General features: G+C 71.1%; 90 protein-coding genes and 3 rRNA genes (3 of these 93 cut by a window edge). 58 read left to right on the top strand and 35 right to left on the bottom strand.

The window, feature by feature from the left end; translation table 11 throughout:
- Window positions 1-3: the 3' portion of an ABC transporter ATP-binding protein gene (locus C1N81_RS21315; protein ID WP_394431434.1), read on the top strand. It extends 1,137 nt beyond the left edge of the window; only the last 3 of its 1,140 coding nucleotides appear in the window; the start codon falls outside the window, past its left edge; its stop codon occupies window positions 1-3.
- Window positions 1-686: the 3' portion of an ABC transporter permease gene (locus tag C1N81_RS21310; protein WP_394431432.1), read on the top strand. Its footprint begins 1 nt before the window's first position; 686 of the gene's 687 nt are visible here — the last part of the coding sequence; the start codon is cut by the window's left edge — 2 of its three bases fall inside, at window positions 1-2; the stop codon is at window positions 684-686. Before C1N81_RS21315 ends, C1N81_RS21310 begins: the two co-directional genes overlap by 4 nt.
- A 5-nt stretch (window positions 687-691) precedes the next feature.
- Window positions 692-1,369: an ABC transporter permease gene (locus C1N81_RS21305; RefSeq protein WP_394431430.1), complete on the top strand. Its 678-nt coding sequence runs from the start codon at window positions 692-694 to the stop codon at window positions 1,367-1,369.
- Between the two features lie 11 nt (window positions 1,370-1,380).
- Window positions 1,381-2,316, top strand: coding sequence for an ABC transporter substrate-binding protein (locus C1N81_RS21300; RefSeq protein WP_394431429.1), 936 nt, complete (start codon window positions 1,381-1,383; stop codon window positions 2,314-2,316).
- Window positions 2,317-2,342: 26 nt separating this feature from the next.
- Complete coding sequence (locus C1N81_RS21295) at window positions 2,343-3,764, top strand: purine-cytosine permease family protein (RefSeq protein ID WP_394431428.1); 1,422 nt, start codon at window positions 2,343-2,345, stop codon at window positions 3,762-3,764.
- 57 nt (window positions 3,765-3,821) lie between these two features.
- Complete coding sequence (locus tag C1N81_RS21290) at window positions 3,822-4,262, top strand: hypothetical protein (RefSeq protein WP_394431427.1); 441 nt, start codon at window positions 3,822-3,824, stop codon at window positions 4,260-4,262.
- A gap of 109 nt (window positions 4,263-4,371) precedes the next feature.
- On the opposite strand, the gene C1N81_RS21285 is transcribed toward C1N81_RS21290, so the two are convergent.
- The 5 genes from C1N81_RS21285 to C1N81_RS21265 all read right to left on the bottom strand — a co-directional run bounded on the left by C1N81_RS21285 (window position 4,372) and on the right by C1N81_RS21265 (window position 8,193).
- Window positions 4,372-4,746 carry a roadblock/LC7 domain-containing protein gene (locus tag C1N81_RS21285; protein WP_394431425.1) on the bottom strand — a complete coding sequence of 125 codons (375 nt, stop codon included), beginning with the start codon at window positions 4,744-4,746 and terminating at the stop codon, window positions 4,372-4,374.
- 23 nt (window positions 4,747-4,769) lie between these two features.
- The gene (locus C1N81_RS21280; protein ID WP_394431423.1) at window positions 4,770-5,321 is read right to left on the bottom strand and encodes a roadblock/LC7 domain-containing protein; all 552 of its coding nucleotides are present in this window, start codon (window positions 5,319-5,321) and stop codon (window positions 4,770-4,772) included.
- 65 nt (window positions 5,322-5,386) lie between these two features.
- Window positions 5,387-6,166 (bottom strand): transcriptional regulator, encoded by a 780-nt coding sequence (locus C1N81_RS21275; protein ID WP_394431421.1) that lies wholly within the window; start codon window positions 6,164-6,166, stop codon window positions 5,387-5,389.
- Window positions 6,163-6,576, bottom strand: a complete 414-nt coding sequence (locus C1N81_RS21270; protein ID WP_394431419.1) for a hypothetical protein — start codon at window positions 6,574-6,576, stop codon at window positions 6,163-6,165. The genes C1N81_RS21275 and C1N81_RS21270 overlap by 4 nt, the downstream gene beginning before the upstream one ends.
- A gap of 240 nt (window positions 6,577-6,816) precedes the next feature.
- On the bottom strand, window positions 6,817-8,193 hold the full coding sequence (locus C1N81_RS21265) for a type III PLP-dependent enzyme domain-containing protein (protein ID WP_394431417.1): 1,377 nt from the start codon (window positions 8,191-8,193) through the stop codon (window positions 6,817-6,819).
- 117 nt (window positions 8,194-8,310) lie between these two features.
- On the opposite strand from C1N81_RS21265, the gene hutU reads away from it, so the two are divergent.
- From hutU to hutI, 4 genes are all read left to right on the top strand, one after another.
- Window positions 8,311-10,023 carry a urocanate hydratase gene (hutU, locus tag C1N81_RS21260; protein ID WP_394431415.1) on the top strand — a complete coding sequence of 571 codons (1,713 nt, stop codon included), beginning with the start codon at window positions 8,311-8,313 and terminating at the stop codon, window positions 10,021-10,023.
- 116 nt (window positions 10,024-10,139) lie between these two features.
- Window positions 10,140-11,351 (top strand): allantoate amidohydrolase, encoded by a 1,212-nt coding sequence (locus tag C1N81_RS21255; RefSeq protein ID WP_394438124.1) that lies wholly within the window; start codon window positions 10,140-10,142, stop codon window positions 11,349-11,351.
- Entirely contained in the window at window positions 11,342-12,694 is a 1,353-nt protein-coding gene (locus C1N81_RS21250; RefSeq protein ID WP_394438122.1) for a formimidoylglutamate deiminase, read from the top strand. The genes C1N81_RS21255 and C1N81_RS21250 overlap by 10 nt, the downstream gene beginning before the upstream one ends.
- 118 nt (window positions 12,695-12,812) lie before the next feature.
- Entirely contained in the window at window positions 12,813-13,994 is a 1,182-nt protein-coding gene (gene hutI / locus C1N81_RS21245) for an imidazolonepropionase (RefSeq protein ID WP_394431414.1), read from the top strand.
- Between the two features lie 91 nt (window positions 13,995-14,085).
- Here the strand turns inward: hutI and C1N81_RS21240 are convergent, their stop codons facing one another.
- A complete protein-coding gene (locus C1N81_RS21240; protein WP_394431412.1) occupies window positions 14,086-14,985 on the bottom strand; it encodes an RNA polymerase sigma factor SigF in 900 nt (299 codons plus the stop codon).
- A gap of 251 nt (window positions 14,986-15,236) precedes the next feature.
- On the opposite strand from C1N81_RS21240, the gene C1N81_RS21235 reads away from it, so the two are divergent.
- From C1N81_RS21235 to C1N81_RS21210, 6 genes are all read left to right on the top strand, one after another.
- On the top strand, window positions 15,237-15,608 hold the full coding sequence (locus tag C1N81_RS21235) for an STAS domain-containing protein (protein WP_394431410.1): 372 nt from the start codon (window positions 15,237-15,239) through the stop codon (window positions 15,606-15,608).
- A 208-nt stretch (window positions 15,609-15,816) separates the two neighbouring features.
- A complete protein-coding gene (locus C1N81_RS21230; protein WP_394431408.1) occupies window positions 15,817-16,296 on the top strand; it encodes an ATP-binding protein in 480 nt (159 codons plus the stop codon).
- Window positions 16,297-16,486: 190 nt separating this feature from the next.
- The gene (locus C1N81_RS21225) at window positions 16,487-17,212 is read left to right on the top strand and encodes an LPXTG cell wall anchor domain-containing protein (protein WP_394431406.1); all 726 of its coding nucleotides are present in this window, start codon (window positions 16,487-16,489) and stop codon (window positions 17,210-17,212) included.
- 527 nt (window positions 17,213-17,739) lie between these two features.
- Window positions 17,740-18,549: a COG1470 family protein gene (locus C1N81_RS21220; RefSeq protein WP_394431404.1), complete on the top strand. Its 810-nt coding sequence runs from the start codon at window positions 17,740-17,742 to the stop codon at window positions 18,547-18,549.
- Window positions 18,546-20,009: a hypothetical protein gene (locus C1N81_RS21215; RefSeq protein ID WP_394431402.1), complete on the top strand. Its 1,464-nt coding sequence runs from the start codon at window positions 18,546-18,548 to the stop codon at window positions 20,007-20,009. The genes C1N81_RS21220 and C1N81_RS21215 overlap by 4 nt, the downstream gene beginning before the upstream one ends.
- Complete coding sequence (locus C1N81_RS21210; RefSeq protein ID WP_394431400.1) at window positions 19,897-21,096, top strand: hypothetical protein; 1,200 nt, start codon at window positions 19,897-19,899, stop codon at window positions 21,094-21,096. Before C1N81_RS21215 ends, C1N81_RS21210 begins: the two co-directional genes overlap by 113 nt.
- 116 nt (window positions 21,097-21,212) lie before the next feature.
- Here the strand turns inward: C1N81_RS21210 and C1N81_RS21205 are convergent, their stop codons facing one another.
- Entirely contained in the window at window positions 21,213-22,709 is a 1,497-nt protein-coding gene (locus C1N81_RS21205; protein WP_394431398.1) for a peptide MFS transporter, read from the bottom strand.
- Between the two features lie 524 nt (window positions 22,710-23,233).
- On the opposite strand from C1N81_RS21205, the gene C1N81_RS21200 reads away from it, so the two are divergent.
- Window positions 23,234-23,911 (top strand): response regulator transcription factor, encoded by a 678-nt coding sequence (locus tag C1N81_RS21200; RefSeq protein ID WP_394431396.1) that lies wholly within the window; start codon window positions 23,234-23,236, stop codon window positions 23,909-23,911.
- 142 nt (window positions 23,912-24,053) lie between these two features.
- On the top strand, window positions 24,054-25,334 hold the full coding sequence (locus C1N81_RS21195) for an ATP-binding protein (protein WP_394431395.1): 1,281 nt from the start codon (window positions 24,054-24,056) through the stop codon (window positions 25,332-25,334).
- 19 nt (window positions 25,335-25,353) lie between these two features.
- Here C1N81_RS21195 and C1N81_RS21190 read toward each other — a convergent pair whose 3' ends face one another.
- A complete protein-coding gene (locus C1N81_RS21190; protein ID WP_394431393.1) occupies window positions 25,354-25,914 on the bottom strand; it encodes a GtrA family protein in 561 nt (186 codons plus the stop codon).
- 108 nt (window positions 25,915-26,022) lie between these two features.
- Between C1N81_RS21190 and C1N81_RS21185 the strand changes: the two genes are divergently transcribed.
- The 4 genes from C1N81_RS21185 to C1N81_RS21170 all read left to right on the top strand — a co-directional run bounded on the left by C1N81_RS21185 (window position 26,023) and on the right by C1N81_RS21170 (window position 30,774).
- Window positions 26,023-27,225, top strand: coding sequence for a 5-(carboxyamino)imidazole ribonucleotide synthase (locus tag C1N81_RS21185; RefSeq protein ID WP_394431391.1), 1,203 nt, complete (start codon window positions 26,023-26,025; stop codon window positions 27,223-27,225).
- A gap of 38 nt (window positions 27,226-27,263) precedes the next feature.
- A complete protein-coding gene (purE, locus tag C1N81_RS21180; RefSeq protein WP_394438120.1) occupies window positions 27,264-27,764 on the top strand; it encodes a 5-(carboxyamino)imidazole ribonucleotide mutase in 501 nt (166 codons plus the stop codon).
- A gap of 177 nt (window positions 27,765-27,941) precedes the next feature.
- On the top strand, window positions 27,942-29,132 hold the full coding sequence (locus tag C1N81_RS21175) for a dipeptidase (protein ID WP_394431389.1): 1,191 nt from the start codon (window positions 27,942-27,944) through the stop codon (window positions 29,130-29,132).
- A 481-nt stretch (window positions 29,133-29,613) separates the two neighbouring features.
- Window positions 29,614-30,774 carry a dipeptidase gene (locus C1N81_RS21170; RefSeq protein WP_394431387.1) on the top strand — a complete coding sequence of 387 codons (1,161 nt, stop codon included), beginning with the start codon at window positions 29,614-29,616 and terminating at the stop codon, window positions 30,772-30,774.
- Here C1N81_RS21170 and C1N81_RS21165 read toward each other — a convergent pair.
- Both C1N81_RS21165 and C1N81_RS21160 read right to left on the bottom strand, forming a co-directional pair.
- Window positions 30,771-31,145: a VOC family protein gene (locus C1N81_RS21165; protein WP_394431385.1), complete on the bottom strand. Its 375-nt coding sequence runs from the start codon at window positions 31,143-31,145 to the stop codon at window positions 30,771-30,773. The two genes, C1N81_RS21170 and C1N81_RS21165, sit on opposite strands and share 4 nt — an antisense overlap.
- 698 nt (window positions 31,146-31,843) lie before the next feature.
- Window positions 31,844-33,169 carry a UDP-glucose dehydrogenase family protein gene (locus C1N81_RS21160; protein WP_394431383.1) on the bottom strand — a complete coding sequence of 442 codons (1,326 nt, stop codon included), beginning with the start codon at window positions 33,167-33,169 and terminating at the stop codon, window positions 31,844-31,846.
- Window positions 33,170-33,346: 177 nt separating this feature from the next.
- On the opposite strand from C1N81_RS21160, the gene C1N81_RS21155 reads away from it, so the two are divergent.
- Window positions 33,347-34,513, top strand: coding sequence for an acyl-CoA dehydrogenase (locus tag C1N81_RS21155; protein WP_394431381.1), 1,167 nt, complete (start codon window positions 33,347-33,349; stop codon window positions 34,511-34,513).
- Window positions 34,514-34,608: 95 nt separating this feature from the next.
- Here the strand turns inward: C1N81_RS21155 and C1N81_RS21150 are convergent, their stop codons facing one another.
- Complete coding sequence (locus C1N81_RS21150; protein ID WP_394431379.1) at window positions 34,609-35,874, bottom strand: LCP family protein; 1,266 nt, start codon at window positions 35,872-35,874, stop codon at window positions 34,609-34,611.
- A 106-nt stretch (window positions 35,875-35,980) separates the two neighbouring features.
- On the opposite strand from C1N81_RS21150, the gene C1N81_RS21145 reads away from it, so the two are divergent.
- A complete protein-coding gene (locus C1N81_RS21145) occupies window positions 35,981-36,568 on the top strand; it encodes an acyl-CoA thioesterase (RefSeq protein WP_394431377.1) in 588 nt (195 codons plus the stop codon).
- 54 nt (window positions 36,569-36,622) lie between these two features.
- Here C1N81_RS21145 and C1N81_RS21140 read toward each other — a convergent pair whose 3' ends face one another.
- Entirely contained in the window at window positions 36,623-37,984 is a 1,362-nt protein-coding gene (locus C1N81_RS21140; RefSeq protein WP_394431375.1) for an LCP family protein, read from the bottom strand.
- A gap of 230 nt (window positions 37,985-38,214) precedes the next feature.
- Here C1N81_RS21140 and C1N81_RS21135 point away from each other — a divergent pair, with 230 nt between their 5' ends.
- Window positions 38,215-39,252 carry a glycosyltransferase family 2 protein gene (locus tag C1N81_RS21135; RefSeq protein ID WP_394431373.1) on the top strand — a complete coding sequence of 346 codons (1,038 nt, stop codon included), beginning with the start codon at window positions 38,215-38,217 and terminating at the stop codon, window positions 39,250-39,252.
- A 34-nt stretch (window positions 39,253-39,286) separates the two neighbouring features.
- On the opposite strand, the gene C1N81_RS21130 is transcribed toward C1N81_RS21135, so the two are convergent.
- The 4 genes from C1N81_RS21130 to C1N81_RS21115 form a co-directional block, all read right to left on the bottom strand.
- Window positions 39,287-40,972 carry an LCP family protein gene (locus C1N81_RS21130; protein ID WP_394438118.1) on the bottom strand — a complete coding sequence of 562 codons (1,686 nt, stop codon included), beginning with the start codon at window positions 40,970-40,972 and terminating at the stop codon, window positions 39,287-39,289.
- A 61-nt stretch (window positions 40,973-41,033) separates the two neighbouring features.
- Entirely contained in the window at window positions 41,034-42,743 is a 1,710-nt protein-coding gene (locus C1N81_RS21125; protein WP_394431371.1) for an LCP family protein, read from the bottom strand.
- Window positions 42,744-43,003: 260 nt separating this feature from the next.
- Window positions 43,004-44,314 (bottom strand): LCP family protein, encoded by a 1,311-nt coding sequence (locus tag C1N81_RS21120; protein WP_394431369.1) that lies wholly within the window; start codon window positions 44,312-44,314, stop codon window positions 43,004-43,006.
- Between the two features lie 116 nt (window positions 44,315-44,430).
- Complete coding sequence (locus C1N81_RS21115) at window positions 44,431-45,186, bottom strand: TIGR03089 family protein (RefSeq protein ID WP_394431367.1); 756 nt, start codon at window positions 45,184-45,186, stop codon at window positions 44,431-44,433.
- A gap of 484 nt (window positions 45,187-45,670) precedes the next feature.
- Between C1N81_RS21115 and C1N81_RS21110 the strand changes: the two genes are divergently transcribed.
- From C1N81_RS21110 to C1N81_RS21100, 3 genes are all read left to right on the top strand, one after another.
- A complete protein-coding gene (locus C1N81_RS21110; RefSeq protein WP_394431365.1) occupies window positions 45,671-46,975 on the top strand; it encodes a peptidoglycan recognition protein family protein in 1,305 nt (434 codons plus the stop codon).
- Between the two features lie 89 nt (window positions 46,976-47,064).
- Window positions 47,065-48,147, top strand: coding sequence for a mannose-1-phosphate guanylyltransferase (locus C1N81_RS21105; protein ID WP_394431363.1), 1,083 nt, complete (start codon window positions 47,065-47,067; stop codon window positions 48,145-48,147).
- 326 nt (window positions 48,148-48,473) lie between these two features.
- Window positions 48,474-49,526, top strand: coding sequence for a DNA-3-methyladenine glycosylase family protein (locus C1N81_RS21100; RefSeq protein ID WP_394431361.1), 1,053 nt, complete (start codon window positions 48,474-48,476; stop codon window positions 49,524-49,526).
- A 277-nt stretch (window positions 49,527-49,803) separates the two neighbouring features.
- Here the strand turns inward: C1N81_RS21100 and C1N81_RS21095 are convergent, their stop codons facing one another.
- The 3 genes from C1N81_RS21095 to C1N81_RS21085 form a co-directional block, all read right to left on the bottom strand.
- Window positions 49,804-51,153 carry a coenzyme F420-0:L-glutamate ligase gene (locus tag C1N81_RS21095; protein WP_394431359.1) on the bottom strand — a complete coding sequence of 450 codons (1,350 nt, stop codon included), beginning with the start codon at window positions 51,151-51,153 and terminating at the stop codon, window positions 49,804-49,806.
- The gene (gene cofD, locus C1N81_RS21090; protein ID WP_394431357.1) at window positions 51,150-52,121 is read right to left on the bottom strand and encodes a 2-phospho-L-lactate transferase; all 972 of its coding nucleotides are present in this window, start codon (window positions 52,119-52,121) and stop codon (window positions 51,150-51,152) included. The genes C1N81_RS21095 and cofD overlap by 4 nt, the downstream gene beginning before the upstream one ends.
- Window positions 52,122-52,192: 71 nt before the next feature.
- Window positions 52,193-52,690, bottom strand: a complete 498-nt coding sequence (locus C1N81_RS21085; protein ID WP_394431355.1) for a cysteine dioxygenase — start codon at window positions 52,688-52,690, stop codon at window positions 52,193-52,195.
- Between the two features lie 725 nt (window positions 52,691-53,415).
- Here C1N81_RS21085 and C1N81_RS21080 point away from each other — a divergent pair.
- The 3 genes from C1N81_RS21080 (at window position 53,416) to C1N81_RS21070 (ending at window position 59,313) form a co-directional block, all read left to right on the top strand.
- Complete coding sequence (locus C1N81_RS21080; RefSeq protein WP_127831770.1) at window positions 53,416-53,679, top strand: WhiB family transcriptional regulator; 264 nt, start codon at window positions 53,416-53,418, stop codon at window positions 53,677-53,679.
- A 364-nt stretch (window positions 53,680-54,043) separates the two neighbouring features.
- Window positions 54,044-57,817 carry a glycosyltransferase gene (locus C1N81_RS21075; protein WP_394431353.1) on the top strand — a complete coding sequence of 1,258 codons (3,774 nt, stop codon included), beginning with the start codon at window positions 54,044-54,046 and terminating at the stop codon, window positions 57,815-57,817.
- Window positions 57,814-59,313: a DUF5719 family protein gene (locus C1N81_RS21070; protein WP_394431351.1), complete on the top strand. Its 1,500-nt coding sequence runs from the start codon at window positions 57,814-57,816 to the stop codon at window positions 59,311-59,313. Before C1N81_RS21075 ends, C1N81_RS21070 begins: the two co-directional genes overlap by 4 nt.
- Window positions 59,314-59,433: 120 nt before the next feature.
- On the opposite strand, the gene C1N81_RS21065 is transcribed toward C1N81_RS21070, so the two are convergent.
- Window positions 59,434-59,820, bottom strand: coding sequence for a metallopeptidase family protein (locus tag C1N81_RS21065; protein WP_394438116.1), 387 nt, complete (start codon window positions 59,818-59,820; stop codon window positions 59,434-59,436).
- 494 nt (window positions 59,821-60,314) lie between these two features.
- On the opposite strand from C1N81_RS21065, the gene C1N81_RS21060 reads away from it, so the two are divergent.
- The 9 genes from C1N81_RS21060 (at window position 60,315) to C1N81_RS21020 (ending at window position 70,896) form a co-directional block, all read left to right on the top strand.
- Window positions 60,315-60,692, top strand: a complete 378-nt coding sequence (locus C1N81_RS21060) for a DUF3499 domain-containing protein (RefSeq protein WP_394431349.1) — start codon at window positions 60,315-60,317, stop codon at window positions 60,690-60,692.
- 201 nt (window positions 60,693-60,893) lie between these two features.
- Window positions 60,894-62,510: an L-lactate permease gene (locus tag C1N81_RS21055; protein ID WP_394431347.1), complete on the top strand. Its 1,617-nt coding sequence runs from the start codon at window positions 60,894-60,896 to the stop codon at window positions 62,508-62,510.
- Window positions 62,511-62,620: 110 nt separating this feature from the next.
- Window positions 62,621-63,991, top strand: a complete 1,371-nt coding sequence (locus C1N81_RS21050; RefSeq protein WP_394431345.1) for a phosphomannomutase/phosphoglucomutase — start codon at window positions 62,621-62,623, stop codon at window positions 63,989-63,991.
- A gap of 575 nt (window positions 63,992-64,566) precedes the next feature.
- On the top strand, window positions 64,567-64,737 hold the full coding sequence (locus tag C1N81_RS21045; RefSeq protein WP_394431343.1) for a Trm112 family protein: 171 nt from the start codon (window positions 64,567-64,569) through the stop codon (window positions 64,735-64,737).
- A gap of 28 nt (window positions 64,738-64,765) precedes the next feature.
- Window positions 64,766-65,893, top strand: coding sequence for an SIS domain-containing protein (locus C1N81_RS21040; protein ID WP_394431341.1), 1,128 nt, complete (start codon window positions 64,766-64,768; stop codon window positions 65,891-65,893).
- A gap of 191 nt (window positions 65,894-66,084) precedes the next feature.
- Window positions 66,085-67,236, top strand: a complete 1,152-nt coding sequence (gene manA, locus C1N81_RS21035) for a mannose-6-phosphate isomerase, class I (protein WP_394431339.1) — start codon at window positions 66,085-66,087, stop codon at window positions 67,234-67,236.
- Between the two features lie 110 nt (window positions 67,237-67,346).
- The gene (locus C1N81_RS21030) at window positions 67,347-68,324 is read left to right on the top strand and encodes a cation diffusion facilitator family transporter (protein ID WP_394431338.1); all 978 of its coding nucleotides are present in this window, start codon (window positions 67,347-67,349) and stop codon (window positions 68,322-68,324) included.
- Between the two features lie 343 nt (window positions 68,325-68,667).
- A complete protein-coding gene (gene ahcY / locus C1N81_RS21025) occupies window positions 68,668-70,131 on the top strand; it encodes an adenosylhomocysteinase (RefSeq protein WP_394431336.1) in 1,464 nt (487 codons plus the stop codon).
- A gap of 150 nt (window positions 70,132-70,281) precedes the next feature.
- A complete protein-coding gene (locus tag C1N81_RS21020; RefSeq protein WP_394431334.1) occupies window positions 70,282-70,896 on the top strand; it encodes a hypothetical protein in 615 nt (204 codons plus the stop codon).
- Window positions 70,897-70,918: 22 nt separating this feature from the next.
- Here C1N81_RS21020 and C1N81_RS21015 read toward each other — a convergent pair whose 3' ends face one another.
- On the bottom strand, window positions 70,919-71,935 hold the full coding sequence (locus tag C1N81_RS21015) for an RDD family protein (protein ID WP_394438114.1): 1,017 nt from the start codon (window positions 71,933-71,935) through the stop codon (window positions 70,919-70,921).
- 106 nt (window positions 71,936-72,041) lie between these two features.
- On the opposite strand from C1N81_RS21015, the gene C1N81_RS21010 reads away from it, so the two are divergent.
- The 4 genes from C1N81_RS21010 (at window position 72,042) to rrf (ending at window position 78,799) form a co-directional block, all read left to right on the top strand.
- The gene (locus C1N81_RS21010) at window positions 72,042-73,049 is read left to right on the top strand and encodes a stage II sporulation protein M (protein WP_394431332.1); all 1,008 of its coding nucleotides are present in this window, start codon (window positions 72,042-72,044) and stop codon (window positions 73,047-73,049) included.
- 576 nt (window positions 73,050-73,625) lie between these two features.
- Window positions 73,626-75,151 (top strand): 16S ribosomal RNA (locus C1N81_RS21005).
- A gap of 319 nt (window positions 75,152-75,470) precedes the next feature.
- Window positions 75,471-78,594 (top strand): 23S ribosomal RNA (locus C1N81_RS21000).
- Window positions 78,595-78,682: 88 nt separating this feature from the next.
- A 5S ribosomal RNA gene (gene rrf, locus C1N81_RS20995) occupies window positions 78,683-78,799 on the top strand.
- Together the 16S, 23S and 5S rRNA genes form the textbook arrangement of a ribosomal RNA operon.
- A gap of 89 nt (window positions 78,800-78,888) precedes the next feature.
- Here rrf and C1N81_RS20990 read toward each other — a convergent pair.
- From C1N81_RS20990 to C1N81_RS20970, 5 genes are all read right to left on the bottom strand, one after another.
- Window positions 78,889-80,199, bottom strand: a complete 1,311-nt coding sequence (locus tag C1N81_RS20990; protein WP_394431330.1) for a DUF58 domain-containing protein — start codon at window positions 80,197-80,199, stop codon at window positions 78,889-78,891.
- Window positions 80,200-80,221: 22 nt separating this feature from the next.
- The gene (locus C1N81_RS20985) at window positions 80,222-81,211 is read right to left on the bottom strand and encodes an AAA family ATPase (RefSeq protein ID WP_394438112.1); all 990 of its coding nucleotides are present in this window, start codon (window positions 81,209-81,211) and stop codon (window positions 80,222-80,224) included.
- Window positions 81,211-82,377: a DUF4350 domain-containing protein gene (locus tag C1N81_RS20980; protein ID WP_394438111.1), complete on the bottom strand. Its 1,167-nt coding sequence runs from the start codon at window positions 82,375-82,377 to the stop codon at window positions 81,211-81,213. The genes C1N81_RS20985 and C1N81_RS20980 overlap by 1 nt, the downstream gene beginning before the upstream one ends.
- Window positions 82,378-82,586: 209 nt before the next feature.
- Window positions 82,587-83,264: a DUF4129 domain-containing protein gene (locus C1N81_RS20975; RefSeq protein WP_394438109.1), complete on the bottom strand. Its 678-nt coding sequence runs from the start codon at window positions 83,262-83,264 to the stop codon at window positions 82,587-82,589.
- Between the two features lie 22 nt (window positions 83,265-83,286).
- Window positions 83,287-84,651: a glycerophosphoryl diester phosphodiesterase membrane domain-containing protein gene (locus C1N81_RS20970; protein ID WP_394431328.1), complete on the bottom strand. Its 1,365-nt coding sequence runs from the start codon at window positions 84,649-84,651 to the stop codon at window positions 83,287-83,289.
- 140 nt (window positions 84,652-84,791) lie between these two features.
- Between C1N81_RS20970 and mtnA the strand changes: the two genes are divergently transcribed.
- The 7 genes from mtnA to C1N81_RS20935 all read left to right on the top strand — a co-directional run bounded on the left by mtnA (window position 84,792) and on the right by C1N81_RS20935 (window position 93,607).
- The gene (mtnA, locus tag C1N81_RS20965) at window positions 84,792-85,979 is read left to right on the top strand and encodes an S-methyl-5-thioribose-1-phosphate isomerase (RefSeq protein WP_394431326.1); all 1,188 of its coding nucleotides are present in this window, start codon (window positions 84,792-84,794) and stop codon (window positions 85,977-85,979) included.
- A 4-nt stretch (window positions 85,980-85,983) separates the two neighbouring features.
- On the top strand, window positions 85,984-86,673 hold the full coding sequence (gene mtrA, locus C1N81_RS20960; protein WP_199836122.1) for a two-component system response regulator MtrA: 690 nt from the start codon (window positions 85,984-85,986) through the stop codon (window positions 86,671-86,673).
- Window position 86,674: 1 nt separating this feature from the next.
- On the top strand, window positions 86,675-88,741 hold the full coding sequence (mtrB, locus tag C1N81_RS20955) for an MtrAB system histidine kinase MtrB (protein WP_394431323.1): 2,067 nt from the start codon (window positions 86,675-86,677) through the stop codon (window positions 88,739-88,741).
- Entirely contained in the window at window positions 88,728-90,587 is a 1,860-nt protein-coding gene (locus C1N81_RS20950; RefSeq protein WP_394438107.1) for an LpqB family beta-propeller domain-containing protein, read from the top strand. Before mtrB ends, C1N81_RS20950 begins: the two co-directional genes overlap by 14 nt.
- Before the next feature lie 89 nt (window positions 90,588-90,676).
- Complete coding sequence (locus C1N81_RS20945) at window positions 90,677-91,579, top strand: ComF family protein (RefSeq protein WP_394431322.1); 903 nt, start codon at window positions 90,677-90,679, stop codon at window positions 91,577-91,579.
- A gap of 336 nt (window positions 91,580-91,915) precedes the next feature.
- Window positions 91,916-92,617, top strand: coding sequence for a ribosome hibernation-promoting factor, HPF/YfiA family (gene hpf / locus C1N81_RS20940; RefSeq protein WP_394431320.1), 702 nt, complete (start codon window positions 91,916-91,918; stop codon window positions 92,615-92,617).
- 237 nt (window positions 92,618-92,854) lie between these two features.
- Window positions 92,855-93,607, top strand: a complete 753-nt coding sequence (locus C1N81_RS20935) for a response regulator (protein ID WP_394431318.1) — start codon at window positions 92,855-92,857, stop codon at window positions 93,605-93,607.
- Here the strand turns inward: C1N81_RS20935 and C1N81_RS20930 are convergent.
- Window positions 93,604-94,767: a winged helix-turn-helix domain-containing protein gene (locus C1N81_RS20930; protein WP_394431316.1), complete on the bottom strand. Its 1,164-nt coding sequence runs from the start codon at window positions 94,765-94,767 to the stop codon at window positions 93,604-93,606. The genes C1N81_RS20935 and C1N81_RS20930 overlap by 4 nt on opposite strands.
- A 64-nt stretch (window positions 94,768-94,831) precedes the next feature.
- Window positions 94,832-95,404 (bottom strand): GNAT family N-acetyltransferase, encoded by a 573-nt coding sequence (locus C1N81_RS20925; protein ID WP_394438106.1) that lies wholly within the window; start codon window positions 95,402-95,404, stop codon window positions 94,832-94,834.
- 197 nt (window positions 95,405-95,601) lie between these two features.
- On the opposite strand from C1N81_RS20925, the gene secA reads away from it, so the two are divergent.
- Window positions 95,602-98,412, top strand: a complete 2,811-nt coding sequence (secA, locus tag C1N81_RS20920; RefSeq protein ID WP_394431314.1) for a preprotein translocase subunit SecA — start codon at window positions 95,602-95,604, stop codon at window positions 98,410-98,412.
- A 118-nt stretch (window positions 98,413-98,530) separates the two neighbouring features.
- Here secA and C1N81_RS20915 read toward each other — a convergent pair whose 3' ends face one another.
- A complete protein-coding gene (locus tag C1N81_RS20915; protein ID WP_394431312.1) occupies window positions 98,531-98,983 on the bottom strand; it encodes an Rv3235 family protein in 453 nt (150 codons plus the stop codon).
- Between the two features lie 295 nt (window positions 98,984-99,278).
- On the opposite strand from C1N81_RS20915, the gene C1N81_RS20910 reads away from it, so the two are divergent.
- Complete coding sequence (locus C1N81_RS20910) at window positions 99,279-99,794, top strand: DUF6912 family protein (RefSeq protein ID WP_394431310.1); 516 nt, start codon at window positions 99,279-99,281, stop codon at window positions 99,792-99,794.
- Window positions 99,795-99,865: 71 nt separating this feature from the next.
- Window positions 99,866-100,540 (top strand): HAD family hydrolase, encoded by a 675-nt coding sequence (locus tag C1N81_RS20905; RefSeq protein WP_394431308.1) that lies wholly within the window; start codon window positions 99,866-99,868, stop codon window positions 100,538-100,540.
- A 165-nt stretch (window positions 100,541-100,705) separates the two neighbouring features.
- On the opposite strand, the gene C1N81_RS20900 is transcribed toward C1N81_RS20905, so the two are convergent.
- On the bottom strand, window positions 100,706-101,272 hold the full coding sequence (locus C1N81_RS20900; RefSeq protein WP_394431307.1) for a DJ-1/PfpI family protein: 567 nt from the start codon (window positions 101,270-101,272) through the stop codon (window positions 100,706-100,708).
- Between the two features lie 486 nt (window positions 101,273-101,758).
- Between C1N81_RS20900 and C1N81_RS20895 the strand changes: the two genes are divergently transcribed.
- From C1N81_RS20895 to C1N81_RS20885, 3 genes are all read left to right on the top strand, one after another.
- On the top strand, window positions 101,759-106,699 hold the full coding sequence (locus C1N81_RS20895) for an NAD-glutamate dehydrogenase (RefSeq protein ID WP_394431305.1): 4,941 nt from the start codon (window positions 101,759-101,761) through the stop codon (window positions 106,697-106,699).
- A gap of 185 nt (window positions 106,700-106,884) precedes the next feature.
- Window positions 106,885-107,682: a polyprenol monophosphomannose synthase gene (locus C1N81_RS20890; RefSeq protein ID WP_394438104.1), complete on the top strand. Its 798-nt coding sequence runs from the start codon at window positions 106,885-106,887 to the stop codon at window positions 107,680-107,682.
- Between the two features lie 21 nt (window positions 107,683-107,703).
- Entirely contained in the window at window positions 107,704-109,179 is a 1,476-nt protein-coding gene (locus C1N81_RS20885; protein ID WP_394431303.1) for a hypothetical protein, read from the top strand.
- Window positions 109,180-109,244: 65 nt separating this feature from the next.
- On the opposite strand, the gene C1N81_RS20880 is transcribed toward C1N81_RS20885, so the two are convergent.
- The 5 genes from C1N81_RS20880 to C1N81_RS20860 are packed head-to-tail and all read right to left on the bottom strand — an operon-like array spanning window position 109,245 to window position 115,072.
- The gene (locus C1N81_RS20880; RefSeq protein ID WP_394431301.1) at window positions 109,245-110,912 is read right to left on the bottom strand and encodes a glycosyltransferase family 2 protein; all 1,668 of its coding nucleotides are present in this window, start codon (window positions 110,910-110,912) and stop codon (window positions 109,245-109,247) included.
- A complete protein-coding gene (locus C1N81_RS20875; RefSeq protein WP_394431299.1) occupies window positions 110,912-113,149 on the bottom strand; it encodes a CDP-glycerol glycerophosphotransferase family protein in 2,238 nt (745 codons plus the stop codon). Before C1N81_RS20875 ends, C1N81_RS20880 begins: the two co-directional genes overlap by 1 nt.
- Window positions 113,146-113,322 (bottom strand): hypothetical protein, encoded by a 177-nt coding sequence (locus C1N81_RS20870; protein WP_394431298.1) that lies wholly within the window; start codon window positions 113,320-113,322, stop codon window positions 113,146-113,148. Before C1N81_RS20870 ends, C1N81_RS20875 begins: the two co-directional genes overlap by 4 nt.
- Before the next feature lie 24 nt (window positions 113,323-113,346).
- Window positions 113,347-114,132 (bottom strand): ABC transporter ATP-binding protein, encoded by a 786-nt coding sequence (locus C1N81_RS20865; RefSeq protein ID WP_394431296.1) that lies wholly within the window; start codon window positions 114,130-114,132, stop codon window positions 113,347-113,349.
- Complete coding sequence (locus tag C1N81_RS20860; RefSeq protein WP_394431294.1) at window positions 114,125-115,072, bottom strand: ABC transporter permease; 948 nt, start codon at window positions 115,070-115,072, stop codon at window positions 114,125-114,127. Before C1N81_RS20860 ends, C1N81_RS20865 begins: the two co-directional genes overlap by 8 nt.
- A 139-nt stretch (window positions 115,073-115,211) precedes the next feature.
- Between C1N81_RS20860 and C1N81_RS20855 the strand changes: the two genes are divergently transcribed.
- A protein-coding gene (locus C1N81_RS20855; RefSeq protein ID WP_394431292.1) for a TetR/AcrR family transcriptional regulator crosses the window boundary here: on the top strand, window positions 115,212-115,343 show its 5' end (the start). 507 nt of this gene lie beyond the right edge of the window; only the first 132 of its 639 coding nucleotides appear in the window; its start codon is at window positions 115,212-115,214; its stop codon lies off the right edge, out of view.

Below are 115,343 nucleotides of genomic sequence, written 5' to 3'. Positions count from 1 at the left end.
TGAGCATCGACTGGGACTGGATCGGATCTCACGGGTCCGACCTCACCACCCTCACCCTCTCCCACCTCCAGGCCGCCCTCACCGCCGTCGCGCTCGGGCTGCTCATCTCCCTCCCGCTCGCGGTCCTCGCCCACCGGGTCAGGCCCTTGCGCGGCTTCCTGCTCGGGATGAGCAACGTCCTGTTCACCATCCCCTCCATCGCCGTCTTCGTCCTCCTCCTGCCGGTCTCCGGGCTCACCCGGACCACCACCGTCATCGGCCTCACGATCTACACCCTGGTCGTCCTGCTGCGGAACACGGTGGAGGGTCTCGACTCCGTGCCGCAGAAGACGAAGGAGGCGGCGAAGGCCATGGGGACGCGGCCGCTGCGCGCCCTGCTCACCGTCGAGCTGCCGCTCGCCCTGCCCGTGATCATGGCGGGCGTCCGGATCGCGACGGTCATGTCGATCTCGCTCGTCTCCGTGGCCACGTACATCGGTGACGGCGGCCTCGGCCAGCTCTTCACCGACGGGTTCCAGCGCAACTTCCCGACCCCGGTGATCGTCGGCGTCGTGCTGACGCTGCTGCTCGCGCTCGTCGCGGACGCGCTGCTCGTCCTCGTGCAGCGGCTGCTCACGCCGTGGGCCCGCACCCGTACCCGCTCCACCCGTACCCGCTCCACCCGGTCCCGGATCCGGAAGGCCTGACCGCCATGTACGAACTCTTCAAGAACCTGGGCTCCTGGCTGGTCGGCGGCGAGCAGTGGACCGGGCCCGACGGCATCGCGCACCGGCTCGCCGAGCACCTCCAGTACTCGCTGATCGCCACGCTCGTCGCCGCCGCGATCGCGCTCCCCGTCGGCCTGCTGATCGGGCACACGGGCCGGGGCGCGTTCGTCGCGATCAACCTGTCCTCCTTCGGCCGCGCGCTGCCGACCGTCGGACTCGTCGTGCTGGTCTTCCTCGCCAGCGGGCTCTCGATGTGGCCCGTCTACATCGCGCTCGTCGCGCTCGCCGTGCCGTCCATCGTGACCAACACCTACGCGGGGATGACCGCCGTCGATCCGGAGGTGAAGGACGCGGCGCGCGGCCAGGGCATGCGCGCGCACCAGGTCCTCCTCCAGGTGGAGCTGCCGCTCGCGCTCCCGCTCATCATGACAGGGCTCCGGCTCGCGCTGATCCAGGTCGTGGCGACGGCGACCATCGCCGCGTACGTCTCGTTCGGCGGGCTCGGCCGCTACGTCTTCGACGGGCTCGCCCAGCGGGACCTGGTGCAGGTGCTCGGCGGGGCCGTCCTCGTCGCGGTCGTCGCCGTCGTCCTCGACCTGGCCCTCTCCGGGTTGCAGCGTCTCCTCTTCCGTCACCGTCCCGCCGCCCTCAAGTCGGCCTAGGAGCAGATCAGATGAATCGACGTACTCTCCTCGGCGGGCTGTTCGCCGCGGCCTCCGTGCCCGCGCTCGCCGCCTGTTCCAGCGGCATCACCTCCCTCGAAGGGGACGGTTCGGGCGGCGGTGGCGGCGGCTCCAGCAAGAACGGCGTCACCATCGGCACCGCCAACTTCACCGAGAACCAGGTCCTCGGCTACCTCTACGCCGCCGTGCTCGAAGCGGCCGGCGTGAAGACGAAGGTCCGCCCCAACCTCGGCACCCGCGAGATCCTCATCCCCGCGCTCAAGGGCGGCGACATCGACCTCCTGCCCGAGTACCAGGGCGCCCTCCTGCACTACCTCGACACGAAAGCCGACGCCACCGAGGAGGGCGAGATGCAGAACGCCCTCGCCATGGCGCTCCCGGCGGGCCTGCAGATCCTGCCGTACGGGATGGCGGAGGACTCGGACGCGTTCGTCGTCACCCGGGAGACCGCCGAGAAGTACGGGCTGAAGTCCCTCGCCGATCTCGCCAAGCAGAACGGCGAGCTCGTCATCGGCGCCGCCCCGGAGGTGAAGAAGCGGCAGGTCGGAGCCGTCGGCCTGAAGGACGTCTACGGCGTCGAGTTCAAGGAGTTCAAGTCCCTCGACTCCTCCGGGCCGCTCGTGAAGGGCGCCCTGAAGAAGGGCGACGTCGACGTGGCGAACCTGTTCACCACCGACACCGACATCGCCGCCAACCACTGGGTCGTCCTCACCGACCCCAAGAACCTCGTCCCCGGTCAGCACGTCGTCCCGCTGATCGCCGACCGCAAGGCCGACTCGACCGTCCGCAAGGCGCTGGCCCGGCTCGGCAACGTACTCACCACCGAGCAGCTGACCGAGCTGAACCGGCTCGTCGACAAGGACAAGAAGGACCCCGAGGACGTCGCGAACGACTACGCGCGTCAGCACGGGCTGAGCAAGAAGTAACTGAGCAAGAGGCAAGAGGTCAATTCATGGCAGCGGTAGTGGAGAAGCACTCCATCGACGTCGTCCCGGACAGCGAGCGGCACGGGCGCGCCTTCCACCAGTTCACCCTGTGGGTCGGTGCGAACCTGCACATCACCGCCGTCGTCACCGGCGCGCTCGCCGTCGTCTTCGGCGGCGACGTGGTCTGGTCGCTCATCGGCCTCGTGCTCGGCAACCTGCTCGGCGGCGCCGTCATGGCGCTGCACTCCGCGCAGGGCCCGAAGCTGGGGCTGCCGCAGATGATCCAGTCGCGGGCCCAGTTCGGCGTCAAGGGCGCGATCGTGCCGCTGCTGCTCGTCATCCTGATGTACGTCGGCTTCTTCGCGAGCGGCAGCGTGCTCGCCGGGCAGGCGACGGCCCGGCTGACGCACACCGGCGACACGATCGGGATCATCCTGTTCGCGCTGGTCACGGCCGTCCTCGCGGTCGTCGGGTACCGCGTCATCCACGTTCTCGGCCGGGTCGCCAGCGTCATCTGTGCCGTCGCCTTCGTCTACCTCGGCATACGGCTCCTGGACCGCGTCGACCTCGGCGATCTGCTGAGCAATGCGCACTTCTCGCTCCCGATGTTCCTGCTCGCGGTCTCCCTCTCCGCCTCCTGGCAGCTCGCGTTCGGCCCGTACGTCGCCGACTACTCGCGCTACCTGCCGCGTGACACCAGCGCCAAGGCCACGTTCTGGTGGACGCTGTCCGGATCGGCGCTCGGCTCGCAGTGGTCGATGACGTTCGGCGTGCTCGTCGCGGCGACCGCCGGTGAGGCGTTCCTCGACAACCAGGTCGGCTACGTCGTCTCGCTCGGCGGCGCGGGCGCCGTCGCCTCCGTCTTCTACTTCGTCATCGCGCTCGGCAAGCTCACCGTCAACGTCCTCAACACGTACGGCGGCTTCATGGCGATGGTGACCGGCGTCAGCGGCTTCCGCGGACAGCGCGTCCTCTCCCAGCGCGGCCGGACGCTCTACATCGCGCTCATCATGGTCGCGGGCACGGCCGTCGCCCTCGCCGGCAAGGACAGCTTCCTGTCGTCGTTCAAGGACTTCCTGCTGTTCCTGCTGACGTTCTTCACTCCGTGGAGCGCCATCAACCTCGTCGACTACTACCTGATCTCGCGCGAGCGCTACGACATCCCGGCCCTCGCCGACCCGCACGGCCGCTACGGCGCCTGGCGGTGGAAGGCGCTCGTGGTCTACGGGATCGGGCTCGTCGCCCAGTTCCCGTTCCTGGCCACCTCCTTCTACACGGGCCCGCTCGTCGATCCGCTCGGCGGCGCCGACGTCTCCTGGATCGTGGGCCTCGTCGTCCCGGCCGCCCTGTACTGGCTGCTGGCGCGCCGCGACACCGCGCACGTACCGGAGGCGACGATCCTGGCGGCGCCGCACCCGGGACCGGTGGCCTCGGGCGTGGCCCCGTAGCAAGACGGGGGTTAGCCCCACTGTCCCGCGGCCTCCGGCTCCGTACTGTGAATCGGTATGGAAGCCCGCGAACAGGCACGTGACGCCGAACTCAAGAAGGAACTCGACGCCACCCTGCACGCCCGCAGGGAACTCGGCGAAGAGTACGAGACCGCGCTCGTCGACTCGTTCCTCGACAAGGTCGAGCAGCGCCTGGACTCCAGCGTGGACCGCCGGGTCCGCAGGCAGCTGGCCGAGCAGCAGATGGTCGTGGCCCGCGACGCGCGCGCGGGCCGCACCCCCGGCAGCGACGGCTGGGGCGAACGCTTCGGCTTCGCCGTCGTCACCCTCGTCCTCGCCATCCCGCTCTCCGCGATCGCCGTGGTCAACGCCCATCTGCCGGGGCTGCTGATCGCCTGGGGCGGCATCGTCGGCGTCAACGCCCTGCACGCGGGCCACTGGGTGCCCCGCTTGGGCGAGAAGCGCCGGGAGCGCAAGGACTCCGACTGGGAGGACTAGAGCCCCCAAGGCCCCTTCTCCGCAGTGCCGGGGCCGGCGGCGGCGCGACGCCGCGCCCGGTGGGGCACGGCGTCGCTGAGACCCTCTCTTCGAGACCCTGCCGGGTCGCTCACACGTCGAGTTCGGCCTCGATCTTCTTCAGCTGATGGCGGGCCATCGCCAGGTTGGCGCGCGAGGCGTCCAGGACGAGATACAGGAACAGACCGTTGCCGCTGCGGCCCTTGAGCAGCCGGATCAGGTGGTACTGCGTGCCGAGGGTGATGAGGATGTCCTCGATCTCGTCCTTCAGGCCGAGGTGCTCCATGGTGCGCAGCTTGGCGCGGACGACGTCGGTGTTGCCCGCGGCGGCGACCTCCAGGTCGAAGCTCTTGGAGCCGCCGATCGTGCCGAGGGCCATGCCGCTGTTGTAGTCGACCAGGGCGGCGGCGCTCGCGCCTTCGATGGAGGTGACGGCGTCCTTCAGTGCGGTCTCGGTGTTGGCCATGGTGGTGGATCCTTTCCTACGCCTCAACGGGCTGTGCGGGGTTGCAGTTCGGGCCCGGAAAGCTCGGGCCCCGCGGTTTTCGGGGTGCGGACGGGCAGCTTGCTGTCGGCGGGCGCCGGGGGCAGGGCGGCCGCCGGGGGCAGGGCGGGTGCCGTCCGCGCCCGGGAGCGGCCGCGGGCCCGCGCGGGCGGTTCGGCGGCGGCGACGGCCGCGTCGACCAGTTCGCCGATCCGGGTGCCGGAGCGGCGGCCCTCCAGGTGCAGCCGCCCCACGTTGATCCGGTCCTCGGCGAGCAGGGTCAGGACGGCGGCGCCCCCGGCGGCGTACGTGGCGACGTAGCCGTCCGTGCCGCGCACCAGGAGTTCGCGGAAGCCGCCCTGCCCGGTGGCGTCCGAGAGGCGCTGGGCCACCCCGAGCGCGGCGGCGGTCAGCGCGGCCACGCCCTCGGGTTCGACGCCTTGGGTGTCCTGGGCGAGCACGAGTCCGTCGACGCTGGCCGCGAGGGCGCCGGTGACCTGGGGGACCCGGACGCGCAGTCGTTGCAGTTCGCCGAGGACTTCGGCCTCGTCGGCCATCGGCGGTCTCCTTCCGGAAGTTTCTGGAGGTTCGGAGCCGGTCCGTCCGATGCGGCGCAGGCGCTTCACAGCGCCTCCAGCGCGGCACGCAGCCTGCGAAGGAGCGCCACGTCGGGGTCCTCGACGTCGGCGTGCGCCATCCACGCGGGGACGGGAAACGCGGTGGCGGGCTCCGGGGGAGCGGGGGTGACCAGGCCGCCCGCGGCCAGCCGGCGCAGGTCGACCAGGGTGTGGAAGGCGGGCCTGCCCAGGGCGAGCGCGATCTGGGAGGCGGTGCGCACGCCGTCGACCAGGTCCAGGACGCGGCGCCTGCGCGCGGGTACCGGGGGCTCGATGCCGCCCGTCCTCGCGAGGGGCGCGGTGTCGGTGTCGGGCTCGGGCCAGATCCGCTGGAGGAGTTCGCGGCGGCGCCGGGTCTCGCGCTCGACGGCCGCCACCGGCACCGGGCGCACCGCCCCGAACCAGTGCGAGACCCCGTAGCGGAAGCGGGAGGGGCCGCTGCTCGGCGCGAGCGTGAAGTAGGCGGCGTCGAAGATGGCGCTCAGGTGGCACAGTTCGAGCGCGCCGTCCGAGAGGCGGCCCTGCTCGACGAGGTAGCGGCCGACGCGCTGCCGGGCGCCCGCCCGGTCGACCGCCTCCCACCAGCCGTCGGCCTGTATCGCGCCGCCGGCGGTGAGCAGGACGTCCATGCCGGGTGTCGCGGGCGCCTCCGCGTGCACGACGTGGCCGTCGGCGAGGTAGAGCGTGCCGTGCTCGCGTATCAGCGCGCCGGTGGCCCGCTCGTCGGCGAGCCGGTCGAGCATCGGGGATATCTTCGCGCCCGTGTCGGCGGTCGCCGCGCTCATCCCAGGACCAGCCGGTCGGCCAGGTCGGCGAGGCGCAGCCGGCAGAGCGCGAGGTTGCCCTCGTCCCGGTCGAGCCACAGGTGCAGGAAGACGCTGCTGTCGAAGCTGGTCCGGACGAAACGCAGCAGGTGGTAGCCGTCGCGGTTGGTGACGATGACGTCCTCGACGGGCGGCGCCTTGTCGCTGGCGGACCCCGGCGACCAGTCGCTGCCCTCGGCCGGGGCGAACACCCGGTGCTCGGCGGCGAGCCGGGCCAGCTCGGCGGCCTCCGCGGCGGTCGCCTCATGGTCCCCGTTGGGCGAGTCCCCGATGGTGCCGAGGGCGAGCCCGCTGGTCCAGTCGACGACGGCGGCGCCGCGCGCCCCCGGCAGTCGCATGACCTGAAGCAGGCACTCGTCGATTCCCGGCACGCCTGAAACTCCCCACCACATCGCCTGGTCCGTGCAAAGCTGTCGCTTGCGTGACGACGAAACTACGCACTGTGCGGCGACCCGGTGAGGGTTCTGGCATTTTCCGGTGGAACATTCAGAAGGGGGCTAAAATCCGCCAACCCCGCGACAAATCCGGAGCGTTCACGGCAGCCCCGGGCGCCACAGAAGGCTTCATGGAAGCCGCCGGAGAAGGTGTCGCGGAAGGCGCCCCGGAAGACGTCACAGATCGAGCAGGGCGCGCCTGCGGTCACCGCCCGACTCCGCCACGATCTCCTCGACGGTCTGCGGCGCGCGGACCGTCGCGAACCGTACGCCGCCGTTCGTGTCACCGGCCGCGCCGAACCCGTACACCCCGGGCCGCACGAGCGAGTTGTACGAGTAGTGCTGCGCGAAGTAGTAGGCGCCGGTGTCGAGCGCGGCGGCGTAGTCGCCGGCTTCGAGCAGCGGCAGTGCGTGGTTCTCGGCGAGCAGGTCGCCGGAGAAGCAGGCCGGGCCCGCCACGTCCTGGGCGACGTCAGGGCCGGTCTTGCGCCGTCCCTGCGCGTCGTAGGCGGCGATCCGCAGCGGCCAGGACGCGGGCGCGTACACGGTCCGGGTGGCGACCTGAACTCCCGCGTGGGTCACGGCGATCGGCCGCCCGCCGCTCTCCTTCGTGTACTCGACGTGCGCGAGGATCGTGCCGTGCTTGGCGAGCAGCGAGCGGCCGAACTCGGTGACGAGTCCGTAGCGCCCGCCGAAGAGCCCGGGGACGCTGGCGGCGAGCAGCTCGGCGTAGGTCGCGTAGTCGGGCGTCTCCTCGTCGGAGGCGAAGTTGACGGGCAGCCCGCCGCCGATGTCGAGGGTGTCGATCTGCCGCCGCCCGGCCGCCTCGTTGATCTCCTCGGCGAGTTCGTACGCGGCCCGCACGCCCTGGGCCATCAGTTCGAGGGGCACGCCTTGCGAGCCGGAGTGGGTGTGGAGCCGGGTCAGCCACGGCCGGTCGAGGTAGGCGCGGACGACCCACTCGCGGGCGCCCTCGTCCCGCAGCGCCACGCCGAACTTGGAGGTGGCGGTCGCGGTCGACAGGGCGCCGATCGAGCCCGCGCCGATCTGCGGGTTGACGCGGATGCCGATCGGCGACGTGGTGGGCGCCGAGGCGACCAGGGCGTCGATCCGGGCCAGCTCCTGCGGGTTGTCGGCGTTGACGGCGATGCCGAGGGCGAGCGCTTCGCGCAGTTCGGCGCCGGTCTTGGCGGGGGAGTCCAGGACGGTCCGGGCGGGCGCTACCCCGGCGGCGCGGGCGAGCGCCAGCTCACCGGGGCTCGCCACCTCGGCCCCGATGCCCGCCTCGCGCAGCAGCCGCAGGACGGGCACGAGCGGGGTCGCCTTCACGGCGAAGGCGTGCAGGACCTCGGTGCCGGGGGCGGTGACCGCGTCGAAGGCGGCGCGCAGGGAGGCGGCGGACGCGCGGACGCCGGTGACGTCGAGGAGCCCGGCGACGGGGGCGGTGGGGGAGACGAGCCCTTGTGCGACGGCGGCGCGGACGGCCTGGTCGCGGCGGGTGGTGAGGGCGGAGAGCCGGAGGGTCGGGTCGGTGGATGCGTCCGTGGGTGCCATGTGGTCCAGACAACCACCCGGAGCGCGTCCGGGGGAACGTATTGACTAGTTCTATTCAGAAGACCAGGATGTGAATAGAGCTGGATCATCAACGGAGTATCAGCAGGAGGCCGCCCGATGTCAGGACCCCACCCGCCCGTCTCCCGCCGCCACCCTCAAACGAGGCCCTCCGGGCCGCCCCCTGGTGGAGTACGAGCCCCGCGCGGCACCGAGCTGAACACGCTCGGCTGGCAGCAGGAAGGCGCCCTGCGGATGCTCATGAACAACCTCGACGCCGAGGTCGCCGAGCACCCCGACAAGCTGGTCGTCTACGGCGGCACGGGCAAGGCGGCCCGGTCCTGGGAGGCGTTCGACGCGATCGTGCGCACGCTGAAGACGCTGAAGTCCGACGAGACGCTCCTCGTCCAGTCCGGCAAGCCGGTCGGCGTCCTGCGCACCAGCGAGTGGGCGCCGCGCGTGCTGCTCGCCAACTCCAACCTCGTCGGCGACTGGGCCAACTGGGAGGAGTTCCGCAAGCTGGAGGCCGAGGGCCTGACCATGTACGGCCAGATGACGGCCGGCTCGTGGATCTACATCGGCTCGCAGGGCATCGTGCAGGGCACCTACGAGACGTTCGGCGCGGTGGCCCGGAAGAAGTTCGGCGGCACCCTCGCCGGCACGATCACCCTCACGGCCGGAGTCGGCGGCATGGGCGGCGCCCAGCCGCTCGCCGTCACCATGAACGAGGGCGTCGCGCTCTGCGTCGACGTCGACGAGACCCGCATCGACCGCCGCATCGGCACCCGCTACCTGGACGTCAAGGCCGACAACCTCGACCACGCCCTGGAGCTGGCGGTCCAGGCCCGCGACGAGCGCCGCGCCCTGTCCATCGGCGTCGTCGGCAACGCGGCCGAGGTCTTCCCCGAACTGCTGCGCCGCGAAGCCCCGATCGACATCGTCACGGACCAGACCTCCGCCCACGACCCGCTCGCCTACCTCCCCCTCGGCATCGCGGTCGAGGACTGGGACAAGGAGCGCGAGGCCGACCCGGCGGGCTTCACCGACAAGGCACGGCAGTCGATGCGCCTGCACGTCGAGGCGATGATCGGCTTCCTCGACCAGGGCGCCGAGGTCTTCGACTACGGCAACTCCATCCGCGACGAGGCCCGCAAGGCCGGCTGCGAGCGCGCCTTCGACTTCCCCGGCTTCGTCCCGGCGCACATCCGCCCGCTGTTCGAGGAGGGCCTCGGCCCGTTTCGCTGGGCGGCCCTCTCCGGCGACCCGGCGGACATCGCCAGGACGGACGCCGCGATCAAGGAACTCTTCCCCGACAACAAGCACCTGCACCGCTGGCTCGACATGGCCGCCGAACGCATCTCCTTCGAGGGCCTCCCCGCCCGCATCTGCTGGCTCGGCTACGGCGAACGCCACCTCGCGGGCCTCAAGTTCAACGAGATGGTCGCGTCCGGCGAACTCTCCGCCCCGGTCGCCATCGGCCGCGACCACCTCGACTCGGGGTCCGTCGCCTCCCCGTACCGCGAGACCGAGGCCATGAAGGACGGCTCCGACGCGATCGCCGACTGGCCGCTCCTGAACGCCCTGGTCAACACGGCCTCCGGCGCGTCCTGGGTCTCCCTCCACCACGGCGGCGGTGTCGGCATGGGCCGCTCCATCCACGCGGGCCAGGTGTGCGTCGCCGACGGCACGGACCTCGCCGCCCAGAAGATCGAACGCGTCCTGACGAACGACCCGGCGATGGGCGTGATCCGCCACGTGGACGCGGGCTACGACCACGCGGCCGAGGTGGCGGCGGAGCGCGGCGTGCGGGTCCCGATGCGGGAGGGCGAGTGAGCAACGCGGCCGATCGAGCCCCGCACGGTCAAGTCCCGCCGACACCAGCATCTCCGGCGCTTGAGGAGCTGGGTCCGGGGCAGGGCCCCGTGACATCGGCCCCGACCTTCCTGGAGATGTGGCGGGACCTGGCCCCCATAGGCCGCCACCCCGAAACGAAGGGCTACCGCCGCCACGCCTGGACGGCGGCCGACGCCGACTGCCGGGCCTGGTTCAAGGCGCAGGCCGAGACCCGCGGCCTCACCTACGAACTGGACCGCAACGGCAACCAGTGGGCCTGGCTGGGAGACCCGGAAGCGGGCGACGCAGTCGTCACCGGCTCCCATCTGGACTCCGTCCCCGACGGCGGCGCCTTCGACGGCCCCCTCGGAGTCGTCTCCTCCTTCGCCGCGCTGGACGAACTCCGCCACAGGGGAGCGGAGTTCACCAGACCCCTGGCCATCACCAACTTCGGTGACGAGGAGGGCGCCCGCTTCGGCCTGGCCTGCGTGGGCTCCCGTCTCACCGGCGGCCGCCTCACCCGCGACGAGGCATTCGCCCTCACGGACGCCGACGGCATCACCCTCCCGCGGGCGATGGAGCGCGCGGGCCACGACCCGGAGGCGATCGGCCCCGACCAGGACCGCCTGTCCCGCATCGGCGCCTTCATCGAACTCCACGTGGAGCAGGGCCGCGCCCTGGACCTGTCCGGCGACGCGGTCGGCATCGCCAGCGCCATCTGGCCGCACGGCCGCTGGCGCTTCGACTTCCGCGGCGAGGCCAACCACGCGGGCACGACCCGCCTGGCCGACCGCAGGGACCCGATGCTCCCGTACGCGGAGACGGTCCTTGCGGCCCGCAGGGAGGCCCGACTGGCGGGCGCGGTGGCCACGTTCGGCAAGATCGCCGTCGAACCGAACGGCGTCAACGCCATCCCCTCCCTGGTCCGAGGCTGGCTCGACTCGCGCGCCGCCGACCAGGACGCCCTCGACCGTACGGTCACGGCGATCGAGAAGGCGGCCCGTGAGTACGCGGACGCGCACGGCATCGACGTAGCCCTGACACGCGAGTCCTTCACCCCGGTCGTCGACTTCGACCACGCGCTGCGCGACGAGATGGCCCGCATCCTCGGCGCGGGCGCCGGTTCGGCGGACCTCAGGGTCCCCGTCCTGGGGACAGGCGCGGGACACGACGCGGGGATCCTCGCCTCGTCGGTCCCCACCGCCATGCTGTTCGTACGCAACCCGACCGGCGTCTCGCACTCCCCGGCCGAGTCCGCGTCCGAGGACGACTGCGTGGCGGGCGTGCGCGCCCTGGCCGACGTACTGGAAGGACTGGCCTGCAAGTGACGACGTACTGGTTGGAGCACGCCTGGCTCGACCCGACGGTGGAGCCGGGCGTGGCGGTGGAGGTGTCGGACGACACGGACGGCACGGCCCGGATCACGGCCGTCCGCAAGGAGGTGGAGACACCCCCGCCGGGCGCGACCGTTCTGCGCGGTCTGACCCTCCCCGGCCTGGCCAACGCCCACTCCCACGCCTTCCACCGGGCGCTGCGCTCGACGGTCCAGGTCGGCTCGGGCACGTTCTGGACCTGGCGCGAGACGATGTACTCGGTGGCCGACCGGCTGACCCCGGACACCTACCACGCGCTCGCCCGGGCGGTGTACGCCGAGATGGCACTGGCCGGCATCACGGCGGTCGGCGAGTTCCACTACCTGCACCACGCCCCCGGCGGCACCCCCTACGCCGACCCGAACGCGATGGGCGAGGCGCTGATCGCGGCGGCGGCGGAGGCGGGCATCCGCATCACGCTCCTCGACACGGCGTACGTCTCCTCGGGCTTCGGCAAGGAACCGGACCGCCACCAGCGCCGCTTCTCCGACGGCACGACGGAGGCCTGGGCCGAACGGGCGTCCCTGCTCAAGGAGCGCCCGCACGCCAGGATCGGCGCGGCGGTGCACTCGGTGCGGGCGGTCCCGGCGGACCAGCTCTCCACGGTGGCAGAGTGGGCACGGGCCCGCCGGGCCCCGCTCCACGTGCACCTCTCCGAGCAGACGGCGGAGAACGAGGCGTGCGAGGCGGCCCACGGCTGCACCCCCACCCAACTCCTCGCGGACCACGGGGTGCTGGGCCGGTCCACGACCGGCGTCCACAACACCCACCTCACGCCCGCCGACATCGCGCTCATCGGCGGCACGGGCACCGGCACCTGCATGTGCCCGACGACGGAACGCGACCTCGCGGACGGCATCGGCCCGGCGGTCGCCCTCCAGCAGGCGGGTTCCCCGCTCTCCCTCGGCTCGGACAGCCACGCCGTCATCGACCCGTTCGAGGAGGCGCGCGCGATGGAGCTGAACGAACGCCTGCGCTCCCGGACCCGCGGCCACTGGACGGCGGCGGCCCTGCTCCGCGCGGCAACGGTCGACGGCCACGCGTCGCTCGGCTGGCAGGACGCGGGAACCCTGGAGGCCGGGGCGGTGGCGGACCTCGTGACGCTGTCCCTGAACTCGGTCCGCACGGCGGGCGCGGCACCGCACCTCGGCGCGGAGACAGCGGTGTTCGCGGCGAGCGCGGCGGACGTGACGGACGTGATCGCGGGCGGCCGCCGAGTAGTGACGGAGGGCCGCCACGCCTTGGTGGGCGACGTACCGACGGCCTTGACGAACGCGATCACGGCACTGCACGCATAAGCACAAGTCAGCCCGCCCGACACAAGTCAGCCCGTCCGGCACAACCCAGCCCCTCCGGCGATTGAGGAGCGGGGTCCGGGGCAGAGCCCCGCGACCTCAGGAAGAAGGAGCCAGCGCCATGACGCCGCCGAGCAGGACCACCGCCATCACGAACATCGGCACCCTGGTCACCAACAACCCGAACCTGGGCGGCAGCCCCCTCGGTCAGATCAAGAACGCCGCCCTGATCATCGAGAACGGCAGGATCGCCTGGACGGGCCCGGACAAGAACGTCCCGGCGGCGGACGAGGCCCACGACGCGCAGGGCCGAGCCGTGATCCCCGGCTTCGTCGACAGCCACTCCCACCTCCTCTTCGCGGGCGACCGCACGGAGGAGTTCAACGCGCGCATGGAGGGCAGGGCGTACTCCGCCGGAGGCATCCGTACGACGGTGGCGGCGACCAGGGCGGCAACGGACGCCGAGCTGGAAGCGAACCTGACCCGCTACCTGACGGAGGCGCTGCGCCAGGGCACGACCACGTTCGAGACGAAGTCCGGCTACGGCCTGTCGACGGAGCACGAGTCCCGCGCCCTGCGCATCGCGGCGTCCCACACGGACGAGGTCACGTACCTGGGCGCCCACATCGTCCCCCCGGACTTCGCGGACGACCCGGCGGCGTACGTGGAGCTGGTGACCGGCGAGATGCTGGACGCCTGCGCGCCCCACGCCCGCTGGATCGACGTCTTCTGCGAAAAGGGCGCCTTCGACGGCGACCAGGCGCGGGCGATCCTGATGGCGGGCAAGGCGAAGGGCCTGACCCCCCGCATCCACGCCAACCAGCTCTCCTACGGCCCCGGGGTCCAGCTGGCGGTGGAGCTGGACGCGGCCAGCGCGGACCACTGCACGCACCTGACGGACGCCGACGTGGAGGCCCTGTCGCAGTCCGACACGGTGGCGACCCTGCTGCCCGGCGCCGAGTTCTCCACGCGGGCGCAGTGGCCGAACGCCCGCCGCCTCCTGGACGCGGGCGTGACCGTGGCCCTGTCGACGGACTGCAACCCGGGCTCCTCCTTCACCTCTTCCGTCCCCTTCTGCATCGCCCTGGCCGTACGCGACATGGGCATGACCCCGGACGAGGCGCTCTGGTCGGCCACGGCGGGCGGCGCGGCGGCCCTCCGCCGGACGGACGTGGGCCACCTGTCCCCGGGCGCCCGCGCCGACCTGGCCTTCCTGGACGCGCCGAGCCACGTGCACCTGGCGTACCGGCCGGGGGTGCCGCTGGTCGGCGAGGTGTGGCGGACGGGGTCACGGGTCGCCTGAGAGGGCAAGGCGCCGCGCCCGCCGCGGAACGTCGAGGGCCCGCCGGTCGTCTCCGTGACAACCGGCGGGCCCGCGGCAGGACTTGGGTGCTCTATTCCTCGACCGTCAGCCCCTTGCGGAGCTTGACCAGGGTGCGGGAGAGCAGGCGGGAGACGTGCATCTGCGAGATGCCCAGCTCGTCGCCGATCTCGGACTGCGTCATGTTGGCGACGAAGCGCAGGGAGAGGATCTTGCGGTCGCGCGCCGGGAGTTCGGCGATGAGGGGCTTCAGGGACTCGATGTACTCGATGCCTTCGAGACCGTGGTCCTCGTAGCCGATCCGGTCCGCGAGCGCGCCCTCGGAGTCGTCCTCCTCGGGCTGGGCGTCGAGGGAGCTGGCGGTGTAGGCGTTGGACGCCGCCATGCCCTCCACGACCTCGTCGTTCGACAGGCCCAGGCGCTCGGCGAGCTCGGCCACCGTGGGGGCCCGGTCGAGCTGCTGGGCGAGCTCGTCGCCCGCCTTGGCGAGGTCGAGACGGAGTTCCTGGAGGCGCCGGGGCACCCGGACGGACCAGGAGGTGTCGCGGAAGAAGCGCTTGATCTCACCGACGATGGTTGGCATCGCGAAGGTGGGGAACTCGACCCCACGGCTCAGCTCGAAGCGGTCGATCGCCTTGATCAGGCCGATGGTCCCGACCTGGATGATGTCCTCCATCGGCTCGCTGCGGGAGCGGAACCGGGAGGCCGCGAACTTCACCAGGGCGAGGTTCAGCTCGACCAGGGTGTTGCGGACATAGGAAAACTCGTGGGTGCCCTCTTCGAGGGACTCAAGACGCTCGAAGAGCGTCTTGGAGAGGGCGCGGGCGTCGACCGCTCCCACCTCGGCGAACGGCGGGATCTCCGGGAGCCCGTCGAGACCTTCCAGAGCGTCGGACTCGAGGTCGGAGTGGCGTTCCGGTGTGGGTGTCGACGTCGCCTGGGCGGAATGCGATGCGTCGAGCCGGGGTGACATGATGTCCTCCATCGTTCTCGGCATATGGCTGCCGATGCCAATACGTGCACTGTCGGGAGTGCGGCGCCTCCATAGCCGGCGGGTTCGTTTTCTGTCCTTACTAGGCCTACCCGCTTTCGTCGCCGGGCCGCAAGTGCGCTATGCCCCTAAATGTCCGTTTCTTAGGGGTTGTTGGGTACCGGGTGCCGTACAGAAGGCGTAGTGTTCGAGGGCGTCAACCGGCACGTCGAAGGCAGCGAGAGAGAGACGTCATGGACCGCGGGACAGTCGGCAGCGCTCATCGGGGCCGGCTTCTGGTCGAGGTACGGGAAGAGGGCGCCAGCGCCGTCGTGACCCCGGTGGGTGAGCTGGATCACCACACCGCGGATCTGCTGCGCGAACCCCTCGAAGAATGCCTGGTGAGCGGCTTCTCCCGGCTGGTGGTGGACTGCGCGCGGCTCGAGTTCTGCGACTCGACGGGGCTGAACGTGCTGCTCGGGGCGCGCATCAAGGCCGAGGCCGCGGGCGGCGGGGTCCATCTCGCCGGAATGCAGCCGGTGGTCGCCCGGGTCTTCGAGATCACCGGCGCCGACGCCGTCTTTACGGTGCACGAAACCCTGTCCGCGGCGCTCGCCGCGGAGTGAGCGGATGCGCTCGTGCCCCGGAGCGGCAGAAGTTACGCTCCAGTTGTCTCCACGTGATCGAGGCGTTATCGGCGTCACAGGGTCCGCACGGAATCGATGGGTGTTCTCGTCGTCCCGCCGGGCAGGAGACACCCGACCACCCCTGCAACCCTGAGCCCTGAGTCCTGAAGAAGAAGCTGAAATGGTGAATCGGTGAGGTGAAGTGCTGATGAGCACCACCCGGCCTTACTCGCCGGGCGACCACGGCCCCGAGTCCGGCGATGTTCCGGCTGCCGGCGGCCGGCAGGTCCGCACGCTGAGCCTCGCAGGGGCGAGCGGCATCGTGCCGCTGGCTCGTGATTTCTCCCGGGACGCGCTGCACGCGTGGGGCTGGCTGCCCGCCCCGACCGCGGAGAGCCGCGCCGCCGCCGAGGATGTGCTGCTCGTCGTCTCCGAGCTGGTCACCAACGCCTGCCTGCATGCCGACGGGCCGGACTCGCTGACGGTCTCCCTCGACAACAAGGTCCTGCGCATCGAGGTCGCCGACCACGGTGCCGGGCAGCCCGAGCCGCGCACCCCGCACCGCGCGGGGCGCCCCGGCGGCCACGGCATGTTCATCGTCCAGCGCCTCTGCCTCGACTGGGGCGTCGTGCGCACGCCCGGGGTCGTGGGCAAGACCGTCTGGGCGGAGCTGGGCACACCCGCCTGAGTTCGGCCCCGCACCCCTCCTGAGAGCACGCCGGATCGGCCTCGGTCCCGGCGTGCTCTTCGTGTTCCCGCGTCTTCCCCTGCTCTGTGTCTTCCCTCGGCAAGGCCCCGGGCGTACCTTGAGCCACCCGCATCTGATGAACCGTCAGCAATTGAGCTGTCGGCCGCCGTCGGTCTGGAGGGATCTCGAGGTGTCGTACCGGACGTACCAGAAACGAACCGCCGCGTGTGCGCTCGGCGCGGCCCTGGCCGGCTCGGCGGTGCTCATGTCCGCCCCCGCGGCGCGGGCCACGGTGCAGGACGTCAACTACCAGTGCAAAACGCCGATCGGCAACAAGTCGGCCGTCTCCCCGATCGACATGAAGAGCGTCAAAAGCGGCAGCGGCTACAAGATCACGATGACCTTCCAGAAGGGCGTCTCGTCCAGCCCGGTCGAGCTGGGCAAGGGGGCGATGAACCCGAGTGCGGTGATCAAGCTCGGCGGGGCGGACGGCGGGTCGCTGCCGGTGTCGGGGCCGCCGAACTCAGCGGCGATCCCCGCCAACAGCCCCATCAAGATCAGTGATCTGTCGGGCACCTACACGCCGAAGAAGAGCGGCAAGGTGACCTTCACGGCGGGCGTCCTGACCATCAAGGCGCTCGGCACGACGACGACGTGCACACCGGGCAACAACCCGAAGCCGTCCCTGGAACTGACGGTGCAGGGTGCGGGCGGCGCCGCTTCGGGCTCCGGCTCCGGCACGGACAACGGCGGCACCTCCACAGGGGGCGGCTCCGCCGGCGACGACCAGCTCCCGCAGACCGGCCCCGAGGACTCCGCGATAGCCCTGGGCACCCTGGGCGGAACGGTCCTCCTGTCCGGAGTGGCAGGCACGCTGTGGCTCACCAGGAGGCGCCAGGAAGGCACGCCCCGCTAGGGGCGCGAGGAACCGCGCGAGCAACGCCAATGCGCCCGCACCCACGCCCCCCAGCAAGCCCCCCGCCAGGGGCGCGGGGACCGGCGCGACCAGCCACGACGCCGCCGTACCCGCCGATGAGAGAGAGCTTCCGACGGCGGCTGGGCCTGACGGTGGGACGCGCCGGGGCAAGCACGCGGCCAGGGGCGCGGGGAACTGCGCGACCAGCCACGACGCCGCCGCACCCGCCGACGAGGGAGAGCTTCCGACGGCGGCTGGGCCTGGCGGTGGGACGCGCCGGGGCAAGCACGCGGCCAGGGGCGCGGGGAACTGCGCGACCAGCCACGACGCCGCCGCACCCGCCGACGAAGGCCAGTTTTCTACGGCGGCTGGGCCTCCCAACAGGAAGCGCCGGGGCAAGCACCCCGCCAGGGGCGCGGGGAACTGCGCGACCAGCCACGACGCCGCCGCACCCGCCGACAAGACACCACCACCCGCGGCGCATAGGCGTCGCAGCCGCGGTGGCCGCCACTCTCTGGGCCGCACTCATGCCCACCCCCGCCGCCGCGGACGCCCCACCCTGGACCCTCACCCCGTCCGCCGGCACATCCCCCGCCCGCCCGTACATCTACGCGGAGGGCACCCCCGGCACCGTCCTGGAGGACAAGGTGGCCGTCACGAATCCGACCACCAGGCCCCTAGGGGTGACCTTGCGGGCAACGGGGCCCGACGCCTGGATCACGTTCGCGGAGCGCTCCGTACGGGTCCCGGCCCGCACCCGCGCCGAGGTCCCCCTCACGATCACCGTCCCGAGGACCGCCACCCCGGGCGACTACCCGGGCACGGTCGTCGCGGACGCGGAGGGCCGGACCTCGGGCGTAGCGGTCCATCTGCGGGTCAGCGGCCCCACCCTCTCGGCGCTCACCGTCGAGCACGTACGGATGGTCGACGGGGACCGGATCACGTACGACGTCGTGAACCGGGGCAACACCACACTCACCCCCCGCCTCGCGGTCACCGCCGACGGGCTCCTCGGCAGCGTCCTCGACAAGGCGCCGCGCACGCTGCCGCTGAGGCTGCCGCCCGGCCGCCGCGCCGCCCTGTCGGAACCCTGGCCGGACGCCCCGACGTTCGACGCCGTCGAGGTGAAGGTGACGGTCACGGCGGGCGGCGGCGCCCGGGACTCGGCGACCGCGACCGCCCGGTTCGTGCCCTGGGGGCCGCTCGGGGGCGCACTCGCCCTGGCCGCGGTGGCGGTCGGCGCCGTCTACAGCCTCGTACGCCATCGCCATCGCCATCGCCATCGCCATCGCCAGCGGCACGGCACCGGTGCCGGTGATGTGAGGAGCGCGCCATGACCCGTCGCAGCGCACACCGCGCCCCCGCCGCACGGCTGCTGACCGTCCTCGCCCTCCTGGCGGGGCTCCTGGCGAGCACGGCGCCCTGGGCTGCGGCGGCGGACCCGCCCACCGTCGGCCTGTCGAGGGCGGAGGCGGGCGCGGGCGGGTCGATCACCGTCAAGGGGAAGGGGTGGGGGTCGAGGACGCTGCTGATGCTGCTGGTCTGCGGGCAGTCGAGCCCGGCGCGCGGCGTCATCGGCGGCACGAACTCCTGCGCCAACGGGGACGGGCGCGCCGTCACCACCGACCCGCGCGGCACGTTCAGCAGGCGGCTCCCGGTGGTCGAGCCGCCGAGGCCGTGCCCGTGCGTCGTCCACGTGGCGACGGTGAAGGGTGGCCCGAAAGCGCAGGTGGACGCCGTGCTGAAGGTCGCGGGGCATCCGGTGCGGGCGCTGCCCGCCGAGTCCGGCGCCGGTCGGCTGTCGATGGTCACCGACACCCGGCTCGACGGATCGAGCTCCGTCCTGACGTGGTTCGGCGCCCCGCCCGCCCGCACGTTCGTCTTCACGGTGGGCAACGTCGGCCCGTCTCCCGTCCGCGACCCGGTCTTTCAGGTCGGCACGGCGCACGGCGTGTTCGCTCCGCAGTACGAGGAGCAGCAATGGCGCGGCACCATCGCGCCGGGCCGCAAGGCGCGGATCGCCCTGCCGGTCGAGCTGGCGGGCGGCGCCCACGGCGACTACCTGGTGTCGCTGAAGTACGGCGGCAAGGTCCTTGCCGAGCAGCCGTGGGGCGTCGGCAGGCCGTGGGGCGTGGCGCTGTTCTGGCTTCTGCTCTGCGTCGTCGTCCCGGCGGCCGTCTTCCGGATCGGCATGGCGGTCGTGGACCGGCTGCGCCCACGGGACCCGGGCCGCCCGCATGGGGCGGGACGACACCGTGGCCTCGCCGTCCAGCGCCTCGCCGCCCTCCCCGGTCGCACCCACAGGACGCCGGACCGCACGAAGAGACCCCCGAGACGGACGCGCCGCGGGACGGCGCCGCCTCCGCCACGACGACCCTGCCCTGGTTCGCCCCGGACACCGGTCCGGGCGGACCCGCGGCCGGGCAGCTCTCCGCACCGCCCGACAACAACAGGACGACGAAAGGAAACACGTGAGCAGGCAACGGAGAGCCGGTGCGGCCGGCTGTGCCCTGATCCTGTCCGGTGCGGGGCTCTGGCTGGCCGCGACCCCGGCGCACGCGGCCGAGTCCTCGTTCAGGACGGAGTGCATACCGCCGTCGATCTCGGGGCTTCCGCCGGTCGAGGGCACGACGGTCGCCGATGTCACGGCACCCGCGACCGCCAAGGTAGGCGACGAGATCGACGTGGTCTGGAAGACCACCCAGGCCGCCTCGAAGAACCCGGACGTCCTCGATCTCGACGCCGACACCGTGCAGCCCACGGGCACGGTGAAGGTGGGCGGCGCGCAGACCGGTGACCTCGAGGTGCAGGGCGCCCGGAAGAACCCGGCGATCCCGAAGAACAGCCCGATGGTCCTCTCGGACATGACGGGCAAGCTGAAACTGACGGCGGCCGGGGACGTGACGCTCACCCCGGACGCGTACACCATCAACGTCAACAAGCCGATCTCGACCGACACCAAGTGCACCCCGAAGGAGACGGTCAAGCCCGCCGTGACCATCAAGGTGACGGACGGGGGAGGGGCGGGCGGCACCAGTGGTGCGGGCGGCACGAGCAGCGCCGGCGGAACCACGAGCACCGGCGGCACGAGCGGCGCGGGCGGGACCAGCTCGGGCGGCTCCACCAGCTCGGGCGGGACCACCAGTTCAGGCGGGACCACCAGTTCAGGCGGGACCAGTACCGGCGGCTCCGGCGGCGGCGGAGGCGGCGGCCAGACCGACTTCACCGGCAAGGAGGTCTCCGTCCCGTACGCCTGCAAGACGCCCATCGGCGACAAGAACGCCACGTCCCCGGTGCAGATCAACGCGAAGAAGGACGGCGGGAGCTACGCGCTGACCGTCAAGTTCGGGGCGTCCGTGATGGACAGCCCCGCCGACATCCCGGCCGACTCGGTCAAGCCGTCGATGGCGGTGAAGCTGGGCGGCGCCGACAAGGGCACGGTGAACGTCGAGGGCCCGACCAACAAGGAGCCCATCAAGTCCGGCGACCCGATGACGATCCCGGACCTGACCGGCACCTACAAGCCGGGCGCCGACGGGAAGTCGACCCTGTCGCCGGGCGTCCTGACGGTGAAGGCGCTCGGCACGACCACGACCTGTACGCCGACGAAGACGGAGGTCTCCCTGGAGATCGACACGAAGGCGGTCGAGGGCGGCGCGAGCGGCGGCTCGGGCGCCGGCGGCGGGAGCGGCTCCGCGGGCGGCTCGGCGGGCGGCACAGCGGCCGGTGCGGGCTCCGCGGGCGGTGGCGGCGGCCTCGCCGAGACGGGCGCGTCCAACGACGGCGCCCTGCGCGCGCTCGGCCTGGTCGCCGGGACGGTGATCCTGCTGGGCGGGGCGGTGTTCACGTTCCTGCCGAGGCGGCGGGCGGCCCGGACACGCTGACGCACGCCCGGGCGGCCCGGACACGCTGACGCACGCCGGACCCGCCGACGTACGAAAGGGCCGCCGCACCGGAGCATCGGTGCGGCGGCCCTTTCACAGCAGGGTGGCGGCGTCCGTCAGTTGACGGAGCCCATCAGCTCCTTGACCTTCTTGCGGGAGGTCCAGATGCCGAAGCCCGCGATGACCGCGAGGATCGCCTCGACGGCGACCGCGCCGGTGTTGTTGAGGTCGACGCCGAGCTGCGGAGAGGTCAGCAGACCCGTCACCGAGTCGCCCGCGGTGACCGCGAGGAACCAGACACCCATCATCTGGGCGCTGTACTTCTCCGGCGCCATCTTCGTGGTCAGCGACAGGCCGACGGGGGAGAGGCACAGCTCGCCGACGGTCTGGATGAAGTAGATCGCGACCAGCCACATCGGGCTGACCCGGCCGCCGTTGGCGGCGGTGTCGAGCAGCGGGATGAGGAAGACGGCGAAGGAGATGCCGATCAGCGTGAGGCTGGAGGCGAACTTGACGGCCGTGCTCGGCTCCTTGCCGCGCTTGTTCAGCCACAGCCAGGCGGAGGCGACCACGGGGGCGAGCGCCATGACGAAGATGGGGTTCAGCGACTGGTACCAGGAGGTCGGGAAGTCGAACCCGAGCAGGTGGTTCGTCGTCTTGTTCTCGCCGAAGATCGACAGCGTCGAACCGTTCTGGTCGTAGATCATCCAGAAGACGGCGGCGACCACGAAGAACCAGATGTAACCCGACAGCTTCGACTGCTCGAGCGTGCTCAGCTCCTTGTCGCGCTTCATGCGCGCCAGGACGGTGATCGGGATGATCAGGCCGGCGATGATCAGCGGCATCAGCGCCCAGTCGGCGAAGTTCCCGGTGACGCCCATCAGCGTGTAGAGCGCGACGGCGACGATCAGCCAGATCAGGCCGTTGCGCAGCGCGGAGCGGCGCTGCTCGGCCGTGGCGGGCTGGGAGACGACGCTGCTCTGCTCGCTGAGGTGGCGCGAGCCGAGCAGGAACTGGCCGAGGCCGAGGGCCATACCGACCGCGGCGAGCGCGAAACCGGCGTGCCAGTTCCAGTTCTCGCCGACGGTGCCGATGGTCAGCGGGGCGAGGAAGGCGCCCACGTTGATGCCGATGTAGAAGAGCGTGAAGCCACCGTCACGGCGCGGGTCCTTCGGACCCTGGTAGAGGTGGCCGACCATCACGGAGATGTTCGCCTTCAGCAGGCCGGAGCCGAGCGCGACGAGCGCCAGACCGGCGAAGAAGGTGGCCGCGCTCGGCAGGGCGAGCGTGATGTGGCCGAGGATGACGACTCCGGCGCCGATGGCGACCGTCCTGCGGGGACCCCAGAAGCGGTCCGCGACCCAGCCGCCCGGCATGGCGAGCAGGTAGACCATCGACATGTAGACGGAGTAGATCGCCGTCGCGTTGGTGGCACTCATGTGCATGCCGCCGGGCGCGATCAGGTACAGCGGGAGCAGTGCCTTCATGCCGTAGAAGCTGTATCGCTCCCACATCTCGGTCATGAAGAGAGTGGCCAGTCCGCGGGGGTGGCCGAAGAAGGTCTTCTCGGTCCCAGGGGTGCTGGGCGAGTCCTTCGTCAGGCTGGACGCCATGGTCGATCCTCGGGGGTGTGCGGGACGCGCGCCGCAGTGCTGGTGCGCGCCCGGTGGGGGGTCGGCCGGCACCGGAGTCCTACCGTCCTCCCCACGCCCGGGGGGATTGCCGCTGCGAGGTGATCGCACGCGACGAGGTACGGCGGACCCGGGATCCACACCCCGGCACGCTTCGCTGCGTGCGGGGCCCGGCCACAGGTCGTTCCTTTCGATGCTGACCGCGGTCAGCTCACACAGGAAAGGGACCTTCGGTGCGCAGTGCGCTCCTAAGGTCCCCCATTAGTGCATCAGGCGTTCGGTCACCATACGACACGACACTGCCGGATATGGAAGGACTTGAGAGATGGATCACAGGTCCTCATGGAACCGCCCGCGCTGTTTCGAAGGTGTTTACCAGGATCGCACCCCACAGCCGCAGGACGCGAACCCGGAGGCCATGGCTCCGTTTCTCCCGGCCGTCACCCGGCAGAGCGCTCTCGCCGATCACCCCACGGCCGTCCTCCGGTGCGGACTACCATCACCCCATGACCCGTGTACTGCTCGCCGAGGACGACGCGTCCATCTCGGAACCACTGGCTCGCGCCCTGCGCCGGGAGGGTTACGAGGTCGAAGTGCGCGAGGACGGACCGACCGCGGTCGACGCCGGACTGCAGGGCAGCATCGATCTCGTCGTCCTCGACCTGGGCCTGCCCGGGATGGACGGCCTCGAGGTCGCCCGGCGGCTGCGCGCCGAGGGGCACACGGTGCCGATCCTGATCCTCACCGCGCGCGCCGACGAGGTGGACACCGTCGTCGGCCTCGACGCGGGCGCCGACGACTATGTCACCAAGCCCTTCCGCCTCGCCGAACTCCTCGCCCGCGTCCGGGCCCTGCTGCGGCGCGGCGCCGCCGAGCCGAAGGAGACCCCGGCGACGCACGGCGTCCGCATCGACGTGGAGTCGCACCGCGCCTGGATGGGCGAGGAGGAACTCCAGCTCACGGCGAAGGAGTTCGACCTCCTGCGGGTGCTCGTGCGCGACGCGGGCCGGGTCGTCACCCGCGACCAGCTGATGCGCGAGGTCTGGGACACCACCTGGTGGTCCTCGACGAAGACCCTGGACATGCACATCTCGTGGCTCCGCAAGAAGCTGGGCGACGACGCGGCGAACCCCAGGTACATCGCGACGGTGCGCGGCGTGGGCTTCCGGTTCGAGAAGAGCTGAGGAGCTCCGCTCGGTGCGGTCGGCTCAAGCCCCTCTGGGGGCACCTCCCAGCGTTGGCCGGGGGAGACTGGGGAGCGGGGTCCGGGGCGGAGCCCCGTGACGGCGAAGCGAGCGCCGGGCGCGTATCCGGGACACTGAGACAATGCGCCGCCGACTCATCAACTCGACCCTCGCCGTCGTCCTGGTCGTGATCGCCGTGTTCGGGGTCTCCCTGGTCATCGTGGAGACCCGGACCATCAGCAACAGCGCCCAGGACCGCGTCGAGTCGGAGGCGGTCCGCCTCGCCTCCATCGTCGACAGCCGCCTCCTCAGCGACGAACAGGTCAGCCGCGACATCCTCGCCGACCAGATCGCCATGGAGGAGCGGTACGCGGTCGTCGCCATCCCGGGCCGCGCCCCCATCGAACTCGGCACCGAACCCGACGGCGACGTCATCACGTACACCGCCGAGGGCGAACGGGGCGAGAAGGTCACCGTCGAGGAGCCCCGCTCCGCCGTGACCCGCGAGGTCGGCCGGACCCTGCTGATCATCGCGGGCGTGGCGCTGCTCGCGGTCGTCGCCGCCGTCCTGCTCGCCGTCCGCCAGGCCAACCGGCTCGCATCCCCCCTCACCGACCTCGCCTCCACCGCGGAGCGCCTCGGCTCCGGCGACCCGCGACCGCGCCACAAGCGCTACGGCGTCCCCGAGCTGGACCGCGTCGCCGACGTCCTGGACGGCTCGGCCGAGCGCATCGCCCGGATGCTCACCGCCGAGCGGCGCCTCGCCGCCGACGCCTCGCACCAGCTGCGCACGCCGCTGACCGCGCTCTCGATGCGCCTCGAAGAGATCACCATGACCGACGACATCGCCGAGGTGAAGGAGGAGGCGACGATCGCGCTCGCGCAGGTCGAGCGGCTCACCGACGTCGTGGAGCGGCTGCTGACGAACTCGCGCGACCCGCGCACCGGCTCGGCCGTCACCTTCGACCTGGACGAGGTGATCAAGCAGCAGCTGGAGGAGTGGCGCCCGGCCTACCGCAGCGCGGGCCGCGCCATCGTCTCGTCCGGCAAGCGCCACCTCACGGCGGTCGGCACGCCGGGCGCGGTCGCCCAGGTCCTCGCCGCGCTGATCGAGAACTCGCTGATGCACGGAGGCGGCACGGTCGCCCTGCGCACCCGCGTCACCGGCAACCAAGCGGTCATCGAGGTCACGGACGAGGGGCCCGGCGTCCCCTCCGAGCTGGGTTCACGGATCTTCGAGCGGACCATCAGCGGCCGCAACTCGACGGGCATCGGCCTCGCCGTCGCCCGCGACCTCGCGGAGGCCGACGGCGGCCGGCTCGAAATGCTCCAGGCGGCGCCGCCCGTCTTCGGCCTGTTCCTGTCGCGGACACCGCTGAAGAAGACCTCGGACGCCGACCCGGACCCGGAGACGATCCGCTGAGCCGCCCGGCGCGTACGTCCTACGGCTTGACGCGGTAGACGCGCTGCGCGTCCGGCTCGTCCTCCAGGAACGACTCCGCGTGCGCCACGGTCTCCCGCGCCGGCAGCGCCTTGAAGACCCAGGTCCGGTACGACCAGAACCGGAACAGGGTCGCGAGACCCATGCCGAGGAACTTGAAGACGTTGCTCTGCAGCTGGCTGTCCCAGTGGAACCCGTACGTCGCCACGTACAGCACGCCGTTCTCGATGACCAGGCCGACGACGCTGAACAGCAGGAACAGCGTCAGCTCCTTCGCCCGGCCGCTCTTGTCGCGGTCGCGGTACGTGAAGTAGCGGAACCCCACGTAGTTGAAGGCGATCGCGACGACCGTCGCGATCACGCTGGCCCGCACGACCTGCAGGTCGGTGCCGTGCCGCATCGCGTTGAAGACGGCGAAGTTCACGAGCACGCCCAGGGCGCCCACGACGCCGAACTTGGCGATCTCGCGGGCCAGGGCGTCGAAACGCTGCCTCAGCGCGCCGATACGGCCCGGCCGCACCCCGCTGTCCGCACCGGATGTTCGGCTGGTGGTCGCCTTCATGTGGTCGCCTCAGCCCCCGTAGTCCCCGTCAACATGGTCGCGCGGTCCGTCGGGACCACTCCCGTCATGCTAACCACGCGCTCCCGAAGTCGCCCGGTGACGACGTTTATGGACCTTCCTCCAAGGGGAGGCCCGTACGGGTTCCAGCCGAACGGCCGATACCCTGGGGGTGTGACGTTCCCGGTAGTCGGCATGGTCGGCGGGGGCCAGCTCGCTCGTATGACACACGAGGCGGGCATCCCGCTCGGCATCAGGTTCAAGCTCCTCAGTGACACTCCTCAGGATTCCGCGGCGCAGGTCGTCGGCGATGTCGTCGTGGGCGACTATCGCGACCTGGACACGCTGCGCGAGTTCGCGCGCGGCTGTGACGTGATCACCTTCGATCACGAACACGTGCCGACCGAACACCTGCGGGCCCTGGAGGCGGACGGCATCCCCGTGCGGCCAGGACCGCACGCGCTGCTCTACGCCCAGGACAAGGGCGAGATGCGCGCGAAGCTCACCGCGCTCGGCGTCCCGTGTCCCCGCCACCGCATCGTGCGCGACGCGGCGGACGTGGCCGCGTTCGCCGCCGAGGGCGACGGTTTCCCCGTCGTCCTCAAAACGGTGCGCGGCGGCTACGACGGCAAGGGCGTATGGGTCGTGCGCTCCGAGGCGGACGCGGCCGAGCCGTTCAAGGCGGGCGTCCCGGTCCTCGCCGAGGAGAAGGTCGGCTTCGTCCGGGAGCTGGCCGCCAACGTCGTGCGCTCCCCGCACGGCCAGGCCGTCGCCTACCCCGTCGTCGAGTCCCAGCAGGTCGACGGCGTCTGCGACACCGTCATCGCCCCCGCGCCCGGCCTCGACGAGGCGCTCGCGGGCGAGGCCCAGGAGCTGGCGCTGCGCGTCGCCAAGGAACTCGACGTCGTCGGCCACCTCGCCGTCGAACTCTTCGAGACACCTGACGGCCGCATCCTCGTCAACGAGCTGGCGATGCGCCCGCACAACTCGGGCCACTGGACCCAGGACGGCGCGATCACCTCGCAGTTCGCCAACCACGTCCGCGCCGTCCTCGACCTCCCGCTCGGCGACCCGCGCCCGCGCGCCAAGTGGACCGTCATGGCCAACGTCCTCGGCGGCGACTTCCCGGACATGTACAGCGCCTACCTGCACTGCATGGCCCGCGACCCGCAGCTGAAGATCCACATGTACGGCAAGGACGTGAAGCCCGGCCGTAAGGTCGGCCACGTCAACACCTACGGCGACGATCTGGACGAGGTCCTCGACCGCGCCCGTCACGCAGCCGGATACCTGAAGGGCACGATCACCGAGTGAGCGCCGCACGCACCTCCGGCCCCGTCGTCGGCATCGTCATGGGATCGGACTCCGACTGGCCCGTCATGGAGGCGGCGGCGAAGGCCCTCGCCGAGTTCGAGATCCCCTACGAGGTCGACGTCGTCTCCGCGCACCGGATGCCGCACGAGATGATCTCCTACGGGGAGCACGCCGCCGGGCGCGGCCTCAAGGCGATCATCGCGGGCGCGGGCGGCGCCGCCCACCTCCCCGGCATGCTCGCCTCCGTGACCCCGCTGCCCGTCATCGGCGTGCCCGTCCCGCTGAAGTACCTCGACGGCATGGACTCCCTGCTCTCCATCGTGCAGATGCCCGCCGGGGTGCCGGTCGCCACCGTCTCGGTCGGCGGGGCGCGCAACGCGGGGCTGCTCGCCGCGCGCATGCTCGCCGCGCACGACGAGGAACTCCTCGGCCGGATGCGCGAGTTCCAGCAGGAACTCAACGACCAGGCCACCGAGAAGGGCAAGCGGCTGCGGGCCAAGGCGGAGGGGGCCGGGGCCGGTTTCGGGTTCGGCAAGTAAGTCGGGTTCGGCACGTAAGCCGGGTTCGGTAAGTGAGTCGGCGTCGGTAAGTGAGTCGGGTTCGGTAAGTGAGTCGGCGTCGGTAAGTGAGTCGGCGTCGGCAAGTGAGTCGGCTTCAGCAAGTGAGTCGCCGTCGGCAAGTCAGGAGCGGGTGATCCGGGAGTGAGTGGGAGCGGTATGACGGACGACGCGTTGCGGCAGGCCAGGGCGGTACTCGCCGAGTTCCCCGTCGTCGACGGGCACAACGACCTGCCGTGGGCGCTGCGCGAGCAGGTCACCTACGACATCGCCGCGCGCGACATCGCCGCCGACCAGAGCGCCCACCTCCACACCGACCTGGCCCGGCTGCGGGCGGGCGGCGTGGGCGCGCAGTTCTGGTCCGTCTACGTCCGCACCGACCTCACCGGCGACGCGGCGGTCAGCGCCACCCTCGAACAGATCGACTGCGTCGACCAGCTGATCGCACGCTACCCGGGCGACCTGCGCGCCGCGCTCACCGCCGCCGACATGGAAGCGGCCCGCGCCGAAGGCCGCATCGCCTCCCTCAAGGGCGCCGAAGGCGGCCACTCGATCAACAACTCCCTGGCGACGCTGCGCGCCCTGTACGCGCTCGGCGTCCGCTACATGACGCTCACCCACAACGACAACATCGCCTGGGCCGACTCGGCCACGGACGAGCCCGGCGTGGGCGGCCTGTCCGCGTTCGGCCGCGAAGTCGTCCGCGAGATGAACCGCGAAGGCATGCTCGTCGACCTTTCGCACGTGGCGGCGACGACGATGCGCGCGGCGCTCGACACGTCCGTGGCGCCGGTGATCTTCTCGCACTCCTCCGCGCGGGCCGTCTGCGACCACCCCCGCAACATCCCCGACGACGTCCTCGAACGCCTCCCCGCCAACGGGGGAGTGGCCATGGCCACCTTCGTCCCCAAGTTCGTCCTCCAGGCCGCCGTCGACTGGACCGCCGCCGCCGACGACAACCTGCGCGCCCACGGCTACCACCACCTCGACTCCTCACCCGAGGCGATGAAGCTCCACCGCGCCTTCGAGGAGAGCCACCCGCGCCCCGTCGCCACCGTCTCCACCGTCGCCGACCACCTCGACCACATGCGCGAGGTCGCCGGCATCGACCACATCGGCATCGGTGGCGACTACGACGGCACCGCCTTCACCCCCGACGGCCTCGACGACGTCTCGGGCTACCCGAACCTCATCGCCGAACTCATCGGCCGCGGCTGGTCGACGACCGACCTGTCGAAGCTGACGTGGAGCAATGCGGTGCGGGTGCTGGGAGCGGCGGAAGACGTGGCCCGCGACGTGCGCTCGACCCGGGGCCCGTCCAACGCGACCCTGGCCCAACTGGACGCCTAGCCCTGCCCGTGCGATCCGACCAGCCTCCCCCTGGGGACCAGCCCCAGCCCCGCCCACGCCTTGGGCAATCTGCCGCCTGGGGCGGCAGGGTGGGCAAGGCGGCACCCCAGCGCCGGGTGGCCGTAGCGGAGGGCCCGCACACGAACGAGGCCGCTTCCAGCGCCGGGCGACCCTACGAGCGGGCCCGCACACGAACGAGGCGGCTTCCAGCGCCGGGTGACCGTACAAGCGGGCCCGTACACGAATGAGGCCGCTTCCAGCGCCGGGTGACCGTACGAGCGGGCCCGCACCAGATCGCGGCGACCCCAGCGCCGGGCGACCATACAAGCGGGCCCGTACACGTACACCCGGCACCAACTCAACGCCCCGTTCGACTGACCCTGTCCCCCGAACGGCGCCCCCCACCGCGTCCAGCCCCCCACCCCGTGCCACGGTGAACGCACCCGCATGACCGTCACCTCTCCCCGGCCGGAGCCGTGCCATGGCAGACCTGCAGGACGAACTGACCGCGACCACGGGCGTGGGCGACCTCGACAGCCGCCCCACCGCGCCGGACGAATCCCGTCTGCCCGAGCCGGAACCCGGCCCCGGCCCGAGCCCCGCCCCGGAGGCGGCCCCCGCCCCGGAGGCGGCCCCCGCCCCGGAGGCGGCCCCCGCCCCGGAGGCGGCCCCCGCCTCGGCCCACGACCTGCTCCGCAGGCACCCCGTCGCCGACGGCTGCTGCGGACTCCCCGGCACGCTCCTCACCCTCCCCTGGTACGACCTGGAGGTCGGCGAGCACGCCGTGGAGACGGACCTGCCGCGCCTGCGCGAGGGTGGCACGGGTGCGCTGATGTGGGCCCTGGAGACGACCCCGGACCGTCCGATCACGTCCGCCCTGGAACAGATCGACCTGGTCAACAACGTCGTCGCCCGCTTCCCTGAGGGCCTGCGCCTGGCCCGTTCCGCCTCCGAGACCGCCGACGCCCGCGCCCACGGCCGCATCGCCGTCCTCATCGGCCCCGCCCCGGCCTCCGCCGCGGGCGAATCACTGGGCACGTTGCGCGCCCTGCACCATCTGGGCCTGCGCGTCCTCACCCTCGGCGGCGCGCCGTGGGCCCCGCAGGACGGGCTGACCCGGTTCGGCGAGGAGATGGTCCGGGAGATGAACCGGCTCGGCATGCTCGTCGACCTGACCGGCGCGACCCCGGCGACCTCCGCCCGCGTCCTGGCCGTGTCGAAGGCCCCCGCGATCCTCACGCGTTCGGGCGCCCACGCCCTCAACAGCCACCCGGACAACGCCTCCGACGACCTCCTCGCGACCCTCGGCGCGAACCGCGGCGTCTGCCTGGTGCCCTGCTCCGCGGCGCGCACCGGGCCCGCGCTGCGCGACGTGGCCGACCACCTCGACCACGTACGCCGCGTCGCGGGCCCCGAAGCGGTGGGCCTCTCCGGCATGTACGACACCGGGGAGCCCCACCCCGAGGGCCTCGCCGACCCCTCCGGCTACCCGGCGCTGATCTCCGAACTCCTCGGCCGGGGCTGGTCGGAGGCCGAGGTCGCGCTGCTGACCTGGGGCAACGTCCAACGGGTGCTGCGCGGCGTGGAGTTCACGGCGCGCGAGACCCGGCGGCGCCGGGGCCCGTCGACGGCGACCTGTTAGGACGCGGCGGGGCCGCAGAGGCAGAACGGGTGCCCGACCGGGTCCGCGTACACCCGCCAGCTGCGGCTCTTGTCCTCGTTGTCGAGCACCCTCGCGCCGAGCGCCAGGACGTCCTTCTCCGCGGCGTCCAGATCCTCGACGTTCAGGTCGAGGTGGAACTGTTGCGAGGACTCCGCCGAGGGCCAGGCCGGCGGGGTGTACCCGGGCGCCCTCTGGAAGGCCAGCTGCGCGCCCGGCACCTTCACGACGATCCAGTCGCCGTCGTCCTCGGTGTCCGTGACGGTGCCGTCGAGGACGGCCGCGTAGAAGTCGGCGAGCTTGCGCGGTTCCGGACAGTCGAGGGCAATGACATCGAGCTTGGCGACGGCCATGATTCTCCTCCGGTTCGACCCTGCTGACTCACCGCATGGTGCCGCAACGGTGGCCCTGAGGCACGCAATTACCGCGGGGTGCTGAAGGCTGCCGCCTGTTGTGTCGTGGGGTGGGGCTTGCGCGCTGGGTGCGCCGCCTGTTGTGTCGTGGGGCGGGGCCGCGCCGGGGTACCTCCTCGGCCGGATAGGCCTCATCCCCCACGGTCCGCCATAGGCGCGTCATCCTGGACTGCATTCCCGCGGAGTCCTGCGGGGGCACCCCGACACGTCCCCTCCGGTCGAGACGCGAGTGCACCCCGGTGCCCCGTCCGGTCACCGGATACGCCCGAAAGCCCACCCCACCACCGAACACACTCGGCCCCACGCCGCCCCGCCTTGGGCAACTACCGCCCCCGGAGAGGTCCGCCCCGCCCCGGGCAACTGCCGCCCCCGCCCCGCCCCGGGCGAGATCCGCCCCGCCCGCCTTGGGCAATCTGCCGCCTGGGGCGGCAGGGTGGGCAAGGCGGCACCCCAGCGCCGGGGCACCGTGCAGTCAGGGTCGGGTCATGAACTAGGCGGGCGGCCCCAGCGCCGGGGCACCGTGCATCAGGGCCGTACATGAACCAGGCGGATCCAGCGCCGGGGCACCATGCAGTCAGGGTCGGGTCATGAACCAGGCCGCCCCAGCGCCGACCGCCCCCGCCAAGAGGCCGGAACCCCTACGCGGCCGGACGGCCCATCGCCCGGTACGTCCACCCGGCCCCCCGCCAAGCGCCAGCGTCCAACGCATTGCGCCCATCCAAAATCACCCGCGCGGAAGCGACAGCGCCGAGTTCCGCCGGGTCGAGCTCCCGGAATTCCTGCCACTCCGTGAGGTGCAGGACGACATCCGCCCCCCGGACCGCGTCGAGCGCGGACTCCGCATACCCGAGCGTGGGAAAGACGCGGCGCGCGTTCGCCATGCCCTTGGGGTCGTAGACGGTGACCTGCCCGCCTTGGAGGTGGATCTGCCCGGCGACGTTGAGCGCGGGCGAGTCCCGTACGTCGTCGGAGTCGGGCTTGAACGCGGCGCCGAGCACAGCGACCCGCTTGCCGAGGAAGGGCCCGCCGCCGAGCGCCTCGCGGGCCATTTCGACCATCGCCCCACGCCGCCGCATGTTCACGGAGTCGATCTCGCGCAGGAAGGTGAGCGCCTGGTCGGCTCCGAGTTCGCCGGCGCGCGCCATGAACGCCCGGATGTCCTTGGGCAGGCAGCCCCCGCCGAACCCGATCCCGGCCCGCAGGTACTTGCCGCCGATCCGGTCGTCGTAGCCCAGTGCCTCCGCGAGCTTGGCGACGTCGCCACCCGCGGCCTCGCACACCTCCGCCATCGCGTTGATGAAGGAGATCTTCGTGGCGAGGAAGGAGTTGGCGGCCGTCTTGACCAGCTCGGCCGTCGGGAAGTCCGTCACGACGAGCGGCGTGCCTTCGTCGAGCGGCGTCGCGTACACCTCGCGCAGCACCTTCTCGGCCTGTTCGCTGCCGACGCCGATCACGATCCGGTCGGGGTGCAGCGTGTCGTTCACGGCGAAGCCCTCACGCAGGAACTCGGGGTTCCACGCCAGCTCCACGCCCTCGGGAAGCATTCCGGCGAGCCGCCGCGCGGAGCCGACCGGCACGGTCGACTTGCCGACGACGAGCGCGCCCTCCTTCACGTGCGGGGCGAGTGAGGCGAACGCGGAGTCCACGTAGCTCATGTCGCACGCGTACTCACCGTGCTTCTGCGGGGTGTTGACGCACACGAAGTGCACGTCGCCGAAGTTTCCGGCCTCCGCGAAGTCCATGGTGAAGCGCAGCCGCCCGGTGGATCCCTCGATCCCGGCGACGTGCTTGCGCAGCAGCTCCTCGAGACCGGGCTCGTACATGGGGACCTCGCCCCGAGTGAGCATGTCGATCTTCTCGGGGACGACATCCAGGCCGATCACCTCGAAACCGAGCTCGGCCATGGCCGCGGCGTGCGTGGCGCCGAGGTAGCCGGTACCGATCACGGTGATTTTCAGGGCCATGACGAAGCTCCAGAGGTGTGGCTGCGCGTGTGCGGGACGAGCATAGTCGTGGCGTGGCAGGGTCGGTCCGCGGGCAGTTTCTCCGCTGTCGCGCAGGTCACGTATCGGTGGCGCGGCCCGAGAACTAAAATTTGGGTTACTTAACGGTAATTAGCAGCGCTTGGAGCGTGAGACACCTTGGCCGGATCGGCGTCCAACCCGGAGTTCGACCTCTACCGCCCGTCCGAGGAGCACGACATGCTCCGCGAGGCCATCCGCGGCCTTGCCGAGACGAAGATCGCGCCGTACGCCGCCGCGGTGGACGAGGAGGCCCGCTTCCCGCAGGAGGCGCTGGACGCGCTGGTCGCCAACGACCTGCACGCCGTCCACGTCCCCGAGGAGTACGGCGGCTCGGGCGCCGACGCGCTCGCCACGGTCATCGTGATCGAGGAGGTGGCGCGCGCCTGCGTCTCGTCCTCCCTGATCCCGGCCGTGAACAAGCTGGGCTCGCTCCCCGTCATCCTCTCCGGCTCCGAGGAGCTGAAGAAGAAGTACCTGGGCCCGCTGGCCAAGGGCGACGCGATGTTCTCGTACGCCCTCAGCGAGCCGGACGCCGGTTCGGACGCGGCCGGCATGAAGACGCGCGCGGTGCGCGACGGCGACTCCTGGGTCCTGAACGGCGTGAAGCGCTGGATTACGAACGCGGGCGTCTCCGAGTACTACACGGTCATGGCCGTCACCGACCCCGACAAGCGCTCTAAGGGGATCTCCGCCTTCGTCGTCGAGAAGTCGGACGAGGGTGTCTCCTTCGGCGCCCCCGAGAAGAAGCTCGGCATCAAGGGGTCGCCGACCCGCGAGGTCTACTTCGACAACGTCCGCATCCCCGCCGACCGCATGATCGGCGAGGAGGGCACCGGCTTCGCGACCGCGATGAAGACCCTCGACCACACCCGCATCACCATCGCCGCGCAGGCGCTCGGTGTCGCCCAGGGCGCCCTCGACTACGCCAAGGGCTACGTCCAGGAGCGCAAGCAGTTCGGCAAGCCGATCGCCGACTTCCAGGGCATCCAGTTCATGCTCGCCGACATGGCCATGAAGATCGAGGCCGCCCGCCAGCTCACGTACGCGGCCGCCGCGAAGTCGGAGCGCGGCGACAAGGACCTCACCTTCCAGGGCGCCGCCGCCAAGTGCTTCGCCTCGGACGTCGCCATGGAGGTCACCACCGACGCCGTCCAGCTCCTCGGCGGCTACGGCTACACCCGTGACTACCCGGTCGAGCGCATGATGCGCGACGCCAAGATCACCCAGATCTACGAGGGCACGAACCAGGTCCAGCGCATCGTCATGGCCCGCAACCTGCCGTAAGCCCTGTAACCCCGTACGAGCGTAGGAGCGTACGAGGAAGGGGCCCGCCGAGTCGATCTCGGTGGGCCCCTTCCTCGTAGCCGGGGTCGTGGCCGTCAGTTGCTCGTCACGGTGACCTTTTCGTCGTTGTTGAACTGGTCGACGAGTTGCTTGACCTTCGTCTTGTCCCAGAGCAGGTTGCCGCCGACCGAGCCGCTCGTCGGCATGTTCATGGACTTGCCGTCACCGTCGCCGCCGGAGACCGACTTCATGGCCATGAACATGGAGGCCAGGTTCCACAGGCTCATGTCCTTGTCGACGACGAGCGAGTCGAGGCCCGCGCCGAGCGTCGGATAGAGCTTGAAGGGGTTCATGACGGTCGTCGGGGACGCCACCTTGTGGGCGAGGGCCGCGAGGAACGCCTGCTGGTTCTTGGTGCGCTGGAGGTCGGACGCGGCGAACGCGTGGCGCGTGCGGACGAAGGCGAGCGCCTGCTGGCCGTCGAGGGTCTGCTTGCCGGCCTTGAAGTCGGCGCCGGACCACTTGTCCTTGAACCCTTCCTTCAGGTTCATCTCGACCCCGCCGACCGCGTCGACGATGCTCGCGAAGCCGCCGAAGCCGATCTCCGCGTAGTGGTCGATGTGCAGGCCGGTGTTGGCCTCGACGGTGCGCACGAGCAGCTCGGGGCCGTCCTCGGCGTACGCCGCGTTCAGCTTCGTCTGGCGGCCGGTGGCCGGGTAGAGCTTGCCGGACTCGGCGCCCTTGAAGCTCGGGATCGTGACGTTCGAGTCGCGGGGGAGGGAGACGAGCGTGTCCCCGTTGTCCCCGACGTGCAGGATCATCATCGTGTCCGTGCGCTTGCCCTCGGCGGAGCCGGTGTGCAGCTTCTTCTTGTCCTCGGCGGTCATGCCCTCGCGGGAGTCCGTGCCGACGATCAGGTAGTTGGTGCCCTCGCCCGCCTCGGGCCGGTCGATGACCTTGGACAGGTCGACGTCCCGGTGGAGCTTGGAGTCGGCCCAGAAGTAGGTGGAGACGCTCGTCACCACGACGACGGTGACCACGGTGATCGCCGTCCACTTGATGCGCTTGCGCCAGTTCGGTGCCGGGCGCGCGGGGCGTCCGGCCGGCGGGCCGTAGCCGTCGCCGCCACCGCCGCCGGGGGCGCGGCTCGGCTGGCCGTAGACCTGCCCCGTGTTGTAACCGCTGTCGTACTGCGGTTCGTACGCGTCGTCGTAGCCGGGCTGGGGCTGCTGCGGGACGGGGCGCTGCACATGTGGCATGACTCGCGCGCCCTCGGGGCGTGCGCTGCCGCTGCCACGGCCGTAGCCGCCGCGGCTGCCGCCGCCCTGCCGGTCGCTCCGCCCCTCGGGCCAATCGCTCATGGACTCAGTTTGCCGTGCGTGACTGTGTGCTTTACAGGGCGGTCGAGGATTCGGGCCAGGGCTGTTGCCAAGCTGACACAAACGAGCCCCACATACAGTGGAGGGCATGACAGACCAGGCCCATGGCGCGGAGACCGATATTCCGGGCAAGCCGACCGCAGCTTCCCGCACGACGTTGTCGCACATCATGACGCACAACGACACCAACCTCCTCGGTACGGTGCACGGCGGCGTGATCATGAAACTCGTGGACGACGCGGCAGGCGCGGTGGCGGGCCGGCACTCCGGGGGCCCGGCCGTGACGGCCTCCATGGACGAGATGGCTTTCTTGGAGCCGGTCCGCGTCGGCGACCTCGTCCATGTGAAGGCGCAGGTCAACTGGGTCGGTCGGACCTCCATGGAGATCGGCGTCCGGGTCCTGGCCGAGCGCTGGAACGAGTCGGCGCCCGCCCAGCAGGTCGGCTCCGCCTACCTGGTCTTCGCGGCGGTCGACGCCGACGGCAAGCCCCGCGTCGTCCCTCCGGTCATCCCGGAGACGGACCGCGACCGCCGCCGCTACCAGGAGGCGCAGATCCGCAGGCAGCACAGGCTGGCACGCCGCCGAGCGATCAAGGAACTGAGGGCCCGCTCGGCCCCCGCGAGCCCCTCTGCCCCCTCAAGCCCCTCCGCCCCTTCAAGCCCCTCCGGCGATTGAGGAGCGGGGTCCGGGGCAGAGCCCCGTGACCCGCACGGCAGCGGCCCGCACGGCTCACGAACAGGCCACCTCATCCCCGGTGACAGCCCCGTACTCCCCCTGCTGCGCATCCTCCCCCCGAACCTTCCGCACCCCGCGATAATCCGCCCCCACCGTGACCTTCAACACGGCCCCCTGCCCGGCCACGGCCCGCATCCGCGCCCCGGGCACCGCCGTGGCCAGCGACTTCGCGGACCGATCCCAGCGCGGGTCGTACAGCACGACCGTCTCCCGAGCGGAGCGATCCGCCGCGTCGACCGGCGCCCCCGTCGTCTGGAACCGGGTCGCGGCGAGCGCGGAGTCCACTTTCTTGCCGAGCCCGGCCGTACCCGTCGCGTTCTCCACCTGCACCCGGATCTGCTCGGGCGAGACGTCGACGACGACCGCCTTCTTCCGGTTCTTGTGCACGGCGAGCGGCTTGTCCTCGCGCAGTGCGGCGAAGAGCTTCTCGGACTTGGCGGGGTCCCATTTCACGGTGGAGCCGATGTTGGGGACGGGGTAGTCGATGTTGCCGATCGGCACGGTCGTGAACTCCGAGGACGACGGCGTGAAGGACCGCATGGCGCGGGCGAGGTCGACCATCTCGTCGGTCCCGAACCCCTTGTCGGCGCGGACGGAGCTGAGCAGCGTACGGGCGACCTCGCGGAACCTGACGGGGTTGAGGAGCACCCCGGTCGAGGTCGTCTTCGAGATGAGCGAGGCGAGGAAGCGCTGCTGGCGCTGCATCCGGCCGAGGTCCCCGGCGCCGTCGGTGTGCCGGGCCCGTACGTACTGAAGGGCCTGGCCGCCGTTGAGCTGGTGCGTGCCGACGCCGAGGTCGAGGCCGGTGTAGGAGTCCTTGAGCGGGCGGACGGTGCAGACCTGGACGCCGCCGAGCACGTCGACCGTCTTCATGAAGCTGGTGAAGTCGACCTCCAGATAATGGTCGATCTTGACGTGCGTCATGTTCTCGACGGTCCGGACGGTCAGCTGCGGGCCGCCCTCTGCGTACGCCGCGTTGATCTTCACGGGGTGGGCGTGGTGCTGGTCGCCGCTGTTCTCGTCGACGTGCGGCGGCATCATCGCGTACGAGTCGCGCGGCAGGGAGACGACCGAGGCGCGCTCGTGGTCGGCGGAGATGTGCACGATCATGATCGTGTCGGTGCAGTGGCAGGGCGCCCCGCCGAGCCGGTACTTCTGCCGCTCCTCGTCGGTGATCTTGTCGCGGCCGTCGGTGCCGACCAGCAGGACGTTCATGCCGTGCCCGGCGGCGGGCCGGTTCTTCATGTCCTTGAAGGGGTCGATGCGGTCGATGCCGGTGTCGAGCCCGGCGACGAGGGCGTGGCCGAGTCCGGCCGCGGCGAGGACCGACACGGAGAGCGCCGTCGCCATCCTCATGCCCCACCGGGTCTTCCTGCGGCGCAGTGGCTCGGCCGGCCGCCGGCCCTGCGGAGGGCGCGCGGGACGGCTCGGACGGGCCGGGGAGCGGGGCGGCGTGGGCACGGGCGGACACCTCCGCGTGAGCGGGCGTGGGACCCGAGAACCGTAGGCCGATACGATCTCCAGACCGCGGCAGCGGGCCGGGCGGCACGCATGCATGTCCCCCATTGGCGGTAACGTGACCAAGGATGAACGTGAACTCTGGAAACCAGCTTCCGGCCGTCTCCGTGATCATGCCGATCCTGAACGAGGAGCGGCACCTGAGGGAGGCCGTCGAGGCGATCCTGGCGCAGGAGTACGACGGTGAGATGGAGGTCGTGCTCGCGCTCGGCCCGTCCACCGACCGCACGGACGAGATCGCCGCGCAGTTGGTCGCCGAGAACCCGCGCGTGCACACCGTGCCGAACCCGACGGGCCGCACGCCCGCCGCGCTGAACGCCGCGATCAAGGCATCCCGCCACCCGGTCGTCGTCCGCGTCGACGGGCACGCCGCGCTCTCCCAGGGCTACATCGCGACCGCCGTCCGCCTCCTGGAGGAGACCGGCGCGATGAACGTGGGCGGCATCATGCACGCCCAGGGCACCAACGACTGGGAGAAGGCCGTCGCCGCCGCGATGACCTCGAAGATCGGCGTCGGCAACGCGGTCTTCCACACGGGCGGCAGCGCCCAGCCCGCCGAGACGGTCTACCTCGGCGTCTTCCGCCGCGAGGCCCTGGAGCGGCAGGGCGGGTACAACGAGGAGTTCATCCGCGCCCAGGACTGGGAGCTGAACTTCCGCATCCGCGACGCGGGCGGCAAGATCTGGTTCTCGCCCGAGCTGAAGGTCGCCTACCGTCCGCGCCCGTCGGTCAAGGCCCTTGCCAAGCAGTACAAGGACTACGGGCGCTGGCGTCACGTCGTCGCCCGCTACCACGCGGGCTCCATCAACCTGCGCTATCTCGCCCCGCCGACCGCCGTCGTCGCCATCGCGGCGGGCATCGTGGTGGGCGCGGCCGTGACGCCGTGGGCGTATCTCGTCCCCGCCGGATACCTCGCGGCGATCGTCGCGGGCTCCCTCCCGGCGGGCAAGGGGCTGCCGCTGAAGGCGCGCGCGCAGATCCCCGTGGCCCTCGCCACGATGCACATGTCGTGGGGCTGGGGCTTCCTGACGAGCCCGAAGTCGCTCGCCAGGAAGGTCATCGCCTCGCGCCGCCCGACGGTGCACAGCGAGCCCGCCACGAGCTGACCGACGGCTCCGGAGTCCCGGCGTTCACCAGGATCTACCAGGTGAACGCCGGATTCACATGCATGCAGTCGCCGTCGTCGGCGCCATTGAGCGTCTGGTCCGACTTCGGCGCCTTGTCGTCGGTCGCCGTCTTCGGATACGTCGTCCCGGTCCGCCAGTCCGCGCCGACGGTCAGGGTCACGCCGGACACGTCCGTCGACTTCTCCACCGAACTCAGCGGCAGGCCGAGGGACTTGGCGACCCGCTGGGCGTCGCCCTCCAGATCGGCCGACGGATAGCGGATCACCGTCTTCTCCTCGACCAGTGACTGCCCCTGGTCCGCCACGGCCTGGGCGAACCCCTGGCCGATCAGCGCCTGCGCCACCTCGGAGGCGCGCCCGCGCGTCGCGGGTGTCGTGGTCGTCCGCGTCCCGTTGCGCACCTGCACCGCGATCTTGTTGTCAGGAGCGGCCGGGTCCTTCGCGACCTCCTCCTTCGCGGGCTCCTTCTTGTCCTTGCCGTCGAGCGCGATGTCGTCCCGGACGAGCCGGAACAACTGCTCCGCCTCACCCTCCTTGGGGGCGACGCGGGCACCCACGTACACGAACGGCATCGTCGTCATGGTGATGCGGCTCGGCTCCGGCTTCTTCAGCTCGTTGCTCAGGTCGTACAGCTTCTTGACGGTGTCCAGGCCCTCGTCGACGTGGAGCGCGTCGGTCGCCTTCTCGGCGAGCGTGCGCAGTTTGCCCGGGTTGGAGAACGTGGCGTTCTCGCGCAGCTCGCGCACCATCGAGCTCATGTACATGTGCTGCGCCTTGGCGCGCGCGATGTCGCTGCCGTCCTCGAAGCCGTAGCGGGTCCGCAGCCATTGCAGGGCCTGTACGCCCTTGATGGGGTGCGTGCCCTCCTTCAGCTTCAGGCCCGAGCCGTGGCCCTGGCTGTCCTTGGAGCGGATGTTGGCGTCGACACAGACGGGGACGCCGCCGATGGCGTCGGCCATCGACACCACACCGGAGAAGTCGACCATCATGAAGTGGTCGATGTGGATGCGGGTCAGCTGCTCCCAGGTGGCGACCGTGCAGCCCGGACCGCCGCGCCCCAGGGACTCGTTCGTCATGCGCCGCCCGGTCGTCGCCGCGTACTCCTTGCCGGTCTTCGGGTCGGTGCACTTGGGCAGCTGGAGCAGGGTGTCGCGCGGCATGCTGACCACCGACATGTTCGTGCGGTCCGCCGACAGGTGCACCAGCATCTGCACGTCGGCCAGCGGGGTGCCGCCGAAGGTCTCCTTGGCGCCGCCGAGCTTCTGGTTCTCCTTGTTGTCGCGCGCGTCGGAGCCGATGAGGAGGATGTTCAACGGGGTCTGGCCGGCCGCGTTCGGCGTGGGCGCGGCGACCTTGTGCTCGCCCAGGTTGAGCTTGTCCGTCTTGATGTTGCCGTTGAGGTGGCGGTACCAGAGGTAGCCGGCGCCTGCCGTGCCGACGATGACGACCGCGACGACGCCCGCCGTCCAGCGCAGTATCCGGTACTTGCGCTTCCTCGGCCGCCCGCCCGCGCGCCGGCGGCCCTGCGGCGTACGGTCCGGGGGCTCCTCGCCACCGACGGCGGCCGACACCGCCACGTCCGCGTCCTCGTCGCGGCCCTGTTCAGCGACGTGAGCCGCCGTCTCCTCCCGGGTCTCCGACCGCGTTTGCACCCCGCGCACACCACTTCGCCCCATGTCCTGCCCCGCCTCCCCGCCCATGGCCATGACTCGGCCGCCCCGCTGTCACATGGTTAGACAGTTGAAGGGCGGCCTAGGTTGGTCACTTGGCGCACACAGTCTTGTCGGCGGTCGTCTTGGGGGCGGTGACCTTCGCCGTACCACCGCTGATGGGCGTCCCCGCGCCCTTGAAGTCCTTGCCGAGGATCAGAACGATCGCGGGCAGCCCCTGGTCGTTCTTCTCGCTCTGCCCCTCCTTCAGGGCGGACCCGGGCAGCCCCATGATGTCGGCGAGACGCCGTGCCTGGTCGGCCTGGTCGGGCGCGTACTCCAGCGTCGTCTTCGGCTGGGCGGGCTTGTTGCCCATCTGGCTGGACTTGGCGACACCCTCGCTGACCTGCAGCCATGTCAGGGTCGCCTGGGCGGCGCCGGTCTGCCCGCTGCCGTTGTAGAGGTCGACGCGGACGTCGGCGGCGTCGGACTTGGTGCCCTTGAGCTTGTTGTCGGTCGCGGCCTTCTGCTTCTTCTTCGTCTCCGTGAGCGAGAGGTCGTTCTTGACGGCGTCGAAGACCTGCGGCGCGGCCGACTGATCGAGCACCACCGTCACGGGCGTCTTCTCGGCGGGGTTGTCGACGACCGGCGTCGTGACGAAGGACAGGTTCTTGGTCGGCACCTTCTTCAGCTCAAGGGCCACGTCCTTGAGCTTGGACAGGCTGCCGATGCCCTTGTCGACGGTGAGCGCCTCGGTCGCGGCCTCGGCGAGGCCCGTCAGCTTCGACGGGCTGGTCAGCGTGTCGCCGGAACTCATCTTGCGCGCCAGCGAACTCAGGAACTGCTGCTGCACCTTGATGCGGTCCAGGTCGCCCTGGTTGCCGAAGCTGTGCCGGGTGCGCAGGAACGCGAGCGCGTCCTCGCCCTTGAGGTTGTGCGTGCCCGCCTTGAGGTTGAGGTGCGAGTCCGGGTCGTCGACGTCCTTGCCGAGACACACCTCGACGCCGCCGACCGCGCTGGACAGCGTCTTCACCGCGTTGAAGTCGGCCATCATGAAGTGGTCGACGGTGATGCCGGTGACCGCCTTGATGGTCTTCATCGTGCAGCCGGCGTCGCGCCCGTCCTGCCCGAGGCTGGTGTTGAACCGGACGTTGGACGTGCCCGGAACCGTCTTCAGCTCACCGCTCTCGGGGTCCTTCACCTCGCAGTCCGGCACGTCCACGATGAGGTCGCGGGGGATGCTCAGCGCGGTCGCGTTCGTCCGGTCCTTGGAGACGTGCAGCAGCACGTTGGTGTCGGCGTGCCCGACGCTGCCCTTGTCGCCGTAGCCCTCGTTGCCCTCGCCGGTGCGCTTGTCGGTGCCGATGACGAGGATGTTGAACGCCTCGTCCTTGGAGAAGCCATTCTTCGCACCGACGACGTCCTGCGTGGTGATGTTGCCGTCCAGGTGGCGGTAGTACAGATAGCCGCCCGCCGCCGCGGCGAGGACGACGAAGGCGAGGCTGCCGGACGACCACAGCAGCACCTTCTTCGCCGTGGACTTCTTCTTCGGCTTCGAGCGGCGCCGGTTCGCGGCCGCGGGCGGCGGCTGCGACTCGCGCCGCCTGCTGCGCTGCGGCGGCACGTCCTTGGCGCCCTTGGCGACCGGTGCCTCCCGCCGCTGTCGCCGTCCCTCGGGCGGCGCGGTGCGGCGCGGGCCCGGCACCGTCGACTGCCCAGAGGAAGGGGTCAGTCGCAGTTCGTAATCGCCAGTCTGAGGGTTGAGCACCCACTGGTCAGCGGGATCGATGTCGTCGGCCCGCCCACGGCCTTGCGCGTCCACGGTTGTCTGCATCCTCCGTCGGGGCCACGCGGCGCCTCGCCCCCCTCATCAGCAGGCGCCCGGTCAGTCGATAAGCGATGCGCGACCGCGCCGGACAGCATGGCCGGGTGCACCGGATCGCTCACACTATCCGCCCAGTTCAGCGTCGAGCGACGGCGGTGACAAATTCCACTCCCCTACAACTGGGCATTCCGGCGCATTTCTTTGAACCTGTGTGCCTACTGATGACTTGCGCTTTACCCCGGGGCGGGTGTGACGCCTCAGTCGCACGCGTTCTGGCGCGCGGTGTTGCCCCGGAAAGTGGGCGCGGGGGAGGGCTCGGCGGCGACGGGGGAGGGCTCGGGTCTGCCGTCGTCCCAGCCGCCGTATTCGTACGTGGGGTCGTACCCCTCACCCTCGTCGTAGGAGCCGCCCTCGTCGTAGGAGCCGCCCTCTTCGTACGAACCATCCTCACCCTCGTACGCCTGTTCGCTCTCGCTCTGCTGGTCCGCGGGCGTCTTCTTGGATACGACGACGGGTGCGTCGGTGCGCAGCTGGGTGAAGAGCCGGTCGGCGGCGGGCTGGACGAGCTGGTCGCGGTTGGCGTCGTTGACGTACGACTGCCGCGGCACCGTCAGGAACTGGATGCGCTCGGCCGGGATGCCCCGCATGCCGCGCACCAGGTCGTAGAGCCCGCGCAGACTGGCGAGACCGGGGTCGGTGGTCAGCGACGACGTGGCGGCGTCGAGAACGGGATAGAGCTTCGTCGGATTCAGGAGCACCCCGTCGCTCTGCACCTTGGTCACGAGGGCGCCGAGGAACCGCTGCTGGCGGTCCATCCGGTCGGTGTCGCTGCCGTTGCCCAGGGTCTTGCGGACGCGGACGTAACCGAGGGCCTGCTCACCGTCGAGCAGCTGCCGCCCGGCGGGAAGGGAGAGATGGGCGTCGCTGTCCCGGATGGGCCGGTCGAGACAGACCTCGACCCCGTCGACGGCGTCGACCATGTTCTTGAACCCCTGGAAGTCGACGACCATGTGGTGGTCGACCCGCACACCCGTCATCTTCTCGACCGTACGGATGGTGCAGGCGGTCCCGCCGACCTCGAAGGCGTAGTTGAACATGGCGAACATGGGCTCGGTACGGGCCCCGTCCACGCCCTTGCAGCCAGGCATGTCCACCATCAGGTCGCGGGGGAAGGAGACGGCGGTGGCGCTCTTCCGGTCGGCGGCGACGTGCAACAGGATCGTGGTGTCCGACCGCTGCGTCCCGTCGTTGCGCCCGTACTTGCCGTTCTTGCCGGCCCGCGAGTCGGAGCCGATGAGCAGCAGGTTCTGCGCCCCCTCGACGAGGACGCTCGGGCGCTCCTTCTCGTAGCGGGCGAGTTCGGCGGCGGTGTCCGAGTCCTCGGTGATGTTCCCGTTCAGCTTCTCGTAGGCCATCCAGCCCGTACCGCCCGCCACGAGGACCAGCAGCGCCGCGGCGATCGCCGAGTACCGCAGCCACCTCCTGCGCCGCCGGGAGCGTCCGGCGCCGGTCGGGGAGGAGCCGCCGCCCGGTCCGGGCGGCGCGGGCACGGCGGCGGAGTCGGTCACGTAGGTCCCCCTCGGGCGACGTAGAGAACGCGGGCACGTCTCTACGACCATGGACCCACCGGAGGCACCGGACTCTGAGGAGCTGAGCCGAACGGACTACCCGGCCCCGCACCCCTCTACCGGGCGACGGCGGTGACCCGCTCACTCTCGACGCGCTTGGTGAGGCCCTCGTCGTCGAGGAGGTCCAGATTGCGGCACAGGACGACTGAGCCGCCCGTGGCCAGCGGGGAGAGGAGCCCGGCGCTCAGCCCCTCCCACGTGTCGTACGCCAGTCCGGACAGCAGCCGCGCACCAGGACCGGTGAGACCGAGCCCTGCGGCGTCGGCGCTCGCCTTCGCCACCACCTCGGCGCCCGTCCACTCGGCGCCGCCGAGGGCGAGGGCGGGGTCGTCGGGGCCGACCGGGGTGAACGGGACGAAACGATCGCCCTGCGACGGCACCTCCACCGCGTAATCGGCGAACCCCTCCGGCGACTGCGGGAACCGCCCGCCGAGCGGGCGCAGCGCGAGGGCGATCCGCTCGCCCGAACAGGCGCGGGCCGCTTCGAGCGAGTCGGGGCCGCTGACCACGATGTCGGCAGCGGCCGGATCGCCGTCGACGTCGGCGACGACGCCCACGGACGAGCACGCGAGCAGCCATACGGCGGTCTGCCAGTGCGCGGGCAGCAGCAGGGCGACGCGGTCACCGGGCTCGGCGTTCAGCTCGCCCTGCAGCAGATTGGCCGTCTTGGCCACCCAGTTGGCGAAGGTCGCCACGGACAGTTCGACGCGTTCGCCCGTGGCGTCGTCGTAGAAGGTGACCAGGGGGCGGCCCGGGTCGGCGGCGAGCGCGTCCTGCAGAAGCTGAGCGGGGGTCCGGGCTACGACATTCACGCCTTCACCCTAACGCCGACCGCGCCTGCCCCGGGCGGATCCCTTTGCGCGGGCCTGCTGAAACGGTGCGCCTGGTGGGGGCCGGTTCTACGGTCCCCCGGCGCTGGGGTGCCGCCCCTTGCCCGCCCTGCCGCCCTGGGGACCCCCCCGGGCCGGCAGGGCGGGGCCTTGGTCGGCGACCGTAAGGACCACCGGGGTGCACTCGCGTCTCGACGGGAGGGGACGTGTCGGGGTGCCCCCGCAGGACTCCGCGGGAATGCAGTCCAGGATGACGCGCCTATGGCGGACGGCGGGGGATGAGGCCTATCCGGCCGAGGAGGTACCCCGGCGCGGCCCCGCCCCACGACACAACAGGCGGCACACCCAACGCGCGCGGCCCCGCCCAACCCCAAGACCCGGCGCGCCCTGGCGCGCCCCGCGCCTGACACCCCGTCACCGCCACACCCACCCGTATGGCACACCCCAATGGCCCGATCACCCCAACATGACCACGATCATGGGCATGCGTGGATTCCTTGCTACCTCGATCGGCGTCACCTGCGTGGCCGCCCTGGCCCTCCCCGCGGCAATGCCCTCGCACGCCACGACAGCCCAGGACGCCCTCTCGGGCAGCACCCAGTCCCTGCCCCTCACCCCGCCGACCGCAACCCCCCGCGCCACCCCACACCCGTACCTGCCCCAACGCGACGTCCGCCCGTTCTCCCTGGTGGGCGTCGTCTGGGACGACCCGAACGCCGAGCTGCACGGCCGCGTCCAGGTCCGCACCCGCACCACCGGCACGAGCACGTGGTCCGCGTGGCAGACCCTGGAGACGCACACGGACGACGCCCCCGACCCGGAGGCCCCCGAACGCGCCGCAGGCCACACGCACGGCTCGACCGCCCCGCTCTGGGTGGGCGACTCCGACGGCGTAGAGGTCCGCATGGAGGGCGAGGGAGAGGGCGAGGGAGGGGACGCGGACAAGACCCGCACCACACCCCCCGAGCCCCTCCCGAAGGGCCTCCGCCTGGACCTCGTGGACCCGGGCCCGGAACCCGCGGACACCCCGCCCGCGACATCGGCCCCGGAAGCGGAGACACCCCCCGCCAAGGCCTCCGAGAGCACAGACGCAACCACAACCACGGACGCAGCTACGACCACAGACGCAACCACGACCACGGACGCAACCACGACCACGGCCGCCCACCAGGCCCCCCGCCCGAGCATCGTCACCCGCAAGGGCTGGGGCGCGGACGAAAAGCTGCGCGAGAAGAAGCTCGGCTACACGAAGAAGGTGAAGGCGGCCTTCGTGCACCACAGTGCGACCGGCAACAACTACACCTGCGCACAAGCCCCTTCAGTCATCCGCAGTATCTACCGCTACCACGTCAAGAGCAGCGGCTGGCGGGACATCGGCTACAACTTCCTCGTCGACAAGTGCGGCCGCATCTACGAGGGCCGGGCGGGCGGTGTCACGAAGCCGGTCATGGGCGCCCACACCCTCGGCTTCAACACGAACAGCACGGGCATCGCGGTGCTGGGCTCGTACAGCGGCACGAACCCGCCCGCCGCGGTGGCGACCGCCGTCGCGAAACTCACCGCGTGGAAGCTCGGCCTGTCGGGCGCGAACCCCGCGGGGACGACCTATCTCAAGTCGGGCGGTGGCAATCTCTACGCCAAGGGAAAGAATGTGCGACTGCACGTCATCTCCGGCCACCGGGACGGCTACGCAACCGATTGCCCGGGGAGCCGTCTCTACAAAAAGCTAGGCACGATCCGCAGCAGTGCGGCCCGCCTCCAGGGCCGCTGACGCCGGCCGCCAGGGGCGCGACACGGTCTGCATACACTGGCCGGCCGAAAGACAGTTCGGCCGGCCCCAGCAGGAAGCAGAGACGACAGGTGACAGAAGCGATCCTCCTGGTCGGCGGCAAGGGCACGAGACTGCGCCCGCTCACGGTGAACACGCCGAAGCCGATGGTGCCGGCGGCGGGTGTGCCGTTCCTCACGCACCAACTGGCACGGGCGAAGGCCGCGGGCGTCGACCACATCGTGCTGGCGACGTCGTACCTGGCGGAGGTCTTCGAGCCGTACTTCGGGGACGGCTCCCGCCTCGGCCTGGAGCTGGAGTACGTCACCGAGGTCGAACCGCTGGGCACGGGCGGGGCGATCCGCAACGTGGCCGAGCGCCTGCGCTCGGGCCCGGACGAGCCGGTCCTGATCTTCAACGGCGACATCCTGACGGGCCTGGACATCGCGGCGCTGGTGGACGTGCACGAGTCGACCGGCGCGGACGTCTCCCTGCACCTCTCCCGCGTGGAGGACCCGAGGGCGTACGGCCTGGTGCCGACGGACGGGACGGGCCGGGTGACGGCGTTCCTGGAGAAGCCGCAGACGCCGGAAGAGATCGTGACGGACCAGATCAACGCGGGCGCGTACGTGTTCCGCCGCTCGGTCATCGACACGATCCCGACGGGCCGGCCGGTGTCGGTGGAGCGCGAGACGTTCCCGGGTCTGCTGGCGGCCGGCGCGCACCTTCAAGGCATGGTCGACTCGACGTACTGGCTGGACCTCGGCACCCCGGCCGCGTTCGTGCGCGGCTCGGCCGACCTGGTCCTCGGCCGCGCCCCGTCCCCGGCGGTGCCCGGCCGCTGCGGCGACAGCCTGGTCCTGCCGACGGCGACGGTCGCGCCGGACGCGAAGCTGACCGGCGGCACGGTCGTCGGCGAGGGCGCGCGGATCGGCGAGGGCGCGCGGGTCTCCGGCTCGACGGTCCTGGACGGCGCGGTGATCGAACCGGGCGCGGTGATCACGGACGCGCTGATCGGCAGGAACGCGCACATCGGGGCGCGGACGATCGTGACCGGCGCGGTGGTGGGCGACGGCGCCCACGTGGGCGCGGACAACGAACTCCAGACGGGCGTCCGCATCTGGTGCGAGGCACACCTCCCCGCGGCCGCGCTCCGCTTCTCGTCGGACCAGTAGGCCGGGGCCTGGCAGATCTGACCTGGGCCCGGGTCGAATGCTGGGCCTGGGCCCAGGGCGGGTTCCGGGGCGAGTCCGGGCCGGGGTCCGAACCGAGGCCCGCTCCTGGGTCCGGGCCAGGTCCCGAGCCGAGATCTGGGACGGTTCCGAGCCGAGATCCGGGTCCAGTCCTGGGCCGAGGTCCGCACCGGGTACGGGCCGGGGTCCGTATCTGAACCCGGGCCGAGAGCCGGGCCGTGTGACGGACCCCGCCTTCCGACCGCCCCCGGAGCGGCCGGAAACCCCCTACCCTCGTAGGGCTACACCCGCCCCACCCGAGGACCCCCGTGGCAGGCCGCCGATACACCCCGCGTACGCAGACCCCGCTGACCCGCACCACCGTGCGGGCCGGCGAAACCCGCGTACCCGCACCTGCCCCCGCTCCCGCGACGGCACCCGCCTCCGCCCCCACCCTCACGGCGGCACCCCCGGCCACCCGCACGTACACCCCCGCCGCCCCCCTGCACCTGGGCCTGACCCTGGGCCCGTTGCGCCGAGGCCCCGCCGATCCGACGTTCCGTACGACGCCGGACGGCGCGGTGTGGCGGTCGAGCCGCACTCCGCAGGGCCCGGGCACGCTGCGGATTGCCGAGCGCGGCGGCACCGTACACGCACAGGCGTGGGGCCCGGGAGCGGACTGGTTCCTGGAGCAACTCCCGGAGCTGTTGGGCGAGTTGGACGACCCGACCCCGTTCGAGCCGAGGCACCGCCTGGTCGCCGAGTCGGCCCGTCGCCGCGTGGGCCTGCGGCTGACCCGTACGGGTCTGGTCCTGGAGAACCTGATCCCGTCGATCCTGGAGCAGAAGATCACGACGGACGAGGCGTACCGCGCCTGGCGTCTGCTGCTGCACCGGCACGGCGAACCGGCCCCGGGCCCGGCAGGGCAGGAGCTGCGGATGCGGGTCGTGCCCGACGCCCGTACGTGGACGCTGATCCCGTCGTGGGAGTGGCACAGGGCGGGCGTCGACAACAAGCGCGCGTCGACGATCATCCGCGCGGCGCGGGTGGCACGCCGCATGGAGGAGGCGGCGGCGATGGAGCCCGTACAGGCCCGCGCCCGCCTCGAACTGGTCCCGGGCATCGGCCCGTGGACCTCGGCCGAGACGATCCAGCGCACGAACGGCGCCCCCGACGAGGTGACGACCGGCGACCTGCACCTGCCGCACACGGTGGGCTACGCGCTGGCGGGCAACCGGGACGCGACGGACGAGGAGATGCTGGAGCTCCTGGCCCCGTACGCGGGCCAGCGCCACAGGGCGGCCCGCCTGATCCTCCTGTCAGGCGTGGCCCCGCCCAGAAGGCAGCCGAAGATGCGCAGGGTGGACATCGCACAGTGGTGACCCCCGCACCTCACTAGGCCCGCCGCTGAGCCACGTCGACGGAGCCGCCTTCAAGCGATCTCGACCGGGGCCGCTCGACAGGACCTCGACCGATACGCATCGAGGCGATCTCGCCTGAGACGCTTCTCCGCGACCTCAACCGAGACGCCTCCACGCGACCACGCCCGCGGCACCTCGACACGACCTCAACCGAACCCCGGGCTACCGCATCTCACCCAACCCGAGGCCGCCTCACCCCACGTCCCCCGGGCCCGCCCGACCGCCCCCTACCTACTACCTACCGCACCTCGACAAACGCCGAGACCACCCGATCCGCCCGAACCGGCGGAGCCACAGCCGCGTGGCCGACCGCGACCGCCCCCATCGGATCCCACTCCGCGGGCAGCGCGAGCACGTCCCGTACGACGTCGCGGCAGAACATCGTCGAGGACACCCACGCGGAGCCGAGCCGCTCCCCGGCCAGCGCCACGAGGAAGTTCTGCACCCCGGCCCCCGCGGCGACGACGAACATCTCGCGCTCGGCGGCATCCCGCCGGGCGTCCCCGTACGTGTGCGACCCGTCCATGACGAGGCAGGGGACGACGAGGTAGGGCGCGTTGCGCAGCACATCGCCGCGCCGGACGCGCCGCGCGATGGACTCCTCGCTCTTCCCGTCGCGCCGCAGGTCGGCGATCCACGCGTCCCGCATCGCGTCGAGCAGCCGTACGCGGGAGTCCTCCGATTCGAGGAGGACGAAGCGCCACGGCGTCGTGTGGTGCGGCGCGGGCGCGGTCACGGCGGCGGCGACGGCGCGCCGCACGGCTCCGGGGTCGACGGGCTCGTCGGTGAAGGCCCGTACGGTGCGCCGCTGGGTGACGGCTTCGCGTACGGCCTCGGAGGTCCCGAGCCGGAACATGTCGTCCCGGGCGACGCGTACCAGTTCGCGCGCGGACCCGCCTCGCCCGCCTTCCGCCACCACGCCACGGAGCCCGCGCACGACGGCGACCGGCAGCCCCCCGGCCTTCCCCTTCACAAGATCACCCGCGGCGGCCAGCTCGTCCGCGACGGCCACCACGGTCGCGTGCAGCGGATTCCCGTACGCGTCGAAGCCGCCCCGCAGATCGTCGAGTACCTGGACACCGGCGGCGCCGATGGCGACGTCGGTGAGCCCGTTCCGCCAGGGGCGGCCGAAGGTGTCGGTGACGATGACACCGACCTCGACGCCGAGCGCGTCCCGCACCCCGCGGCGGATCGCGGCGGCGGAGGCGTCGGGGTCCTCGGGGAGCAGGAGCACGGTTCCGGCCGGGGTGTTGGACGCGTCGACGCCCGCCGCGGCCATCACGAGGCCGAGCTTGTTCTCGACGATGCGCAGCGGCCCGCGCCGGGCGACGACGCGGACGGTCTCGGCGTCGATGGCGGTCTCGCGGTCGTCGGCGCGGACGATCCGCCCCTCCGCCTTGCTGACGATCTTCGAGGTGACGAGCAGGACGTCCCCGTCGGCGAGCGCGGGCTCGGCCGCAACGATCAGCTTGGCGAGATCGTCCCCCGCCTTGACCTCAGGGATGCCGGGGACGGCCCACGCCCGAAAGGACGTCGACGAAGATGGGGATGAGGACGGGGACGAGGACGAAGGCGTACCGGAACTCACGCGACCCGCACCTCCTCCGCCAGCCGCAGGGCCTCCCGCGCCATCGCCGCGGCGGCCGTGCCCTCCTCCGGGTCCGTCATGAGCAGCGGCACGGCCCGGCACCGGATCCCGGCGGCCTCGACGCGCTCCACGACCCCGGCGTCCACCGTGTCGACGAGCCATCCGTCGAGCAGCCCGGACCCGTAGTGCTCGGCGACGGCGGCGGCGTTCGACTCCACGCCCACCGCGGCGAGCACCTTGTCGGCCATGCCGCGCACGGGCGCGTCACCGATGATCGGGGAGAGGCCGACGACGGGGACGCCCGCCTCCGCGATGGCCTCCCGGATGCCGGGCACGGCGAGGATGGTCCCGACGCTGACGACGGGGTTGGACGGCGGGAAGAGGATGACGTCAGCCTCGGCGATGGCTTCGAGGACGCCCGGCGCGGGCTTCGCGTGCTCGGCGCCGACCGGCACGACGGCCTGGGCGTCGACGGAGGCCCGCAGCTTCACCCAGTACTCCTGGAAGTGCACGGCCTTGCGCTCCCCGTCGATGTCGACGGCGACATGGGTCTCGACCCGGTCGTCGGACATGGGGATCAGCCGCACCCCGGGCCGCCACCGCTCGCACAGCGCCTCGGTGACCGCGCTGAGCGGGTAGCCGGCGGCGAGCATCTGCGTACGGACGATGTGGGTGGCGAAGTCGCGGTCGCCGAGGCCGAACCATTCGGGTCCGACCCCGTACGCCGCGAGCTCCTCCTTGACGTGGAAGGTCTCGTCGGTTCGCCCCCAGCCCTGTTCCTCGTTGATGCCGCCGCCGAGGGTGTACATCACCGTGTCGAGGTCGGGACAGACCTTCAGGCCGAAGAGGTGGATGTCGTCCCCGGTGTTGCCGATGACCGTGATGACCGCGTCGTCCGGGGCGGCCTGCTTGAGACCGCGAAGGAACCGGGCACCACCGATGCCGCCTGCCAGAACCACAATGCGCATGGCCCCAGCATCGCAGGCAGCTACGACAACGTGGCAGTGGGCACCGGACAGTGGGCACCGGACCGCAGGTGTCAGACAGTGGCGTGCCGGGCCGTGGTGCAGGTGGGGGAGTGCAACGGCATCTCGGTCAGGCCCGGGTAGTAGACGTGCAGGCTGACGGCCGGTTCGAGGGAGTCGTTGACGACCTCGTGCGCGTACCCCGGCGCGAACACCCGCTGCGCGCCCGCGGTGAGCCGCCGGCTCGCGCCCTTCTCCGTACGCTCCGTCAGTTCGCCCTGCAGCAGGGTGAGTACGCCGGACGAGGGTCCGTGGTCGTGCATTCCGCTGCCTTGTCCCGGCACCCAGGACAGCAGCCACACCTCGTAGCCGGGCCCGGTGCGCAGCCGGTGGTACCAGCGGCTCGTGGCGTCGTACTCGACAAGGTGGGCCCATTGCGCGCGGTCGGCGGCGACGGCGCGTGCGAGACCGACGAACTCGGCCACCGTCTCGGGGTGTTCACGGGCGGGCCGGAGCAGGTGCGGTACTTCGAGGATGTCGCCGGCGATCTGGAGGTCGCTGTCGCTGTTCATCGGTGTGGGGTTCCTCGGAGGGGAGTGCGGGGTGCCCCGTAGGGGGGCGCGAAGCCGTACAAGGGAGGAGAAGATGCCGGTGAGGGCGGGCGGTGCGGAGGCGGCGGTCGGAGCTCAGTGGCTCAACGGCTCAGTGGCTCGACGACTCAACAGCTGGAACAGCAACAGTGCGCGCGGGCAACGGAGACGGACCCGGCGGTGCGGGTCGTCGTCATCAGTGCCAAGTTCGCGAGCATGCCCACCAGCACACCGGTTCATGCCTGCGCTGTCAACTCAATGTCCGGATAGTGGGAAATGTTTCACCTCATCCGGTATCCCGGAAAGGCGAAAGGTTTGTGCACCCCGTTGACCGGACATGTGGCGCAGCAGCCCGGCACGCAAACGCCGTTGCGATCCTGTGATCCGAATGTGATCCGGTTCGCTTCTGCGGGCGTGCCGGAACGAGATCAAACTTCGCGGCGTCCTCCCATGTAGTGGTTTGCACGGGGTAGGGCATCCATGTGGGTCCTTCTGGGACCCGACATGGGGCGCTGGAGAGTGTTCCGGTTTTTGCCGATTTGAACACTTTCCGCATAGCCTTGGTTCCGCAGAGTGAATAAGGGGCCCAATAGCAGATCGCGGCTTGACTGCCCCGGATCGGCACACTTGTAATTTCACTCGTGTCGTTCAGCCGGATTCGGTAACGGCAACATCACGGGGACGCACGGACGGACGAGGGGCGCACTATGACCGAGTCGTTTCAGGATCTGCTGGTCGAGGACGCGGAAGAGGAACTCGGCTGGCAGGAGCGCGCACTGTGCGCGCAGACCGACCCCGAGTCCTTCTTCCCGGAGAAGGGCGGCTCCACCAGGGAGGCCAAGAAGGTCTGCCTCGCGTGCGAGGTCCGCTCCGAGTGCCTCGAGTACGCACTTGCCAACGACGAACGGTTCGGCATCTGGGGCGGCCTGTCGGAGCGCGAGCGCAGGCGTCTGAAGAAGGCCGCGGTCTGAACCGCCACCGGACCACCACCGGGCCCACCCTGACCGGGTCCACCACCGGGCCCACCCTGACCGGGTCCACCACTGGACCCACCCTGACCGGGTCCACCACCGACCGGACCCACCCTCACCGGGTCCACCACCGGACCCACCCTCACCGGGTCCCGTGCTCGAACCACTGTCTGATGTGACGTCAGACCCGCTTCCCGCGCGGTACGTAATGTGCCGTACGTACGGCCCGTCCCTTGTGGTTGTCCACAGGCGGCGGGCCGCTTGTGTTGCCAGCCGTTAGTGTGGGGCCCCGTCCGAGACGCCTCCGTGTCCCCAGCGGACACAGACGTCCACCACAGTCCAACGAACCGGGGCCCGTACCTCGATGTCCGTGCACAGCCATACGGCAGACCAGTTCGGTACTGCCGCCGCCACGTTCAACCCGGGGCACGCCACAGGGCTCGACCCGAGCGGCGCCCCCGAGTTCCCCCGGCATGTCGTCACCGCCGTCCTCGTCTCGCACGACGGCGCCCGCTGGCTGCCAGCGGTCCTCTCGGGCCTGCTCGGCCAGGAGCGCCCCGTGCAGGACGCGGTGGCGGCCGACACGGGCAGCGCCGACGACTCCGCGGCCCTGGTCGCGGGCGCCCTCGGTGACGAGCGCGTGCTGCACCTCGCGCGCCGCACCGGCTTCGGCCAGGCCGTCGAGGAGGCCGTGCGCGGCGCCGGTGTGCTCACCCCCGAAGAGCTGCCCTACCTGAAGCGGCCGAGCGGCTGGGACCCCGTCAGCCGGCAATGGCGCGACGACGCCTATGACCTGCCCGAGCTGCCGCACGGCGAGCCGGAGCAGTGGCTGTGGCTGCTGCACGACGACTGCGCGCCCGAACCCGACGCGCTCGCCCAGCTGTTGCGCGTCGTCGAGATGGAGCGCGAGGCCGGCTCCGACGTCGCGATCGTCGGCCCCAAGCTGCGCGGCTGGTACGACCGCAGGCAGCTCCTGGAGGTCGGCGTCTCCATCGCCAACTCCGGGCGCCGCTGGACCGGCCTCGACCGCCGCGAGCAGGACCAGGGCCAGCACGACCACGTACGGCCCGTCCTGTCCGTCTCCACCGCCGGCATGCTGATCCGGCGCGACGTCTTCGAGCAGCTCGGCGGGTTCGACCGCAGGCTGCCGCTGATGCGGGACGACGTCGACCTGTGCTGGCGCGCCCAGGCCGCGGGGCACCGTGTCGTCGTCGCCCCCGAGGCCGTCGTGCGCCACGCCGAGGCGTCCTCGCGCGAGCGCCGCACCGTCGACTGCGTCGGGCGCACGGCCTCGTCGCCGCACAAGGTCGACAAGGCAGGCGCCGTCTACACGCTGCTCGTCAACGCGCGCGGTGCGGTGCTGCCCTGGGTCCTGATCCGGCTCGTGCTCGGCACCCTGCTGCGCACGGTCGCCTACCTCGTCGGCAAGGTGCCGGGACAGGCCTTCGACGAGATCACCGGCCTGCTGGCGACCCTGCTGCGACCGGGGCGGATCCTCGCCGGTCGACGGCAGCGCGGCCAAGGTGTGGTGGACGGCAAGGAGCTGCGGCCCCTGTTCCCGCCGCCCGGCGCGACGCTGCGGCTCACCGTCGAGCAGGTCGCGGGGAACCTCTTCGACGGCGCCGACCCGGAGAGCTCCAACGCGGGGCGCCACGGCGGCGGCGGACTCGAATCGGGGCCCGGCGACGACGACGACTTCATCCAGGTCGAGCAGTTCGCCCGGCTCAAGCGCATCGCCCGCAACCCCGGGCCGATGCTCTTCGTGGTGCTCCTTTTCGTCTCCCTGATCGCCTGCCGCGGCCTCCTCGGCAGCGGCGCGCTCGCCGGCGGAGCCCTGCTCCCCGCGCCCGGCGACGCCTCCGACCTGTGGTCCCGCTACCTCGACGCCTGGCACGCCACCAGCACCGGTTCCACCGGCTCGGCGCCCCCCTACCTCGCGGTCGTCGCCGCGCTCTCCACCCTGATGCTCGGCTCGACGGGCCTCGCGGTCACCGTGCTGCTCGTCGGCTCGGTACCGCTGGCCGGATTCACCGCCTACTTCGCCTCCAGGCGGCTCGTCCAGTCCCGGCTGCTCCGCGCGTGGGCGGCCGTCGCCTACGCCTTCCTGCCCGCCGCCACCGGCGCCCTCGCGGGCGGCCGCATCGGCACCGCCGTACTCGTCATCCTGCTGCCGCTCATCGCGCGCGCGGGCATGTCCGCCGCGGGCCTCATGAACGACAAGGGCGCCCGCGGCAGCTGGCGCGCCACCTGGGCGTACGCGCTGCTCCTCACCATCGCGACGGCCTTCACTCCCATCGTCTGGCCGATCGCCCTCGTCCTCGGCCTCGCGCTCCTCGCCCTGCGCCGCGGCGACATCACCGCCTACGGGCTGCGCTTCCTGGCCGCCCTCGGCACGCCGCTGCTGCTGCTCGCGCCCTGGTCGCTGACGCTGCTGCCGTTCGGCTTCTTCGAGGAAGCGGGCCTGCCGTACGGAGCGTCCAGCGGCACCGCGCTCAGCCTGCTCGGCGCCTCGCCCGGCGGCCCCGGCACCACCGGCAGCCTGCTGCTCATCGGCCTCGTCCTGGCCGCGCTCGGCGCACTGCTGCGCCAGGAGCGCCGCCTCGCGGTCCTCACCGCCTGGGCCGTCGCCATCGTCGGCCTGGTCTTCGCGGTCCTCTCCAACAACTCGACGTGGGCCGGTCCCGCCACCCTCGTCTACGGCATCGCCCTCCTGGCCGCCGCCGCGCTCGGCGCCGACGGCGCGCGCTCCCGCGTGGCCGAGCAGAGTTTCGGCTGGCGCCAGCCGGTGGCCGCGCTCGTCGCCTTCGCCGCCGCCGCCGGCCCCCTGCTGCTCGCCGCCGGCTGGATGATCGCCGGCGCCGACGGGCCCCTGGAGCGCCGCGACCCGGTGCAGGTCCCCGCCTTCGTCGCCGAGGAGGCCGGCACCCGCGACCAGGCCCGCACCCTCGTCCTGGCCGGTTCCACGGGCCAGGTCTCCTACACGCTCGTCCGGGGCGCGGGCGCGCGCCTGGGCGACGGTGAGCTGACCGCCGCCGCGGGCGAGAACCAGAACCTCGACAAGGTCGTCTCCAACCTGGTCGCGGGCTCCGGCGCCGACCAGGCCGACCAGCTCGGCGGCTTCGCGGTCCGCTACGTCCTCGTACGGGACGGGGCGCCGCGCCAGATGAGCCGCGTCCTGGACGCGACGCCGGGCCTGACCCGGCTCAGCCAGCAGGACGGCACCGCCCTGTGGCGCGTCGACCGGCAGGTGGCCCGCGCCGTCGTCCTGCCCACGGCCGACGCGGGGCCGACGGCCGAGGAGGCCAAGCCGCTCGCGGCGGGCCCGGTCGACCTCCACACCGAACTGCCGAACGGCGGCGAGGGGCGCGTGCTGCGCCTCGCCGACGAGGCCGCAGAGGGCTGGACCGCCACCCTGGACGGCAAGCCCCTGACGAGGACCACGGTCGACGGCTGGGCGCAGGGTTTCGAACTGCCCGCCTCGGGCGGCACCCTGGACGTCACCTACGAGGCGCCGTTCACGCACACCGCCTGGCTGTGGGCGCAGGGCGTGCTCGCCCTCGTCCTCGTGGTGCTCGCGCTGCCCGGGCGGCGCAAGCACGTCGACGACGACCTCCCGGAGGAGCCGGTCGTGCCCGCGCAGGACGCGTCGGGCGACGGCCGCAGGGCGCGCCGCCTGCGCGCGCAGGCGGAGGCCGAACAGGCCGCTGCCGAGCAGGCAGGGCAGCCGTCCGCCGAGGAGGCCGTGCCGGTCCAGGAGGCGGCTCCGGCCGCGGACATCCCGCAGCAGCAGCCGTACGACGACTGGGAGCAGCCCGCACACGCGGGCGACGCGTACGGCACGTACGCGCCGGACGGGCAGCAGCAGTACCAGGGCGGCTACGGCTACGACCCGCAGTCGGCCACCGCCTACCAGAACGACCCCTACCAGGCAGGCTCCTACGAGGCGGACCCCTACCAGGCGGATCCGTACCAGGCGGGCCAGTACGACCCGTACGCCTACGGGGGCCCGTACGACGCGCAAGGGCAGTACGACCCGACGTACGAGCAGCACGGCCACGGCGCCGGCCAGGGCAACGGCCAGGACCGCGGCAACGGCCACGGTGCAGACAGTGAGCGCCCCGACGGGAGCCAGCAGTGAACCGCACGACCCTGTCCCTGATCGCCGCGGTGACGGCGCTGGCCGCCGTCACCGGGTTCGCCGCCACGACGTCCGGTGGCACGGACGACGGCACTCCCGCGAAGGCGGCCGCCCAGCTGCCCGTCGAGCGCTCCAGCGTGCTGTGCCCGTCCCCGGGCCTGTCCGAACTCGCGGAGACCGCCTACACGTCCTACACGCCGCCCTCCAAGGGCAGCGGCGGCGACAAGGCGGGCAAGGCGCAGCTGGTGCCCGCCGAGAGCGGTTCGAGCGACGCCGGGAGCGGCAAGGGCGGGACGAAGAAGCCGAAGACCGTCGCCGTCCCGAAGGAGCCCGGCACGCCCGCCGCCGGTGAGGCGTCCGGGGCCGACGCGCCCGCCGTGCTCGGCACCGCCGACGGCGCCCTCGCACCCGGCTGGACCGTGCAACAGACCACCGAGGTCGCCGCCGGCACGGGCCGCGGCCTGGCCGGTCTGACCTGCTCGGCGCCGGACACCGACTTCTACTTCCCCGGCGCCAGCACCGCGAAGGACCGCAGCGACTACATCCACCTCACCAACCCGGACGACGAGGCCGCGGTGGTCGACGTGCAGCTCTACGGGCCCGACGGCACCGTCAAGTCCGAGGTCGGCGAAGGCATCCAGGTCGGCCCGCACGCGAGCGTGCCGGTCCTGCTCTCGACGCTGACCGACAAGCCGTACACGAACCTGACCCTGCACGTGACCGCGCGCAGCGGCCGGATCGCCGCCGCCGTGTCGGCCGCCGACGACAAACTGGGCGGCGACTGGCTGCCCGCCGCCGCGTACCCGGCTCCCTCGCTGGTCCTCCCCGGCATCCCGAAGGACGCCACGAGCGTGCGCCTGGTCGCCTTCGCGCCGGGCCAGGACGACGCCGACCTGAAGATCCAGCTCGCCACCTCCACCGGCAAGATCGCGCCCGCCGGGAACGACACCCTGCACGTGAAGTCCGGCATGACGGCCGCCGTCGACCTCGGCGCCCTCACGCGCGGCGACGCGGGCTCCCTGCTCCTGTCGCCGACGGACGCCTCCGTGCCGGTCGTGGCTGCGCTGCGCGTCGTGCGCGGCAAGGGCGCGAACCAGGAGACCGCGTTCATCCCGGCCGCCCGCGACATCGGCGCGCGCGCCACGGTCGCCGACAACCGCGCCAAGGGCTCCACGCTCGCCCTGACCGCTCCCGACGCCACCGGCAAGGTGAAGGTCACCGCCTCCGCCGGGGCCGAGGGCGGCACCGCGACCAGCAAGGAGTACACGGTCAAGGCCGGTACGACGCTGTCGGTCCCCGCGCCCGTCCCGGACGGCCTGAAGGGCGCGTACGCGCTGACGGTGGAGCCGGTGTCGGGCGGCAAGGTCTACGGCTCGCGCCTGCTGGAGGAGAAGCGGGACGGCGTCCCGGCGTTCACCATCCAGACGCTCCCCGACGACCGGGGGACGGTGTCGGTGCCGGACTCAGGCGAGGACCTGTCGATCCTGCAGAAGTAACTCGTTCGGGGCCTTCGGGGCCTTCGGGGCCTTCGGGGCACTACGCGCGCGTGGGCACTCCGCTTGGCTCCTCATTACGCGCGCGTAGTCACTCCTTTAGGCGCCGCTACGCGCGCGTGGTCACTCCTCGCCGTCCTCGTACCGGGGATCGACGGTCTCGGGGGTGATCCCGAGGACCTCGGCGACCTGTTCCACCACCACGTCGTGGATCAGGGCGGCCCGCTCGTCGCGCCCCTTGGTGCGGATCTCCACGGGGCGCCGGTAGACGACCACGCGCGCGGGGGTGCCGTCCCGCGCGGGGATCATCCCGCCGAGCGGCACCGTGTCGGGGCCCCACGCCTCGTCCTCGGCGGTGAGCCGGGGCACCTCGAGGATCAGGAAGTCGACCTCGGCCAGCTGCGGCCAGCGTCGCTCCAGGCGCTCCACGGAGTCCTGCACGAGGTCGGCGAAGACCTCGGCGCGGCTCGCCGACAGCGGCACCTGCGGCGGTGCGACGGGCCCGCGCATCCCGCGGCCGTGCCGGTCGCGGCGGCGGGCCGGTCGCGGCTCGGCGGGGGAGTCCGGCTCGGCGGGGGACTGCGGCGGTACCTGCCCTTCGGGCGGGAGCGGGTTCTCGGCGTTGAGGGGCCTTTCCATCACCGACGCAGCGTAGTCCTCCCGGGCGTTCGGGGAGGGGCGGCTCCGCACCGGGCGCGGCATGTCGCTCACCACGCGCCCGCATGTCGCTCACCACGCGCCCGCATGTCGGTTCCTGACCGATCAAGCCAAACTTGGGCCTGATTCCGCTTCCCTCCCGGACCGTTGATCTCGTGACAATTGAAGCTATTTGCCCCGAGTGGTGACCGCTTTCAACTGTCCGACGGGGTACGGGACCCACGGACGCCGCAGGTCAAAAGAGGGCCTCCGGAGGTCGGTGTGGGCCATCTCACGCCACGACACGGTGGGGTGACCTCGGGGAGAGTCGTCGCGGCCCGCTCAGGAGTGCGGTACCGTCCAACGTCGTGAGCCCTGTACGTCGCTGTTCGCGCACCGCTTGCGGCCGTCCCGCCGTCGCGACGCTGACGTACGTCTACGCCGACTCGACCGCGGTCCTCGGCCCTCTCGCCACCTACGCCGAACCCCACTGCTACGACCTGTGCGCCGAGCACTCCGAGCGGCTCACCGCGCCGCGCGGCTGGGAGGTCGTCCGTCTCACCGACGGCAGCGCCCCCGCCCGCCCCAGCGGCGACGACCTGGAGGCCCTGGCCAACGCCGTGCGCGAGGCGGCCCGCCCGCAGGAGCGCGCGGCAGGCGCGGGCGGCTCCGGGGGGCGCCACGCGGACCCGATGGAGGTCGCCCGCCGCGGCCACCTCCGCGTCCTGCGCTCGCCCGACAACTGACGCGCGCCTCGCCGCCCTTCGCGGGCCGCCTCGGAGTGCTGCCTGCAGGCAGTGCTGCTTGCAGGCGGTGCTGCCTACAGGCATTGCTGTCATCGGAAAGCGCCTTCACGGGATCTTCGCCGTCGTACGCGTTGACCGTTGATTGTCGAGGACACGACGATTTCGCCACCCGCACCACGGACCGGGATCCCGGAGGCGCTCGTGTTCGTCCAGCAACTGGAGCCGGTGAACGGCTCGCTCGGCCTGTCCGCCCTTGTCGCCGCGCTGCCCCTCGTCACCGTCCTCGTCCTGCTCGGCGCCGTCCGCATGAAGGCGCACCGCGCGGGACTGATCGGCCTCGGCGTCGCCGCCCTGGTCGCCTGGCTCGTGTACGACATGCCGCTCGGCCAGACCGTCTCCAGCGCCGCGCAAGGAGCGCTGTTCGGCCTCTTCCCCATCATGTGGATCGTCGTCAACGCCCTGTGGGTCTACCGGATGACCGTCCGCACCCGGCACTTCGACATCCTGCGCCGCTCGTTCGGGCGCCTCTCCGACGACCCGCGCATCCAGGCGCTCGTCATCGCGTTCTGCTTCGGCGCGCTCCTGGAGGCGCTCGCCGGGTTCGGCGCGCCGGTCGCCATCTGCTCGGTCATGCTCGTCGCGCTCGGCTTCGACCCGGTCAAGGCCGCGGTCGTCTCCCTGGTCGCCAACACGGCGCCCGTCGCCTTCGGCGCCATGGGCACCCCCGTCGTCACCCTCGCCCAGGTCACCGGCCTCCCGCTGGACTCGGTCGCCTCCGTCGTCGGCCGCCAGACGCCGCTGCTCGCGCTCGTCGTGCCCCTGGTGCTCGTGGGTCTGGTCGACGGCAGGCGCGGGCTGCGCGAGACCTGGGCGCCCGCCCTGGCCTGCGGAGTCGCCTTCGCCGTCGTCCAGTTCGCCGCCTCCAACTACGTCTCCGCCCAACTCGCCGACATCGGCGCCGCCCTCGCCGGCGCGGGCGCCCTCGTCGCCGTCCCGAGCGCGCGCAGGCCCGCCGCCGAACCCGTACGCGCCGCCGTCCTCACCGGCGTACGCAGCGAGGACCTCGACGAGGAGGACCCGCGCCGCGAAGTGCTGCGCGCCTACGCCCCGTACGCGCTGATCGTCGCCGTCTTCTCGGTGGCCCAGATCCCGGCCGTGAAGGACTGGCTCGCCAAGGCGACGCGAACCTTCGACTGGCCCTTCCTGAACGTGGCCGCCCCGAACGGCGAACCGGTCGGCGGCAACGTCTTCACGCTCCCGCTCGTCTCCACCGGAGGCACGCTCGTGCTGCTCGCCGGAGTGGGCACGGCGGTCGTTCTCGGCGTGCACGCGCGCGTAGCGGCGCGCGAATGGCTGGCAACCGTGTACGAGTTGCGGTTCGCGATCCTCACCGTCACGAGCGTCCTCGCGCTCGCCTACGTCATGAACCTGTCCGGGCAGGCCGCCAGCATCGGCCACTTCGTGGCGGCCGCGGGCGCGGGCCTCGCCTTCCTCTCCCCGGTCCTGGGCTGGTTCGGCGTCGCCGTCTCCGGCTCCGACACCTCCGCCAACGCGCTCTTCGGCGCCCTCCAGGTGACGGCCGCCCAGCAGTCCGGGCTCTCACCGGAGCTCCTTGCGGCCGCGAACAGTTCGGGCGGCGTCCTCGGCAAGATGATCTCGCCGCAGAACCTGACCATCGCCTGTGCCGCCGTCGGCCTTGCGGGCCGCGAGGGCGACCTGCTCCGCAAGGTGCTGCCGTGGAGCCTCGGGCTGCTCCTGGTGATGTGCCTGATCGTTCTCGCCCAGAGCACGTTCGTCCTGTCGTGGATGCTGCCCTGAACCACAGGCCGCGGGCCGGTTGCCGGTCCGGCCGGGTATCCGGACAGGTACGTTATGGGCCCATTAGTTTGTGCGTCCGGTGAGGACACTCCAGGAGGGCTGGTCGGGCCGTGGCTGCTGATCTGTCGCAGATCGTGAAGGCGTACGACGTGCGAGGGGTGGTCCCGGACCAGTGGGACGAGGAGCTCGCCGCACTCTTCGGCGCCGCGTTCGTCCGCGTGACCGACGCGACCGCGATCGTCGTCGGGCACGACATGCGCCCCTCCTCGCCCGGCCTCACCCGGGCCTTCGCGCGCGGCGCCACCGCCCTCGGCGCGGACGTCACCGAGATCGGCCTGTGCTCCACCGACCAGCTGTACTACGCCTCGGGCGCGCTCCAGCTGCCCGGCGCGATGTTCACCGCGTCGCACAACCCCGCGCAGTACAACGGCATCAAGATGTGCCGCGCCGGGGCCGCCCCGGTCGGCCAGGACACCGGCCTCGCCGAGATCCGGCGGCTCGCCGAGGAGTGGAGCGGGACGGGCGCCCCCGGGGCCGCGTCGACCGTGACCCCGGGAACCATCACGCGGCGTGACACGTTGGAGGACTACGCGGCACACCTGCGCGGCCTCGTCGACCTGACCGCCATCCGCCCCCTGAAGGTCGTGGTCGACGCGGGCAACGGCATGGGCGGCCACACGGTCCCGACGGTCTTCAAGGGCCTCCCGCTCGACGTAATCCCCATGTACTTCGAACTGGACGGCACGTTCCCGAACCACGAGGCCAACCCCCTGGACCCGGCGAACATCGTCGACCTCCAGGCCCGCGTCCGCGCCGAGGGCGCCGACCTCGGCCTCGCCTTCGACGGCGACGCGGACCGCTGCTTCGTCGTCGACGAGAACGGCGACCCGGTCTCCCCGTCCGCCATCACCGCGCTGGTCGCCTCCCGCGAACTGGCCAGGAACGGCGGCTCGGGCACGATCATCCACAACCTGATCACGTCCTGGTCGGTGCCCGAGGTCGTCAAGGAGAACGGCGGCACGCCCGTACGCACCCGTGTCGGCCACTCCTTCATCAAGCAGGAGATGGCCACCAGCGGCGCGATCTTCGGCGGCGAGCACTCCGCGCACTACTACTTCCGCGACTTCTGGAACGCCGACACCGGCATGCTCGCCGCCCTCCACGTCCTCGCGGCCCTGGGCGGCCAGGACGGCCCGCTGTCCGCCCTGGTCTCCTCCTACGACCGCTACGTCGGCTCGGGCGAGATCAACTCCACGGTCGCGGACCAGGCGGAGCGCCTCGCCGCGCTCAAGTCCGCGTACGGCTCCCGCCCCGACCTCACCCTCGACGAACTCGACGGCCTCACCGTCACCGCCCAGGACTGGTGGTTCAACGTCCGCCCCTCCAACACGGAGCCCTTGCTCCGCCTCAACGCGGAGGCCCGCGACCAGCAGACGATGGAGAAGGTGAGGGACGAGGTACTGACCCTGATCAGAACCTAGCCACACCTGCCGCCCCGATCCGCCGCCACACCACCGGACGCCCCTGCCTTCCACCGCACCACCGCATAGCGCCGGCCGAGCCCGCCCCCCACCGCAATGCCGCATCGCCGGACGGATCCGCCCCCTCCCAGCCCGTCCGGCGCTTGAGGACGAGCCTTTGGGGCGATGGCGCGAGGTGGCGGGGTGTGTCTTCACCGGGCGGGGTTCGCCCCCCCCAGCCCGTCCGGCGCTTGAGGACGAGCCTTTAGGGCGATAGCCCGAGGGGGCCGGAATGTCCCTCCGCCGGGCGAGCCCGACTCCCAGCCCGTCCGGCGTTCGAGGACGAGCCCTTAGGGCGATTGCGCGAGGGCGGCCGGAAGTCCTTTCGCCGGGCGAACCCCACTCCCAGCCCGTCCGGCGCTTGAGGACGAGCCCTGAAGGCGACCACCCCGCCGGGCCAGAACCCCCCGAACAAGAAACCCCACCCCCCGCACCAACCCCGGGCCCACCACCCCGCCCAAGCCCAGCGCAGCGCTACGCTGAGCTGGCCGCAAGCCCCGCGGCACCGCTCCACCCCGTACCCCGAAGGGACCCTCATGCCGCTCGAAGCCGGCCTCCTGGAGATCCTCGCCTGCCCGGCCTGCCACGCCCCGCTGAAGGAGGCCGACGCCGAGCTGGTCTGCACCGGCACGGAGTGCGGTCTGGCCTACCCGGTCCGCGACGACATCCCCGTCCTCCTGGTCGACGAGGCTCGCCGCCCCGCGTAACCGTCCCGCGAGCAGGAGGCCCGACCCGATGTTCGACGAAACGCTCCTGGACGACCCGGAGGCGCTGGCCAGGGCCGACCGCCGCGGTCTGTTGCGCGGCGCGGCCGAGGCGGGCGCCCGCGTCCGCACGGCGGCCCGGCACGCGGCCGAGGCCGGGATAAACGACCTGAAGCCGGACGGCCGCCCGCGCGCCGTGCTGATCGCGGGCCCCGGCACCGCGGCCACGGGCGTCGCCGAGCTGCTCGGCCGTCTGGCGGGCGCCGCGTGCCCGGTGATCCGCCTGCGCCCCTCGGGCGTGGCCCCGGCCCCGGGCGCTCTGCGCTGGGAGCTGCCCGGCTGGGCGGGCTCGGTGGACCTGCTCCTGATCGCGTCCCCGACGGGCACGGAGCCCAGCCTGTCCCTCCTGGTCGAACAGGCGTATAGGCGCGGCGTCACGGTCGTCGCCGTCTGCCCCAAGGGCGCCCCTCTGACGGAGTCCGTCGCGGGCGCGCACGGCCTTTTCGTGCCGATGGCGACCTCCCCGTTCGACCAGGACGAACTGGTCGCGGCGGCCGCCCCGGGCGTGCTCTGGTCCCTGCTCACCCCGCTCCTCGCGCTCCTCGACCGTACGGGCCTGCTGTCGGCCCCCGCGGAGACGCTCGAGAAGGTCGCCGACCGCCTCGACCGCACCGCGGAACGTTGCGGCCCGGCCATCGCGACGTACAGCAACCCGGCCAAGACCCTCGCCTCCGAACTCGCCGAAGCGCTCCCGCTGATCTGGACGGAGGGCGCCGCCGCGGGCCCGGCGGGCCGCCGCTTCGCGGCCGCGCTCGCCGAACTGGCCGGCCGCCCCGCGCTCGCCGCGGACCTGCCCGAGGCGCTGCCCGCCCACGGCGCGCTCCTGACCAGCGATCTCGCCGCGGGCTCCGACCCCGACGACTTCTTCCGCGACCGCGTCGAGGAGGGCCAGGCCCTGCGCGCCCGCGTCGTCCTGCTCCGCGACCGCCCGGCCGACGGCCTGTCCGCCGCCGTCGCCGCCCGCGAACTCGCCCTGTCCCACGACACCGCGATCAGCGAGCTGGAACCCGAGGAGGGCACGGACCTGGAAACCCTCGCGGAACTGATCGCCGTAACGGACTTCGCGGCCGTCTACCTGGGCCTGGCCTCGGGCACCTGAACCCTCCCGCCGACGCCCCCACGCCCTGCCCACCCGGCCTGCCCCGACCACCCGCCGCCGACACCCCCGGCCACACCCACCCGGCGCGCCCCGGCCACCCGCCGCCAACCCCCTCCGGGCCTCGATCGTCCGGGGTGACCCACCTACCCGCAGACGCCCCCCGCGCCACCCCGCCCACGGAGAAGCCCCAGATGGACGCCCTGACGAACACCATCCGCCCCTACGCCTGGGGCTCCACCACCGCCATCCCGCACCTCCTCGGCACCGACCCGACCGGCGAGCCGCAGGCCGAGATGTGGATGGGCGCCCACCCCGGCGCCCCGTCGCAGACCGACCGCGGCCCCCTCGATCAGGTCATCGCCGCCGACCCGACGGCCGCACTCGGCGACGCGGCGGCCGGGAAGTTCGGCCCGCGCCTGCCGTTCCTGCTGAAGCTCCTCGCCGCGGGTGCCCCCCTCTCCCTCCAGGTCCACCCGGACCTCGAACAGGCGAAGGAGGGCTACGCGGCCGAAGAGGCGAAGGGCGTCCCGGTCACCGCCCCCGACCGCAACTACAAGGACGCCAACCACAAGCCGGAACTGATCTGCGCCCTCACCGAGTTCGACGGCCTGTGCGGCTTCCGCACCCCGGAGGAGGCGGCCCGCCTCCTGGAAGGCCTCGGTGTCGACAGCCTCAAGCCGTACGTCGACCTCCTGCGCGCCCACCCCGAGGAGGCCGCGCTGCGCGAGGTCCTCACCGCCGTCCTGAGCGCGGACCGCGACGAGATGGCCCGCACCGTCGCCGACGCCACGGCCGCCGCCCAGCGCATCGGTGGCGCCTACGAGCCCTACGCGGGCATCGCCCACCACTACCCCGGCGACCCGGGCGTCATCGCCGCGATGCTGCTCAACCACGTACGGCTGCAGCCGGGCGAGGCCCTGTTCCTCAGCGCGGGCGTCCCGCACGCGTACCTGAACGGCCTCGGCGTCGAGATCATGGCCAACTCCGACAACGTCCTGCGCTGCGGCCTCACCCCCAAGCACGTCGACGTCCCCGAGCTGCTCCGCATCGTCCGCTTCGAGGCCACGGACCCGGGCGTCCTGCGCCCGGAGGCCGGCGCCGACGGCGAAGAGGTCTACGACACCCCGATCGACGAGTTCCGCCTCTCGCGCTTCGTGCTCCCCGCCGCCGCCCCCGCCCACGACCTGACGGCCGCCACCCCGCAGATCCTGCTCTGCACGGCCGGCACGGTCCGCGCGGGCGACCTCACCCTCGGCCCCGGCCACTCCGCCTTCGTCCCGGCGGGCGAAAAGACCGAAGTGTCCGGACCCGGCACCCTTTTCCGCGCGACCGTCGTGGCCTGACTCCCGCCCCTCCCGTCCCGTGCTGCAACAATGACCCACCGCAAAGGACAGGCAAAGCAGCACCACCTCTCACAGCGGCACGGGACGTACGAAGGGACACCGGGAACAACATGAGTGCTTCAGGCGGAGCAAAGGCGATCGTGGCGGCGCTCGCCGCCAACCTCGCCATCGCGGTATCGAAGTTCGTGGCGTTCCTCTTCAGCGGCTCCTCGTCGATGCTCGCGGAGGCCGTCCACTCCCTCGCCGACTCCGGCAACCAGTTCCTGCTGCTGATCGGCGGCAAGAAGGCCCAGCGCGAGGCGACCCCGCAACACCCCTTCGGCTACGGCCGCGAGCGCTACATCTACGCCTTCCTCGTCTCGATCGTCCTCTTCTCCGTCGGCGGCATGTTCGCCGTCTACGAGGGCTACGAGAAGATCAAGCACCCGCACGACCTCGAACACTGGTACTGGCCGGTCGGCGTCCTCGTCTTCGCGATCATCGCCGAGGGCTTCTCCTTCCGTACGGCCATAAAGGAGTCGAACCAGCTGCGCGGCAAGCTCTCGTGGGGCCAGTTCATCAAGCGCGCCAAGGCACCTGAGCTGCCCGTCGTCCTCCTGGAGGACTTCGGCGCGCTGATCGGTCTCGTCCTCGCCCTGCTCGGCGTCGGCCTGACCCTCGCCACCGGCGACGCCGTCTGGGACGGCATCGGCACCCTCTGCATCGGCCTCCTCCTCATCGCCATCGCGATCGTCCTCGCCCTGGAGACCAAGTCGCTCCTGCTCGGCGAGGCCGCCGGCACGGACGAGGTCCGCAAGATCGAGGAAGCGGTCGTCGACGGGGACACCGTCACCGGCCTCATCCACATGCGCACGCTCCACCTCGGCCCCGAGGAACTGCTCGTCGCCGCGAAGATCGCCGTCCAGCACGACGACACCGCCGCCGAGGTCGCCCGCGCCATCGACGCCGCCGAGGCCCGTATCCGCGCCGCCGTCCCGATCGCCCGCGTCATTTACCTCGAACCCGACATCTACAGCGAGACCGAGGCCGCCAAGGGCCCCGACCGTGAGGCGACGCCGGGCGGCCCCGCCCCGGCCCCGGGCCACTGATCCGGCCCGCAGCGGACGGCTTTCGGCCACGCCCCGCCCCGACTCGACGGAGACGGGGTGGGGCCGACTGGGCCGATCGGTGTAGATTCGTAACGAGCCAGACGTCGCTGCTGATGGCGGTCGGGCACCCCGCGCGACGGGTTGTCCGAGGGAGAGAGGGCCTCCGACGGACTGCGCTGCGAGCGCTAGGGAACACCTGGGTTCCGTCAGGGAACACTGGTGTCCCACCAGCGGACCCGTGTGTCCGTCGGCGCCGCAGACCAGCCATGCGCCCACCCGACCGCGGGCAAGCGCACCAAGCCCACCTCGACCACCTGCAACTGCACCGAGGAGCAGCTCACCTATGACTTCTGTCGCCGCCCGACAGGACCAGGACTTCAAGGTCGCCGATCTCTCCCTCGCCGAGTTCGGCCGCAAGGAGATCACCCTCGCCGAGCACGAGATGCCCGGCCTGATGTCGATCCGCAAGGAGTACGCCGACGCGCAGCCGCTGGCCGGCGCCCGCGTCACCGGCTCCCTGCACATGACCGTCCAGACGGCCGTCCTCATCGAGACCCTCGTCGCCCTCGGCGCCGAGGTCCGCTGGGCGTCCTGCAACATCTTCTCCACCCAGGACCACGCCGCCGCGGCCATCGCCGTCGGCCCGAACGGCACCCCGGACAACCCCCAGGGCGTCCCGGTCTTCGCCTGGAAGGGCGAGACGCTCGACGAGTACTGGTGGTGCACGGAGCAGGCGCTGACCTGGCCGAACACCCCCACCGGCGGCCCGAACATGATCCTGGACGACGGTGGCGACGCCACCCTCCTCGTCCACAAGGGCGTCGAGTACGAGAAGGACGGCAAGGTCCCCTCGCTCGACACCGCCGAGTCCGACGAGCACCGCGTCATCCTCCAGCTCCTGCACCGCACCATCTCGGACGGTTCGCAGAAGTGGACCCAGCTCGCCTCGGAGATCCGCGGCGTGACGGAGGAGACCACGACCGGTGTCCACCGCCTGTACGAGATGCAGCGCGAGGGCACCCTCCTGTTCCCCGCGATCAATGTGAACGACGCGGTGACGAAGTCGAAGTTCGACAACAAGTACGGCTGCCGCCACTCACTCGTCGACGGCATCAACCGTGCCACCGACGTACTGATCGGCGGCAAGACCGCCGTCGTCTGCGGCTACGGCGACGTCGGCAAGGGCTGTGCGGAGTCGCTGCGCGGCCAGGGCGCCCGCGTGATCATCACCGAGATCGACCCGATCTGCGCGCTGCAGGCGGCGATGGACGGCTACCAGGTCACGACGCTGGACGAGGTCGTCGACAAGGCCGACATCTTCGTCACGACGACCGGCAACAAGGACATCATCATGGCGAGCGACATGGCCAAGATGAAGCACCAGGCGATCGTCGGGAACATCGGTCACTTCGACAACGAGATCGACATGGCCGGGCTCGCGAAGATCGACGGCATCGTCAAGGACGAGGTGAAGCCGCAGGTCCACACGTGGACGTTCCCGGACGGCAAGGTCATCATCGTGCTGTCCGAGGGCCGCCTGCTGAACCTGGGCAACGCCACCGGGCACCCGTCCTTCGTGATGTCCAACTCGTTCGCGGACCAGACGCTGGCCCAGATCGAGCTGTTCACCAAGCAGTCGGAGTACCCGACCGACGTCTACGTCCTGCCGAAGCACCTGGACGAGAAGGTCGCCCGCCTCCACCTGGACTCGCTCGGCGTGAAGCTGACGACGCTCCGCCCGGAGCAGGCGTCGTACATCGGCGTCGAGGTCGAGGGCCCGTACAAGTCGGACCACTACCGCTACTGACACCGGGCACCACGGCCACGCCGGTCGCGCGCACGGACTGACAGGACAGGCCCCCGCACCCCCGTGCCGGGGGCCTGTCCCGTACTCCGCGCACGACCGTCGGCCACGGGCCGCCAGCCGTCACGATCTTCGAAGGACTCCGCGCACCCCATGCCCCGCGGCCGATATTCGCTGCACGATCCGCACGATCACACCCCCCTCGGTGACGAGCACTTCCATTGCGCCCCCGGCCCTTCCGGCTGGCGCTACGTGGCCCAGCGGACCACCCCCTCCGGCGATCACGCCGGCTCGATCGACCTCGCCCTCGACGAACTCGGCCGCCCCATCCGTCTCGAAGTGAACGCCGCGAGCTGGCAGGTGCGAGGAGCCGCCATCGACGGCGTGACCTGGGTACGCACCGACCCCACCGGCACCCACGCCACCGAGGGCAACGCACCCGCTCATGCCTTCACCGGCACATCCCCCGCGTTCCTCGTCGCCACCACGCGACTGCTGAACCTCACCCCCGCTTCCCCCTCGGCCCGCGTACGCCTCGTAGCCCTGACGGATCCCGTCCTGGCCCCACGCACTCTGGACCAGTCCTGGACCTTGCTGAACAGCGAAGCACACGCCACTGACAACGGCCCCCTCGTCGTGGACGCGTACCAGGTCACAGCCCTGGACACGGGGGAGCAGCACACGATCCACATCAGCGGCGACGTGGTCCTGGCGGCCCCGGGCATCGAGCTGGAGGACCTGGAGACACCCCCGTCGGTGTTCGGCTGACGCGGAGGCCGTGACCTGACCGTCAGGCGGGCGGTGCGAACCCGGTGGACGGCGGCTGCTCAGGCTTCTGGGAGTCCGGCGGCGCGGGCTGTGCGGGCGGCGCTGAGGGCGGTGCGGAAGGCGCCTGGGCAGGAGGCGCGAAATTCTGAGGCGCGGGCGCGGCCGACCCGGCGCCGTAGGCCCCCTGCGGACCGTACGGTCCGGGCGCGGGGGCCGCCATGGGCGAGGGCATGGGCATCGACGGAGGCGTGGACATCGGCATCGGCGGTGCGACACTCCCGCCCCGCCCGGCCGCGTCATAAGCCCGCCGCACCTCACGCGACTGCCGCTCGTGCATCACCGCCGCCAGGAACGCCGCCGGCGGCACATCGTGAGGCGCGGGCGCACCCGTGTGCGCGGCCAGATCGGCTGCGAGCCGCTCGGCCATGCCGTACCCGATCTGCGGGTCCAGCTGCCCCATCCGCGTCAGGTACTGCCGCACGGCGAGCCACAGCCCCTCGGGCACCGCCGACAGATCCACCTGCGCGAACCGCCCCACCAGCCAAGGCGGCGGAGGCGGCACGACCGCCGCCTGCCCGGCGGGCACCCGCTCGCGCACGACGAGCGTCCCGGCGAACACGTCGCCGACCCGCCGCCCACGCGCGGAGACCAGCGACGCGATGCACGCGACGACCCCGAACGTCATGAGGATCTCCACGACGCCGACGGCCCCGCGCACGAGCGCGTGGCGGAACCGGACCGGCCCTCCGTCGTCCCGCACGACCCGCAGCCCGCACGCGAGCTTCCCGAGCGAGCGCCCATGGCTCAGCGTCTCCACGGCGATCGGCACACCGACAAGCACCAGCAGGAACAACGCCACGGAGAGGGCCGCCGAGGCGGCGTCGTCCATCGACGCGGTCGCGGCGACCACGGCTATGGTCACCACGATGTAGACGGCGAACGCCGCCACCAGGTCGATGAGCACGGCGAGCGCACGGCTCGGCAGCTTCGCGGGCCGCAGCTCCAATGCCACTGCCTCGCCTGTCACCAGCTCACTCACGCCGGCCACCCACCCTTCCCTGACCTGCCTCCGGAACCGCCAGTCTGCCAAGCTGAGGGCACAACGCGCCGCACAGGTGCCGGATGAGCGAGGAGCAGCAGACCGGATGGACCTCGACGTCTTCGTGTCCGCCCACCGCGCCGAGTGGGACCGCCTGGACGCACTGCTGCGCCGCCGACGCCGCCTCACCGGCACGGAAGCGGACGAACTGGTGTCCCTTTACCAGCGCACGGCGACCCACCTCTCGCTCATCCAGTCGAGCGCCCCTGATCCCAGGATCATCGGCCGCCTCACCCAACTCGTGGCACGCGCGCGTAGCGCCGTGACCGGCACGCGTCGCGCCTCCTGGCGCGACGTCACGCGGTTCCTCACCCACGGCTTTCCGGCAGCGGTCTACCGGGCACGCCACTGGTGGGTGCCCACCGCCCTCATATCCACGGCGATAGCCGTCCTGATCGGCTGGTGGATAGGCGCCCACCCCGACGTGCAGGCCTCCATCGCCGCGCCGTCCGAACTCCGCGAGATGACTCGCCCCGGCGGCCAGTACGAGACGTACTACTCGAGCCACCCGGCCACGTCCTTCGCGGCCCAGGTGTGGACGAACAACGCGCAGGCCGCAGCGATGTGCCTGGTCCTCGGCGTCTTCCTGGGCCTGCCGGTCCTGTGGATCCTCTTCCAGAACATGCTCAACGTCGGCGTCGGCATAGGCCTGATGACCTCGGCCGGCCGGCTCGACACCTTCCTCGGCCTGATCCTCCCGCACGGCCTCCTGGAACTGACCGCGGTCTTCGTGGCCGCCGGTACGGGGCTACGCCTCGGCTGGACCGTCATCGACCCGGGCCCCCGCACCCGCCGGACCGCCTTGGCGGAAGAGGGCCGTGCGGCGATCGGCATGGCCATCGGTCTGGCCCTGGTCCTCTTCGTCTCCGGCGCGATCGAAGGCTTCGTCACGCCTTCGGGACTGCCGACCTGGGCCCGTATCGGCATCGGCATCGCCGCCGAACTCGCCTTCCTCACCTACGTGTACGTCCTCGGCGGCCGAGCGGCGCGAGCGGGCGAAACCGGTGACCTGGAGACGGCGGAACGCAGCGCGGCCGTGCCCACGGCTGCGTGATGTGCATACGGCTCATCTGACCTGCTAGTCTCCTCTTCGCCTCGGAAAGACCGTTGACACGGTTGAACCGGGGAGGTAGATTCGAACAGTTGCCCCGAGTTCGACAAGGCTCGTCCGCAACCGTTAGCATCTAGCGCGCTTCACGAAATAACATTCTTCGAGAAGCCCCCGATTATTCAGAGAAATCAGCCGGTCAGTCCGGCCCAAAACTTCTGATAAAGTCGGAACCGCCGAAAGGCAAAGGCCCTCCAACGGCCACCGGAAATGAATTCCGAACCGGAAACGGAACGGAAAACGGATCTGGTAAGGTTGGAAACGCAAGACCGAAGGGAAGCGCCCGGAGGAAAGCCGCGAGAGAGTCTCTCGGGTGAGTACAAAGGAAGCGTCCGTTCCTTGAGAACTCAACAGCGTGCCAAAAGTCAACGCCAGATATGTTGATTACCCCGTCTCCGGCCGTCATCTGATGGTTGGGGCGAGGTTCCTTTGAAATAAACACAGCGAGGACGCTGTGACCGGACGGGATTATTCCTCCTGTCTGGTCCGCTCTCGTGGTGTGACCCCGATTACGGGGAAACATTCACGGAGAGTTTGATCCTGGCTCAGGACGAACGCTGGCGGCGTGCTTAACACATGCAAGTCGAACGATGAAGCCCTTCGGGGTGGATTAGTGGCGAACGGGTGAGTAACACGTGGGCAATCTGCCCTTCACTCTGGGACAAGCCCTGGAAACGGGGTCTAATACCGGATAACACTTCCGTCCTCCTGGACGATGGTTAAAAGCTCCGGCGGTGAAGGATGAGCCCGCGGCCTATCAGCTTGTTGGTGAGGTAATGGCTCACCAAGGCGACGACGGGTAGCCGGCCTGAGAGGGCGACCGGCCACACTGGGACTGAGACACGGCCCAGACTCCTACGGGAGGCAGCAGTGGGGAATATTGCACAATGGGCGAAAGCCTGATGCAGCGACGCCGCGTGAGGGATGACGGCCTTCGGGTTGTAAACCTCTTTCAGCAGGGAAGAAGCGAAAGTGACGGTACCTGCAGAAGAAGCGCCGGCTAACTACGTGCCAGCAGCCGCGGTAATACGTAGGGCGCAAGCGTTGTCCGGAATTATTGGGCGTAAAGAGCTCGTAGGCGGCTTGTCACGTCGGTTGTGAAAGCCCGGGGCTTAACCCCGGGTCTGCAGTCGATACGGGCAGGCTAGAGTGTGGTAGGGGAGATCGGAATTCCTGGTGTAGCGGTGAAATGCGCAGATATCAGGAGGAACACCGGTGGCGAAGGCGGATCTCTGGGCCATTACTGACGCTGAGGAGCGAAAGCGTGGGGAGCGAACAGGATTAGATACCCTGGTAGTCCACGCCGTAAACGGTGGGAACTAGGTGTTGGCGACATTCCACGTCGTCGGTGCCGCAGCTAACGCATTAAGTTCCCCGCCTGGGGAGTACGGCCGCAAGGCTAAAACTCAAAGGAATTGACGGGGGCCCGCACAAGCAGCGGAGCATGTGGCTTAATTCGACGCAACGCGAAGAACCTTACCAAGGCTTGACATACACCGGAAAACCCTGGAGACAGGGTCCCCCTTGTGGTCGGTGTACAGGTGGTGCATGGCTGTCGTCAGCTCGTGTCGTGAGATGTTGGGTTAAGTCCCGCAACGAGCGCAACCCTTGTTCTGTGTTGCCAGCATGCCCTTCGGGGTGATGGGGACTCACAGGAGACCGCCGGGGTCAACTCGGAGGAAGGTGGGGACGACGTCAAGTCATCATGCCCCTTATGTCTTGGGCTGCACACGTGCTACAATGGCCGATACAATGAGCTGCGATACCGCAAGGTGGAGCGAATCTCAAAAAGTCGGTCTCAGTTCGGATTGGGGTCTGCAACTCGACCCCATGAAGTTGGAGTTGCTAGTAATCGCAGATCAGCATTGCTGCGGTGAATACGTTCCCGGGCCTTGTACACACCGCCCGTCACGTCACGAAAGTCGGTAACACCCGAAGCCGGTGGCCCAACCCCTTGTGGGAGGGAGCTGTCGAAGGTGGGACTGGCGATTGGGACGAAGTCGTAACAAGGTAGCCGTACCGGAAGGTGCGGCTGGATCACCTCCTTTCTAAGGAGCACTTCTTACCGCACTCTTCGGGGTGAGGTCAGAGGCCAGTACATCGGCGCACGTTCGATGCTGGTTGCTCATGGGTGGAACGTTGACTATTCGATCCGGTTGTCGGGTCGGAGGCTGTGAGTACTGCTCTTCGGGGCGTGGAAAGCATGATCTCCGGACGGGACCGGGTCGGGCACGCTGTTGGGTATCTGAAGGTACGGCCGAGTACGGCTGCCTTCAGTGCCGGCCCCAGTGCACTCGAATCTACTGGTTCGGGGTGATGGGTGGTTGGTCGTTGTTTGAGAACTGCACAGTGGACGCGAGCATCTGTGGCCAAGTTTTTAAGGGCGCACGGTGGATGCCTTGGCACCAGGAACCGATGAAGGACGTGGGAGGCCACGATAGTCCCCGGGGAGTCGTCAACCAGGCTTTGATCCGGGGGTTTCCGAATGGGGAAACCCGGCAGTCGTCATGGGCTGTCACCCGCTGCTGAACACATAGGCAGTGTGGAGGGAACGCGGGGAAGTGAAACATCTCAGTACCCGCAGGAAGAGAAAACAACCGTGATTCCGGGAGTAGTGGCGAGCGAAACTGGATGAGGCCAAACCGTATACGTGTGAGACCCGGCAGGGGTTGCGTATGCGGGGTTGTGGGATCTCTCTTCTGTCGTCTGCCGGCGACAGGACGAGTCAGAAACCGTTGATGTAGGCGAAGGACATGCGAAAGGTCCGGCGTAGAGGGTAAGACCCCCGTAGTCGAAACGTCAGCGGCTCGTTTGAGAGACACCCAAGTAGCACGGGGCCCGAGAAATCCCGTGTGAATCTGGCGGGACCACCCGTTAAGCCTAAATATTCCCTGGTGACCGATAGCGGATAGTACCGTGAGGGAATGGTGAAAAGTACCGCGGGAGCGGAGTGAAATAGTACCTGAAACCGTGTGCCTACAAGCCGTGGGAGCGTCGCGCAAGGAACTTGTTCCTTGCGTCGTGACTGCGTGCCTTTTGAAGAATGAGCCTGCGAGTTTGCGGTGTGTTGCGAGGTTAACCCGTGTGGGGAAGCCGTAGCGAAAGCGAGTCCGAATAGGGCGATTTAGTAGCGCGCTCAAGACCCGAAGCGGAGTGATCTAGCCATGGGCAGGTTGAAGCGGAGGTAAGACTTCGTGGAGGACCGAACCCACCAGGGTTGAAAACCTGGGGGATGACCTGTGGTTAGGGGTGAAAGGCCAATCAAACTCCGTGATAGCTGGTTCTCCCCGAAATGCATTTAGGTGCAGCGTCGTGTGTTTCTTGCCGGAGGTAGAGCACTGGATAGGCGATGGGCCCTACCGGGTTACTGACCTTAGCCAAACTCCGAATGCCGGTAAGTGAGAGCGCGGCAGTGAGACTGTGGGGGATAAGCTCCATGGTCGAGAGGGAAACAGCCCAGAGCATCGACTAAGGCCCCTAAGCGTACGCTAAGTGGGAAAGGATGTGGAGTCGCACAGACAACCAGGAGGTTGGCTTAGAAGCAGCCACCCTTGAAAGAGTGCGTAATAGCTCACTGGTCTAGTGATTCCGCGCCGACAATGTAGCGGGGCTCAAGCGTACCGCCGAAGTCGTGTCATTGCAGCAATACGCCCAACGGCGGCTGTGATGGGTAGGGGAGCGTCGTGTGCCGGGTGAAGCCGCAGCGGAAGCTAGTGGTGGACGGTTCACGAGTGAGAATGCAGGCATGAGTAGCGATACACACGTGAGAAACGTGTGCGCCGATTGACTAAGGGTTCCTGGGTCAAGCTGATCTGCCCAGGGTAAGTCGGGACCTAAGGCGAGGCCGACAGGCGTAGTCGATGGATAACCGGTTGATATTCCGGTACCCGCTGTGAAGCGTCAAACATCGAATCCAGTGATGCTAAGGCCGTGAAGCCGTTCCGGACCCTTCGGGGAATGGAAAGTGGTGGAGCCGCCGGTCCAATCTGGTAGTAGGTGAGTGATGGGGTGACGCAGGAAGGTAGTCCAGCCCGGGCGGTGGTTGTCCCGGGGTAAGGGTGTAGGCCGTGCGGTAGGTAAATCCGTCGCACATTAAGGCTGAGACCTGATGCCGAGCCGATTGTGGTGAAGTGGATGATCCTATGCTGTCGAGAAAAGCCTCTAGCGAGTTTCATGGCGGCCCGTACCCTAAACCGACTCAGGTGGTCAGGTAGAGAATACCGAGGCGTTCGGGTGAACTATGGTTAAGGAACTCGGCAAAATGCCCCCGTAACTTCGGGAGAAGGGGGGCCATCACTGGTGATCCGATTTACTCGGTGAGCTGGGGGTGGCCGCAGAGACCAGCGAGAAGCGACTGTTTACTAAAAACACAGGTCCGTGCGAAGCCGTAAGGCGATGTATACGGACTGACGCCTGCCCGGTGCTGGAACGTTAAGGGGACCGGTTAGTGCACTTTCGGGTGTGCGAAGCTGAGAACTTAAGCGCCAGTAAACGGCGGTGGTAACTATAACCATCCTAAGGTAGCGAAATTCCTTGTCGGGTAAGTTCCGACCTGCACGAATGGCGTAACGACTTCTCGACTGTCTCAACCATAGGCCCGGTGAAATTGCACTACGAGTAAAGATGCTCGTTTCGCGCAGCAGGACGGAAAGACCCCGGGACCTTTACTACAGTTTGATATTGGTGTTCGGTTCGGCTTGTGTAGGATAGGTGGGAGACTGTGAACTCTGGACGCCAGTTCAGGGGGAGTCGTCGTTGAAATACCACTCTGGTCGTGCTGGATGTCTAACCTGGGTCCGTGATCCGGATCAGGGACAGTGTCTGATGGGTAGTTTAACTGGGGCGGTTGCCTCCTAAAGAGTAACGGAGGCGCCCAAAGGTTCCCTCAGCCTGGTTGGTAATCAGGTGTTGAGTGTAAGTGCACAAGGGAGCTTGACTGTGAGACCGACGGGTCGAGCAGGGACGAAAGTCGGGACTAGTGATCCGGCGGTGGCTTGTGGAAGCGCCGTCGCTCAACGGATAAAAGGTACCCCGGGGATAACAGGCTGATCTTCCCCAAGAGTCCATATCGACGGGATGGTTTGGCACCTCGATGTCGGCTCGTCGCATCCTGGGGCTGGAGTCGGTCCCAAGGGTTGGGCTGTTCGCCCATTAAAGCGGTACGCGAGCTGGGTTTAGAACGTCGTGAGACAGTTCGGTCCCTATCCGCTGTGCGCGTAGGAGTCTTGAGAAGGGCTGTCCCTAGTACGAGAGGACCGGGACGGACGAACCTCTGGTGTGCCAGTTGTCCTGCCAAGGGCATGGCTGGTTGGCTACGTTCGGAAAGGATAACCGCTGAAAGCATCTAAGCGGGAAGCCTGCTTCGAGATGAGGACTCCCACCCCCTTTGAGGGGTTAAGGCTCCCAGTAGACGACTGGGTTGATAGGCCAGATCTGGAAGCCCGGTAACGGGTGGAGGTGACTGGTACTAATAGGCCGAGGGCTTGTCCTCAGTTGCTCGCGTCCACTGTGTTGGTTCTGAAACCACGAACAACCGTTTGTAGCCATGGTCACGGCTCCGGTTGACAGTTTCATAGTGTTTCGGTGGTCATAGCGTGAGGGAAACGCCCGGTTACATTCCGAACCCGGAAGCTAAGCCTCACAGCGCCGATGGTACTGCAGGGGGGACCCTGTGGGAGAGTAGGACGCCGCCGAACTAATTGTAGAGAAAAGCCCCGTGCCATTGGCACGGGGCTTTTCTGCGTTCTGACGTAAATAAAAAGCGGCGGGCCGCCGCCCCTTTCCATCAGAGGCGGCCGGCTGCCTTCAGTGACAAATAGGCGTCCGCGAGAGCGGGGGCCAGTTCCGACGGGATCGCGTCCACGACCGTGACGCCATGGCGGGTGAGCTTTTCCGCGGTGCGGAGACGTTCGGCCTTGGCCTGCGCTGCCGAAGCCGCGTTGTAAAGGGCCTCCGTAGTGCCACGGGACGCGGCCATGGTCTCGATCGCCGGGTCGGCGACCGACGCCACGATCACGGTGTGGCGCTTCGTCAGGCGCGTAAGGACCGGAAGAAGGCCCTCCTCGACGGGGGCCGCCTCCAGGGACGTAAGAAGGACGATGAGGGAGCGGCGGGGAGCTGCCTGCACTGCCGTGGCGGTCAGGCCGCGGGCGTCTGTTTCGATCAGTGCCGGTTCGAGGGGGGCCATCGCGTTGACCAGTGCCGGGAGGACTTGGCCGGCTGTGCGGCCCTGGACCAGGGCGCGGGTGCGGCGGTCGTAGGCCAGGAGGTCGACGCGGTCGCCGGCGCGGGACGCCAGGGCGCCGAGGAGGAGAGCCGCGTCCATCGAGGCGTCCAGGCGGGGGGCGTCGCCGACGCGGCCCGCCGAGGTGCGGCCCGTGTCGAGGACCAGCAGGATGTGCCGGTCGCGTTCGGGGCGCCAGGTGCGGACGGCCACCGCGGACTGGCGGGCTGTCGCGCGCCAGTCGATGGAGCGGGTGTCGTCCCCGGGCACGTACTCGCGCAAGCTGTCGAACTCTGTGCCCTCACCCCTGGTCAGGACGCTGGTGCGGCCGTCGAGTTCGCGGAGGCGGGCCAGCTTGGACGGGAGGTGCTTGCGGCTGTGGAACGGGGGCAGGACGCGGACCGTCCAGGGGACGACGTGGGTGCCCTGGCGGGTGAAGAGACCCAGGGGGCCGTAGGAGCGTACGGTCACACGGTCCGCCCGGCGGTCGCCCCGTCGGGTGGGCAGGAGGCGGGTGGTGACGCGGCGGCGTTCGCCCGCGGGGATCGTCACGCGGTGGCGGGACGCGTCGTGCTCCGTGCCCTGGCGCCACGTGCTGGGCGGCCAGGCGTCGCGCAGGTGCGCGCGCAGGGGGCGGCGCGAGGGGTTGGTGATCGTCAGGGTGACGTCGGCCGGGTCGCCGAGGCGTACCGAGGTGTCGCCGGAGCGCGTCAGGCGCAGGCGGCGTACGGGAGCCGCCAGGGCGAAGTCGCAGGCGCAGGCCAGGGCCAGAGGGGTGTTGACGGCGAGGATGCCCGTCCAGCTGGGCTCCCAGATCCCGACGGGGAGGGAGCCCAGGGCGGCGAGCAGGGCCGTGCGTCCGGTGAGGGCCATGTCGTGATCGTCTCCGGCCTGGTCAGCGGGGGACGGGGACGTGGGTGAGGAGCGCGTTGATCACCGAGTCCGTGGTCACGCCTTCCATCTCCGCCTCCGGCCGCAGTTGGACGCGGTGGCGGAGCGTGGGGAGGGCGAGCGCCTTGACGTCGTCGGGGGTGACGTAGTCGCGGCCGGTCAGCCAGGCCCAGGCGCGGGCCGTCGCGAGCAGGGCCGTGGCGCCGCGCGGGGAGACGCCGAGGGTGAGCGACGGGGATTCGCGGGTGGCGCGGCAGATGTCGACGACGTACGCCGTGATCTCCGGGGAGACCGTGGTCTTCGCGACGGCCGCGCGGGCCGTTTCCAGGTCGGCCGCGGTGGCGACCGGGCGGATGCCTGCCGCCTGGAGGTCGCGGGGGTTGAAGCCGGCGGCGTGGCGGTTCAGGACGTCGATCTCGTCCTGGCGGGTGGGGAGAGGAACGTTCAGCTTGAGGAGGAAACGGTCCAGTTGGGCTTCGGGGAGGGGGTATGTGCCCTCGTACTCGACCGGGTTCTGGGTCGCGATCACCATGAACGGGTCGGGGAGCGGGCGCGGGGTGCCGTCGACCGTGACCTGGCGCTCCTCCATGGCCTCCAGGAGGGAGGACTGGGTCTTGGGCGGGGTCCGGTTGATCTCGTCCGCGAGGAGGAGGTTGGTGAAGGCCGGGCCCGGCTGGAAGGAGAAGCGGGAGGTGTGGGTGTCGTAGACGAGCGAGCCCGTGACGTCGCTGGGCATCAGGTCCGGGGTGAACTGGACGCGCTTGGTGTCGAGTTCGAGGGATGCGGCGAGGGCGCGTACGAGGAGGGTCTTCGCCACGCCGGGGACGCCTTCGAGGAGGACGTGGCCGCGGCAGAGGAGGGCCACGACCAGGCCCGTGACGGTGGGGTCCTGGCCGACCACGGCCTTGGCGATCTCCGTGCGCAGGGCCTCCAAGGACGCCCTTGAGCTGCGGGGATCGGTCGTGGGCCCGGCGTTGTCAGTGGTCGGGTCCATCATGAATGGCGTACCTCTCTTTCGAGGGCGTCGAGGTGGTCGGCGAGTGCGATGAGCGCTGCGTCGGTGGTCGGCGGCGGGCCGAAGAGGAGGGTGTGCAAGTCCTGGTCGGGCGTCGGGAGTTGACGGGCCAGGGCGGGGAGGAAGGTCTCGGGCGTGTGGGCCTGGGACGGGGGGACACCGATGAGGGGGGCCAGCGTGGTGCGGGTGGAGATACGCAGGGCCGAGGCGGCGCGGTCGCGGGCGTTCGCCTTGCGGTAGAGGCGGGCGCGGCCTTCGACGGTTTCGGAGGCGCGGATCGCGACGGGGAGTCGTTCGGGGACCAGCGGGCCGAGGCGGCGTGCGCGCCACAGGGCGGTCAGGGCTGCCGCGATGAAGAGTTGCAGGGTGCCCCAGAGCCAGCCCGAGGGGATCAGGTCGAAGAAGCCGCGGTCGTTCTGGTCGTCGGCGGTCGCGGCTTCGTCGGAGAGGGAGGGGAGGTACCAGACCACATGGGGGCGGGTACCGAGGAGTTGCAGGGCGAGCGAGGCGTTGCCGTGCTTGTCGAGGCGGTCGTTGAGCAGGATGTCGGGGGAGCCGAGGACGACGGTGTCGCCGTCGCCGGTGGCCGCGGGGAGGTGCAGGAGCGTCGGGAGGCCGTCGCTGGGATAGCAGGGCTCCGCATTGCCGAGCGTGGTGGTGTAGCGGAGGCCGCCGGTGTCCGCGGTGCCGGCGCGGCGGGCCGCCGGGAGCGTGCAGTCCGGGGCGAGTGTGCTGTCCGCGCTGGGCCCGGGGTCGGTGGTGACGCCGGGGGCGAGTCGCCCGACGGACGCGGTGCTGGGGGCGACGAGGAGGGTGCGGCCGCCCGAGTCGGCGGTCGCGGCCCGCAGTTGCTCCTGCTGGTGCCGGGTGAGCAGGTCGGGGACGGCCACGAGGAGGGTCGTGTCGCGGTCGGTCGCGGCGCGGGCCTCGGCGGTGGTCGTGACCACGCGGGTGTCCACGCCCCGGTCGGCGAGGAGTTCGGCGACGGCGCGGCTGCCGTACTGGTCGGCGGAGCGGGGGTCGAGCGTGCCGTGCTGCTCGTCGGAGCGGACCGCCGCGATGGCCACGCCGGTGACCAGGAGGAGGACGAGGGCGAGGGCGATGCCGCGCGTGCGGGTCCAGATCTGGCGGGGCGTGGGCGCGATCGAGGTGCCGTTGGACGGGGGGTCTGTCGCGGGCGGCGGCGCCGTGAGCGTGGTCGAGGCGTGAGCCCCGGGGGCGGGAGCCGGTTGGCTGCTCTGGTGGCCGGGGTTCGGGTGGGCGTCCGGGGTGTTGCCGGGCGGGGCGGTGGCCTTGGCGAGCGGGTTCGGGGTGTTCCCGTCATCGTTCGCCGGGTCGGGGTGCGGGGTGTCGGTCACCGGACGGCTCCCGCGGGGGACGGCAGGGACGGGGTGGTGTGGTGCAGCTCGGTGTCCAGGGCGGTGAGGGCCTGGTACGCGTCCTGGGTCGCCGTGCGGCCGCCGTACGCGATGTCGTCGAAGGTGCGGGCCGCCGTGTGGAGGGCCTCGGCGTGGGCCGGGAACGGGCGGGCGGCCTCGGTGGCCGCCTCGTCGGCGGTCCGGCCGGGGCGGGGGTCGAGGAGGGCGCGCTCCTCCAGGGAGCGGACGAGGGCGCGCATGCGTTCCTGGACGGCCTGGTTCCAGTGGCCCTGGGCGGCGTGGGCGTCGGCGGCCGCGCGGTGTTCGGCGGCGCTGCGCGGCCCTGCGTCGAAGAGCGGGGCCTGCGCGGAGGCGGGGGAGCGGCGCGGGGTGCCCAGGCGCCACCACAGGAGGAGGACCAGGGCGAGGACGGCCAGGATGATGACGACCAGGCCGAGCGTGCCCCCCGGGGCGGCGCCGGACGCGGCGGAGAACAGCTTGTCGACCCACTCCCAGAACTTGTTCAGGGCGCGTACGAACCAGCTCGGGTCGTTCTCGTGGTACGCGGGCTTGGACAGCTCCCGCTCGGCCGCTTCCCGCGCGGGGTCGCGCGAGATCGTCACCGGTGGCTCGTCGCCGCCGGCGCGCGTGAGCCGGGCCGCGGCCCCGAGCATCCCCCCGTGCACGCTCACCCCATCAGCTCCCCGGCGTCGCGCCGGGGGTGTCCCCGTAGCCGTGGAGGCCGGCGGCGCGCCCGAGTTCGAGGTCGAGGGCCTCGCGGCGGATGCGCTGGTCTATGTAGAGCAGCACGGTGACACCCGCGGTGATCGGGAAGGTGATGGTGGCGCCGATGACCGAGCCGATGCCGCTGATGATCAGGAAGGCCCAGCCGACGTCGCCGGTGGTGTCGAGGAAGCTGCCCAGACCGTCGCCGCTGACGGCTCCGGCGACGATGCTGAAGGGCACCAGGATGATCGAGCTCACGATGCCCGCGATGATCGAGGCGAGGAGCTGGATGCCGAGGACCCGCCACCAGGAGCCGCGGACGAGCTTGACGGAGCGGCTCATGGCCTTGCGGACGGTCTGCTTCTCCAGCATCAGCGCGGGCGAGGCGAGCGAGAAGCGGACCATGAGCCAGATCATGACCACGATGCCGACGACGCCGCCGAGGGCGGCCAGGGCGATGCCGCCGTCGGTCGAGCCCAGGACGGCGACGAGGATGCCCGGGACGGTGCCGGCGAAGACGACGGCGGCGGCGATCAGCGGCAGCAGCAGCGTCAGGCCGAGCAGCCGGAAGACCTGGGGACGGGCATCGCGCCAGGCCTCTCCGATGGTGACGGACCGACCGAGTACGGCACGGCTGGTGACCGTGGTGAGCAGGGCCGTCGCGACGATCGTGCCGAGGAGCGTGACCACCTGCACGACGCCGGTGCCGGCCAGGATCCCGCCCAGTGCGCGCGTGAGCTCGGCGGCGCTGGCGTCGGGGTCGTCGAGGACGTCGGTGGTCGAGTCGTCGAGGACGAAGCCCTGGAGGAGGACGAGAAGGACCTGGGTGAGCATGGCGACCGTGAGAGCGATGCCGAGGACGGTGCGCCAGTGCGTCCGCATGGTCGACACCGCGCCGTCGAGGATCTCGCCGACGCCGAGGGGGCGCAGCGGGATGACGCCGGGCTTGGCCGCGGGGGGCGGGCCGCCGTAGCCGCCGTGGCCCCAGGGGCCGGGACCGCCGTAGCCGCCCTGGCCGCCGCCCCAGCCCTGGCCGCCGCCCCAGCCTTGACCGCCGCCCCAGTTCTGGCCGCCGCCGCCCCAGCCCTGTCCCTGGCCGGGGGCCGGAGGGGGCGGTGGTGGGGGCGGTGTCTGGCCCGGGTCGGGTGCGGGCGGGCCGGAGGGGGCGGACCACTGGGCGGGCGGCGGCTGCTCCTTGGACCACTGCGGGCCCTGGCCCGCGGCGTCCTGCGGGCCGGCGCCCTGCTCGTCGCCGCTCGGACCGTCCTGGCGGTGGTCGCCAGGGCCGTCGGAGGGGGCGGATCCGGGCGATGCCCAGCCCGGAGTGTCGTTCATCGTCGCTCCTTCACGGTGCCCGTCCGCGGTCGCGGCGGCAGGTTGGCTGCCATCGTGCCATGGGGCGGGCGCCAGGTGACCTGGGCCCGTGGGGGCTGGACACCTTCAATTGTCGGCCCTGTCCGGGGCAGACTGGGCAGATGGCTGATCAGTACGCGCAAACCGGCGGGGACATACGGCCCAGCGAGGACATACAGCCCAAGACCATCGACATACCGGCGATCAGGTGGGAGGAACCGGCCGAGGGGCCCGTTCTGGTCCTGCTCGACCAGACCCGGTTGCCGGCCGAGGAGATCGAGCTGGTCTGCACCGACCCGCAGGGTCTGGTGCAGGCGATCCGCTCCCTGTCCGTGCGCGGAGCTCCGCTCCTCGGCATCGCCGGAGCGTACGGAGTGGCGCTCGCGGCGGCCCGCGGGTTCGACGTGCAGGACGCGGCGGACGCGCTGGCGGGGGCGCGGCCCACCGCCGTCAATCTGGCCTACGGGGTGCGGCGCGCCCAGGCGGCCTACCGCGAGGCGCTCGGGAACGGCTCGGGAGGAGGGGCCGCCGTTCAGGGGCGGGCCGCCGCGGCCGCGCTCGCCGCCGCGCGGGCGCTGCACCAGGAGGACGCGGCGGCCAGCGTCCGGATGGCCGAGCACGGGCTGCGGCTGCTCGACGAGCTGCTGCCCGGCGGCAGCCACCGGATCCTGACGCACTGCAACACCGGGGCGCTGGTGTCCGGCGGGGAGGGCACCGCGTTCGCCGTGGCGCTCGCCGCGCACCGGGAGGGGCGGCTGCGCAGGCTCTGGGTGGACGAGACGCGTCCGCTGCTGCAGGGCGCGCGTCTCACGGCGTACGAGGCCGCTCGCAACGGGATGGCGTACACGCTGCTCACGGACAACGCGGCCGGGTCGCTGTTCGCCGCGGGCGAGGTGGACGCGGTGCTCATCGGGGCGGACCGGATCGCCGCGGACGGTTCGGTGGCCAACAAGGTGGGGAGCTATCCGCTCGCCGTACTGGCTCGATATCACCACGTGCCGTTCATCGTGGTGGCGCCGGTGACGACGGTGGATCCGACGACTCCGGACGGTGCGTCCATCGAGGTGGAGCAGCGAGCCGGGCATGAAGTGACAGAGGTCACGGCGCCGCAGGCGCCGCTGGCCGGGATGGAGGCAGGTGGCGGAATTCCGGTGGCACCGCTGGGAACGCAGGCGTACAACCCCGCGTTCGACGTGACCCCGCCGGAGCTGGTGACGGCGATCGTCACGGATTGGGGCGTTGTTTCCCCTGTGACGGGTGGGAGTCTGGAGGACCTGTGTTCGAGGTCACGCCAGGTAACGATTAGCTAATGGGATGATGTGGTCCATGAAGGGACGAGTCCTTGTCGTCGACGACGACACCGCACTGGCCGAGATGCTCGGCATTGTGCTGCGTGGTGAAGGTTTTGAGCCGTCGTTCGTAGCTGACGGCGACAAGGCGCTGGCCGCTTTCCGTGAGACCAAGCCCGATCTGGTCCTCCTCGACCTGATGCTGCCCGGCCGGGACGGCATCGAGGTCTGCCGCCTGATCAGGGCGGAGTCCGGGGTTCCGATCGTGATGCTCACGGCGAAGAGCGACACCGTCGATGTCGTCGTGGGCCTGGAGTCGGGCGCGGACGACTACATCGTGAAGCCGTTCAAGCCGAAGGAGCTCGTGGCCCGGATCCGGGCGCGGCTGCGGAGGTCGGAGGAGCCCGCGCCCGAGCAGCTGGCCATAGGTGACCTGGTCATCGATGTGGCCGGGCACTCGGTCAAGCGGGACGGGCAGTCGATCGCGCTGACGCCGCTGGAGTTCGACCTGCTGGTCGCGCTCGCGCGCAAGCCCTGGCAGGTGTTCACGCGTGAGGTGCTCCTGGAGCAGGTCTGGGGCTACCGGCACGCGGCGGACACCCGTCTGGTCAACGTGCATGTGCAGCGGCTGCGCTCGAAGGTCGAGAAGGACCCCGAGCGGCCGGAGATCGTGGTGACCGTCCGTGGCGTCGGTTACAAGGCCGGACCGAGCTGACATGTCCCGGAACAGTGCCGCTTCGGCGCCCGGCAAGCCGGGGTCCCGTCCGGAGCGGCCTGTGGGACCCGCGGCCGGACGGAGTTCCCGGCTGCGCCGCCTCATGGACAGCGGGCTGCTGCTCCAGGGCGGGATGAACGGCAGCCCGGTGCTGCGCCTGTTCACCCGCTGGGTGCGGCGCCCGCTGCTGCCCGCGATGCGGCTGTGGCGGCGCAACATCCAGCTGAAGGTCGTCGTCACCACGCTGCTGATGTCGCTCGGTGTCGTGCTGCTGCTCGGCATCGTCGTCATCGGCTCGGTGCGCAACGGCCTCCTCGACGCCAAGGTCAAGGCGTCGCAGAGCCAGGCCGAGGGCGGCTTCCGCGCGGCCAAGGACCGGGCGGACACGGCGGCCACCGGGGCGCGTGACGGCGCGGCCGCCGACAGCCGCGCCACGCTCAACCCCAATGTCTGGCTCAGCGACCTCGTCACCCAGCTCTCCAGCGGCGGCAAGGGCGCCTACGACGTGGTGACGCTCAGCCCCGATGACGCGGGCAGCGGGAGCGGCCGCGGGCCGCGCGCCTCGGGGAACGTGGAACCGGACCGCAGCGTGCCGGACGACCTGCGCGCGCGGGTCGACCGCATGACCGGCGCGTCGCAGGAGTACACCCGGATCATCTACCGGGACGGCGACACACAGCCCGGCCTCGTCATCGGCAAGCGGCTCGCCGACCCGCAGGGCCACGCCTACCAGCTGTACTACCTCTTCCCGCTGACCCAGGAGGAGAAGTCCCTCGGCCTCGTGAAGGGCACCCTCGCGACGGCCGGGCTCTTCGTGGTCGTGCTGCTCGGGGCCATCGCCTGGCTCGTCGTGCGCCAGGTCGTCACGCCCGTGCGGATGGCGGCCGGGGTGGCCGAGCGGCTCTCCGCGGGCCGCCTCCAGGAACGTATGAAGGTGACCGGTGAGGACGACATCGCGCGCCTCGGCGAAGCCTTCAACAAGATGGCGCAGAACCTCCATCTGAAGATCCAGCAGCTGGAGGACCTGTCGCGGATGCAGCGGCGGTTCGTGTCCGACGTGAGCCATGAGCTGCGCACGCCGCTGACGACCGTACGGATGGCCGCCGACGTCATCCATGAGGCGCGGGTCGACTTCGATCCGATCACCGCGCGCTCCGCGGAGCTGCTCGCCGATCAGCTCGACCGGTTCGAGTCGCTCCTCGCGGACCTGCTGGAGATCAGCCGGTTCGACGCGGGGGCGGCTGCCCTGGAGGCGGAGCCGATAGATCTGCGGGAGGTCGTGCGCAGGGTCGTCGGTGGCGCCGAGCCGCTCGCGGAGCGCAAGGGCACGCACATACGCGTCGTCGGTGACGAGCAGCCGGTGGTGGCCGAGGCGGACGCGCGCCGGGTGGAGCGCGTCCTGCGCAACCTGGTGGTGAACGCCGTGGAGCACGGTGAGGGCAAGGACGTCGTGGTGCGGCTCGCCGCCGCGGGCGGTGCCGTCGCCGTGGCGGTGCGCGACTACGGGGTCGGGCTCAAGCCGGGTGAGGCCACGCGCGTGTTCAGCCGCTTCTGGCGGGCCGACCCGGCACGCGCGCGTACCACGGGCGGTACGGGCCTCGGCCTGTCGATCGCCCTGGAGGACGCGCGGCTGCACGGCGGCTGGCTCCAGGCGTGGGGCGAGCCGGGCGGCGGTTCGCAGTTCCGGCTCACCTTGCCGCGGACGGCGGACGAGCCCTTGCGCGGGTCGCCGATACCGCTGGAGCCGGAGGACTCGCGGCGCGGCCGTACCCCCGGTGACGCGGACGGGACGGCCGACCAGGGCCGCAAGCTGGCGACGGTACCGGCGCAGACATCGCCGTCCGGCACGGTCGACGGTCAGGTGCGGGGCCAGGTGCCGGCCCGGATGCAGTCCCCGATGGCGCCGGGCCTCACGCGGGCCGCGGTCCCCACGGATCCGACGGCGCTGCCGGGCAGCGGCGCGCGCGTGGTCCCCCGGGGCGGCGTCAACACCAGTGAGGGCACGCCGGGCGTGCCGAGGCAGCCGGACGAGCGGGACGAGGGGCGTGGCGACGATGGGCGGGCGTGAGTCGCGCGGGGCGAGGCGGTGGCGCGGGACACGGTTCGGCGCGCTGGCCGGCTGCGGAGTGGTGGTGCTCGCCGGATGCGCCTCCATGCCGGACAACGGCGGGCTCGAGTCGGTGGAGGCGTCGCAGCGGCCGGACTCGCAGGTACGCGTGTTCGCGTTGCCGCCGCGGGACGGGGCCAGCCCCACCAATGTCGTCGAGGGCTTCCTTGAGGCGCTGACCAGTGATGATCCCTCGTACGCGATGGCGCGCAAGTACCTGACGCCGAAGGCGGCGAAGGGCTGGCGGCCGGGGCAGGAGACCGTGGTGCTCGCCGACGGGCCGAGCGCGCGCCCCGCCAGTCAGCAGGACGGGGGCGACGAGGGCCAGTCCTTCCGGCTGACGGGCCAGCGGGTCGCGACGGTCGACCAGCAGCAGGCGTACCAGCCGGACTCCGGCGAGTACGGGCAGAATCTGCATCTGTCCCTGGTCAAGACCGCCAAGGGCAAGCAGTGGCGGATCGACGACCTGCCGACCGGTGTCGTGCTCGGTGAGTCCGACTTCCAGCGGGTCTACCAGTCCGTCAACAAGTACTACTACGCGGTGGATTCGGTCTCCGAGGACGCGGCCCCGCAGAAGCAGCTCGTCGCCGACCCCGTGTTCGTACGGCAGTGGACGGATCCGCTGACCGAGACGGTCAAGGAGGTCCTCGCCGGGCCGACGCGGTGGCTGAACCCCGCGGTGCGGACGGCGTTCCCGACGGGCGCGGGGCTGAAGAAGGGCGTCGAGTCGCTGGCGCCGGACGACGCGAACAAGCTGACCGTGCCGCTGAACACGCAGGCCGAGGCGGTCACCCCGACCAAGTGCAAGGAGATGGCGGCCCAGCTCCTGTACTCCCTGCGGGACCTGTCGTCGTCGAGCGTGGGCGAGGTCGAGCTGAAGCGCGCGGACGGCCGGTTCATGTGCGCGCTGAACGAGTCGGAGGCGGACGCCTTCGTGGCGCCCCGGCGCTCCCCCGTCCTCGACAACCAGTACTTCCTGGACGGCAAGGGGCGGCTGGTCCGCATGGCGGGCAACAGCAGCTCCGACCGGGAGCCGGCGCGGGTGCCGGGGCCGCTGGGCGAGGGCGTGCAGCCGCTGCGGTCCGTGGCGGTCTCGCGGGACCAGGAGCGCGGCGCCGGCGTGTCGAGCGACGGGCGGTCGCTGTACGTGGCCTCGTTCGTCTCCAGCGCCTCGCTCGGGGACGCGCTGGTGCGCAGCAATGCCGTGTCCATGAAGGACGGCCTGACGAAGCCCAGCTGGGACGGGCGCGGCGACCTGTGGGTGGCCGACCGGGATCCCGCCGATCCGCGGCTGCTCGTGTTCGGACAGGGCCTCGGCGACAGAATGCAGGAGGTCGCCACGGACGGCCTCGGTGACGGCGCCCGGATCGAGGCGGTGAAGATGTCCGCCGACGGTGCGCGGATCGCGCTGCTCGTGAAGGAGAAGGGCGCGACCTCCTTGCGGATCGGGCGCGTCGAGCGGCAGTCCGACGGGGACGGAGGGGTCGAGTTCTCCGTCGCCGATCTGCGCGTCGCCGCGCCGGAGATGGAGGACGTCACCGCCGTGTCCTGGGCGGGCGGCAGCCGTCTCCTGGTCGTCGGCCGGGAGGCCGGTGAGCTGCAGCAGATGCGGTACGTGCAGTGCGACGGCTCGACCCCGACGGGCCAGGCGCTGCCCGGCCTGACCCGCGTCAGCGAGATCGCGGCCTCCGAGGACGACCGCCTGCCGCTGCTCGCCCACTCCGACGACGGCATCGTCCGGCTGCCGCCGGGGGCGGCCTGGCAGTCGGTGCTCAAGGACGGGACGGCGCCGGTCTATCCGGGGTGACCCCGTCTCCCTGTCAGACGGGGCCAGTTGTCCACAGGCCGTTGTCCACAGGGCTGGTGGTGCGCTGGGCCCGTTGGCACAGTGGGGGTATGCGGGGGTGGTGGCAGGACCTCTCCGATCTGGTGCTGCCGGCTCTGTGCGCGGGCTGCGGCAGGTCTCGTACGTCGCTGTGCGCGCGGTGCTCGGCGGCGTTGAGCGGTGCTGTGCCCGGCCGGGTGCGGCCGCGCTCCGGGGCGCCGGGGCTGCCCGTCGTGCACGCGGCCGCGCCGTACGAGGACGCCGTGCGGGCCGTGCTGCTCGCCCACAAGGAGCGGGGCGCGCTGGGGCTGGCCGGGCCGCTCGGCGCGGCTCTCGCCGCCGCGGTCCTGGGCGGCCTGTCCGGTCCGGCCCCGCAGGGGCTGACAGTGGCATCCCAGCAGAGGCAGAGGCAGAGGCAGAGGCAGAGGCAGAGGCGAAGGCAGAGGCTGACGGAGACGGGCCCGCAAGGGCTGGGCGCAGCCCTTGCGGGACCCCGCCCAGGCACCGTCGGGCTCGTCCCCGTGCCCTCCGCCGCCCGCGCCGTGCGGGCTCGAGGCCACGACCCCATGCGGCGTATCGCGTACGCCGCGGCGGCCGAGCTGCGCCGGACCGGCGTTCCGGCCCGGGTCCTCGCCGTCCTGCGGCAGCGGCGGCCGGTGGCGGACCAGGCAGGCCTCGACGCCCGGGAGCGGCTGGCGAACGTGACCGGTGCGCTGGAGGTGGCGGCCGGGTCCTGCGGTCTCCTGCGCGAAGTTGGCCGAATCGTGGTGGTCGACGACCTCATGACGACCGGCGCTTCCCTGGCCGAGGCGGCCCGCGCCGTACGGGCATTGACGCGTCCGGAATCGGGTAACGGGGAGGTCGGAGACGGCCCGGAAGGCCGTGCGGCGGGTTCCCGAATGGCGGAGCCGGCCGAGGTCCTGGGGGCGGTGATCGCCGCTTCTCCGGATTCCTTCGAAATAAACCGGAAGTGACCGAGAATCTACGTCATTGCAGGTGGCGACAGGGTTATTTCCACTGAATGGAGGTACGCGTCAGTAGAGGGTGACGACATCCGTCCGGGCGAGATATGTTCGGGTGTGAGGAACTTGGCAAGAAAGACAGCCTTCGTGCCTCGCATATCGGATTGCCGTCCCGTGGGTTTGTACAAGGATTCCGCAATCACCCGCATCGGTGGGGTGGAGATCTTGTCCGCGGGGGAGGAGGAGGTGGAAGTCACCGAGTCCGAGGCTCCGGATATGGCCGGAGCCTGGTGCAAGAGGGAGAAGCTCCGCCGACCAGAGCGGAGCGATCCGGGAACGGAGTTCTGCGTGGACATCGTCGTCAAGGGCCGCAAGACCGAGGTACCGGAGCGGTTCCGCAAGCACGTGGCCGAGAAGCTGAAGCTGGACAAGATCCAGAAGCTCGACGGCAAGGTGATCAGCCTCGACGTAGAGGTGTCCAAGGAGCCCAACCCCCGACAGGCCGACCGGTGCGACCGCGTGGAGATCACGCTGCGCACGCGCGGCCCGGTGATCCGGGCCGAAGCCGCCGCCAGCGACCCGTACGCGGCGCTCGACCTCGCCACCGACAAGCTGGACGCGCGCCTGCGCAAGGAGCACAGCAAGCGTTCGACGCGGCGCGGCACCAAGCGGATCTCGGCCGCCGAGGTGGCCGAGGTCGTCCCGGGCGCGGCGACGCTGAACGGGGACGGTTCGGTCGTACGGGACGAGGCCGAGGGCGACGGCGTACCGACCACCAAGATGGGGTCGCTCGAGGTCCAGGGTGAAGGTCCGCTCATCGTGCGCGAGAAGACGCACGTGGCGGCCCCCATGACGCTCGACCAGGCGCTCTACGAGATGGAGCTGGTCGGGCACGACTTCTATCTGTTCGTCGACTCCGACACCAAGGAACCGAGCGTCGTCTACCGGCGTCACGCCTACGACTACGGCGTCATCCACCTCAGCACCGACCCGATGGTGACCGACGCGGAGACGCGCGGCGCCGACGCGGGTGACGCCATCGGCGGCTGAGCCGGTCCGGGCGGCCGGCCCACCCGGGCACAGCTGTCCGAAAACTCGCTCATCAGGTGCCCCTGGAGCGCTCGTGCGCCCCCGGGGGCACCTTTGTGCGACCCCCCAGTGCGCCGCACCGTCGCCGCGCGGACGCCACGGCATGAAATCATGGCTGGGCCGGGTCAACCGGCTTGACGGCGCCTCGGGTTGGCGCGGCACAGGAAGACGGGGCCACGGCCTTCAGGGGGAGGAACGATGGCGGACAGCTTCGGACCGATGCGGGGCGAGGGCGCCGGCGCAGCCGACGACGGCGTCGGCATGGGACCGGACGCGGGCTCCCCGCGCAAGGAGCCCATCCGGGTCCTCGTGGTCGACGACCATGCGCTGTTCCGGCGCGGCCTGGAGATCGTCCTCGCCGCCGAGGAGGACATCCAGGTCGTCGGGGAGGCCGGGGACGGCGCGGAGGCGGTGGACAAGGCGGCCGACCTGCTGCCGGACATCGTCCTGATGGACGTACGGATGCCCAAGCGGGGCGGGATCGAGGCGTGCACCTCCATCAAGGAGGTGGCGCCCAGCGCGAAGATCATCATGCTGACGATCAGCGACGAGGAAGCCGACCTCTACGACGCGATCAAGGCGGGCGCGACCGGCTATCTGCTCAAGGAGATCTCCACCGACGAGGTGGCCACGGCCATTCGCGCGGTCGCCGACGGGCAGTCGCAGATCAGCCCGTCGATGGCGTCGAAGCTGCTCACCGAGTTCAAATCGATGATCCAGCGCACCGACGAGCGCAGGCTCGTGCCCGCGCCCCGGCTGACCGACCGGGAACTCGAAGTGCTGAAGCTCGTCGCGACCGGCATGAACAACCGGGACATCGCCAAGGAGCTGTTCATCTCCGAGAACACCGTGAAGAACCATGTGCGCAACATCCTGGAGAAGCTGCAGTTGCACTCCCGGATGGAGGCCGTGGTCTACGCGATGCGCGAGAAGATCCTCGAGATCCGCTAGCCGAGCGCCGCCACCAGAGCACGCTTCAGCTCGGGGGAGTCCATGCGCTCCACCCGTACGCTGTCGCAGCCGACCCAGCCCGCCGCCTCCCGCAGCGCCTCCGCGACCCCGGCGACCGCCTTCGGGCTCTCCAGGGAGACCTGCCGGGCGACCAGGGTGGTGCCTTCGCGCGCGGGATCGACGCGGCCCACCAGGCGGCCCCCGGACAGCACCGGCATCGCGAAGTAGCCGTGCACGCGCTTCGGCTTGGGGACGTATGCCTCCAGGCGGTGCGCGAAGCCGAAGATCCGCTCCGTGCGGGCCCGCTCCCAGACCAGGGAGTCGAAGGGCGACAGGAGCGTCGTACGGTGGCGGCCGCGCGGGGCCTGGGCAAGGGCCGCAGGATCGGCCCAGGCGGGCTTGGACCAGCCCTGGACCGCCACCGGGACCAGGCCGGTGTCCGCGATCACCGCGTCGAACTGCTCGCTCTTGAGGCGGTGGTAGTCGGCGATGTCCGCGCGCGTGCCGACGCCGAGCGCCTCGCCCGCCTGGCGCACCAGACGGCGCACGCACTCCAGGTCGTCCAGCTCGTCATGGAGCAGGTCGGCGGGGACGGCGCGCTCCGCCAGGTCGTAGACCCGCTTCCAGCCGCGCCGCTCGACGCACACGACCTCGCCGTACATCAGCGCGCGCTCGACGGCGATCTTCGACTCGGACCAGTCCCACCACTCGCCCTTGTTCTTCGCGCCGCCCAACTCCGTGGCCGTCAGCGGGCCTTCGGCGCGCAGCTGCTTGACGACCTGCTCGTACGCCCCGTCGGGCAGGTCGTGGTGCCAGTGCGGGCGGGCGCGGTAGGCGCGGCGGCGGAACGCGAAGTGCGGCCACTCCTCGATCGGCAGGATGCAGGCCGCGTGCGACCAGTACTCGAAGGCGTGGCGGTCCGTCCAGTACGCCGCCTCGACCCGGGACCGGCCGACCGCGCCCAGGCGCGCGTACGGGATCAGCTCGTGGGAGCGGGCGAGCACCGAGATCGTGTCGAGCTGCACCGCGCCGAGGTGGCGCAGGACCCCGCGGACCCCGCCCTTGCGGTCCGGGGCGCCGAGGAAGCCCTGGGCGCGCAGTGCGATGCGGCGGGCTTCGTCGGCGGACAGGTCAACGGCGGGACGCGGCAAGGTCGTCATACCGCAAACGATAGGACGGGCCACTGACAGCCGGCGGCACGCGGCGGCACCCGGCCGCCCGGCGTCAGGCGGGCGCGGGCAGGTACGGCACCGGGCACGGCAGGCCCAGGTCGGACGGGAGCAGCGCGCCTATCCAGCAGTCCCGTACGACGTCCTTGTTGAGCAGGCCCGAACGCAGGGTGCCCTCCATGGTGAAGCCGGCTTTCTCGGCGACCGTGCGCGAGCCCACGTTGCCCACTTCGGCGCGCCACTCCAGGCGCGTACAGCCGAGATCGGTGAAGGCCCAGCGGGCGAGGCCCAGGGTGGCCTCGGTCATGTAGCCGCGGCCGCGGTGCTCCTTGGCCGTCCAGAAGCCGATCTCCCAGGTGCCCGCGCGCGGGTGGTGCACGGAGACGGCGCCGAGGACGGGTCCCTCCTCGTCGGTGCGGACGGCGAAGGTGTACTCGGTGTCGGTGCGCCAGCCGTCGGCGACCACGCGCTGGACGAAGTATTCGGCGTCCGCGCGCGCGTAGGGCGAGGGGACCGGCACCCAGCGCTGGATCTCGGGGTCCTGGACCGCCGCGCACACCTCGTCGATGTCGGCGGGCTCGAAGGTGCGCAGAAACAGGCGGGCGGTGGTCAGCTTCACGGGGTCCATCGCACGATTCTGCTCGGCGAAAGAGGCGGACGCCATGACTTTTCACCCCTTGTGGCGGCACCTTCCGAGGCCCCTGTCCGTTGGACCTCATGGCAGACCTCCCGGCGCGGTGGGGTCCTCGCATACGATGGCCGTTGCTCAGGCTGTCGCTTGAGTAACCGACCGTGCCAGGCCCGACCGGCAAGGAGACCAACCGCGTGTCCGTCCTCCAGAAGATCATGCGTGCAGGCGAAGGCAAGATCCTGCGCAAGCTGCACCGCATCGCGGACCAGGTCAACTCCATCGAAGAGGACTTCGAGAGCCTCTCCGACGCCGAGCTGCGCGCGCTCACGGACGAGTACAAGCAGCGGCTCGCGGACGGCGAGACCCTGGACGACCTGCTGCCCGAGGCGTTCGCGACCGTGCGCGAGGCCGCCCGGCGCGTCCTCGGCCAGCGCCCCTACGACGTGCAGTTGATGGGCGGCGCCGCGCTCCACCTCGGCTATGTGGCGGAGATGAAGACCGGTGAGGGCAAGACCCTGGTCGGCACCCTGCCGACGTATCTGAACGCGCTGTCCGGCAAGGGCGTGCACCTGATCACGGTCAACGACTACCTGGCCGAGCGCGACTCCGAGATGATGGGCCGCGTCCACAAGTTCCTCGGTCTGACCGTCGGCTGCATCCTGGCGAACATGACGCCGGCGCAGCGCCGTGAGCAGTACAACTGCGACATCACGTACGGCACGAACAATGAGTTCGGCTTCGACTACCTGCGCGACAACATGGCGTGGTCGCAGGACGAGCTGGTGCAGCGCGGCCACAACTTCGCGGTGGTCGACGAGGTCGACTCCATCCTCGTCGACGAGGCCCGTACGCCGCTGATCATCTCCGGCCCCGCCGACCAGGCCACCAAGTGGTACGGCGACTTCGCCAAGCTCGTCACCCGCCTGAAGAAGGGCGAGGCGGGCAATCAGCTGAAGGGCATCGAGGAGACCGGCGACTACGAGGTCGACGAGAAGAAGCGCACCGTCGCCATCCACGAGTCCGGCGTCGCCAAGGTCGAGGACTGGCTGGGCATCGACAACCTCTACGAGTCGGTGAACACCCCGCTCGTCGGCTATCTGAACAACGCCATCAAGGCGAAGGAACTGTTCAAGAAGGACAAGGACTACGTCGTCATCGACGGCGAAGTCATGATCGTCGACGAGCACACCGGCCGAATCCTCGCCGGCCGCCGTTACAACGAGGGCATGCACCAGGCGATCGAGGCGAAGGAAGGGGTGGACATCAAGGACGAGAACCAGACGCTCGCCACGATCACCCTGCAGAACTTCTTCCGCCTCTACGACAAGCTCTCCGGCATGACCGGTACGGCGATGACCGAGGCCGCCGAGTTCCACCAGATCTACAAGCTCGGCGTCGTCCCGATCCCGACGAACAAGCCGATGGTCCGCAAGGACCAGGCCGACCTGATCTACCGCACCGAGGTCGCCAAGTTCGACGCGGTCGTCGACGACATCGCGGACAAGCACGAGAAGGGCCAGCCGATCCTCGTCGGTACGACGTCGGTCGAGAAGTCCGAGTACCTCTCGCAGCAGCTCTCCAAGCGCGGCATCCAGCACGAGGTGCTCAACGCCAAGCAGCACGACCGGGAGGCGACGATCGTCGCCCAGGCGGGCCGCAAGGGCGCCGTCACGGTCGCGACGAACATGGCGGGCCGTGGCACCGACATCAAGCTCGGCGGCAACCCGGACGACCTCGCCGAGGCCGAGCTGCGCCAGGCGGGCCTCGACCCCGTCGAGCACGTCGAGGAGTGGGCCGCGGCCCTGCCCGCCGCCCTGGAGAAGGCCGAGCAGGCCGTCAAGGCGGAGTTCGAGGAGGTCAAGGACCTCGGCGGGCTCTACGTGCTGGGTACCGAGCGCCACGAGTCGCGGCGTATCGACAACCAGCTGCGCGGTCGCTCCGGCCGTCAGGGCGACCCCGGCGAGTCCCGCTTCTACCTCTCCCTGGGCGACGACCTGATGCGGCTGTTCAAGGCGCAGATGGTCGAGCGCGTCATGTCGATGGCGAACGTGCCGGACGACGTGCCGATCGAGAACAAGATGGTCACCCGCGCGATCGCCTCCGCGCAGTCGCAGGTCGAGCAGCAGAACTTCGAGACGCGCAAGAACGTCCTGAAGTACGACGAGGTGCTCAACCGCCAGCGCGAGGTCATCTACGGCGAGCGCCGCCGCGTCCTGGAGGGCGAGGACCTGCAGGAGCAGGTCGTGCACTTCATGGACGACACCATCGACGAGTACATCGGCGCCGAGACCGCCGAGGGCTTCGCCGAGGAGTGGGACCTCGACCGGCTGTGGGGCGCCTTCAAGCAGCTCTACCCGATCAAGGTCACGGTGGAGGAGCTGGAGGAGGAGGCCGGTGACCGCGCCGGTCTGACCGCCGAGTTCATCGCCGAGGCCGTCAAGGACGACATCCACGCGCAGTACGAGCAGCGCGAGGAGCAGCTCGGCTCCGAGATCATGCGTGAGCTGGAGCGCCGGGTCGTCCTCTCCGTGCTCGACCGCAAGTGGCGCGAGCACCTCTACGAGATGGATTACCTCCAGGAGGGCATCGGCCTGCGCGCCATGGCGCAGAAGGACCCGCTGGTCGAGTACCAGCGCGAGGGCTTCGACATGTTCACCGCCATGATGGAGGGCATCAAGGAGGAGTCCGTCGGCTACCTGTTCAACCTGGAGGTCCAGGTCGAGCAGCAGGTCGAGGAGGTCCCGGTCGAGGACGCCGCGCCCGCCACGTCGCTCGACAAGGAGGACGCGGTCCCGGCGCAGGCCGGTTCGCGTCCGGAGATCCGCGCCAAGGGCCTCGACGCCCCGCAGCGCCCGGACCGCCTGCACTTCCAGGCGCCGAACGCCGAGGGCGGTGTCGACGAGGGCGACTTCGTCACCGAGGACGGGCCGACGCGCTCCGAGTCGGACGGTCTGACGCGGGCCGAGCGCCGGAAGCAGTCGAAGGGGCGCCGCCGCAAGAAGTAGCCTGCGATGGTTGTCGGAAGGGCCGGGCGCGATGCGCCCGGCCCTTCGCCGTGTCACCCGCCTCGCGCCTGTCTCTCGCGTGTCTCCCGCCTCTCGCGTGCCACTCGCCTCGCGCCTGTCACCCGTCCTCTCGCGGTGGGCGTCCGCCGAGTTCCACCGCCGTGACGCGCCAGCGGTTGTCGGCCGCCAGGTGCATACGGAAGGCCAGCGCGTGCAGGCGCGGGCCCGCCGTGATCCGGGCGAAGACCTCGTACGTGCCGGTGGCCGGGACGAAGTAGCCGATGTCGTGGATCGTGGGGCGCCGGCCGCCGGTGCCGAGCGGGCGGCGGGCCACCAGCCACAGCAGGTCGTCGTAGGCGCGGTCGGCGGTGTGGCGGGCGAACCAGTGCGGGGGCCTGGTGCCGGCCAGGACCAGGAGCAGGCGCTGGGTGAACGTCTCGGTGGGGTGCGGGGGCGCCTCCGGCGGGACGCGGCGGGCGGTGGCCGGGCGGCGGGGGTCCCGGCGGGCCGGTGGGCGGGACGGGGGCCGGGCCGTTCCCCGGGGCCCCTGCCGGAACATGACCTTCTGCACGTCGCCTCCGCATGCCGATCGTTCGTACGCCTTGCTGGATACCGGTCGGTAACTCTGTCTGTGGGACCTTCTACGGGGCGCGCGGACAGCGCGGCAAGGGGTGCGGGGAGGGGCCCGCGGGCGGCGATCGGTTCACGCATCCGGGTGAGGGAAGGGCAGGTCGGGCGAGCGCCGCCGACGGCCGGCCGCGTCCCTGTTGACGGTTGCCCGGGGCGGGAGCCACAGCCCGAAGGGGTACTCCCACCCGTATCCTTGAGACCCCTGCGACCCCCGAAGACGACGAAAGCGGCCGGCCATGCGCGTGTACGTACCTCTGTCCCTGCCCCGACTCGCAGAGGCGTACAAGACGGGCGAGCTCGGGCCCGCGCCGCTCACCGCCTACGCCGTGACGCCCGCGCTGCGCGAGTGGTACCTCTCCGACGACATCGAGGAGCTGGAGTACGCGGCCCTCAACCGCGCCGCGCTCGCCTCGCTGCGGCTGCTCGCCGGGGAGCCGGACGCGGCGCGGCGCCGGGTCGTCGTCGCCGTGGACGTGGCGGACAAGGCCGCCGTCGCCGACCCGGACACCGGGCTCGACCCGGCCTCGCTCGGCGAGGTCACCGTCCGCGAGACCGTACGCCTCGCCAAGGCGGCCGCCGTGCACGTGGACGCCGACGACGCCGAGGCCGACGTCACCGCCGCCGCGGCCGCGCTCGGCGCCGCCGACCACGGGGACGACGACGCGCAGTTCGTCGTCGACGGGGCCGAGGACCACGAGCTGCTGTGGTTCGCCACGCAGGAGATCCCCAACCTCGTCGGCCGCGACGACTGAGCCGACTCCCTCCAGGCGGCGGAGGGCGGCTGGGACGCGGCCTCCCGCGAGGCGGCGGGTATGTTCCAGGGATGGGGAGACACATACCTGCCGCGCACATCGTCTGGGACTGGAACGGGACGCTGTTCCACGACAACGAGGCGATCATCCGCGCCACCAACGCAGCCTTCGCGGAGATCGGGCTGCCCCCGATCACGCTGGAGAAGTACCGCGCCCTGTACTGCGTGCCGGTGCCCAAGTTCTACGAGCGGCTGATGGGGCGGATGCCCACGCACGACGAGTGGGTCCTCATGGACGACGCGTTCCACCGGCACTATGTGCTGCACTCCGTGGCGTGCGGGCTCGCCGAAGGGGTGGAGCCGCTGCTCGCCGGATGGCAGGACGCGGGCCGCAGCCAGTCGATCCTCAGCATGTACGGGCACGACCAACTGGTGCCGCTGGTGCGGCAGTTGGGCATCACCGAGCGGTTCGTCCGGGTCGACGGGCGGACCGGCCCGTCCGGTGGCAGCAAGGCCGAGCACATGGTGCGGCACCTGGGCGCGCTGCAAGGCGTGGCGCCCGAGCGGACCGTGGTGATCGGGGACGCGGCCGACGACGCGGTCGCCGCGCTCGGCGTGGGCGCGCACGCCGTGCTCTACACGGGCGGCTCGCACAGCCGGGCCAGTCTCGAAGGGGTGGGCGCGCCCGTCGTGGACACGCTGGCGGAGGCGGTGCGCGCGGCCGAGCGGCTGGTCGCCGCCGCCTGACCGGCGCTCTCGCGCGGCCCGTAGGTATACGGACGACGCCGATCCGCGGGGCTCTGCGTATACCCGCCCCGTCCGCATACCGATGCCCGGACCGCGGATGCCGGGCGAAGCTGTCACCGGCTGCCCCGTCGGCGGGGCAGCCGGCCCGCCCTGACCCCGCGGGTGTCAGCGCACCGGCGCCTTCGCCCGCAGCACCGTGAGGAACTCCCGCATCCACGCGGCGTGGTCCGCCCAGCCGCGGGACGAGACGAGCGTGCCGTCGACGACGACCTCCGTGTCCTGGAACGTGGCGCCCGCCGCCTGCATGTCGGGTTCGAGCGCCGGGTACGCCGTGACGCGGCGGCCCCGCAGGCCGTCGACCGCGGCGGTCAGGAGCGGGCCGTGGCAGATCTGGGCGATGGGCTTGTCGGAGTCGAAGAAGGCTTTGACGATCTTGCGGAGTTCGCCGTCGCCGCGCAGGTACTCCGGGGCCCGGCCGCCCGGGATGACGAGGGCCGCGTACGCGCCCGGCTCGACGTCCGCGAAGGAGAGGTCGGCCTCCCAGGTGTACCCGGGCTTCTCCGTGTACGTGTCGAACCCGGGCTCGAAGTCGTGCACGACGAACCTCAGCCGTTTGCGCGCGGGGGCCGCGATGCGCACGTCGTAGCCCTCTTCGCGCAGCCGCTGGTACGGGTAGAGGACCTCCAGGGACTCCGCCGCGTCGCCCGTGACGATCAGGATCTTCGGTGCCATTGGTCACACCCTCCCCTCGACGGTCGGGTATCCGCCGTCGTGCCCAACGTGCCGCCGCCCCGCGATCCTGGCAAGAGGGCGGGCCCGGGCACGGGTGCGGGCGCGCTTCTGTGCAGAGTGTCAAAGTTCGGCCGCTGGTTTTGTACACATACAGCTCATGACGGGTCCGCCGCGGAGAGCGATAGCCTGGTCCCGTGATCAGCGCGATATCTCGCGGGGGCATCGTCGCCCCCTGCCCGCGCCGGGAAGACACGGGTCGCCACCGCGACCGTGCCCGGCGCCAGGAGCCTTTGGACGGGCTCCCGACCGCTGATCATTTCCGGCGGATGGCCAGTTCGTTGAAAATGGCGCATTACCGTCCGCTCTTCTTCCAATCCGGCATAACGTCGAGGCTGACCGGACACCCCGTGTCACGGCGTTGCGTCGATCGCTTCATCACCGGAACGTCTACGTCACGCAATGGCGCGCGACAGGAGCCAGAGGACAATGCAGACCAAGCTGGACGAAGCCAAGGCCGAGCTGCTCGCGCGGGCCGCCCGGGTAGCTGAGAACAGCCCGGTAGGGGGGCACCTACCGACTGGGGCGGCGGGCGAGGGCGCGGAGGGTCCGCTGGACCACGAGACCGTGCTCGCGTTCCTCCAGCGCTACTACCTGCACACGGCACCCGAGGACCTGGCCGACCGCGACCCGGTCGACGTCTTCGGCGCCGCCTACTCGCACTACCGGCTCGCGGAGACGCGCCCGCAGGGCACGGCCAACGTCAAGGTGCACACCCCGACCGTCGAGGAGAACGGCTGGACGTGCAGCCACTCCGTCGTCGAGGTCGTCACCGACGACATGCCGTTCCTCGTGGACTCGGTCACCAACGAGCTGTCCCGGCAGGGCCGCGGCATCCACGTCGTCATCCACCCGCAGGTCGTCGTCCGCCGCGACGTCACCGGCAAGCTCCTCGAAGTGCTGCCCGCCGGGTCCAGCGCCGAGGGGCACGACGTGCTCACCGAGTCGTGGATCCACGTCGAGACGGACCGCGAGAGCGACCGCGACGACCTCAAGCAGATCACCGCGGACCTGCTGCGCGTCCTGTCCGACGTGCGCGAGTGCGTCGAGGACTGGGAGAAGATGCGCGACGCCGCGCTGCGCATCGCCGAGGAGCTGCCCGCCGAGCCCACCGCGGGCGACCTGGCCGAGCAGGAGGTCGACGAGGCGCGCGAGCTGCTGCGCTGGCTGGCCGCCGACCACTTCACCTTCCTGGGCTTTCGCGAGTACACGCTCACCGAGGACGACTCCCTGGCCGCCGTCCCCGGTACGGGGCTCGGCATCCTGCGCGCCGACCCGCAGCACGAGGGCGAGGACCACCACCCGGTCTCCCCGTCGTTCAACCGGCTGCCCGCCGACGCCCGTGCCAAGGCCCGCGAGCACCGCCTCCTGGTGCTGACCAAGGCCAACAGCCGCGCCACCGTGCACCGGCCGTCCTACCTCGACTACGTCGGCGTGAAGAAGTTCGACGCGGACGGCAATGTCGTCGGCGAGCGCCGCTTCCTCGGCCTGTTCTCCTCCGCCGCGTACACCGAGTCGGTGCGCCGCGTCCCCGTCATCCGCCGCAAGGTCGCCGAGGTCCTCAAGGGCGCGGGCTTCTCGCCCAACAGCCACGACGGCCGCGACCTGCTGCAGATCCTGGAGACGTACCCGCGCGACGAGCTGTTCCAGACCCCGGCCGACGAGCTGCGCTCCATCGTCACCTCGGTCCTGTACCTCCAGGAGCGCCGCCGCCTGCGGCTCTACCTGCGCCAGGACGAGTACGGGCGCTACTACTCGGCGCTCGTCTACCTGCCGCGCGACCGCTACACCACCGGCGTGCGGCTGCGGATCATCGACATCCTCAAGGAGGAGCTGGCCGGCTCCAGCGTCGACTTCACCGCCTGGAACACCGAGTCGATCCTCTCCCGGCTGCACTTCGTCGTCCGGGTCGCGCCGGGCACCGAGCTGCCGCAGCTCTCCGACGCCGACAAGGACCGCATCGAGGCGCGGCTCGTCGAGGCCGCCCGCTCCTGGGCCGACGGTTTCGCCGAGGCGCTGAACGCCGAGTGCGGCGAGGAGCGCGCCGCCGAGCTGCTTCGCCGCTACGCGGGCTCGTTCCCCGAGGGCTACAAGGCGGACCACTCGCCGCGGGCGGCCGTCGCCGACCTCGTCCACCTGGAGCAGCTCAAGAAGGGCGGCAAGGACTTCGCGCTCTCGCTGTACGAGCCGGTCGGCGCCGCGCCCGGCGAGCGCCGCTTCAAGATCTTCCGGACCGGGGCGCCCGTCTCGCTCTCCGAGGTCCTGCCGGTGCTCCAGCGCCTGGGCGTCGAGGTCACCGACGAGCGCCCGTACGAGCTGCGGTGCAGCGACCGGACGACCGCGTGGATCTACGACTTCGGGCTCCGGATGCCCAAGCCCGCGAACGGCGGCGCGGACGACCTCGGGGCCGACGGCCGCGAGCGGTTCCAGGAGGCGTTCGCCGCGACCTGGACCGGGCTCGCCGAGAACGACGGCTTCAACTCCCTCGTCCTGCGCGCCGGGCTCAACTGGCGCCAGGCGATGGTCCTGCGCGCGTACGCGAAGTACCTGCGCCAGGCCGGTTCGACGTTCAGCCAGGACTACATGGAGGACACCCTCCGTACGAACGTCCACACCACGCGGCTGCTCGTCTCGCTCTTCGAGGCGCGGATGTCGCCGGAGCGCCAGCGGGCCGGGACCGAGCTGACCGACGGTCTGCTCGAAGAGCTCGACGGCGCGCTCGACCAGGTCGCCTCGCTCGACGAGGACCGCATCCTGCGCTCCTTCCTCACCGTCATCAAGGCGACGCTGCGCACCAACTTCTTCCAGGAGGCGGGCGGCGGCCAGCCGCACGCGTACGTCTCCATGAAGTTCGACCCGCAGGCCATCCCCGACCTGCCCGCGCCGCGCCCCGCGTACGAGATCTGGGTGTACTCGCCGCGTGTCGAGGGTGTGCACCTGCGCTTCGGCAAGGTCGCGCGCGGTGGCCTGCGCTGGTCGGACCGGCGTGAGGACTTCCGCACGGAGATCCTCGGCCTGGTGAAGGCGCAGATGGTGAAGAACACCGTCATCGTGCCGGTCGGCGCCAAGGGCGGCTTCGTCGCCAAGCAGCTTCCCGACCCGAGCGTGGACCGGGACGCGTGGATGGCCGAGGGCATCCGCAGCTACAAGACGTTCATCTCGGCGCTGCTCGACATCACCGACAACCTGGTGGCCGGCGAGGTCGTCCCGCCGAACGACGTGGTGAGCCACGACGAGGACGACACGTACCTCGTGGTCGCGGCCGACAAGGGCACGGCGACCTTCTCCGACATCGCCAACGAGGTCGCGGGCAGCTACAACTTCTGGCTCGGCGACGCGTTCGCCTCCGGCGGCTCCGCCGGATACGACCACAAGGTCATGGGCATCACCGCGCGCGGCGCCTGGGAGTCCGTGAAGCGGCACTTCCGCGAGCTGGGCGTCGACACCCAGTCGCAGGACTTCACCGTCGTCGGCGTCGGCGACATGTCCGGTGACGTGTTCGGCAACGGGATGCTGCTCAGCGAGCACATCCGCCTGGTCGCCGCCTTCGACCACCGGCACATCTTCATCGACCCGAAGCCGGACGCGGCCACCTCGTACGCCGAGCGGCGCCGCATGTTCGAGCTGCCGCGCTCGTCGTGGGCCGACTACGACAAGGCGCTGATCTCGCAGGGCGGCGGCGTCTTCCCGCGCTCCGCGAAGGCGATCCAGCTCAACAACCACATCCGCGAGGCCCTCGGCATCGAGTCGCGCCAGGCGAAGATGACCCCGGCCGAGCTGATGAAGGCGATCCTCCAGGCCCCGGTGGACCTGCTGTGGAACGGCGGCATCGGCACGTACGTGAAGTCCTCGGCCGAGTCCAACGCGGACGTCGGCGACAAGGCCAACGACGCCATCCGCGTCGACGGCCAGGACGTGCGCGCCCAGGTCATCGGCGAGGGCGGCAACCTCGGCGCGACCCAGCTGGGCCGCATCGAGTTCGCCAGGACCGGCGGCAAGGTCAACACCGACGCCATCGACAACAGCGCGGGCGTCAACACCTCCGACGTCGAGGTCAACATCAAGGTCCTGCTCAACGGCCTGGTGTCCGACGGCGACCTGACGGTGAAGCAGCGCAACAAGCTGCTCGCCGCGATGACCGACGAGGTCGGCCACCTGGTGCTGCGCAACAACTACGCGCAGAACGTGGCGCTGGCCAACGCCGTCGCCCAGTCGCCGTCCCTGCTCCACGCCCACCAGCGGTTCATGCGCCGCCTGGGCAAGCAGGGCCACCTCGACCGGTCCCTGGAGTTCCTGCCCAACGACCGGCAGATCAAGGAGCTCCTCAACTCCGGGCGCGGGCTCAGCCAGCCCGAGCTGGCCGTCCTCCTCGCCTACACGAAGATCACGGCCGCCGAGGAGCTCATCCACACGACGCTGCCCGACGACGCCTACCTGCGCCGGCTCCTGCACGCCTACTTCCCGAAGGCGCTGCGCGACAAGTACGCCGACGCGATCGACGCGCACCCGCTGCGCCGCGAGATCATCACGACGGTCCTCGTCAACGACACGGTGAACACCGGCGGCTCGACGTTCCTGCACCGCCTCTGCGAGGAGACCGGGGCGTCCCTGGAGGAGATCGTGCGGGCGCAGCTCGCCGCGCGCGAGATCTTCGGGCTCGGCGAGGTGTGGGACGCGGTGGAGGCGCTCGACAATGTCGTCGCCGCCGACGTCCAGACCCGCATCCGGCTGCACTCGCGCCGCCTCGTCGAGCGCGGCACGCGCTGGCTGCTCAACAACCGGCCGCAGCCGCTCCAGCTCGCGGAGACGATCTCGTTCTTCAAGGACGGCGTCGCCGAGGTGTGGGCCGCCATGCCGAAGATGCTCAGGGGCGCGGACGCCGAGTGGTACCAGTCGATCTGCGACGAGCTGACCGGCGGCGGTGTGCCGGAGGCGCTGGCCGCGCAGGTCGCCGGGTTCTCCTCCGCGTTCCCGACGCTCGACATCGTGCAGATCGCCGACCGCATGGGCAAGGAGGCGACGGACGTCGCCGAGGTCTACTACGACCTCGCCGACCGGCTCTCCATCACCCAGCTCATGGACCGCATCATCGAACTCCCGCGGGCCGACCGCTGGCAGTCGATGGCCCGCGCCTCCATCCGCGAGGACCTGTACGCGGCGCACGCCGCCCTGACGGCGGACGTCCTGGCCGTCGGGAACGGGGCGTCGACGCCGGAGGAGCGGTTCAAGGCGTGGGAGGAGAAGAACGCGCCGATCCTGGGCCGCGCGCGCTCGACCCTGGAGGAGATCCAGGGCTCGGACGCGTTCGACCTGGCCAACCTGTCGGTGGCCATGCGGACGATGCGGACGCTCCTTCGGGTGCACTCGTAGGGGTTTCGTGGTGACGGGCGCCCCGGGCCGGATGTGTTCCGGCCCGGGGCGCCCGTCACTGGCTTTTCCGCACGTCTCCGGCCACTCTGAATGTCTCCGACCACTCTGAATACGACACAAAATCGGGCAATCCATTTAAAGTGGAGCTGATTGTCTGACAGATGCAGGGAGAGCCGATGCCGTTGATCCCGTCGAAGCCGTCCGGCCCTGACACGCAGCCGGAGAGCCGGGTCGCCGCGCTGCCCGCCGACTGGGCCGCGACACCGCTGACCGTCGTCATGCCGACCTACAACGAGGCGGGGAACCTGCCCCGGATGGCCGACGCGCTGATGGAGCTGGACCTGCCCGGCCTGCGCCTGCTCGTCGTCGACGATGCGAGCCCCGACGGCACCGGCGAGATCGCCGACGAGTACGCCCGCCGGTTCGGCCCCGAGCGCGTCGGCGTCCTGCACCGGGCGGGCAAGGAGGGCCTCGGGCGCGCCTACGCGGCGGGCATGGGGCAGGCCGTCGCCGACGGGGCGCGGTACGTGCTCCAGATGGACGCCGACGGCAGCCACCCCGTCGCCAAGGTCCCGCAGCTCCTCGGCGTCGCCCTCTCGACGGGCGCGGCCGTCACCCTCGGCAGCCGCTACGTGCAGGGCGGCACCCTCTCGGACGCCTGGGGCGCCCACCGCCGCCTGCTCTCCCGCTGGGCCAACGCCTACGCGGGCACCATCCTCGGCACCCGGGTCCGCGACATCACCGGCGGCTTCAACCTGTGGCGCGAGGACGCGCTGCGCGCCATCGACCTGGCCTCCGTCGACAGCGCGGGCTACAGCTTCCAGGTCGAGATGAAGTACCGGGCCGTGCGCCGCGGCTTCGGCATCATGGAGGTGCCGATCCACTTCGAGGACCGTACGGTCGGCGAGTCCAAGATGAACCTGATGGTGCAGCTGGAGTCCGTAGCGATGCCGTGGAAGCTGCGGGCGAGGTCGCGCCGGTGACCGGGGTGCACCGCCCGCACCGTGCGCGCCGCCGGTAGCGCACTCGCGCGGGCCGCCGCCCTGCTGCTCCTCGTGCTGCTGGTGGCGGTCGTCGTCCGGCTGCCGTGGGCCGGTGACCTGGGCGTCCACGCCGCCACGGTCGAACGCCTCCGCCGAGACCTGCTCGACCCGGGCGACCCGCTGGTCGCGGCCGACGCGCCGAGCCCGTACTACACGCCCTGGACCCTGCTGCTCGGCTGCGCGGCGAAGGTCACTGGGCTCGGGGTCTTCGTGGTGCTGCGCGGCGCGGCGCTCGTGTCCCTCGCGGTGCTGGTGACGGGGGTCTGGTCGTTCGTCGGTACGTTCCTGACGGGTGCGGCGGGGCGGTGGCGCCGGGCCGCCGTGACCGCCCTCGTCCTGCTCGCCCTGGTGCTGCTGTGGGGCACGACCCTGTTCGACTGGAGCGGCTTCCTCGGCCTGCACTCCCTCGCGCTGAGCGTCTCCTACCCGAGTACGTGCGCGCTGGGCGCCGCCTTCTGGCTGTGGGCGCTGCTGCGCCGGGCGACGACATGGCCGCACTTCCTGGGGGCCGGCGTCCTGTGGGCGGCGATCCTGCTGAGCCACCAGTTCACCGGGGTGGTCGCCTCGCTGGGGGCGCTGGCGATGGTGCTCGGGGCGCGCCAGTGGCCCGGCCGGGCGGTGTGGCTCCGCCTTGCCGCCGGTTCGGCCCTCGGCCTGCTGCTGCTCGCGCTCTGGCCGTACTACTCCTTCTTCGGCCTGTTCGGCGTCGGCGGCCTGGAGGAGATCCACCGCTCCCTGTACCGGAGCCTGCCGGGCCGCTTCTGGCTCGTCGCGCTGGTCGGCGGCGCCGCGCTCGCGCTCCGCTGGTGGCGTGACCGGCGCGATCCGCTGGTGCTGTGCTGCGTCCTCGGGGCCGTGGTGTTCGCCGCGGGCGGCCTGAGCGGGCACTGGTCGTGGGGCCGGGTGCTGCCCGCGGTACTGATCCCCGCGCAGGTCGCGGCGGGTCTGGAGGTCTTCTGCGCGCCGCGCCGCGCGGTACGGGCGGCGCTCGGCTGGGCCGTCGCGGGGGCGCTGCTCGCCGGGGCGTGGACCCAGTCCGGGGTGCTGGGGTATGTCCTGCCGCGCTCGTCCCTGCCGTCCGCCGTCGCCGACCGGTACCGGGAGCCGTGGCCCGGCTACCACTGGATCACGCCATGGGTGAGGTACGGGGACGTGGTCCTGGCCAAGAAGTGGCCGGCCCGGCAGATCCCCGCGTACGGGCCGTACACGGTCGCCCCCGGCTACCCGGACTTCTTCCTGGACGACGAGGAGGAGCGGCTCGCGGCGGTCCGCACGTACTTCGCGGCGGGCACGCCGGAGCGGCGGCGGGCGGACGTGCTGCGGCGGTACGGGGTGGGGTGGGTGGTGGCGTACCCGGGGGAGGTCGGGGGAGGCGGCCCGGCGCTGGAGGAAGTGGCGGTGGGGCCGCGCGGCCAAGTGCTGTACCGGGTGCCCTAGAGCTCTGGACCTGGACCTGGACCTGGACCTGGACGGACCTGGACCTGGACCTCGACGGACCTGGACTACGCCCGCACCAGCCTGACCGCCTGCCGTACCTTGCGGGCAAGCGACGTGCCCGACACCCGGCGCGCCACCGGCCGCACGACCTTCGCCGTCAGCCCCACCGTCTCCCACCGGACCTGCATCCGGCCCGCCCCGCGCCCCTCGGGCTCGACGGTGATCCGGTGACGCGGCACTTCCGCGGTGAAGGCGGGGAAGTCGAGCGGGGCGAGGAGCAGGCCGTTGTTGCGCATCCCCTCGGGCGCCTGGAGCTGGAGCACGGGGTGGCGGATGCCGTCGAAGCCCTGCTGGGGGAGGGCGGCGGCGGCCAGGTCGAGGAGGACTCCGCCTTCGTGGACGCCGGGCCGCACCGGGTCGAGCCGGAACCGGACGGTGAGGCGTCTGCCGCCGGGGGAGACGACCAGCGCGGCGATCTGCGGGCCGACGGGCAGGCGCAGGCCGGGGTCGTAGGTGCGGATCCGCAGCCGCACGGACGCCGGGCCGGGGCCCCGTTCCAGGCGCACGATCTCGTGCCGGAACAGGGCGCGGCGGAAGGGGCGGGCGTCGAGCGCCAGGTCGGCCAGGGAGAGTTCGCGGCGGGCGGTCTCCGTCGCCGGGATCTCGGCGCCCCAGCACAGGACGCCGGTGACGGGGTCGGCGACCGCCGTGCGCGGGGCGACCCCCTGTCCGAGGCCGCGGGCCGCGAGGTGGGCGTCGGCGAGGCGGCGGTCGCGCACCAGTTGCAGGACGACGCGTTCGGCGCGCGGGAGACGGGCGTACGCGCCGGGCGCGAGCCGGGCCAGATACGGGTTCACGATCTCGGCGAAGCCCGCGAGCCACTCCTCGTCGCGGTAGGGCAGGTCGTTCGCGTACATGCGGAAGTCGTGCTTGAGGAACTTGTAGTCCTTGGCCTCGCGCAGCGGCGCGCTGTAGCCGCCCTCGTCGAGGAAGGCGTCGATGAGTTCCTGGACGTGGACGCGGTCGCGGACGTTGCTCAGTTTGTGCCGCTGGTTGGAGATGGAGGCGGCGGACTCCTCCGCGTACGGGGCGATGTACCAGCGGTACACCGGCTCGGGGACGACCGCGAACGAGGTCGCCAGGCAGTAGGCCTGGGCGGAGAAGAGCTGGTCCTCGTAGTGGATGCCCTCGGGGAAGCGCAGGCCGTGCCGGTCGAGGAAGGCGCGGGCGTACATCTTGCTGGTCGACAGGTGCTCGAAGAAGAAGCCGGGCTCGGCCTCGATGCCATCGACGGTGCGGCGTTCGGCGACGAGGTGCGGCATCCAGACCGAGGCGCGGCCCGTGTCGACGCGGATGCGTTCGACCGCGCCCATCGCGAAGTCGATCGACGGGTCCTCGCGGTGCGCCGACAGGAGCAGCTCGACGGCGCGGGGCGGCAGTTCGTCGTCGCTGTCCAGGAACATCGCGTACGGGGCGCGTGCGATGTCCAGGGCCCGGTTGCGCGGCGCGCTGCACCCGCCCGAGTTCTCCGGGAGGCGCAGGTAGGTGATGCGGGGGTCGGAGGCCGCCAGCTCCCGGGCCACCTGCGGGGTGTGGTCCGTCGAGTGGTCGTCGCTGATGATGATCTCGATGTCGGCGTGCGTCTGCGCCTGGAGGGAGGCGACCGCGCGCGGCAGGCGCTCCGCGTCGTTGAAGACGATCACCGTGACCGTCACATCGGGGGTGGGCGCCATCAGGAACTCGCCTCCTCGGGCGTCGGCGCCGGTCTGCGGTCGTCGACGGGCACGATGGGCGGCAGCGCCTCCTCCGGTTCGCCGAGGAAGACGCGGCGCACGACCCGCTCGGCGGCGTGCCCGTCGTCGAACTCGCAGAACCGGCGCCGGAAGTGCGCGCGGGCCTTCGCGGACACCTCGTCGCGCCACGCTTCCGTCGCGAGGATCTCCGTCAACTCGGCCTGGGTGCGCGCCACATGGCCCGGCGGCTCGGCCATCAGGTCGAAGTAGACGCCGCGCGTGCTCGCGTACGTCTCCCAGTCGTCGGCGTAGACGATCATCGGCCGGTCCAGGTTGGCGTAGTCGAACATGATCGACGAGTAGTCCGTGATCAGCGCGTCCGACGCGAGCGCCAGCTCCTCCACCGGGTCGTACGCCGAGACGTCGATGACGCGGCCGCTGCGGCGGAGCGAGGAGAGGGGGGAGGCGGCGCCGCCGTAGAAGTAGTGGCCGCGCACGAGCAGGACCGTGGACTCGCCGAGGCGTTCGGCGAGCGCGGCGAGGTCGAGACGCGGGGTCCAGCGCGCCTCGTAGTCGCGGTGGGTCGGCGCGTAGAGGACGGCGCGGCGGCCCGGCGGGATGCCGAGGCGGTCGCGGACGGCGCGGATGTCGGCGGCGCCCCCGCCGTAGTAGACGTCGTTGCGCGGGTAGCCGTGGTCCAGGGACGTGTAGCGCGACGGGTAGGCGTGCTCCCACATACGGGTGGAATGGCTGTTGGAGCTGATGCTGAAGTCCCACTTGTCGACGCGGGCGAGCAGCGCGTCGAAGTCGAGGCCCTTGGACGCCGTCGGGTAGTCGAGCTGGTCCAGGCCCATCTTCTTCAGCGGGGTGCCGTGGTGGGTCTGGAGGTGGACCGCGCCGGGTCGTTTGACCACCGCGTTCGGGAAGTTGACGTTGTTGACGAGGTACTTGGCGCGGGCCATGACCTCCCAGTAGCGGCGGGTCCCGGGCACCACGTGCTCCGTGCCGGGCGGCAGCAGCGGCTCCGTCCGCTTCGACACCACCCACACCTGGCGGACGTGCGGCGCGCGCCGCGTCAGCTCCGCCGCGATCGCGCCCGGGTTGCAGGCGACGCCCCGGTCCCAGTACGCGGAGAAGACGGCCAGATCGGGGTCGACCGGTTCGCGCAGGGCCCGCTGGTAGTGCAGGTCGCGGACCTTCGCGCCGAACCGCTTCTTGCGGGCCCGCACCGCCGCCTTCGCGTCGCGCCGCTTGTGGTTGGCGCTCTGGAACACCCGGTACTTCGTGTACGCGTCCTCTTCCAGCAGACGGCGCCGGACGCCCTCGAGACCGGCCGGGCGGCGGTAGCCCTCCGGGCGCCAGCGCACGGCGGCGGCCGACGCCCGGTGGAAGAACTCCCGGGCCACCGCGTCCGGCATCTTCGCGCGCGCCACCACCCGCATCGACTCCGTGGCCATCAGGTCGTACAGGACGGCGCGCGGCCGGACCGGGGCGCCGAGCCGCGCCATGAGCCGCTGCAACTCCTCGTACGCCTCGACGAACCCGTACCGCTCGTCGGCGGTCACCGGGGGCAGGCTCTCGGGCCGCAGCTCCCGTACGTCGACGATGACGTGCTCCAGGCAGGCGATCCGTTCGGCGAGGACGAGGCAGGCGCGGGCGGCGAACATCTCGGCGGACGCCTCTTCGGCACCCGACAGGTCGGCGCGGTGCTCGTGCCAGAACGCGGCGCGCACGACCCGGTTGCCGAGCAGCGGGGCGACGCGCAGCAGGTCGGGGGCGTGGGCCGGGGGCAGGTCGCGGCGGCCGACGCGGGCCAGGCGCCAGGCGTCGGTGCCGGCGCCCAGGGTGGAGCGCCAGGTCGAGCGGATGTGGTCGGCGACCAGGACGTCCACCCGGCCCGTCCGCGGCTCGGGCGCGTGCTCGGCCACTTCCGCCAGGCGGTCGAGCACGGCCCGCAGCGCCCCCGTCGGCACCCGGTCCTTGGCGTGCACGAACCAGAGCCAGTCGCCGCCCGCCCGCTCGGCGCCCGCCGCGCGCGCCGCCGAGTCCGAGGCGCCCCGCGGCAGCGGTACGACGGGGTGGCCGTACCGTTCGGCGACGTCCCGCGCGACCTCGCCGACGGCGGCCGTGACCAGCTCGGCGCCGGGCGGGAGCTGCCCGGCGACGCTGTCCAGGCAGCCGCCGAGCAGGCCCTGCACGTCCCGCCCGTACACGACGACGCTCAGCCGTGCGCTCATGCCGCGCCCCCGTTCCGCTCCGCCATCCGGCCCATGACCCGGCCCGCCGCCCGCCCGTCGTCCAGGTCGCAGAACGCCGCCCGGAAGTCCGCGGCGAGGGAGCTCAGGCATGTGTCGAGGTGCGGCTCGACGTCGGAGACGGGGACGATCACACTCAGCCGGGCATGACGCATAGCCGCACACTAAGCGGACAAAAATCACCTGGCGAACTTTTCGTACTCCTTGAGGACCTCGTCCGTCGGCCCGTCCATCCGCAGCTCTCCGCGCTCCAGCCACAGCACCCGGTCGCAGGTGTCGCGGATCGACTTGTTGCTGTGGCTGACCAGGAAGACGGTGCCCGCGTGCTTGCGCAGCTCGCGGATGCGCTCCTCCGAGCGCTTCTGGAACGAGCGGTCGCCGGTGGCGAGCGCCTCGTCGATCAGGAGCACGTCGTGGTCCTTGGCGGCGGCGATGGAGAACCGGAGCCGGGCCGCCATGCCGGAGGAGTACGTGCGCATGGGCAGGGTGATGAAGTCGCCCTTCTCGTTGATCCCGGAGAAGTCGACGATGTCGTCGTAGCGGTCGCGGACCTGTTCGCGGCTCATCCCCATGGCGAGGCCGCCGAGCCGGACGTTGCGCTCACCGGTGAGGTCGTTCATCAGCGCCGCGTTGACGCCGAGCAGGGAGGGCTGGCCGTCGGTGAAGATCCGGCCGCGCTCCGCGGGCAGCAGCCCGGCCACGGCCTTGAGCAGGGTGGACTTGCCGGACCCGTTGGTGCCGATGAGGCCGATGGCCTCGCCGCGGTAGGCGGTGAAGGAGACGTCGCGGACCGCGTGCACGGTGCGTACGCCGGAGCGCTGCTCGGCCTTCTTCCGGCCGCCGACGATGCGGTTCAGGGCGGCGGTCGCGGTGCCGCGCCCCGCGCCCGTGCCGTTGACGCGGTAGACGATGTCGACGTGGTCGACGATGACGGTGGGGACGGTTGCGTCGGTCTGTTCAGCCACGGCCGTACGTCTCCTCTGCCTTCCAGAAGTAGATGAATCCGCCGACGCCGGCGAGCAGCGCCCAGCCCAGGGCCCAGGCCCACACGTGCGCGGGCAGCTGGTCGCCGGTGAAGCTGTCGATCAGCGCGAACCGCATCAGGTCGATGTAGACGGCGGCCGGATTGGCCTTGAGCAGCACGGTCACGGCGTGCGGCAGATCCGTCCTGCTCAGCAGGTGGTCCAGGCTCCACATGACGCCGGACAGGTACATCCACGTCCGCAGCAGGAACGGCATCAGCTGCGCGATGTCCGGGGTGTTCGCACCGATCCTGGCCATGATCAGCGCGAGCCCGGTGTTGAACGTGAACTGCAGGAACAGCGCCGGGACCACAAGGAGCCACGACGCGGTCGGCGGGACGCCGAAGCAGAGCAGGATCACGACGAGCGCGCACATCGAGAACAGCAGCTGCTGGAGCTGTTGCAGGCAGTACGAGATCGGCAGCGAGGCGCGCGGGAAGTGCAGCGCCCGTACGAGGCCGAGGCTGCCGGAGATCGCGCGGGTGCCCGCCATCACCGACGACTGCGTGAACGTCCACACGAACACGCCCGTGACCAGGAACGGGACGAAGTCCGGGACGCCGTGGCTGGTGCCCATCAGGATGCCGAAGATGAAGTAGTAGACGGCCGCGTTCAACAGCGGCGTCGCCACCTGCCAGACCTGGCCGAGCTTCGCCTGGCTGTACTGCGCGGTCAGCTTGGCGGTCGAGAACGCGGTGATGAAGTGGCGCCGCTGCCACAACTGGCGCACGTAGGCGGGCAGCGACGGGCGGGCGCCGCTGACGGTCAGCCCGTACCGGGCGGCGAGCGCGGCGGCGTCCGGCTCCGCCGTGGTGCCGGTCGTCGCCGTGGTGCCGGGGGAGGGGGTCGCCGGGGCGGGGGGTGTCTCCAGGACCTGACTCACATCCGCTGCTTTCGGTCGGGCTGGGCTTGCGGAAACCAGCTGTTTGCCTGCCGTTTACGTCGGGACGGGCCCGTATCGTCGTGACGTGAGCGTAGGCCGTCCGTACGTCGGAACGCAACCGTTTCGTCGTCACGGAACTATGCTGGGCCGCATGACGACCAACGCCGAAGCCCCCAAGCCGCCGCCACGGCGCCGGGCCCCGGCCGGGGCCGCCGTCCTCCGCGAGGACGTGACCGACGCCATCCGGGCCGCCGTCTTCGAGGAACTCGCC

It is taken from the genome of Streptomyces sp. SGAir0957, from assembly GCF_043523415.1.
Note: the sequence above shows the minus strand (reverse complement) of the source record. Positions and strands in the feature narration are given on the sequence as shown.

Bases quoted from the DNA above. Each gene is read 5' to 3' on its own strand.
- C1N81_RS20990 (WP_394431330.1), bottom strand. From the start codon at position 80,199: ATGGCCCTCACCGGACGCACGGCCCTGCTCGCCGCCCTGGGCTCCCTC.
- hutU (WP_394431415.1), top strand. From the start codon at position 8,311: ATGTCAGGACCCCACCCGCCCGTCTCCCGCCGCCACCCTCAAACGAGG.
- C1N81_RS20925 (WP_394438106.1), bottom strand. From the start codon at position 95,404: ATGGACCCCGTGAAGCTGACCACCGCCCGCCTGTTTCTGCGCACCTTC.
- C1N81_RS20970 (WP_394431328.1), bottom strand. From the start codon at position 84,651: ATGAACGACACTCCGGGCTGGGCATCGCCCGGATCCGCCCCCTCCGAC.
- C1N81_RS21230 (WP_394431408.1), top strand. From the start codon at position 15,817: ATGAGCACCACCCGGCCTTACTCGCCGGGCGACCACGGCCCCGAGTCC.
- C1N81_RS21080 (WP_127831770.1), top strand. From the start codon at position 53,416: ATGACCGAGTCGTTTCAGGATCTGCTGGTCGAGGACGCGGAAGAGGAA.
- C1N81_RS21205 (WP_394431398.1), bottom strand. From the start codon at position 22,709: ATGGCGTCCAGCCTGACGAAGGACTCGCCCAGCACCCCTGGGACCGAG.
- C1N81_RS21165 (WP_394431385.1), bottom strand. From the start codon at position 31,145: ATGGCCGTCGCCAAGCTCGATGTCATTGCCCTCGACTGTCCGGAACCG.
- C1N81_RS21130 (WP_394438118.1), bottom strand. From the start codon at position 40,972: ATGGGCGGGGAGGCGGGGCAGGACATGGGGCGAAGTGGTGTGCGCGGG.
- C1N81_RS20930 (WP_394431316.1), bottom strand. From the start codon at position 94,767: ATGACGACCTTGCCGCGTCCCGCCGTTGACCTGTCCGCCGACGAAGCC.
- C1N81_RS21305 (WP_394431430.1), top strand. From the start codon at position 692: ATGTACGAACTCTTCAAGAACCTGGGCTCCTGGCTGGTCGGCGGCGAG.
- mtnA (WP_394431326.1), top strand. From the start codon at position 84,792: ATGGCTGATCAGTACGCGCAAACCGGCGGGGACATACGGCCCAGCGAG.
- C1N81_RS21110 (WP_394431365.1), top strand. From the start codon at position 45,671: ATGACCACGATCATGGGCATGCGTGGATTCCTTGCTACCTCGATCGGC.
- C1N81_RS20895 (WP_394431305.1), top strand. From the start codon at position 101,759: ATGCAGACCAAGCTGGACGAAGCCAAGGCCGAGCTGCTCGCGCGGGCC.
- C1N81_RS21190 (WP_394431393.1), bottom strand. From the start codon at position 25,914: ATGAAGGCGACCACCAGCCGAACATCCGGTGCGGACAGCGGGGTGCGG.
- C1N81_RS21255 (WP_394438124.1), top strand. From the start codon at position 10,140: ATGTGGCGGGACCTGGCCCCCATAGGCCGCCACCCCGAAACGAAGGGC.
- C1N81_RS21170 (WP_394431387.1), top strand. From the start codon at position 29,614: ATGGCAGACCTGCAGGACGAACTGACCGCGACCACGGGCGTGGGCGAC.
- C1N81_RS21175 (WP_394431389.1), top strand. From the start codon at position 27,942: ATGACGGACGACGCGTTGCGGCAGGCCAGGGCGGTACTCGCCGAGTTC.
- mtrB (WP_394431323.1), top strand. From the start codon at position 86,675: ATGTCCCGGAACAGTGCCGCTTCGGCGCCCGGCAAGCCGGGGTCCCGT.
- C1N81_RS21285 (WP_394431425.1), bottom strand. From the start codon at position 4,746: ATGGCCAACACCGAGACCGCACTGAAGGACGCCGTCACCTCCATCGAA.
- manA (WP_394431339.1), top strand. From the start codon at position 66,085: ATGGACGCCCTGACGAACACCATCCGCCCCTACGCCTGGGGCTCCACC.
- C1N81_RS21135 (WP_394431373.1), top strand. From the start codon at position 38,215: ATGAACGTGAACTCTGGAAACCAGCTTCCGGCCGTCTCCGTGATCATG.
- C1N81_RS20950 (WP_394438107.1), top strand. From the start codon at position 88,728: ATGGGCGGGCGTGAGTCGCGCGGGGCGAGGCGGTGGCGCGGGACACGG.
- mtrA (WP_199836122.1), top strand. From the start codon at position 85,984: ATGATGTGGTCCATGAAGGGACGAGTCCTTGTCGTCGACGACGACACC.
- C1N81_RS21140 (WP_394431375.1), bottom strand. From the start codon at position 37,984: ATGAGGATGGCGACGGCGCTCTCCGTGTCGGTCCTCGCCGCGGCCGGA.
- C1N81_RS20985 (WP_394438112.1), bottom strand. From the start codon at position 81,211: ATGGACCCGACCACTGACAACGCCGGGCCCACGACCGATCCCCGCAGC.
- purE (WP_394438120.1), top strand. From the start codon at position 27,264: ATGGGATCGGACTCCGACTGGCCCGTCATGGAGGCGGCGGCGAAGGCC.
- C1N81_RS20875 (WP_394431299.1), bottom strand. From the start codon at position 113,149: ATGAGCGCACGGCTGAGCGTCGTCGTGTACGGGCGGGACGTGCAGGGC.
- C1N81_RS20905 (WP_394431308.1), top strand. From the start codon at position 99,866: ATGGGGAGACACATACCTGCCGCGCACATCGTCTGGGACTGGAACGGG.
- C1N81_RS21235 (WP_394431410.1), top strand. From the start codon at position 15,237: ATGGACCGCGGGACAGTCGGCAGCGCTCATCGGGGCCGGCTTCTGGTC.
- C1N81_RS21195 (WP_394431395.1), top strand. From the start codon at position 24,054: ATGCGCCGCCGACTCATCAACTCGACCCTCGCCGTCGTCCTGGTCGTG.
- C1N81_RS21300 (WP_394431429.1), top strand. From the start codon at position 1,381: ATGAATCGACGTACTCTCCTCGGCGGGCTGTTCGCCGCGGCCTCCGTG.
- ahcY (WP_394431336.1), top strand. From the start codon at position 68,668: ATGACTTCTGTCGCCGCCCGACAGGACCAGGACTTCAAGGTCGCCGAT.
- C1N81_RS21290 (WP_394431427.1), top strand. From the start codon at position 3,822: ATGGAAGCCCGCGAACAGGCACGTGACGCCGAACTCAAGAAGGAACTC.
- C1N81_RS20910 (WP_394431310.1), top strand. From the start codon at position 99,279: ATGCGCGTGTACGTACCTCTGTCCCTGCCCCGACTCGCAGAGGCGTAC.
- C1N81_RS21020 (WP_394431334.1), top strand. From the start codon at position 70,282: ATGCCCCGCGGCCGATATTCGCTGCACGATCCGCACGATCACACCCCC.
- C1N81_RS21010 (WP_394431332.1), top strand. From the start codon at position 72,042: ATGGACCTCGACGTCTTCGTGTCCGCCCACCGCGCCGAGTGGGACCGC.
- C1N81_RS20945 (WP_394431322.1), top strand. From the start codon at position 90,677: ATGCGGGGGTGGTGGCAGGACCTCTCCGATCTGGTGCTGCCGGCTCTG.
- C1N81_RS21215 (WP_394431402.1), top strand. From the start codon at position 18,546: ATGACCCGTCGCAGCGCACACCGCGCCCCCGCCGCACGGCTGCTGACC.
- C1N81_RS21160 (WP_394431383.1), bottom strand. From the start codon at position 33,169: ATGGCCCTGAAAATCACCGTGATCGGTACCGGCTACCTCGGCGCCACG.
- C1N81_RS21075 (WP_394431353.1), top strand. From the start codon at position 54,044: ATGTCCGTGCACAGCCATACGGCAGACCAGTTCGGTACTGCCGCCGCC.
- C1N81_RS20975 (WP_394438109.1), bottom strand. From the start codon at position 83,264: ATGCTCGGGGCCGCGGCCCGGCTCACGCGCGCCGGCGGCGACGAGCCA.
- C1N81_RS21280 (WP_394431423.1), bottom strand. From the start codon at position 5,321: ATGGCCGACGAGGCCGAAGTCCTCGGCGAACTGCAACGACTGCGCGTC.
- C1N81_RS21045 (WP_394431343.1), top strand. From the start codon at position 64,567: ATGCCGCTCGAAGCCGGCCTCCTGGAGATCCTCGCCTGCCCGGCCTGC.
- hutI (WP_394431414.1), top strand. From the start codon at position 12,813: ATGACGCCGCCGAGCAGGACCACCGCCATCACGAACATCGGCACCCTG.
- C1N81_RS21240 (WP_394431412.1), bottom strand. From the start codon at position 14,985: ATGTCACCCCGGCTCGACGCATCGCATTCCGCCCAGGCGACGTCGACA.
- C1N81_RS21295 (WP_394431428.1), top strand. From the start codon at position 2,343: ATGGCAGCGGTAGTGGAGAAGCACTCCATCGACGTCGTCCCGGACAGC.
- C1N81_RS20870 (WP_394431298.1), bottom strand. From the start codon at position 113,322: ATGCGTCATGCCCGGCTGAGTGTGATCGTCCCCGTCTCCGACGTCGAG.
- C1N81_RS20935 (WP_394431318.1), top strand. From the start codon at position 92,855: ATGGCGGACAGCTTCGGACCGATGCGGGGCGAGGGCGCCGGCGCAGCC.
- C1N81_RS20880 (WP_394431301.1), bottom strand. From the start codon at position 110,912: ATGGCGCCCACCCCCGATGTGACGGTCACGGTGATCGTCTTCAACGAC.
- C1N81_RS21185 (WP_394431391.1), top strand. From the start codon at position 26,023: ATGGACCTTCCTCCAAGGGGAGGCCCGTACGGGTTCCAGCCGAACGGC.
- C1N81_RS20900 (WP_394431307.1), bottom strand. From the start codon at position 101,272: ATGGCACCGAAGATCCTGATCGTCACGGGCGACGCGGCGGAGTCCCTG.
- C1N81_RS21030 (WP_394431338.1), top strand. From the start codon at position 67,347: ATGAGTGCTTCAGGCGGAGCAAAGGCGATCGTGGCGGCGCTCGCCGCC.
- C1N81_RS21220 (WP_394431404.1), top strand. From the start codon at position 17,740: ATGCCCACCCCCGCCGCCGCGGACGCCCCACCCTGGACCCTCACCCCG.
- C1N81_RS21265 (WP_394431417.1), bottom strand. From the start codon at position 8,193: ATGGCACCCACGGACGCATCCACCGACCCGACCCTCCGGCTCTCCGCC.
- cofD (WP_394431357.1), bottom strand. From the start codon at position 52,121: ATGCGCATTGTGGTTCTGGCAGGCGGCATCGGTGGTGCCCGGTTCCTT.
- C1N81_RS21085 (WP_394431355.1), bottom strand. From the start codon at position 52,690: ATGAACAGCGACAGCGACCTCCAGATCGCCGGCGACATCCTCGAAGTA.
- C1N81_RS21040 (WP_394431341.1), top strand. From the start codon at position 64,766: ATGTTCGACGAAACGCTCCTGGACGACCCGGAGGCGCTGGCCAGGGCC.
- C1N81_RS21200 (WP_394431396.1), top strand. From the start codon at position 23,234: ATGACCCGTGTACTGCTCGCCGAGGACGACGCGTCCATCTCGGAACCA.
- C1N81_RS21065 (WP_394438116.1), bottom strand. From the start codon at position 59,820: ATGCGCGGGCCCGTCGCACCGCCGCAGGTGCCGCTGTCGGCGAGCCGC.
- C1N81_RS21150 (WP_394431379.1), bottom strand. From the start codon at position 35,874: ATGAGCGATTGGCCCGAGGGGCGGAGCGACCGGCAGGGCGGCGGCAGC.
- C1N81_RS21275 (WP_394431421.1), bottom strand. From the start codon at position 6,166: ATGAGCGCGGCGACCGCCGACACGGGCGCGAAGATATCCCCGATGCTC.
- C1N81_RS21145 (WP_394431377.1), top strand. From the start codon at position 35,981: ATGACAGACCAGGCCCATGGCGCGGAGACCGATATTCCGGGCAAGCCG.